This window comes from Streptomyces sp. NPDC048185, assembly GCF_043202495.1.
Taxonomy (GTDB): Bacteria; Actinomycetota; Actinomycetes; order Streptomycetales; family Streptomycetaceae; genus Streptomyces.
In genome coordinates this window covers 282,566-394,677 of the sequence record NZ_JBIDAN010000007.1, presented here as the reverse complement: position 1 = coordinate 394,677, position 112,112 = coordinate 282,566, and the positions used below count along the sequence as shown (strand labels likewise).

General features: G+C 72.3%; 102 protein-coding genes, 4 tRNA genes, 2 pseudogenes and 1 riboswitch (1 of these 109 cut by a window edge). Of the genes and pseudogenes, 61 read left to right on the top strand and 47 right to left on the bottom strand.

Annotation, left to right across the window (positions count from 1 at the left end):
• Positions 1–56 precede the first annotated feature (56 nt).
• A complete protein-coding gene (locus tag ACGF3H_RS22930; RefSeq protein ID WP_362492354.1) occupies positions 57–1,982 on the top strand; it encodes an AMP-binding protein in 1,926 nt (641 codons plus the stop codon).
• Positions 1,983–1,995: 13 nt separating this feature from the next.
• On the opposite strand, the gene ACGF3H_RS22925 is transcribed toward ACGF3H_RS22930, so the two are convergent.
• Together ACGF3H_RS22925 and ACGF3H_RS22920 are read right to left on the bottom strand one after the other, a co-directional pair.
• Positions 1,996–2,640: a class I SAM-dependent methyltransferase gene (locus tag ACGF3H_RS22925; RefSeq protein ID WP_362492357.1), complete on the bottom strand. Its 645-nt coding sequence runs from the start codon at positions 2,638–2,640 to the stop codon at positions 1,996–1,998.
• Positions 2,641–2,772: 132 nt separating this feature from the next.
• Positions 2,773–2,976 (bottom strand): cold-shock protein, encoded by a 204-nt coding sequence (locus ACGF3H_RS22920; RefSeq protein WP_003974443.1) that lies wholly within the window; start codon positions 2,974–2,976, stop codon positions 2,773–2,775.
• Positions 2,977–3,264: 288 nt separating this feature from the next.
• Between ACGF3H_RS22920 and ACGF3H_RS22915 the strand changes: the two genes are divergently transcribed.
• The 5 genes and pseudogenes from ACGF3H_RS22915 (at position 3,265) to ACGF3H_RS22895 (ending at position 8,881) form a co-directional block, all read left to right on the top strand.
• Positions 3,265–4,113 (top strand): menaquinone biosynthesis protein, encoded by an 849-nt coding sequence (locus ACGF3H_RS22915; RefSeq protein WP_362492359.1) that lies wholly within the window; start codon positions 3,265–3,267, stop codon positions 4,111–4,113.
• 63 nt (positions 4,114–4,176) lie between these two features.
• Positions 4,177–6,139 (top strand): annotated as a pseudogene (locus tag ACGF3H_RS22910) (protein kinase).
• 62 nt (positions 6,140–6,201) lie between these two features.
• Positions 6,202–6,996, top strand: coding sequence for a prepilin peptidase (locus ACGF3H_RS22905; RefSeq protein WP_393816528.1), 795 nt, complete (start codon positions 6,202–6,204; stop codon positions 6,994–6,996).
• Positions 6,997–7,074: 78 nt separating this feature from the next.
• Positions 7,075–8,274: a cyclic dehypoxanthinyl futalosine synthase gene (mqnC, locus tag ACGF3H_RS22900; RefSeq protein ID WP_362492365.1), complete on the top strand. Its 1,200-nt coding sequence runs from the start codon at positions 7,075–7,077 to the stop codon at positions 8,272–8,274.
• Between the two features lie 7 nt (positions 8,275–8,281).
• Positions 8,282–8,881, top strand: a complete 600-nt coding sequence (locus tag ACGF3H_RS22895) for a hypothetical protein (RefSeq protein ID WP_362492368.1) — start codon at positions 8,282–8,284, stop codon at positions 8,879–8,881.
• Between the two features lie 7 nt (positions 8,882–8,888).
• Here the strand turns inward: ACGF3H_RS22895 and ACGF3H_RS22890 are convergent, their stop codons facing one another.
• Complete coding sequence (locus ACGF3H_RS22890; protein ID WP_362492371.1) at positions 8,889–9,905, bottom strand: chitinase; 1,017 nt, start codon at positions 9,903–9,905, stop codon at positions 8,889–8,891.
• 183 nt (positions 9,906–10,088) lie between these two features.
• Between ACGF3H_RS22890 and ACGF3H_RS22885 the strand changes: the two genes are divergently transcribed.
• Genes ACGF3H_RS22885 through ACGF3H_RS22870 form a run of 4 tightly spaced genes read left to right on the top strand, consistent with a single transcriptional unit; the run spans position 10,089 to position 14,614 of the window.
• Positions 10,089–10,496, top strand: a complete 408-nt coding sequence (locus tag ACGF3H_RS22885; RefSeq protein WP_362492374.1) for a hypothetical protein — start codon at positions 10,089–10,091, stop codon at positions 10,494–10,496.
• Between the two features lie 19 nt (positions 10,497–10,515).
• A complete protein-coding gene (locus ACGF3H_RS22880; RefSeq protein WP_362492376.1) occupies positions 10,516–12,813 on the top strand; it encodes a bifunctional polysaccharide deacetylase/glycosyltransferase family 2 protein in 2,298 nt (765 codons plus the stop codon).
• Positions 12,813–13,895 carry an acyltransferase gene (locus tag ACGF3H_RS22875; protein WP_362492379.1) on the top strand — a complete coding sequence of 361 codons (1,083 nt, stop codon included), beginning with the start codon at positions 12,813–12,815 and terminating at the stop codon, positions 13,893–13,895. Before ACGF3H_RS22880 ends, ACGF3H_RS22875 begins: the two co-directional genes overlap by 1 nt.
• Positions 13,896–13,918: 23 nt before the next feature.
• Entirely contained in the window at positions 13,919–14,614 is a 696-nt protein-coding gene (locus ACGF3H_RS22870) for a demethylmenaquinone methyltransferase (RefSeq protein ID WP_362492382.1), read from the top strand.
• A 12-nt stretch (positions 14,615–14,626) separates the two neighbouring features.
• On the opposite strand, the gene ACGF3H_RS22865 is transcribed toward ACGF3H_RS22870, so the two are convergent.
• Positions 14,627–14,917: a PASTA domain protein gene (locus tag ACGF3H_RS22865; protein WP_393816527.1), complete on the bottom strand. Its 291-nt coding sequence runs from the start codon at positions 14,915–14,917 to the stop codon at positions 14,627–14,629.
• Positions 14,918–15,063: 146 nt separating this feature from the next.
• Complete coding sequence (locus tag ACGF3H_RS22860; RefSeq protein WP_362492387.1) at positions 15,064–15,570, bottom strand: GNAT family N-acetyltransferase; 507 nt, start codon at positions 15,568–15,570, stop codon at positions 15,064–15,066.
• Between the two features lie 100 nt (positions 15,571–15,670).
• Between ACGF3H_RS22860 and ACGF3H_RS22855 the strand changes: the two genes are divergently transcribed.
• The gene (locus tag ACGF3H_RS22855) at positions 15,671–16,954 is read left to right on the top strand and encodes a geranylgeranyl reductase family protein (protein ID WP_362492389.1); all 1,284 of its coding nucleotides are present in this window, start codon (positions 15,671–15,673) and stop codon (positions 16,952–16,954) included.
• Here the strand turns inward: ACGF3H_RS22855 and def are convergent, their stop codons facing one another.
• Both def and ACGF3H_RS22845 read right to left on the bottom strand, forming a co-directional pair.
• Positions 16,955–17,584 (bottom strand): peptide deformylase, encoded by a 630-nt coding sequence (gene def / locus ACGF3H_RS22850; protein ID WP_362492392.1) that lies wholly within the window; start codon positions 17,582–17,584, stop codon positions 16,955–16,957.
• A 160-nt stretch (positions 17,585–17,744) separates the two neighbouring features.
• Entirely contained in the window at positions 17,745–18,590 is an 846-nt protein-coding gene (locus tag ACGF3H_RS22845; protein WP_362492394.1) for a C40 family peptidase, read from the bottom strand.
• Between the two features lie 753 nt (positions 18,591–19,343).
• Between ACGF3H_RS22845 and ACGF3H_RS22840 the strand changes: the two genes are divergently transcribed.
• Genes ACGF3H_RS22840 through nuoN form a run of 14 tightly spaced genes read left to right on the top strand, consistent with a single transcriptional unit; the run spans position 19,344 to position 35,427 of the window.
• Positions 19,344–19,703, top strand: coding sequence for an NADH-quinone oxidoreductase subunit A (locus tag ACGF3H_RS22840; protein WP_003992243.1), 360 nt, complete (start codon positions 19,344–19,346; stop codon positions 19,701–19,703).
• 13 nt (positions 19,704–19,716) lie between these two features.
• A complete protein-coding gene (locus ACGF3H_RS22835) occupies positions 19,717–20,271 on the top strand; it encodes an NADH-quinone oxidoreductase subunit B family protein (RefSeq protein WP_029381065.1) in 555 nt (184 codons plus the stop codon).
• A complete protein-coding gene (locus tag ACGF3H_RS22830; protein WP_362492396.1) occupies positions 20,268–21,023 on the top strand; it encodes an NADH-quinone oxidoreductase subunit C in 756 nt (251 codons plus the stop codon). Before ACGF3H_RS22835 ends, ACGF3H_RS22830 begins: the two co-directional genes overlap by 4 nt.
• Positions 21,020–22,342, top strand: a complete 1,323-nt coding sequence (locus ACGF3H_RS22825; protein ID WP_362492398.1) for an NADH-quinone oxidoreductase subunit D — start codon at positions 21,020–21,022, stop codon at positions 22,340–22,342. The genes ACGF3H_RS22830 and ACGF3H_RS22825 overlap by 4 nt, the downstream gene beginning before the upstream one ends.
• Positions 22,339–23,211: an NADH-quinone oxidoreductase subunit NuoE gene (gene nuoE / locus ACGF3H_RS22820; protein WP_362492400.1), complete on the top strand. Its 873-nt coding sequence runs from the start codon at positions 22,339–22,341 to the stop codon at positions 23,209–23,211. Before ACGF3H_RS22825 ends, nuoE begins: the two co-directional genes overlap by 4 nt.
• The gene (gene nuoF / locus ACGF3H_RS22815) at positions 23,208–24,557 is read left to right on the top strand and encodes an NADH-quinone oxidoreductase subunit NuoF (protein WP_362492402.1); all 1,350 of its coding nucleotides are present in this window, start codon (positions 23,208–23,210) and stop codon (positions 24,555–24,557) included. The genes nuoE and nuoF overlap by 4 nt, the downstream gene beginning before the upstream one ends.
• Positions 24,554–27,058 (top strand): NADH-quinone oxidoreductase subunit G, encoded by a 2,505-nt coding sequence (locus ACGF3H_RS22810; protein WP_362492405.1) that lies wholly within the window; start codon positions 24,554–24,556, stop codon positions 27,056–27,058. Before nuoF ends, ACGF3H_RS22810 begins: the two co-directional genes overlap by 4 nt.
• Positions 27,055–28,431 (top strand): NADH-quinone oxidoreductase subunit NuoH, encoded by a 1,377-nt coding sequence (gene nuoH / locus ACGF3H_RS22805; RefSeq protein ID WP_362492407.1) that lies wholly within the window; start codon positions 27,055–27,057, stop codon positions 28,429–28,431. The genes ACGF3H_RS22810 and nuoH overlap by 4 nt, the downstream gene beginning before the upstream one ends.
• Positions 28,424–29,065: an NADH-quinone oxidoreductase subunit NuoI gene (gene nuoI / locus ACGF3H_RS22800; protein WP_362492410.1), complete on the top strand. Its 642-nt coding sequence runs from the start codon at positions 28,424–28,426 to the stop codon at positions 29,063–29,065. The genes nuoH and nuoI overlap by 8 nt, the downstream gene beginning before the upstream one ends.
• On the top strand, positions 29,062–29,919 hold the full coding sequence (locus ACGF3H_RS22795; RefSeq protein ID WP_362492414.1) for an NADH-quinone oxidoreductase subunit J: 858 nt from the start codon (positions 29,062–29,064) through the stop codon (positions 29,917–29,919). Before nuoI ends, ACGF3H_RS22795 begins: the two co-directional genes overlap by 4 nt.
• Positions 29,916–30,215: an NADH-quinone oxidoreductase subunit NuoK gene (gene nuoK / locus ACGF3H_RS22790; protein WP_062928520.1), complete on the top strand. Its 300-nt coding sequence runs from the start codon at positions 29,916–29,918 to the stop codon at positions 30,213–30,215. Before ACGF3H_RS22795 ends, nuoK (ACGF3H_RS22790) begins: the two co-directional genes overlap by 4 nt.
• Positions 30,216–30,230: 15 nt before the next feature.
• Positions 30,231–32,195 (top strand): NADH-quinone oxidoreductase subunit L, encoded by a 1,965-nt coding sequence (gene nuoL / locus ACGF3H_RS22785; protein ID WP_362492416.1) that lies wholly within the window; start codon positions 30,231–30,233, stop codon positions 32,193–32,195.
• Positions 32,196–32,200: 5 nt separating this feature from the next.
• Positions 32,201–33,772: an NADH-quinone oxidoreductase subunit M gene (locus ACGF3H_RS22780; RefSeq protein WP_362492418.1), complete on the top strand. Its 1,572-nt coding sequence runs from the start codon at positions 32,201–32,203 to the stop codon at positions 33,770–33,772.
• Positions 33,769–35,427 carry an NADH-quinone oxidoreductase subunit NuoN gene (gene nuoN / locus ACGF3H_RS22775; protein WP_362492420.1) on the top strand — a complete coding sequence of 553 codons (1,659 nt, stop codon included), beginning with the start codon at positions 33,769–33,771 and terminating at the stop codon, positions 35,425–35,427. The genes ACGF3H_RS22780 and nuoN overlap by 4 nt, the downstream gene beginning before the upstream one ends.
• An 80-nt stretch (positions 35,428–35,507) precedes the next feature.
• Here the strand turns inward: nuoN and ACGF3H_RS22770 are convergent, their stop codons facing one another.
• Positions 35,508–35,891 (bottom strand): Uma2 family endonuclease, encoded by a 384-nt coding sequence (locus ACGF3H_RS22770; RefSeq protein WP_393585261.1) that lies wholly within the window; start codon positions 35,889–35,891, stop codon positions 35,508–35,510.
• A 38-nt stretch (positions 35,892–35,929) separates the two neighbouring features.
• Between ACGF3H_RS22770 and recQ the strand changes: the two genes are divergently transcribed.
• Positions 35,930–37,897, top strand: coding sequence for a DNA helicase RecQ (recQ, locus tag ACGF3H_RS22765; protein ID WP_362492422.1), 1,968 nt, complete (start codon positions 35,930–35,932; stop codon positions 37,895–37,897).
• A gap of 13 nt (positions 37,898–37,910) precedes the next feature.
• Here recQ and ACGF3H_RS22760 read toward each other — a convergent pair whose 3' ends face one another.
• The 8 genes from ACGF3H_RS22760 to fahA all read right to left on the bottom strand — a co-directional run bounded on the left by ACGF3H_RS22760 (position 37,911) and on the right by fahA (position 47,355).
• Positions 37,911–40,640 (bottom strand): fumarate reductase/succinate dehydrogenase flavoprotein subunit, encoded by a 2,730-nt coding sequence (locus ACGF3H_RS22760; protein WP_393585140.1) that lies wholly within the window; start codon positions 40,638–40,640, stop codon positions 37,911–37,913.
• 11 nt (positions 40,641–40,651) lie between these two features.
• The gene (locus ACGF3H_RS22755) at positions 40,652–41,440 is read right to left on the bottom strand and encodes an ABC transporter ATP-binding protein (RefSeq protein ID WP_362492424.1); all 789 of its coding nucleotides are present in this window, start codon (positions 41,438–41,440) and stop codon (positions 40,652–40,654) included.
• The gene (locus ACGF3H_RS22750; RefSeq protein WP_362492426.1) at positions 41,418–42,320 is read right to left on the bottom strand and encodes an ABC transporter permease; all 903 of its coding nucleotides are present in this window, start codon (positions 42,318–42,320) and stop codon (positions 41,418–41,420) included. The genes ACGF3H_RS22755 and ACGF3H_RS22750 overlap by 23 nt, the downstream gene beginning before the upstream one ends.
• Positions 42,317–43,678, bottom strand: coding sequence for an ABC transporter substrate-binding protein (locus tag ACGF3H_RS22745; protein WP_362492428.1), 1,362 nt, complete (start codon positions 43,676–43,678; stop codon positions 42,317–42,319). The genes ACGF3H_RS22750 and ACGF3H_RS22745 overlap by 4 nt, the downstream gene beginning before the upstream one ends.
• A 13-nt stretch (positions 43,679–43,691) precedes the next feature.
• On the bottom strand, positions 43,692–43,919 hold the full coding sequence (locus tag ACGF3H_RS22740; protein ID WP_010986276.1) for a ferredoxin family protein: 228 nt from the start codon (positions 43,917–43,919) through the stop codon (positions 43,692–43,694).
• A 35-nt stretch (positions 43,920–43,954) separates the two neighbouring features.
• Positions 43,955–44,743 (bottom strand): GntR family transcriptional regulator, encoded by a 789-nt coding sequence (locus ACGF3H_RS22735; RefSeq protein WP_362492430.1) that lies wholly within the window; start codon positions 44,741–44,743, stop codon positions 43,955–43,957.
• 274 nt (positions 44,744–45,017) lie between these two features.
• Complete coding sequence (locus ACGF3H_RS22730; RefSeq protein WP_362492433.1) at positions 45,018–45,956, bottom strand: M56 family metallopeptidase; 939 nt, start codon at positions 45,954–45,956, stop codon at positions 45,018–45,020.
• Positions 45,957–46,143: 187 nt separating this feature from the next.
• Positions 46,144–47,355, bottom strand: a complete 1,212-nt coding sequence (gene fahA, locus ACGF3H_RS22725) for a fumarylacetoacetase (RefSeq protein ID WP_362492435.1) — start codon at positions 47,353–47,355, stop codon at positions 46,144–46,146.
• Between the two features lie 352 nt (positions 47,356–47,707).
• Here fahA and ACGF3H_RS22720 point away from each other — a divergent pair, with 352 nt between their 5' ends.
• The 5 genes from ACGF3H_RS22720 to ACGF3H_RS22700 all read left to right on the top strand — a co-directional run bounded on the left by ACGF3H_RS22720 (position 47,708) and on the right by ACGF3H_RS22700 (position 54,964).
• Positions 47,708–48,967: a DegT/DnrJ/EryC1/StrS family aminotransferase gene (locus ACGF3H_RS22720; protein WP_362492438.1), complete on the top strand. Its 1,260-nt coding sequence runs from the start codon at positions 47,708–47,710 to the stop codon at positions 48,965–48,967.
• Positions 48,960–51,296: a lipopolysaccharide biosynthesis protein gene (locus ACGF3H_RS22715; RefSeq protein WP_362492440.1), complete on the top strand. Its 2,337-nt coding sequence runs from the start codon at positions 48,960–48,962 to the stop codon at positions 51,294–51,296. Before ACGF3H_RS22720 ends, ACGF3H_RS22715 begins: the two co-directional genes overlap by 8 nt.
• A gap of 81 nt (positions 51,297–51,377) precedes the next feature.
• A complete protein-coding gene (locus tag ACGF3H_RS22710; RefSeq protein ID WP_362492442.1) occupies positions 51,378–53,369 on the top strand; it encodes a glycosyltransferase in 1,992 nt (663 codons plus the stop codon).
• A gap of 27 nt (positions 53,370–53,396) precedes the next feature.
• Positions 53,397–53,849, top strand: a complete 453-nt coding sequence (locus ACGF3H_RS22705) for a hypothetical protein (RefSeq protein WP_362492444.1) — start codon at positions 53,397–53,399, stop codon at positions 53,847–53,849.
• 101 nt (positions 53,850–53,950) lie between these two features.
• The gene (locus tag ACGF3H_RS22700; protein WP_362492446.1) at positions 53,951–54,964 is read left to right on the top strand and encodes a glycosyl hydrolase; all 1,014 of its coding nucleotides are present in this window, start codon (positions 53,951–53,953) and stop codon (positions 54,962–54,964) included.
• Between the two features lie 16 nt (positions 54,965–54,980).
• On the opposite strand, the gene ACGF3H_RS22695 is transcribed toward ACGF3H_RS22700, so the two are convergent.
• The 3 genes from ACGF3H_RS22695 to ACGF3H_RS22685 form a co-directional block, all read right to left on the bottom strand.
• Complete coding sequence (locus ACGF3H_RS22695; RefSeq protein WP_362492531.1) at positions 54,981–55,736, bottom strand: polysaccharide deacetylase family protein; 756 nt, start codon at positions 55,734–55,736, stop codon at positions 54,981–54,983.
• A gap of 89 nt (positions 55,737–55,825) precedes the next feature.
• Positions 55,826–57,154 carry a glycosyltransferase gene (locus ACGF3H_RS22690; protein WP_362492449.1) on the bottom strand — a complete coding sequence of 443 codons (1,329 nt, stop codon included), beginning with the start codon at positions 57,152–57,154 and terminating at the stop codon, positions 55,826–55,828.
• 31 nt (positions 57,155–57,185) lie between these two features.
• Complete coding sequence (locus ACGF3H_RS22685; protein ID WP_362492451.1) at positions 57,186–58,250, bottom strand: GNAT family N-acetyltransferase; 1,065 nt, start codon at positions 58,248–58,250, stop codon at positions 57,186–57,188.
• Between the two features lie 234 nt (positions 58,251–58,484).
• Here ACGF3H_RS22685 and ACGF3H_RS22680 point away from each other — a divergent pair, with 234 nt between their 5' ends.
• Positions 58,485–59,294 (top strand): HAD family hydrolase, encoded by an 810-nt coding sequence (locus ACGF3H_RS22680; protein WP_362492454.1) that lies wholly within the window; start codon positions 58,485–58,487, stop codon positions 59,292–59,294.
• Positions 59,295–59,341: 47 nt separating this feature from the next.
• Here the strand turns inward: ACGF3H_RS22680 and ACGF3H_RS22675 are convergent, their stop codons facing one another.
• Positions 59,342–59,836: a transglycosylase SLT domain-containing protein gene (locus ACGF3H_RS22675; protein ID WP_362492457.1), complete on the bottom strand. Its 495-nt coding sequence runs from the start codon at positions 59,834–59,836 to the stop codon at positions 59,342–59,344.
• Positions 59,837–59,839: 3 nt separating this feature from the next.
• A riboswitch (cyclic di-AMP (ydaO/yuaA leader) is annotated at positions 59,840–60,044 on the bottom strand.
• A gap of 697 nt (positions 60,045–60,741) precedes the next feature.
• On the opposite strand from ACGF3H_RS22675, the gene ACGF3H_RS22670 reads away from it, so the two are divergent.
• The 4 genes from ACGF3H_RS22670 (at position 60,742) to ACGF3H_RS22655 (ending at position 65,181) form a co-directional block, all read left to right on the top strand.
• Positions 60,742–61,752 (top strand): polyprenyl synthetase family protein, encoded by a 1,011-nt coding sequence (locus tag ACGF3H_RS22670; protein ID WP_362492459.1) that lies wholly within the window; start codon positions 60,742–60,744, stop codon positions 61,750–61,752.
• A 254-nt stretch (positions 61,753–62,006) separates the two neighbouring features.
• The gene (locus ACGF3H_RS22665) at positions 62,007–63,227 is read left to right on the top strand and encodes a DUF2092 domain-containing protein (protein WP_362492462.1); all 1,221 of its coding nucleotides are present in this window, start codon (positions 62,007–62,009) and stop codon (positions 63,225–63,227) included.
• 45 nt (positions 63,228–63,272) lie between these two features.
• A complete protein-coding gene (locus tag ACGF3H_RS22660; protein WP_362492465.1) occupies positions 63,273–64,256 on the top strand; it encodes an ABC transporter ATP-binding protein in 984 nt (327 codons plus the stop codon).
• Positions 64,243–65,181, top strand: a complete 939-nt coding sequence (locus ACGF3H_RS22655; RefSeq protein WP_362492467.1) for an ABC transporter permease — start codon at positions 64,243–64,245, stop codon at positions 65,179–65,181. Before ACGF3H_RS22660 ends, ACGF3H_RS22655 begins: the two co-directional genes overlap by 14 nt.
• On the opposite strand, the gene ACGF3H_RS22650 is transcribed toward ACGF3H_RS22655, so the two are convergent.
• A complete protein-coding gene (locus tag ACGF3H_RS22650; protein ID WP_362492470.1) occupies positions 65,171–65,773 on the bottom strand; it encodes an NAD(P)H-dependent oxidoreductase in 603 nt (200 codons plus the stop codon). The genes ACGF3H_RS22655 and ACGF3H_RS22650 overlap by 11 nt on opposite strands.
• Before the next feature lie 293 nt (positions 65,774–66,066).
• Between ACGF3H_RS22650 and ACGF3H_RS22645 the strand changes: the two genes are divergently transcribed.
• The gene (locus tag ACGF3H_RS22645; protein ID WP_362492473.1) at positions 66,067–67,731 is read left to right on the top strand and encodes a tetratricopeptide repeat protein; all 1,665 of its coding nucleotides are present in this window, start codon (positions 66,067–66,069) and stop codon (positions 67,729–67,731) included.
• A gap of 22 nt (positions 67,732–67,753) precedes the next feature.
• On the opposite strand, the gene ACGF3H_RS22640 is transcribed toward ACGF3H_RS22645, so the two are convergent.
• From ACGF3H_RS22640 to ACGF3H_RS22630, 3 genes are all read right to left on the bottom strand, one after another.
• Positions 67,754–68,707: a M28 family metallopeptidase gene (locus ACGF3H_RS22640; protein ID WP_362492476.1), complete on the bottom strand. Its 954-nt coding sequence runs from the start codon at positions 68,705–68,707 to the stop codon at positions 67,754–67,756.
• Between the two features lie 127 nt (positions 68,708–68,834).
• A complete protein-coding gene (rarD, locus tag ACGF3H_RS22635; RefSeq protein ID WP_362492479.1) occupies positions 68,835–69,920 on the bottom strand; it encodes an EamA family transporter RarD in 1,086 nt (361 codons plus the stop codon).
• 134 nt (positions 69,921–70,054) lie between these two features.
• Positions 70,055–70,909, bottom strand: coding sequence for an NAD(P)H-binding protein (locus ACGF3H_RS22630; RefSeq protein ID WP_362492482.1), 855 nt, complete (start codon positions 70,907–70,909; stop codon positions 70,055–70,057).
• 97 nt (positions 70,910–71,006) lie between these two features.
• Between ACGF3H_RS22630 and ACGF3H_RS22625 the strand changes: the two genes are divergently transcribed.
• Complete coding sequence (locus ACGF3H_RS22625) at positions 71,007–71,426, top strand: helix-turn-helix domain-containing protein (RefSeq protein WP_362492485.1); 420 nt, start codon at positions 71,007–71,009, stop codon at positions 71,424–71,426.
• 13 nt (positions 71,427–71,439) lie between these two features.
• Here ACGF3H_RS22625 and ACGF3H_RS22620 read toward each other — a convergent pair whose 3' ends face one another.
• From ACGF3H_RS22620 to ACGF3H_RS22600, 5 genes are all read right to left on the bottom strand, one after another.
• Entirely contained in the window at positions 71,440–72,534 is a 1,095-nt protein-coding gene (locus ACGF3H_RS22620; RefSeq protein ID WP_362492487.1) for a 2-oxoacid:ferredoxin oxidoreductase subunit beta, read from the bottom strand.
• Positions 72,527–74,464, bottom strand: a complete 1,938-nt coding sequence (locus ACGF3H_RS22615) for a 2-oxoacid:acceptor oxidoreductase subunit alpha (protein ID WP_362492490.1) — start codon at positions 74,462–74,464, stop codon at positions 72,527–72,529. The genes ACGF3H_RS22620 and ACGF3H_RS22615 overlap by 8 nt, the downstream gene beginning before the upstream one ends.
• A gap of 271 nt (positions 74,465–74,735) precedes the next feature.
• The gene (locus ACGF3H_RS22610) at positions 74,736–75,407 is read right to left on the bottom strand and encodes a response regulator transcription factor (protein WP_362492493.1); all 672 of its coding nucleotides are present in this window, start codon (positions 75,405–75,407) and stop codon (positions 74,736–74,738) included.
• A 267-nt stretch (positions 75,408–75,674) separates the two neighbouring features.
• Positions 75,675–77,042 carry a sensor domain-containing protein gene (locus tag ACGF3H_RS22605; RefSeq protein ID WP_362492496.1) on the bottom strand — a complete coding sequence of 456 codons (1,368 nt, stop codon included), beginning with the start codon at positions 77,040–77,042 and terminating at the stop codon, positions 75,675–75,677.
• Between the two features lie 227 nt (positions 77,043–77,269).
• Positions 77,270–78,511 carry a sensor domain-containing protein gene (locus ACGF3H_RS22600; protein WP_362492499.1) on the bottom strand — a complete coding sequence of 414 codons (1,242 nt, stop codon included), beginning with the start codon at positions 78,509–78,511 and terminating at the stop codon, positions 77,270–77,272.
• A gap of 211 nt (positions 78,512–78,722) precedes the next feature.
• Here ACGF3H_RS22600 and ACGF3H_RS22595 point away from each other — a divergent pair, with 211 nt between their 5' ends.
• From ACGF3H_RS22595 to ACGF3H_RS22540, 12 genes are all read left to right on the top strand, one after another.
• Positions 78,723–79,118 carry an NADH-quinone oxidoreductase subunit A gene (locus ACGF3H_RS22595; RefSeq protein ID WP_362492502.1) on the top strand — a complete coding sequence of 132 codons (396 nt, stop codon included), beginning with the start codon at positions 78,723–78,725 and terminating at the stop codon, positions 79,116–79,118.
• The gene (locus ACGF3H_RS22590) at positions 79,109–79,738 is read left to right on the top strand and encodes an NADH-quinone oxidoreductase subunit B family protein (RefSeq protein WP_362492504.1); all 630 of its coding nucleotides are present in this window, start codon (positions 79,109–79,111) and stop codon (positions 79,736–79,738) included. Before ACGF3H_RS22595 ends, ACGF3H_RS22590 begins: the two co-directional genes overlap by 10 nt.
• Entirely contained in the window at positions 79,735–81,360 is a 1,626-nt protein-coding gene (locus ACGF3H_RS22585; RefSeq protein WP_362492506.1) for an NADH-quinone oxidoreductase subunit C, read from the top strand. The genes ACGF3H_RS22590 and ACGF3H_RS22585 overlap by 4 nt, the downstream gene beginning before the upstream one ends.
• A complete protein-coding gene (locus tag ACGF3H_RS22580) occupies positions 81,357–82,325 on the top strand; it encodes a complex I subunit 1 family protein (protein ID WP_362492509.1) in 969 nt (322 codons plus the stop codon). The genes ACGF3H_RS22585 and ACGF3H_RS22580 overlap by 4 nt, the downstream gene beginning before the upstream one ends.
• A gap of 2 nt (positions 82,326–82,327) precedes the next feature.
• Complete coding sequence (locus tag ACGF3H_RS22575; protein ID WP_393585102.1) at positions 82,328–83,227, top strand: 4Fe-4S binding protein; 900 nt, start codon at positions 82,328–82,330, stop codon at positions 83,225–83,227.
• On the top strand, positions 83,224–83,874 hold the full coding sequence (locus ACGF3H_RS22570) for an NADH-quinone oxidoreductase subunit J (RefSeq protein WP_362489317.1): 651 nt from the start codon (positions 83,224–83,226) through the stop codon (positions 83,872–83,874). The genes ACGF3H_RS22575 and ACGF3H_RS22570 overlap by 4 nt, the downstream gene beginning before the upstream one ends.
• Positions 83,874–84,263: an NADH-quinone oxidoreductase subunit NuoK gene (nuoK, locus tag ACGF3H_RS22565; RefSeq protein ID WP_362489319.1), complete on the top strand. Its 390-nt coding sequence runs from the start codon at positions 83,874–83,876 to the stop codon at positions 84,261–84,263. The genes ACGF3H_RS22570 and nuoK (ACGF3H_RS22565) overlap by 1 nt, the downstream gene beginning before the upstream one ends.
• Positions 84,260–86,254, top strand: coding sequence for an NADH-quinone oxidoreductase subunit L (locus tag ACGF3H_RS22560; RefSeq protein WP_362489321.1), 1,995 nt, complete (start codon positions 84,260–84,262; stop codon positions 86,252–86,254). The genes nuoK (ACGF3H_RS22565) and ACGF3H_RS22560 overlap by 4 nt, the downstream gene beginning before the upstream one ends.
• Positions 86,255–86,260: 6 nt before the next feature.
• The gene (locus ACGF3H_RS22555) at positions 86,261–87,835 is read left to right on the top strand and encodes an NADH-quinone oxidoreductase subunit M (RefSeq protein WP_362489323.1); all 1,575 of its coding nucleotides are present in this window, start codon (positions 86,261–86,263) and stop codon (positions 87,833–87,835) included.
• The gene (locus ACGF3H_RS22550; protein ID WP_362489325.1) at positions 87,832–89,367 is read left to right on the top strand and encodes an NADH-quinone oxidoreductase subunit N; all 1,536 of its coding nucleotides are present in this window, start codon (positions 87,832–87,834) and stop codon (positions 89,365–89,367) included. Before ACGF3H_RS22555 ends, ACGF3H_RS22550 begins: the two co-directional genes overlap by 4 nt.
• Positions 89,368–89,630: 263 nt before the next feature.
• Positions 89,631–90,494 carry a zinc metalloprotease HtpX gene (htpX, locus tag ACGF3H_RS22545; RefSeq protein ID WP_362489327.1) on the top strand — a complete coding sequence of 288 codons (864 nt, stop codon included), beginning with the start codon at positions 89,631–89,633 and terminating at the stop codon, positions 90,492–90,494.
• Positions 90,491–90,907 carry a YccF domain-containing protein gene (locus tag ACGF3H_RS22540; RefSeq protein ID WP_362489329.1) on the top strand — a complete coding sequence of 139 codons (417 nt, stop codon included), beginning with the start codon at positions 90,491–90,493 and terminating at the stop codon, positions 90,905–90,907. Before htpX ends, ACGF3H_RS22540 begins: the two co-directional genes overlap by 4 nt.
• A gap of 331 nt (positions 90,908–91,238) precedes the next feature.
• On the opposite strand, the gene ACGF3H_RS22535 is transcribed toward ACGF3H_RS22540, so the two are convergent.
• Positions 91,239–92,483, bottom strand: coding sequence for an APC family permease (locus ACGF3H_RS22535; RefSeq protein ID WP_362489331.1), 1,245 nt, complete (start codon positions 92,481–92,483; stop codon positions 91,239–91,241).
• A 140-nt stretch (positions 92,484–92,623) separates the two neighbouring features.
• On the opposite strand from ACGF3H_RS22535, the gene ACGF3H_RS22530 reads away from it, so the two are divergent.
• Positions 92,624–92,890, top strand: coding sequence for a GlsB/YeaQ/YmgE family stress response membrane protein (locus ACGF3H_RS22530; RefSeq protein WP_362489333.1), 267 nt, complete (start codon positions 92,624–92,626; stop codon positions 92,888–92,890).
• 64 nt (positions 92,891–92,954) lie between these two features.
• Here ACGF3H_RS22530 and ACGF3H_RS22525 read toward each other — a convergent pair whose 3' ends face one another.
• Positions 92,955–93,443 (bottom strand): YajQ family cyclic di-GMP-binding protein, encoded by a 489-nt coding sequence (locus tag ACGF3H_RS22525; protein WP_362489335.1) that lies wholly within the window; start codon positions 93,441–93,443, stop codon positions 92,955–92,957.
• Positions 93,444–93,680: 237 nt separating this feature from the next.
• On the opposite strand from ACGF3H_RS22525, the gene ACGF3H_RS22520 reads away from it, so the two are divergent.
• A tRNA-Tyr gene (locus ACGF3H_RS22520) sits at positions 93,681–93,762 on the top strand.
• A gap of 164 nt (positions 93,763–93,926) precedes the next feature.
• Here the strand turns inward: ACGF3H_RS22520 and ACGF3H_RS22515 are convergent.
• The 13 genes and pseudogenes from ACGF3H_RS22515 to ACGF3H_RS22455 form a co-directional block, all read right to left on the bottom strand.
• The gene (locus ACGF3H_RS22515; protein ID WP_362489337.1) at positions 93,927–95,294 is read right to left on the bottom strand and encodes a tyrosine-type recombinase/integrase; all 1,368 of its coding nucleotides are present in this window, start codon (positions 95,292–95,294) and stop codon (positions 93,927–93,929) included.
• 57 nt (positions 95,295–95,351) lie between these two features.
• On the bottom strand, positions 95,352–95,537 hold the full coding sequence (locus tag ACGF3H_RS22510; protein ID WP_308884014.1) for a helix-turn-helix domain-containing protein: 186 nt from the start codon (positions 95,535–95,537) through the stop codon (positions 95,352–95,354).
• A 438-nt stretch (positions 95,538–95,975) separates the two neighbouring features.
• Entirely contained in the window at positions 95,976–97,451 is a 1,476-nt protein-coding gene (locus tag ACGF3H_RS22505; protein WP_362489340.1) for an ATP-binding protein, read from the bottom strand.
• Between the two features lie 3 nt (positions 97,452–97,454).
• The gene (locus tag ACGF3H_RS22500; protein WP_362489342.1) at positions 97,455–98,306 is read right to left on the bottom strand and encodes a bifunctional DNA primase/polymerase; all 852 of its coding nucleotides are present in this window, start codon (positions 98,304–98,306) and stop codon (positions 97,455–97,457) included.
• An 87-nt stretch (positions 98,307–98,393) separates the two neighbouring features.
• A complete protein-coding gene (locus ACGF3H_RS22495) occupies positions 98,394–98,858 on the bottom strand; it encodes a hypothetical protein (protein WP_362489344.1) in 465 nt (154 codons plus the stop codon).
• A gap of 207 nt (positions 98,859–99,065) precedes the next feature.
• Complete coding sequence (locus ACGF3H_RS22490; RefSeq protein ID WP_362489346.1) at positions 99,066–101,186, bottom strand: FtsK/SpoIIIE domain-containing protein; 2,121 nt, start codon at positions 101,184–101,186, stop codon at positions 99,066–99,068.
• Positions 101,187–101,291: 105 nt separating this feature from the next.
• Positions 101,292–101,609: a hypothetical protein gene (locus tag ACGF3H_RS22485; protein WP_362489348.1), complete on the bottom strand. Its 318-nt coding sequence runs from the start codon at positions 101,607–101,609 to the stop codon at positions 101,292–101,294.
• Positions 101,610–101,640: 31 nt separating this feature from the next.
• Positions 101,641–101,826: a hypothetical protein gene (locus tag ACGF3H_RS22480; RefSeq protein ID WP_362489672.1), complete on the bottom strand. Its 186-nt coding sequence runs from the start codon at positions 101,824–101,826 to the stop codon at positions 101,641–101,643.
• Positions 101,814–102,170 carry a hypothetical protein gene (locus tag ACGF3H_RS22475; RefSeq protein ID WP_362489673.1) on the bottom strand — a complete coding sequence of 119 codons (357 nt, stop codon included), beginning with the start codon at positions 102,168–102,170 and terminating at the stop codon, positions 101,814–101,816. The genes ACGF3H_RS22480 and ACGF3H_RS22475 overlap by 13 nt, the downstream gene beginning before the upstream one ends.
• Positions 102,171–102,354: 184 nt before the next feature.
• Positions 102,355–102,732: pseudogene (locus tag ACGF3H_RS22470) on the bottom strand (DNA cytosine methyltransferase); the annotation flags it as partial.
• Positions 102,733–102,779: 47 nt separating this feature from the next.
• Positions 102,780–103,667, bottom strand: a complete 888-nt coding sequence (locus ACGF3H_RS22465) for a DUF2637 domain-containing protein (RefSeq protein WP_362489350.1) — start codon at positions 103,665–103,667, stop codon at positions 102,780–102,782.
• Positions 103,664–104,089 (bottom strand): hypothetical protein, encoded by a 426-nt coding sequence (locus tag ACGF3H_RS22460; RefSeq protein WP_362489352.1) that lies wholly within the window; start codon positions 104,087–104,089, stop codon positions 103,664–103,666. The genes ACGF3H_RS22465 and ACGF3H_RS22460 overlap by 4 nt, the downstream gene beginning before the upstream one ends.
• Positions 104,089–104,358 carry a DUF6284 family protein gene (locus ACGF3H_RS22455; protein ID WP_362489354.1) on the bottom strand — a complete coding sequence of 90 codons (270 nt, stop codon included), beginning with the start codon at positions 104,356–104,358 and terminating at the stop codon, positions 104,089–104,091. Before ACGF3H_RS22455 ends, ACGF3H_RS22460 begins: the two co-directional genes overlap by 1 nt.
• A 764-nt stretch (positions 104,359–105,122) precedes the next feature.
• Between ACGF3H_RS22455 and ACGF3H_RS22450 the strand changes: the two genes are divergently transcribed.
• Positions 105,123–106,130, top strand: a complete 1,008-nt coding sequence (locus tag ACGF3H_RS22450; RefSeq protein WP_362489356.1) for an XRE family transcriptional regulator — start codon at positions 105,123–105,125, stop codon at positions 106,128–106,130.
• On the opposite strand, the gene ACGF3H_RS22445 is transcribed toward ACGF3H_RS22450, so the two are convergent.
• Positions 106,114–106,902 (bottom strand): NUDIX domain-containing protein, encoded by a 789-nt coding sequence (locus ACGF3H_RS22445; protein ID WP_362489358.1) that lies wholly within the window; start codon positions 106,900–106,902, stop codon positions 106,114–106,116. The genes ACGF3H_RS22450 and ACGF3H_RS22445 overlap by 17 nt on opposite strands.
• 97 nt (positions 106,903–106,999) lie before the next feature.
• Between ACGF3H_RS22445 and ACGF3H_RS22440 the strand changes: the two genes are divergently transcribed.
• A tRNA-OTHER gene (locus tag ACGF3H_RS22440) sits at positions 107,000–107,106 on the top strand.
• A gap of 283 nt (positions 107,107–107,389) precedes the next feature.
• The gene (locus ACGF3H_RS22435) at positions 107,390–107,602 is read left to right on the top strand and encodes a hypothetical protein (protein ID WP_362489360.1); all 213 of its coding nucleotides are present in this window, start codon (positions 107,390–107,392) and stop codon (positions 107,600–107,602) included.
• A gap of 7 nt (positions 107,603–107,609) precedes the next feature.
• On the opposite strand, the gene ACGF3H_RS22430 is transcribed toward ACGF3H_RS22435, so the two are convergent.
• Both ACGF3H_RS22430 and ACGF3H_RS22425 read right to left on the bottom strand, forming a co-directional pair.
• Positions 107,610–108,266, bottom strand: coding sequence for an NAD(P)H-binding protein (locus ACGF3H_RS22430; protein ID WP_362489362.1), 657 nt, complete (start codon positions 108,264–108,266; stop codon positions 107,610–107,612).
• Between the two features lie 531 nt (positions 108,267–108,797).
• The gene (locus tag ACGF3H_RS22425) at positions 108,798–110,108 is read right to left on the bottom strand and encodes an amidohydrolase family protein (protein WP_362489364.1); all 1,311 of its coding nucleotides are present in this window, start codon (positions 110,106–110,108) and stop codon (positions 108,798–108,800) included.
• A gap of 282 nt (positions 110,109–110,390) precedes the next feature.
• Here ACGF3H_RS22425 and ACGF3H_RS22420 point away from each other — a divergent pair.
• From ACGF3H_RS22420 to ACGF3H_RS22395, 6 genes are all read left to right on the top strand, one after another.
• Positions 110,391–110,463, top strand: a tRNA-Thr gene (locus ACGF3H_RS22420).
• A gap of 46 nt (positions 110,464–110,509) precedes the next feature.
• Positions 110,510–110,582, top strand: a tRNA-Met gene (locus ACGF3H_RS22415).
• Between the two features lie 89 nt (positions 110,583–110,671).
• On the top strand, positions 110,672–110,836 hold the full coding sequence (gene rpmG / locus ACGF3H_RS22410) for a 50S ribosomal protein L33 (protein ID WP_003948671.1): 165 nt from the start codon (positions 110,672–110,674) through the stop codon (positions 110,834–110,836).
• A gap of 119 nt (positions 110,837–110,955) precedes the next feature.
• Entirely contained in the window at positions 110,956–111,408 is a 453-nt protein-coding gene (locus tag ACGF3H_RS22405; RefSeq protein WP_362489366.1) for a MaoC family dehydratase N-terminal domain-containing protein, read from the top strand.
• 8 nt (positions 111,409–111,416) lie between these two features.
• On the top strand, positions 111,417–111,869 hold the full coding sequence (locus tag ACGF3H_RS22400; protein WP_362489655.1) for a MaoC family dehydratase: 453 nt from the start codon (positions 111,417–111,419) through the stop codon (positions 111,867–111,869).
• A 128-nt stretch (positions 111,870–111,997) separates the two neighbouring features.
• Positions 111,998–112,112 carry the beginning of a TetR/AcrR family transcriptional regulator gene (locus tag ACGF3H_RS22395; RefSeq protein ID WP_362489368.1) on the top strand. 476 nt of this gene lie beyond the right edge of the window, so the window shows 115 of its 591 coding nt (coding positions 1–115); it begins with the start codon at positions 111,998–112,000; its stop codon lies off the right edge, out of view.

Sequence of the window (112,112 nt, the reverse complement as noted above, 5' to 3'; positions counted from 1 at the left end):
GGCACGTACGTCATGCAGCTGAGCAGTGCCGCCGCTGCACGTCCCAGGAGCCGCCCGTGTCCACCCCGCTTCCCTCCTTCGCCCCCTCCGCCGCGTTCGCCGACTCGCCCGGTCCCACCCTGGTGGCACCCGACACGCGACGCCTGGACGGGGCCGTGCGGGAAGCGTACGTACCGCCGTTCGCCCCGCCGGTGCGGCACGGCTCCCTCGCCGACCTGCCCTTCGACAACGCCGCCGCCGTCCCCGGCGCGGTGGTCCTCAGCCGCAGGTCCGGGGACGGGCGCTGGAGCGACGTGACGGCGGACGAGTTCGCCGCGCAGGTGCTTGCGGTGGCGAAGGGCCTGATCTCCGAGGGCCTGATGCCGGGCGACCGGATAGCGATCATGGCCCGGACGACGTACGAGTGGACGCTGCTGGACTTCGCCGCCTGGGCCGCGGGCCTCGTCACCGTCCCGGTCTACCCGACCTCCTCGCTCTTCCAGGTCCGCTGGATCCTCCAGGACTCGGGGGCGGTCACCCTGATCACCGAGACGGCCGCGCAGGCGGCGGCCCTCGGACCCGAGCTGGACCGCCTCCCGGACCTGCGGCACCTGTGGGTCATGGAGAAGGGGCACGTGGAGCAGCTCGCCGAACTGGGCACGAGGGTCCCGGACGCGGAGGTGGACGTACGCCGGGGCATGCTGAGCCCGAGCACACTCGCCACCCTGATCTACACCTCCGGCACCACCGGCCGCCCCAAGGGCTGCGTGCTCACGCACGGCAACTTCTTCGCCGAGGTGGACAACGCCATCGAGCTGCTCTACCCCGTCTTCAAGGCGCAGACGGAGGAACCGTCGATCCTGCTGTTCCTCCCCATGTCCCACGTCTTCGGCCGCATGGTCGCCGTGGCCTGCGTCCGCGCCCGGGTCCGGCTCGGGCACGCGCCGAGCCTGGCCGCCGAGGACCTGCTGCCGGACCTGGCGGCCTTCCGGCCGACCTGCCTGCTGACCATCCCGTACATGCTGGAGAAGGTCTTCAACGGGGCGCGCGCCAAGGCCGAGTCGGGCGGCCGGGCCACGGTCTTCGACCGCGCGGTCTCGGTGGCGGTGCGCTACGGCGAGGCCATGGAGGCCCGCCAGACCGGCTCGGGCGGCGGCCCGGGCCGCGCCCTGAAGACCGCCCGCTCCTTCTACGACCCCCTCGTCTACCGCAAGATCCGCAACGCCATGGGCGGCCGGGTCCGGCACGTCATCTGCGGCGGCTCCCCCCTCGGCCGCCGCCTGGCCGCCTTCTACGCCGGCGCCGGCATCGAGATCTACGAGGGCTACGGGCTCACCGAGACGACGGCCGCGGCGACCGTGACGCCTCCGCTGAAGCCGCGCCTGGGCACGGTGGGCTGGCCGCTGCCCGGCACCCGGATCCGGATAGCCGCCGACGGCGAGATCCTCGTCGCCGGCGACCAGGTCCTGCACGGCTACTGGGACCCCCAGGCGGGCGGCGTCGTCCCGGCCGCCCCCGACGGCTGGTTCGCCACCGGGGACCTCGGCAGCCTGGACGACGAGGGCTACCTGACGATCACCGGCCGCAAGAAGGAGCTGCTGATCACGGCGGGCGGCAAGAGCGTGGCCCCGGCCCCGCTGGAGGACTGGCTGCGCTCCCACCCCCTGGTCTCCCAGTGCATCGTCCTCGGCGACCGCCGCCCCTACGTCTCGGCCCTGTTCACCCTCGACCCCGACGGCATCACCCACTGGCGCCGCATGAACGGCAAGCACCCCGTGCCGCCGGAGCTGCTGACCGACGACGAGGACGTCCGCGCGGTCCTCCAGCGCGCGGTCGACGAGGCGAACAAGCTGGTCTCCCGCCCGGAGTCCATCCGCCGCTTCGCCGTCCTGCCGAGGGACTTCACCGAGTGGGAGGGCCATCTGACCCCCTCGCTGAAGCTGCGGCGCGACGCGATCATGCGGGACTTCGCGGGGGCCGTGGAGGCGCTGTACCAGGGGTAGCGGGCCGCCGGACTCAGCGGCGGGCGATCAGACAGGCCTGCGGGACCTTCGTGGAGGTGTCCTCCTCCTGCACGCGCACCGTCCGCGACAGCACGGTGAAGCCGGCCGCCTCGAGCAGCTCCGCCATCGGTTCGGGGTGCCGCCGCTCGAAGTCCAGGGCGACCGGGTGGCCGAAGGGGCGGTCGGGGCGGAAGGGCTCGTCGCCGACCTGGAAGGCGAGGAGGAAGTGCCCGCCCGGCGCCAGCACGCGCCGCACCTCCGCGAAGAGGTCCGGCAGCCGGTCCCACGGCGTGTGGATCGACGAGTACCAGGAGACCGCGCCCGCGAGGGCGCCGTCGGGCAGGTCCAGCTCCAGCATGGAGCCCTGCTCGAACCGCAGGCCCGGGTGCTCGCGGCGCGCGATCGCCAGCATGGCGGCGGACAGGTCGAGGCCGAAGACCCGCAGGCCGAGCGAGGCGAGGTGGGCGGTGACCCGGCCGGGCCCGCAGCCGAGGTCGGCCACCTCCCCCTCCGGTCCCACCAGCTCGGCGAAGGCCCCCATCAGGGCCCGGTCCAGCGGTGTGCCGGCGGCGAGGGAGCGGTAGAAGTCGGCGTAGTCCTCGGCGATGGTGTCGTAGAAGGTCCGGGTGGTGTCCAGGAAGCCGGTGTCGTGGGTCATGGCGGGACCCTAGGGCCTGCCACCGACAGCCACCGGCGGACGTGGGAATTCACCGGGAATTCATGCAGGTGCCGGAAAGGGCAGGAGCCCCGTCGCCGGGAAGGCGCGGGGCTCCTTGGGTACTGCTGTCGATCAGACAGGAGTGACGTTCTCCGCCTGCGGACCCTTCGGGCCCTGCGTGACGTCGAAGGACACCTGCTGGTTCTCCTCGAGGGAACGGAATCCCTGAGCGTTGATCGCGGAGTAGTGGACGAAGACGTCCGGGCCGCCGCCTTCCTGGGCGATGAAACCAAAGCCCTTTTCGGCGTTGAACCACTTCACGGTTCCGGTAGCCATAAGCCCTCCTTGGGCCCAAAGGGTTGCCCTGCTCCAGAACCAGCAAGTGTGAAGACCGATCCGCACAACTGCATATGTCTGAGAATGACGAGAGCCCGCGGTCACATGCTCCGCAGGCTCTGTACTGCAAGGGAAACCAAACTGCAACTTGCTGTGAGCCTAGCACGCGGGCCCCCGAGCGCAACAGAGGCCAAGATCACTTCACCCGAATGTTTGAACGCACGTGCCATTCGGCTGACAGCGGGGGGTGCCGCCGGGCGGCCGCCGGGGGAGGGCTAGCCTCGCGATGTGGACAATTCTCGCACCCGGCCGCGCGTCGGCCACATTCAGTTCCTGAACTGCATGCCTCTGTACTGGGGGCTCGCGAGAACGGGAACGCTCCTCGATTTCGAGCTGACGAAGGACACCCCGGAGAAGCTCAGCGAGCAGCTGGTGCAGGGCGATCTCGACATCGGTCCGGTCACCCTGGTCGAGTTCCTCAAGCACGCGGACCAACTGGTCGCCTTCCCCGACATCGCCGTCGGCTGCGACGGCCCGGTGATGTCCTGTGTGATCGTCTCGCAGGTCCCGCTGGACAAGCTGGACGGCGCCCGCGTCGCCCTCGGGTCGACCTCGCGCACCTCGGTCCGGCTCGCCCAGCTCCTGCTGGCCGAGCGCTTCGGTGTGCGGCCCGACTACTACACCTGCCCGCCGGACCTGAGCGTGATGATGCAGGAGGCCGACGCGGCCGTCCTCATCGGTGACGCCGCACTGCGCGCCAACATGATCGACGGCCCGCGCTACGGCCTCGACGTGCACGACCTCGGCGCGCTCTGGAAGGAGTGGACGGGCCTGCCGTTCGTCTTCGCCGTCTGGGCGGCCCGGCGCGACTACGTGGAACGCGAGCCGGTCATCGCCCGCAAGGTGCACGAGGCCTTCCTCGCCTCCCGCAACCTCTCCCTGGAGGAGGTCGGCAAGGTCGCCGAGCAGGCGGCGCGGTGGGAGGCCTTCGACGAGGAGACCCTCGCGCGGTACTTCACCACGCTGGACTTCCGCTTCGGCGCCCCGCAGCTCGAGGCGGTCGCGGAGTTCGCCCGCCGGGTCGGCCCGACGACGGGTTTCCCGGCGGACGTGAAGGTGGACCTGCTCGAGCCCTGAGCGCCGCGCCGTCGGCCCACTACCCTGCTGGAAGGTTCCGGCGTACGGGGGAGGGGTGGACCGATGCGGCCGCTCGATGTCGACGAACCCACCGTCATGGGGCCCTACCGGCTGCTCGGCCGGCTGGGCTCCGGTGGTATGGGCCGGGTCTACCTCGGCCGCAGCGCCGGAGGCCGGACGGTCGCCGTGAAGATCGTGCACCCGCACTTCGCGCTCGACGAGGAGTTCCGGGCCCGGTTCCGCCGCGAGGTGGAGGCCGCCCGCCGGGTGGGCGGTGCCTGGACGGCACCCGTGCTCGACGCCGACCCGGAGGCGCGCGTGCCCTGGGTCGCCACCGCCTACGCGGCCGGACCGTCCCTGACGGCGGCGGTCGCGGACGGCGGTCCGCTGCCGGCCCACTCCGTACGGGCCCTCGGCGCGGGCCTCGGCGAGGCGCTGGCCGCGGTGCACGAGCTGGGCCTGGTGCACCGGGACGTGAAGCCGTCCAACGTGCTGCTCACCCTCGACGGCCCCCTTCTGATCGACTTCGGCATCGCCCGCGCGACGGACGGGACGGCCTCGCTGACCTCGACGGGCGTCTCGATCGGCTCGCCCGGCTACATGTCGCCCGAGCAGATCCTCGGCAAGGGCGTCACCGGCGCCGCCGACGTCTTCTCCCTCGGCGCGGTCCTCGCCTTCGCGGCGACCGGCCGGCCGCCCTTCCCCGGGGACTCCTCGGCCGCGCTGCTCTACAAGGTCGTCCACGAGGAGCCGGAACTCGGCACCCTGGACGGCGAGGTGCGGGAACTGGTCCGCCAGTGCCTGGCCAAGGACGCCGGCCCCCGGCCCGCGCCCGGCGAGGTGGCCCGGCGGCTCGCCCCGGACGGCGCCGCCCGGCTGGTCGCGGGCGGCTGGCTGCCGGGGACGCTGGTGGAGCAGGTCAGCCGGGGCGCCGTACAGCTGCTCAACCTGGAGGCGGCGGGGGAGGGCGGGCCGGTGTCCGCGCGGGGGTCGGGGCCGGTGGACTTCAGCCGGTCGTCGGTGCAGGCGGGGACGGGGCCGACAGGAGCGGAGGCGCCGGTCGCACCCACCACCGGTGCCTTCGGGCCTCCGCCGGTGATGCCCGGACCTCCCGGGCCCGCCGATTCGCCCGCACCTGCCGGGTCTCATGGGTCCGCGGGGGCTCCCGCGTACCCCGGGAATCCCCCGCCCGCCGACTCGCCCGCGCCTGCCGGGTCTTACGGGTCCGCGGGGGCTCCCGTGCATCCCGGGACTTCCGCCCCGGCCGACTTTCCCGTGCCTGCGGGGTCTTATGGGTCCGCGGGGGCTCCCGCGTACCCCGGGACTCCCCCGCCCACCGACTCGCCCGCGCCCGCCGGGATTTACGGGTCCGCCGGGGCTCCCTCGTACCCCGGGGCTCCCCCCCGCCGCCGTGCCCGGGGCGCGTGACGCGGGCCGGGGGGCCGGGAAGTTGTCCGTGCAGGTGGCGGCGGCCTCGACGCGGGGCGGTGACGGACGCGGGCGCAGGCTCAGCTGCACGGTGGCCATCGCCGTGGCGGGGGCGCTGGCCGCGGTGACGGTCGGCTCGGTGTTCCTGTTCGACCTGCTGCCGGGCGAACGCCGGGACACCGCCGGCGGCGACGCCGACCAGGGCACCCACGCGCCGTCCGCCTCGGCCCCCGCGGACGGGCAGGGCACCGTCCCGGCCGCCTACCTCGGCACCTGGGAGGGCGAGGGCACCGCCCTCGGCGGCACCCTGCCGGCGGGCACCTTCCGCGTCACCCTGAAAGAGGTGAGTGTCGGGCAGGAGCTGGGACGGCTGCGCCAGACCGACCAGCTCGGTGGCGTCTGCGTCGACGTCCTGACGCTGAAGCAGGTGACGGAGAAGCAGCTCGTCGCCGCGTCGGCCGGTGCCGAGGGCAATCACAGCGGGTGCAACCAGTCGCCGACGACCGTCCGCTTCACGCCGGTCGGTGACGACCTCGCCTACGCCTCCGAGAGCGCCGCGTCGGGGAAGCCGGAGGCCCGGCTGTCGAAGGTCGGGTAGGAAGGCCGAGCAGCCGCGAAGGGCCCCGGCCGTGCGGCCCGCCCCCATAGGGTGTCCGCGTGCTGAGCGTCGATGTGCTGGTCCTCCTCGTCGCCGTGCTCTGGGGCGCCGCGGCCGGGGCGCTGCTGCCGCGGGCGACCTACCGTTTCTCCGCCCCCGCGGGGGAGCCGTGGCGCGACGCCTGCCCCGCCGCACACCCGGTCCGCGGATGGCTCGGGCCGGCGCGGTGCGGGCGGTGCGCGGACGGCGCGGTACCGGCCGGAGCGGTGCGGCGCCGGGACCGTACGGCGGCGGAAGGGCCCGCCTCCGCGTCGTACGGTCCCGGCGCCGCCGTGCCCGCCGTCGTCACCGCCCTGGTCTGCGCCGCCCTCGCCGCCGCCACCGGGACCCGGCCCGAGCTGGCCGTCTGGCTGCTGCTGGCGCCGGCCGGCGTGCTGCTGGCCCTCGTCGACCTGCGGGTACGGCGGCTGCCCGACCCCCTGACCCTCCCGCTCGCGGGCGCCGCGCTCGCCCTGCTCGGGGTCACCGCGCTCGTGCTCGAGCACGCCGGGGAGTGGACCACCGCCCTGCTGGGCACCCTCGCGCTCGGCGCCGGCTACTTCGTGCTGCACCTCATCAACCCCGCGGGCATGGCCTTCGGTGACGTCAAGCTCGCGCTGGGCGCCGGCGCCGCCCTCGGCTGGTACGGCTGGCCGACGCTGATGCTGGGCACCTTCGCCGGGTTCCTGCTCGGTGCGGTGTACGGGGGCGTCCTCGTCCTCGCGGGGCGGGCGGGGCGCCGGACGGCCATCGCCTTCGGTCCGTTCCTGCTCACGGGCGCCTTCCTCGGCGTCCTCGCGGGCGCGTACGCGGCCTGAACGCGGCCCGGCAAAAGGGCTGGCGTAGGCTGGCGGGGTCCGTCCACAACCCATACGAACCTTGCGAAAGGGACGCCGGTGACCGAGAAGGCCGACCTTCAGACCGTCCTCGACCGTGCCGCCGCCGGTGGGCGGATCACCCCCGAAGAGGCCCTCGTCCTCTACCGCGACGCTCCCCTGCACGCGCTGGGCGCCGCCGCCGACGCCGTCCGCCGCCGCCGGTACGCGGGCACCGAGCACATCGCGACGTACATCATCGAGCGCAACATCAACTACACGAACGTGTGCGTCACGGCGTGCAAGTTCTGCGCGTTCTACGCGGCCCCCAAGGACACGAAGAAGGGCTGGACCCGCGACCTCGACGACATCCTGCGCCGCTGCGCGGAGACCGTGGAGCTGGGCGGCACGCAGATCATGTTCCAGGGCGGCCACCACCCGGACTACGGCGTCGAGTACTACGAGAAGCACTTCGCCGCCATCAAGAAGGAGTTCCCCGAACTCGTCATCCACAGCCTGGGGGCGAGCGAGGTCGAGCACATGGCCCGGATCTCCGGGGTGTCGGTCGAGGAGGCCATCACCCGGATCCACGCGGCCGGGCTCGATTCCTTCGCGGGCGCCGGTGCCGAGCTGCTGCCCGAACGCCCCCGCAAGGCGATCGCGCCGCTGAAGGAGTCCGGCGAGCGCTGGCTGGAGATCATGGAGATCGCGCACGGACTGGGCGTCGAGTCGACGTCCACCATGCTGATGGGCACCGGCGAGACCAACGCCGAGCGCATCGAGCACCTGCGCATGATCCGGGACGTGCAGGACCGCACCGGCGGCTTCCGCGCCTTCATCCCGTACACCTACCAGCCCGAGAACAACCACCTGAAGGGCCGCACGCAGGCCACGCTCTTCGAGTACCTGCGGATGATCGCCATCGCCCGCGTCTTCCTCGACAACGTCGCCCACATCCAGGGCTCGTGGCTGACCACCGGCAAGGAGGTCGGCCAGCTCTCCCTGCACTACGGCGCCGACGACCTCGGGTCGATCATGCTGGAGGAGAACGTGGTGTCGTCGGCCGGCGCCAAGCACCGCTCCAACCGGCTCGAGATCATCGACCTGATCCGCAAGGCGGGCCGCGTCCCGGCGCAGCGTTCCACGACGTACGAGCACCTCGTCGTGCACGACGACCCGGCGAACGACCCCGTCGACGAGCGGGTCGTCTCCCACATCTCGTCCACGGCCATCGAGGGCGGCACGGCCCACCCCGAGCTGAAGCTGCTCGCTTCCAACTGACGCCGCCGTGCTGACACTCCACGTCGCCGAAGCCTCGCCCGAGGCGGCCGTCGTGGTCGACGGCACGCTTCTCGCCGCCGTCGGCCCGTACGAGGCCCTGGCCGCCGGACACCCGCGGGCACGGGTGCGCCGGTGGCCCGGAATCCTGACGCCCGGACTGCTCAACCCGTACGGTCCGGAACTGCTGGAGCAGGCCTACCACCCCGACCCGCGCGAAGCGGACCGCCTCGGCACCGAGCCGGTCTTCGGCCGGCGTGCGCTCGCCCTCCTCGCCGCCGACCCGTCCGCGCGGGGCGCCAGCGCGCGCCGCGGAGTGCAGCGCATGCTGGCGCACGGGACGGTCGCCGTCGCCGGTGAACTGCGGGGCCGCGCGGCCCTGGACGCGGTGCGCGGAGCGGGGCTCGCCCTGGCGGGGCGTCCGGCCGGCCTGCCCGGGCCGGCGTCGTTCTCACCGGTGCCGCTCGTGCTGCTTCCTGCGCTCGCCGCCGGGAAACCCGCGCGGTTCGCGGTGTTCGACGTGCCCGACCGGGCCGCGCTCGTGCGGGACGGCGCGTCCACCTGCGTGGCGACCGTCGTCGCGGGCCGGATCGTGTACCGGCGCCGCTGACCGCGCGCTACCCCGCGAACGCCTCCGCGAAGTCGCCGCTCTCCTGCTCCACGCCGCTGCAGCTGGTCAGCGCGTCGTCCGCGGAGGCGTCGTCCGCGCACTGCCGGTCCCGGAACGTCGCCCACATCGACACCCAGGCGATGCCCCTCTCCTCGGCGAAGGAGCGGACCTCCGCGGCGTCGTCCAGGGTGAACGTCTCCCCGGCGACGTCGTTGACGCCCAGCATCGAGGTGAGCGCCATGCCCCGCCAGGCGTCCGCGTCCGACGTCCCGAAGACCTCCTTCAGCTGCGAGTGGGCGGCCTTTGCCGCGGTGAGCGCGTACGCGCCCATGTCGCCGCCGTACGACTCGCCGTAGTTCATGGTCATGAGGTTGACCGTGGAGACCCGCACGCCGTGGTCGTTGGCGGATGCCAGCAGCGCGAGGGAGTCGGAGTCCAGGCCCGAGGGCATCACCGGCAGGGTGAAGGAGACCTCCAGGTCGCTCCGCTCCTCCTGGAGCAGCGCGATCGCCTCCGAGCGCAGGGCGACCGAGCCGGCATCGGTCAGTTCGTCGCCCTCGACGTCGAAGTCGGCCCGTGCGGCACCCGCCGCGTCCAGGGCCTCGCCGTACGCCGCCGCCAGCGCGGAGGCGCTGTCGCAGGTGGCGGCCAGTTCCTTGCCGGAGGCGCCGCCGAAGGAGACGCGGACGGCGGCGCCGGACTCCGTCAGCTTCGCGACGCGGGAGGCGACCGCGGTGTCACCGATCTCCTGGACGCCGTTCCAGCGGGGGTCGCAGTCGTCGCCCGCGGAGATCACGAACGCCAGGTTGTACGTCCCGGGGGCGCCCGCAGCGTCGGTCGCGGAGGCCGTGGTGGCGCTGACGTAGGGGGCGTAGGAGGTGCCCTCCGCGGCGGCGGACGGTGCGGCGGAGCCGGACGGTGCCGCACCGGCCGCGTCGGCCGTGCCGTCCTGCCCGGAACAGCCGGCGGTGGCCAGGGCCAGCAACAGGGCGCACCCGGCGGCCGCCTTCCGGTAAGCCCTCATGTGCGCACGCTCCCGTTCTCGTCGTCGGACGAGTGAATGTCCCACGGGTGGCTGAGCCTTTGCTGAGAGAAGTGCGGGGTGCGCCGGAATCTCCCAGGGAACGGACAGGCTGCGTCGCGTTTCACCGTGAACTCACAACGAAGGCCCAGTTCGCGACAGACAAGGCTCCCTAACGTCCGGGGAATGCATTCCGAGCCTGCCTTCGAAAGCCGCGTCGCCCTGGGCGAGGGGCCCGCGCGCGGTCGCCGCCGCAAACGCGGCAACGGGTCCGCCGAAGGGCCCGTGTTCGTCGACAACTCCGGACGCCGGGCCAGGCTGCTGCGCCGGCTGGGGCTCCTCGTCGGAGCCGTCTGCGTCGGCTACGCGGCCGTCCTGGGCCTGGCCTTCCTGGGCATCGGCACCTCGGTCAACCCCTCCTCGCTGCTGCCCTTCGGAGGCGGCCAGGACGGTGGCGGCCCGGCAGGCGGTGCGCGTCCGCAGGACGGCCTCGCCCCCACGGGTGTCCCACCCGTCGGCGCCCGCACCGGTGCCCCCGGCGGCCAGGCGCCCACCGCCACGCCCACGGCCGGCGCCTCTGCCGCCACCGACTGACCGGGACGCCGCCACAGCCATGACCACGACCACACCTTCCTCCCCGTCCTCGCCCCCGTCCTCCCGGGGCCGCCGACGGGCCCCCGGCCGGATCGAGCGGGCCGCCGGCCGCGCCGCCGCCCTGCAACGGCCGCGGGTGCTCCTCGCCCTGCTGCTCCTGCTCGCGCTGACCTGTGTGATGCTCCTCGACGGCTATCTGCGCGCGGAGGTCGGCGGTGACCAGCGTGTGCGCACCGGGGCGAGCGCGAGCGACGTGCCGGACGACATCCTCGACGGCGGGCCGATCCTCACCTTCCGCGGCGGACAGGCCACCACGGTCTCCGTCCCGGACAAGACGATCGCGCTGACCTTCGACGACGGCCCGGACCCGACCTGGACCCCGCAGGTGCTGGAGATCCTCGAGAAGTACGACGTGCCCGGCACGTTCTTCCTGGTCGGCTCCATGGTCTCGCGCTACCCGGACATCGTGGAGGACATGGTCGAGCAGGGCAACGAGGTGGGCGTCCACACCTTCACCCACATCGACCTCTCCTACCAGAGCGACGCCCGGGTCACGCGCGAGATCGAACAGACCCAGCTCGCCCTCGCGGGCGCGGCCGGCATCACCACCACCCTGTTCCGCGCGCCGTACTCCTCCCGGACCGACGCCATCGACGACTACAGCTGGCCCGTCTACGAGAAGCTCGGCGAGGACGGCTACACCAGCGTCTTCGTCGACACCGACAGCGACGACTGGAAACGGCCCGGCGTCTCGAAGATCGTCGACTGGGCCACGCCGGAGGACGACGAGGGCGCCTCCGTGCTCTTCCACGACGCCGGCGGCGAGCGGTCGCAGACGATCGAGGCGCTGCCGAAGTACATCGAGAAGATGAAGGCGAAGGGCTACACCTTCACCACCATCAGCGGCGTCATGGCCGATCAGCAGACCGGTCGGCAGGCGGGTCAGCAGACCGGTCGGCAGGCCGGGGAGCAGCTCTCCGGCGGGCCCGCCGCCCAGGCGACCGGCAGCGAGGGCGGCGGTCTCCAGGCCGCCCACCACCGGGCCACCGGCACGACCCTGTACGAGGGCAAGGCGCTCGTCGCGGCCGTCGCGGTCGCCGAGTGGACCGTGCCGGCGCTGTCGGTGGGGCTCATGGTCGTGGGCGTCGCCGTGATGGGCCGCTTCGGGATGATGCTGATCCTCGCCCGCCGCCACTACCGCCGACGCAACAGACGCCGCTTCAGCTGGGGGCCGCCCGTCACCGGGCCGGTGAGCGTGATCGTCCCGGCGTACAACGAGAAGGAGTGCATCGAGAACACCCTGCGGTCGCTGGCGGCGAGCACCCACCCCATCGAGATCGTCGTCGTGGACGACGGGTCGACCGACGGCACGGCCGAGATCGCCGAGTCCCTCGGCCTGCCCAACGTCCGGGTCGTGAGGCAGGCCAACGCCGGCAAGCCCGCCGCCCTCAACAACGGCGTCCGCAACGCCCGCCACGACATCGTCGTGATGATGGACGGCGACACCGTCTTCGAACCGGACACCGTGCGGCACCTGGTGCAGCCCTTCGCCGACCCCGGCGTCGGCGCGGTCGCGGGCAACGCCAAGGTCGGCAACCGGCGCACCCTCATCGGGGCCTGGCAGCACATCGAGTACGTGATGGGCTTCAACCTCGACCGGCGCATGTACGACCTGCTGCGCTGCATGCCGACCATCCCCGGCGCGATCGGGGCCTTCCGGCGGGACGCGGTGCTGGAGGCCGGCGGCATGAGCGAGGACACCCTCGCCGAGGACACCGACATCACGATCGCCCTGCACCGTGCCGGATGGCGGGTCGTCTACCAGGAGCACGCGCGGGCCTGGACCGAGGCGCCGGGCTCCCTGAAGCAGCTCTGGTCGCAGCGCTACCGCTGGTCCTACGGCACCATGCAGGCCCTGTGGAAGCATCGCGGGTCGCTGACGGACCGGGGGCCCTCGGGGCGCTTCGGGCGGGTCGGCATGCCGCTGGTCGTGCTCTTCCAGATCGTCACGCCCGTCTTCGCCCCGCTCATCGACGTCTTCACCGTCTACTCGATGATCTTCGTCGACTTCCGGGCGGCGCTCCTCGCGTGGCTGGCGGTGCTGGGCGTGCAGCTCCTGTGCGCGGCCTACGCCTTCCGGCTCGACCGGGAGAAATACCGGTACCTGCTGATGATGCCGCTCCAGCAGCTGGCGTACCGGCAGATGATGTACCTGGTCCTCATCCACTCCTGCGTCACCGCGCTCACCGGCGGCCGGCTGCGCTGGCAGAAGCTCAAGCGGACGGGCGAGGTGGGTACACCGGCGGGGAACGGGTGATGGGGGCGCACAGCAGAGGCGCCGTGCGCGCCGCGCGTGTCGAGGGGGCCTCGGGCCGGGACCGCTACTTCGACACCCTGCGCGCCGTCGCCCTCGTCCGGGTCGTCGCGTACCACGCCTTCGGCTGGCCCTGGGCCGGGCTGGCCCTCCCCTCCATGGGCATCATGTTCGGCCTGGCCGGCACCCTGATGGCCCGGTCGCTGCGGCGCCCGGCCCCGGCGGTGATCCGCGGCCGGCTGCGGCGCCTGCTGCCGCCGTTCTGGTGCTGGGGCCTGTTCGTGACCGGCGCGATGCTGGTGCACGGCTGGATGCCGGGGTGGCAGGCCGTCTACTGGATCGTGCCGCTCGGCGACCCGCCGGGCGACGCCTGGGGCGAGCAGGCCTGGGAGATCCTCTGGTACCTGCGGACCTACCTGTGGTTCGTCCTCCTCTCGCCGCCGCTGCTGCGGGTGTTCCGGGCGGCACCCGTGCCCGTCCTGGTGCTGTCGCTGCTCCCCGCCGTCGCGCTCCGGTACGTCTGGCAGCCGCCGGACGACCGGTTCGGCAGCGCCCTCACCGACCTCGCCACGTTCCTGTTCTGCTGGCTGCTCGGCTTCGCGCACCACGAAGGGGTGCTGGGGCGGCTGAGACCGGCCGCCGTCGCCCTGCCCGCGCTCGCCGCGCTGGCGTACGGCGGGTGGTACGCGTTCGCGCACCAGGGCGAGTACGGCACCTACGACCTCGACGACATCCCCCTCGCACAGGCCTTCTGGTCGGCCGGGTTCGTGACGCTGCTGATGTACGCGAAGGCACGGCTCGGGACCGGCTTCGCCCCACTGGCCCGCTTCCGGCGCCTGGACCGGCTGGTGACCGTCTTCAACGCCCGCGCGGTGACGATCTACCTCTGGCACGAACTCGCCCTCGTCCTCGCGGTGCCGCTGATCGACCGCTTCTGGGACGTACCGGCGTTCGAGGCGCATCTGCCGCTGGACAGCCAGTGGTTCCTGCTGGGGGTCGGCTGGGTGCTGATCGCGGTGTTCGTCGTCCTCTTCGGCTGGGTGGAGGACGTCGCCGCGCGGAAGAGGCCGAGGCTCGTGCCGTGACCCGGCCCTGCAACAATGGGCCCGTGACCCGCGCTTCCCTGAACAAGCAGCCGCACGAAGTCGCCTCGATGTTCGACCACGTCGCGGAACGGTACGACCTGACGAACACCGTGCTCTCGCTCGGCCAGGACCGGGCGTGGCGCAAGGAGGTCGCCAGAGCCGTCGACGCCCGGCCCGCGCAGAAGGTCCTCGACCTCGCCGCCGGCACGGCGACGTCGTCCCAGCCCTTCGCCCGCGCCGGTGCCTACGTCGTCCCCTGCGACTTCTCCCTCGGCATGCTTCAGGTGGGCAACCAGCGGCACCCCTGGATGCCGTTCACCGCGGGCGACGCGACACGGCTGCCGTTCCGGGACGACGTGTTCGACGCGGTCACCATCTCCTTCGGGCTGCGCAACGTGCAGGACACGGACGCGGCGCTGCGCGAGATGTACCGGGTGACACGCCCCGGCGGCCGGGTCGTGATCTGCGAGTTCTCGCACCCGACCTGGGCCCCGTTCCGCACCGTGTACACCGAGTACCTGATGCGCGCCCTGCCGCCGGTGGCCCGCGCGGTGTCGTCCAACCCGGACGCCTACGTCTACCTCGCCGAGTCCATCCGCGCCTGGCCCGACCAGGCGGCCCTCGCGGAGCGGCTGCGCAAGGCCGGCTGGTCGAAGGTGGCGCACCGGAACCTGACCGGCGGCGTCGTGGCGCTGCACCGGGGCTTCAAGGAGAGCTGAGCGGCACGTGCCTCAGGGGCGGCCGAGCAGTACGGAGGGGGGTGTCCCGCCCGGCTCGGTCAGCTCCCGCCGCAGCCCGCCGCGGGGCGGGTCCGGCTCGCGCGGCTCGCGGATGCCCCCGCCGCCCTCGCCCTCCCCGAAGTCGAACCACACGTACACCCTCGACTCCCGCGGCACCCGGGCTCCGGGCGGCGGATACTGGCGTACGACGTGGTCGACGACGGCGAGGCGCAGGTCGGGCCGGTTCGGCGAGGTGAGGGACAGGCCCTCCCCCCGCACGATCTCGTCCGCGTCCACGGCCATCAGGCCGACCAGGCGCGGCACGCACACGTCGGGTGTCTTCGATATCAGGCGCACGGGCGTCACCCCCAGCGGTACGGGCACAGTAACTCCGCCGCGCACTCCCCGGAAGCGTCCCGTCGTCGACTGCGACGGTCCGGTCCCCGGTGTCAGAGCCGGAGCCGGTAGCAGTGCCCCTGCTGCTCGGTCTCCGGGGAGGTGAAGACCTCGGCGAGCCGCATGCCCAGCCGCTCCGTGACCGCGATGGAACGCGCGTTGCGGGCGTTGACCATCGCCACCACCCCGGCCACGCCCGCCGAGCGCACCCGTTCCAGGGTCTGCCGGGCCGCCGCCGTGACGTACCCCTTGCCCCAGTGCTCCCGGCCCAGGCGCCAGCCGATCTCGATCTCGCCCGCGGGGCCCCAGTCGCCCGGCCACGGCTGGGCACCGGTGAAGCCGATGACCCGCCCGGACTCGTCCACCATGGTCCACAGGCAGAAGCCGTGCTCGGCGTCGTGCCGGCGCTGGCGGGCGGTGAGCTCCTCGTAGACGGAGAGTTCCGCGGACCGTCCGCCGTGGAACTCCATGACGTCCGGGTCGTCGAAGACCCGGTGCCAGGCGACGGCGTCCTCGTCGGTGGGGACGCGCAGCCGTACGACAGGCAGAGCTCGGTTCACGGGGCAGCCCTTCAGCCGGGTGATCGGTGACGCTGAATAGACTGCCCATGTCCAGTGCCCGTCGGCACGCAGATTCTCGAAACTCTGGGGAGATCCCGCCGTGACCGAGCCCCTCTCCGACAACACCGCCGATGTGATCGTCGTGGGCGCGGGGCCAGCCGGCTCCACGACCGCGTACTACCTGGCCAAGGCCGGACTCGACGTCCTCCTGCTGGAGAAGACCGCGTTCCCGCGGGAGAAGGTCTGCGGCGACGGCCTCACCCCGCGCGCGACCAAGCAGCTCGTGGCGATGGGCATCGACATCTCCGAGGAGGCCGGCTGGCTGCGCAACAAGGGCCTGCGCATCATCGGCGGCGGCTCGCGGCTCCAGCTGGACTGGCCGGATCTGGCCTCCTTCCCCGACTACGGACTCGTCCGCAAGCGCGACGACTTCGACGAGCAGCTCGCCCGCCAGGCGCAGAAGGCGGGCGCCCGCCTCTACGAGCGCTGCAACGTCGGCGCCCCCGTCGTCGACGACCGCACGGGCCGCATCACCGGCGTGCACGCGAAGCTGGGGGAGGACAAGCGCGAGGTCACCTTCCACGCGCCGCTGGTCGTGGCCGCCGACGGCAACTCCACCCGGCTGTCCCTGGCGATGGGCCTGCACCGCCGCGAGGACCGCCCGATGGGCGTCGCGGTCCGCACGTACTTCACCTCGCCGCGCCACGACGACGACTACCTGGAGTCCTGGCTGGAGCTGTGGGACCGCCGCGGCGCGCAGGACCGCCTCCTGCCGGGCTACGGCTGGATCTTCGGCATGGGCGACGGCACGTCGAACGTCGGCCTCGGGGTGCTGAACACCTCCGCCTCCTTCAAGGAGCTGGACTGGCGGGAGGTCCTGAAGGCCTGGTGCGCGTCCATGCCGGAGGACTGGGGCTACACCCCGGAGAACATGACCGGCCCGATCCGCGGCGCCGCCCTGCCCATGGCCTTCAACCGCCAGCCCCACTACACCAAGGGCCTGCTGCTGGTCGGCGACGCCGGCGGCCTGGTGAACCCCTTCAACGGCGAGGGCATCGCCTACGCCATGGAGTCCGGCCAGATCGCCGCCGACGTCATCGTCCAGGCCCACGCGCGGGCCACGCCGGCCCAGCGGGAGATCGCCCTCCAGCGCTACCCGCGCGTCCTGAAGGACACCTACGGCGGCTACTACTCGCTGGGCCGCGCCTTCGTGAAGCTCATCGGCAACCCGAAGGTCATGCAGATCGCGACCCAGCGCGGCCTCACCCACCCGATCCTGATGAAGTTCACCCTCAAGATGCTCGCCAACCTGACGGACCCGACGGGCGGCGACGCGATGGACCGCATCATCAACGGACTGAGCAAGGTGGCCCCGAAGGCGTGATCACGCCCCGGTGAAGGCCGCGGCGTTGGCGGCCCGGCGCGCGAACACCTCGTCGCGCCGGTCCGCCGACTGCCGCAGCGCCCGCTTCCGGTCGCGCGCGGAGAGCCGGTCCAGGTAGACGTGCCCGTTCACGTGGTCGGTCTCGTGGGCGAGGCAGCGGGCGAAGTAGCCGGTGCCCTCGACGAGGAGCGGCTCGCCGTTCCGGTCCAGGCCCCGCACGACGGCCCGGTCGGGACGCGGCACGGCCATGACGGCGCCCGGCACCGACAGGCAGCCCTCGCCCTCGTCGAGCAGCCGCCGCGCGCCCGGGGCGAGCGGTTCCAGCACCGGGTTGACGATGTGTCCGACATGTCGGACACCGTCGTCGTCGGGGCAGTCGTACACGAACAGGCGCAGGCCGACGCCGACCTGATTGGCCGCCAGTCCGGCCCCTTCCGCGACGTACATCGTGCGGAACATGTCGTCGATGAGGGCGGCCAGGTCGGGCCCGAACTCGGTGACGTCCCGGCACGGCCTGTGCAGCACCTCCTCGCCGACCTCGGTGACGCGCCGGACCGACCCGCGCCGGGACTCCGGTGCGAGCGGCGGGTAGGAGGCGGTGTGCCGCCCCTGCACGAACACGCTGGGCATGCTGTTCTCTCCTTCGGTCTCGTGAACGGCCGGTGGGAACCGGCCCGTCCCGAGCCTGCCAGGAGAGCCCCGCCTCCGTCGGGGAAGCGCGAAAGGCCGCAGCCCCCGAGCGGCTGCGGCCTTTCGTGCGGATGTGTCCGGGGTGACCGGTACGCGAGCGTCAGAGCACGCGCACCGCACCGCTCGGCGGGTCGTACGACAGGGGCTTCATCACGACGCCCGTCGACGAGTTCTGCGCGCCGACGAACATGCCGTCGCCGACGTAGACGCCCACGTGGTACGCGCTGCCCGCGCCGCCCCAGTACAGGATGTCGCCCGGCTGGAGGTTGTCCAGCGAGACCTGGGTGCCGGCGACCGACTGGTCCTGGGAGACGCGCGGCAGGTCGACGCCGACCTGCTTGAAGGCGGCCTGCACGAGACCGGAGCAGTCCCAGGAGTTGGGGCCGGTGCCGCCGGAGACGTAGGCGTCGCCGACCTGGGCCTGGACGAACGAGACGACGGCGGCGGCCGAACCGGTGGCCGACGAGCTGACGCTGACCGAGGCGCCCGCCGAGGACGAGGACGAGGACGAGGACGAGCCGGTGTCCACGGAGGCGCTCAGGGTGGCGCGCTCGGCGGCGCGGGACGCGCGCTCGGCGGCCTCCTTGCGGGCGGCCTCCTCGGCCTTCTTCTTGGCCTCCGCGGCCTTCTTCTTGGCCTCGGCGAGGTCCGCCTTGGCCTCCTTGGCCGCGGCGGCCGCGGCCGCGTCACGCTCGGCGCGCAGCTCGTAGCTCGCGGCGGCCTGCTGCGTGGCGTCCGCGGACTGGGCGACCTGGGCGGCCAGGTCGGCCGTCAGGGTGGGCAGTTCGAGGGTCTGCGTCACCGGCTCGGCCGCGTTCGCCGAACCCGACGCCCCGGCCACTGCCAGGGTGCTGAGGACGCCACCGGCAACTCCGGCCCGCATCGCGAGTGTCGACGCGCTGCGGCGGGGCTTCCGGTGGCTGCGTATGTGAGCGGTGTGGGACATAGGGACAACCGGTATCAGGAGCTCCTCCATACCTTCAAGAAACGTGGGCTGCGCCACAGTTGTTCAACGGGACGCCCGAATGCCGGGCGTGTCGCCCTTTTTTGACGTCCTGGCGAACATTGCGGCCCTCCGTGACCCACCTGTGATCACGGACTTTGATCGTTTCGCCCGAATTGCCCCTCGCTTACCACTGGTTGAGGCAGTTGGCCAAGCCCGGTTCTCAGCCGCCTCTCATGAATGTGGCGGAGGTCACGGAACGGTTCCCCCGGCGGTCGCGTCCCCCGCGCGGATCGCCGCCCGCGGCGCTCGTGAACGCGTGCACGCGTCCACATCGCGCCCCGCCGTCCCTCCGAGGTGTGAACGGAGGCCACTATCAAGAGATCCGGTCCAGCACCAATTTGCATGCACGCGAAGCATCTTGATATGGAGACGTCCGCCGTATGCCGCCTCTGGCCAGCGGCGACGAGCGAAATTGTCACCTCTGGTGATCAGCTGAACGCTTCTTGTGTGAAGATCACCGCTCATCCGACTTCATGATCCTTCGTCAGGTGGTGGAGATCACAAAGCTTGTGCAATACCCCGTGTCGCAGATCACAGAGCGGCGGGCATAAGATGCGAGGCAGTTGGGCTTGTGACCTGCTTCACATGTTCGCGATCTTCGCCGGGACGAGCGGGGTTCGTGGGGCTGCTGGGGCGGCTGTGAGCCCAGTGCAACCGCCAGCAGTCAGTGCCGACTGAGAGGAGCGAGGAGCGGTGAACGCGTATGCGCCCATCCTCGTACTGGGAGCCCTCGGGGCAGGCTTTGCGATCTTCTCCGTGGTCATGGCCACGCTGATCGGTCCGAAGCGGTACAACCGGGCCAAGCTCGAGGCCTACGAGTGCGGCATCGAGCCGACCCCCACGCCGGCCGGCGGCGGGCGCTTCCCCATCAAGTACTACCTGACGGCGATGCTCTTCATCGTCTTCGACATCGAGATCGTCTTCCTCTACCCCTGGGCCGTCACCTTCGACGCCCTGGGGATCTTCGGGCTCGTGGAGATGCTGCTCTTCGTGCTCACCGTCTTCGTCGCGTACGCGTACGTATGGCGGCGCGGCGGCCTGGAATGGGACTGAGGGGCCTTTAGTCATGGGACTCGAAGAAAAGCTGCCGAGCGGCTTCCTGCTGACCACCGTCGAGCAGGCCGCGGGCTGGGTGCGCAAGTCGTCCGTCTTCCCCGCCACGTTCGGCCTCGCGTGCTGCGCCATCGAGATGATGACCACCGGCGCCGGCCGCTACGACCTGGCGCGCTTCGGCATGGAGGTCTTCCGCGGTTCGCCGCGGCAGGCGGACCTGATGATCGTCGCGGGCCGGGTCAGCCAGAAGATGGCGCCGGTGCTGCGGCAGGTCTACGACCAGATGCCGAACCCCAAGTGGGTGATCTCCATGGGGGTCTGCGCCTCCTCGGGCGGCATGTTCAACAACTACGCGATCGTCCAGGGCGTCGACCACATCGTCCCGGTCGACATCTACCTCCCCGGCTGCCCGCCGCGGCCCGAGATGCTGATGGACGCCATCCTCAAGCTCCACCACAAGATCCAGAACTCCAAGCTCGGGGTGAACGCCGAGGAGGCGGCCCGCGAGGCGGAGGAGGCGGCGCTCAAGGCCCTGCCCACCATCGAGATGAAGGGGCTGCTGCGGTGAGCGACGCGAACAACACCCCGGGTGACGCGAACGGTCCCAACCCCGAGAAGGACCTGTCCGCGCAGAACCTCCCCGGCCAGCGCGGCCAGGGCGGCGAGGAGATCCGCGTCCAGCGCGGCATGTTCGGCGCCGCCAACGGCGGCGACACCTCCGGCTACGGCGGACTGGTCCGCTCGGTCCGCCTCCCGGGACCGGCGAGCAGGCCCTACGGCGGCTGGTTCGACGAGGTGGCCGACGAGCTCGAGGGCGCGCTGGAGGAGCAGGGACTGCTGCCCGAGAACGCCATTGAGAAGACGGTCGTCGACCGCGACGAACTGACCTTCCACATCGAGCGCGAGCACCTGGTCCGGGTGGCGAGGACCCTGCGCGACGACCCGGCCCTGCGCTTCGAGCTGTGCACCGGCGTCAGCGGCGTCCACTACCCGAACGACGAGGGCCGCGAGCTGCACGCCGTCTACCACCTGCGCTCGATCACCCACAACCGGCTGATCCGGCTCGAGGTCAGCGCTCCCGACAGCGACCCGCACATCCCGTCGCTGTTCGCCGTCTACCCGACGAACGACTGGCACGAGCGCGAGGCGTACGACTTCTTCGGCATCGTCTTCGACGGTCACCCGGCCCTGACGCGGATCATGATGCCGGACGACTGGCAGGGCCATCCGCAGCGCAAGGACTACCCCCTCGGCGGCATCCCCGTCGAGTACAAGGGCGCCCAGATCCCGGCTCCGGACCAGCGGAGGTCGTACTCGTGAGCACTTCCCACGCCTCCTCCAGGGAGACGACCGAAGGCACCGTCTACACGGTCACCGGCGGCGACTGGGACGAGGTCGTCCAGACCGCGGCCCGCGCCGACGACGAGCGCATCGTCGTCAACATGGGGCCCCAGCACCCGTCCACCCACGGAGTGCTCCGCCTGATCCTGGAGATCGACGGCGAGACGGTCACCGAGGCCCGCTGCGGCATCGGCTACCTGCACACCGGCATCGAGAAGAACCTCGAGTACCGGACCTGGACGCAGGGCACGACGTTCGTGACGCGCATGGACTACCTGACGCCGTTCTTCAACGAGACGGCGTACTGCCTGGGCGTCGAGAAGCTCCTCGGCATCGAGGACCAGATCCCGGACCGGGCCTCCGTCATCCGGGTCCTGCTGATGGAGCTGAACCGGCTCTCCTCGCACCTGGTGTGCATCGCCACCGGCGGCATGGAGCTCGGCGCCACCACGATCATGATCTACGGATTCCGCGATCGTGAACTGATTCTCGACCTCTACGAGCTGATCACCGGCCTGCGGATGAACCACGCGTACATCCGCCCCGGCGGACTCGCCCAGGACCTGCCGCCGGGCGCGGTGGACCAGATGCGCGAGTTCGTGAAGAAGATGAAGAAGAACCTCCCGGAGTACGACAAGCTCGCCACCGGGAACCCCATCTTCAAGGCCCGCATGCAGGACGTCGGCTACCTCGACCTGGCCGGCTGCATGGCCCTCGGCGCCACCGGCCCGATCCTGCGCTCCACCGGCCTGCCGCACGACCTGCGCAAGACCCAGCCGTACTGCGGCTACGAGACGTACGACTTCGACATCCCGACCGCCGACACCTGCGACTCCTACGGCCGCTTCCTGATCCGGCTGGAGGAGATGCGCCAGTCGCTGCGGATCATCGAGCAGTGCCTCGACCGGCTCCAGCCCGGCCCGGTCATGGTCGCCGACAAGAAGATCGCCTGGCCCGCCCAGCTCGCGCTCGGCCCGGACGGGCTCGGCAACTCGCTGGACCACATCAAGAAGATCATGGGCACCTCCATGGAGGCCCTGATCCACCACTTCAAGCTGGTCACCGAGGGCTTCCGCGTGCCGCCGGGCCAGACCTACGCGGCGGTCGAGTCGCCCAAGGGCGAGCTCGGGGTGCACGTCGTGTCCGACGGCGGCACCCGCCCCTACCGGGTCCACTTCCGCGACCCGTCCTTCACCAACCTGCAGGCCATGGCGGCGATGTGCGAAGGCGGCCAGGTCGCCGACGTCATCGTCGCGGTGGCGTCCATCGACCCCGTGATGGGAGGCGTCGACCGGTGACCACCTCTTCTTCGGAGCGGGGCGTCAGCCTGGGCATGCCGGAACTGCCCGCGCCCGCCTACCCGGACGACGTCCGGGCCCGGCTGGAGGCCGACGCGCGCGAGGTCATCGCCCGCTACCCCGACTCCCGGTCCGCCCTCCTGCCGCTGCTGCACCTCGTGCAGTCGGAGGAAGGGCACGTCACCCGCACCGGCATGCAGTTCTGCGCGGACATGCTGGGCCTGACCACGGCCGAGGTCACGGCGGTCGCGACCTTCTACACCATGTACCGGCGCGGGCCGAGCGGCGACTACCAGGTCGGCGTCTGCACCAACACGCTGTGCGCGGTCATGGGCGGCGACGCGATCTTCGAGTCGCTCCAGGAGCACCTGGGCGTCGGCAACGGCGGGACCACCGACGACGGCAAGGTCACGCTGGAGCACATCGAGTGCAACGCGGCCTGCGACTTCGCCCCGGTCGTGATGGTCAACTGGGAGTTCTTCGACAACCAGACCCCGGCGAGCGTCCGCGCCCTCGTCGACGACCTGCGCGCGGGACGGCCGGTGACGCCCACCCGGGGTGCTCCGCTGTGCACCTTCAAGGAGACCGCCCGCATCCTGGCCGGCTTCCCCGACGAGCGGGAGGGCGCCGTCGCGGCCGGCGGCAGCGCGGGGCCCGCCTCCCTGGCCGGGCTGAAGCTGGCCAAGGGCGAGGTGTCCGCCGCGCGCGTGGTGCACCCGCGGGACGGCGGACCGCACGACACGTCGCAGGACCGTGCCGTGCACGACCCGTCGCCGCAGGAGTACCTCAGCTCGCACGACGCGCCGCAGGACACATCGGCCTCCGACCCGGCCCACCCCGCCGGGCCCGCAGCCGAGGAGGGGGAGTGATGACCTTGGCAGCCGAGATCAAGGACCACAGCCCGGAGAAGCTGCTCGCACCCGTGCTGTCGGCCTTCTGGGACGAGAACGAGTCCTGGACGCTGGACGTCTACCGCAGGCACGAGGGGTACGAAGGGCTCCGCAAGGCGCTGGCGATGCCGCCGGACGACCTGATCGCGTACGTCAAGGAATCCGGTCTGCGCGGCCGCGGCGGCGCCGGCTTCCCGACGGGCATGAAGTGGCAGTTCATCCCCCAGGGGGACGGCAAGCCGCACTACCTCGTCGTCAACGCCGACGAGTCGGAGCCGGGCACCTGCAAGGACATCCCGCTCCTCTTCGCCAACCCGCACAGCCTCATCGAGGGCATCGTCATCGCGTGCTACGCCATCAGGTCGTCGCACGCCTTCATCTACCTGCGCGGCGAGGTCGTCCCCGTGCTGCGGCGGCTGCACGAGGCCGTGCGCGAGGCCTATGCGGCCGGCTTCCTCGGCGAGAACATCCTGGGCAGCGGGCTCGACCTGGAACTCACCGTGCACGCGGGCGCTGGCGCGTACATCTGCGGTGAGGAGACCGCACTGCTCGACTCGCTCGAAGGCCGCCGTGGTCAGCCGAGGCTCCGTCCCCCCTTCCCCGCCGTCGCGGGTCTCTACGCGTGCCCCACTGTGGTGAACAACGTGGAGTCGATCGCGTCGGTTCCCGCGATCCTGAACAAGGGCAAGGACTGGTTCAGGTCGATGGGCAGCGAGAAGTCCCCGGGCTTCACGCTGTACTCGCTCAGCGGCCACGTCGCGAGCCCCGGCCAGTACGAGGCCCCGCTCGGCATCACCCTGCGCCAGCTCCTCGACATGAGCGGCGGGATGCGCCCCGGTCACCGGCTGAAGTTCTGGACGCCCGGCGGTTCCTCGACGCCGATGTTCACCGACGAGCACCTCGACGTGCCCCTCGACTACGAGGGGGTGGGCGCCGCCGGTTCCATGCTCGGCACCAAGGCGCTCCAGTGCTTCGACGAGACGACCTGCGTGGTGCGGGCCGTCACCCGCTGGACCGAGTTCTACGCCCACGAGTCCTGCGGCAAGTGCACACCCTGCCGCGAAGGCACGTACTGGCTCGTGCAGCTGCTGCGCGACATCGAGGCCGGCAAGGGCTCGATGAGCGACCTCGACAAGCTCAACGACATCGCCGACAACATCAACGGCAAGTCCTTCTGTGCCCTCGGCGACGGTGCCGCCTCGCCGATCTTCTCCTCGCTCAAGTACTTCCGCGAGGAGTACGAGCAGCACATCACGGGCCGCGGCTGCCCCTTCGACCCGGCCAAGTCGACGGCCTGGGCCGACCGCACGGAGGTGAACGCATGACCGTGACCACCAGCTCTCCCGCCGGCGGGGGAGAGGCGGCGGTCCCGCCGGAGGACCTCGTCTCGCTGACGATCGACGGCATCGAGATCAGCGTGCCCAAGGGCACGCTGGTCATCCGGGCCGCCGAGCAGCTCGGCATCGAGATCCCCCGGTTCTGCGACCATCCGCTCCTCGACCCGGCCGGCGCCTGCCGCCAGTGCATCGTCGAGGTCGAGGGCCAGCGCAAGCCCATGGCGTCCTGCACCATCACCTGCACCGACGGCATGGTGGTGAAGACCCAGCTCACCTCGCCCGTCGCGGAGAAGGCCCAGCACGGCGTGATGGAGCTGCTGCTCATCAACCACCCGCTGGACTGCCCGGTCTGCGACAAGGGCGGCGAGTGCCCCCTGCAGAACCAGGCCATGTCGCACGGTCAGGCCGAGTCCCGCTTCGAGGGGAGGAAGCGGACCTACGAGAAGCCGGTGCCGATCTCCACGCAGGTGCTGCTCGACCGCGAGCGGTGCGTGCTGTGCGCCCGCTGCACCCGGTTCTCCAACCAGGTCGCGGGCGACCCGATGATCGAGCTGATCGAGCGCGGCGCGCTCCAGCAGGTCGGCACCGGGGAGGGCGACCCGTTCGAGTCGTACTTCTCCGGCAACACCATCCAGATCTGCCCGGTCGGCGCGCTCACCTCGGCGGCGTACCGGTTCCGCTCCCGCCCGTTCGACCTGATCTCCTCGCCGTCCGTGTGCGAGCACTGCTCCGGCGGCTGCGCGACCCGCACCGACCACCGGCGCGGCAAGGTCATGCGGCGCCTCGCGGCGAACGACCCCGAGGTCAACGAGGAGTGGATCTGCGACAAGGGGCGGTTCGCCTTCCGGTACGCGCAGCAGCGCGACCGGCTGGAGACACCCCTGGTGCGCAACGCGGAGGGCGAGCTGGAACCGGCCTCCTGGCCGGAGGCCCTGCAGATCGCCGCGCAGGGGCTGCTCGCCTCACGGGGCCGGACCGGTGTCCTGACCGGCGGCCGGCTCACCGTCGAGGACGCCTACGCGTACAGCAAGTTCGCGCGCGTGGCGCTCGACACCAACGACATCGACTTCCGCGCGCGCGTGCACAGCGCCGAGGAGGCCGACTTCCTGGCCGCCCGGGTCGCCGGACGCGGCCGCGACCTCGACGGCACCGGCGTCACCTACACGGCGCTGGAGAAGGCGCCGGCCGTGCTACTGGTCGGGTTCGAGGCGGAGGAGGAGGCGCCCGGCGTCTTCCTGCGGCTGCGCAAGGCCTGGCGCAAGCACGGGCAGAAGGTCTTCTCGCTGGCCACCCACGCCACCCGGGGGCTGGAGAAGGCCGGCGGCACGCTGCTGCCCGCCGCACCCGGCACCGAGACCGAGTGGCTGGACGCGCTCGGGAGCGGCGTCGGCCTGGAGGACGGCGGTGCCCAGGCCGCCGAGGCCCTGCGCGCCGAGGGTGCCGTGATCGTCGTCGGCGAACGCCTGGCGTCCGTGGCCGGGGGCCTCACCTCCGCGGTACGGACCGCCACCGCGACCGGCGCCCGGCTGGTGTGGATCCCGCGCCGGGCCGGGGAGCGCGGCGCGATCGAGGCCGGTGCGCTGCCGTCGCTGCTGCCGGGCGGGCGCCCCGCGACCGACCCGCGCGCGCGTGAGGAGGTCGCCGCGGTCTGGGGCCTGGCCGACCTTCCGCACCGCTACGGCCGCGACACCGGCGAGATCGTCGAGGCCGCCGCGCGCGGCGAGCTCCAGGCGCTGCTCGTGGCGGGCGTGGAGGTCGCCGACCTGCCCGACCCGACGCGTGCGCGCGCGGCGCTCGCCGAGGCCGGCTTCGTGGTGTCGCTGGAGCTGCGGCCCAGCGAGGTCACCCGGCACGCCGACGTGGTCCTGCCCGTCGCCGCGGTCGCCGAGAAGGCCGGGACCTTCCTCGACTGGGAGGGCAGGGTGCGCTTCTTCGAGGCCGCCCTCAAGCCCGACCAGATGACCCGCCGTCTCGCGCCCACCGACGCGCGCGTGCTCCAGATGCTCGCCGACGCCATGGACGTCCACCTGGGCCTGCCGGACCTGCGCACCACGCGCGCGGAGATCGACCGGCTCGGCGCCTGGGACGGGCCGCGGGCCGGTGAACCGCTGCACACCGCGAGCGCGCTGCCCCGGCCCGCCGCCGGGGAGGCCGTGCTCGCCGGGCACCGGCTGCTGCTCGACCAGGGCGTCCTCCAGCAGGGCGACGAGGCGCTCGCCGGCACCCGGCACGCCGCACGCGCGCGCCTGTCGGCCGCCACGGCAGCCGAGGCGGGCGTCAAGGACGGCGACGTCCTCGCCGTGACCGGACCGGCCGGAGCCGTCGAACTCCCGCTGGAGGTCACCGAGATGCCCGACCGGGTGGTCTGGCTCCCGCTGAACTCGGCCGGCGCCGGCGTCGCCTCCGACGCCGGAGCACTGCCCGGAACCCTCGTCCGCATCGGCCCGGCCACGCTCGCGGGCGAGGCCCCCAAGGAGGTGGAGGCATGAGCCCGTACCTCGCCGCTGAAGACCTCTCGATGTTCGGCACCGACCCCTGGTGGCTGGTGGTCGTCAAGGCGGTGTTCTGCTTCGCCTTCCTGATGGTGACCGTGCTGTTCTCCATCGTGTGGGAGCGCAAGGTCGTCGCCTGGATGCAGCTGCGCATCGGCCCCAACCGGCACGGCCCCTGGGGCATGCTCCAGTCGCTCGCCGACGGCATCAAGCTGATGCTCAAGGAAGACGTCGTCGTCAAGCGCGCCGACAAGGCGGTGTACGTCCTGGCGCCGATCGTCGCGGCCGTCCCGGCCTTCATGGCGATCGCGGTGATCCCCTTCGGGCCGGCCGGCAACGAGATCTCGATCTTCGGTCACCGCACCGCCATGCAGCTCACCGACCTGCCGATCGCCATGCTGTTCATCCTGGCGGTCGCCTCGGTCGGCATCTACGGCATCGTGCTCGCCGGCTGGAGCTCCGGATCGACGTACCCGCTCCTCGGCGGCCTGCGGTCCTGCGCGCAGATGATCTCCTACGAGATCGCGATGGGCGCCGCGTTCGCCTCGGTGTTCCTCTACTCCGGCTCGATGTCCACCTCGGAGATCGTCGCCCAGCAGAACGACCGCTGGTACATCGTGCTGCTGCCGGTCTCCTTCATCCTCTACATCGTCACGATGGTCGGCGAGACCAACCGCGCCCCCTTCGACATGCCGGAGTCCGAGGGCGACCTGGTGGGCGGCTTCAACACCGAGTACTCGTCGATCAAGTTCGCGATGTTCATGCTCGCCGAGTACGTGAACATGGTGACGGTCTCGGCGGTCGCCACCACGCTGTTCCTCGGCGGCTGGCGGGCCCCGTGGCCGATCAGCACCTTCTGGGAGGGCGCCAACCACGGCTGGTGGCCGCTGCTCTGGTTCGTCGTCAAGGTCCAGCTGCTGCTGTTCTTCTTCATCTGGCTGCGCGGCACCCTCCCGCGCGTGCGCTACGACCAGCTGATGAAGCTCGGCTGGAAGGTCCTCATCCCGGTCTCCCTGGTCTGGCTGATGCTCGTCGCCACCGTGCGGGCCATGCGGAACGAGAACTACGGCTTCACCGACATCGCCCTCTACATCGGCGGCGCCGTCCTGGCCCTGCTGCTGTTGTCCTTCGTCGCCGACATCTACCGCGACAAGGGCAAGGGCGCCGAGGAGCCCGCCGGGGAACCGGCCGCCTTCGACCCGATGGCCGGCGGGTTCCCCGTGCCGCCGATGCCCGGACAGGAGCTGCCCCCGGTGCCGCGGCGCCGCCCGCGCCGGGACCGGGAGCTGATTGTCAGTGGCGGACCCGATACTCAGAGTGACGGACCTCTGGGCGGATCTACGGATGGAAAGGAGGCGTCCGATGGCTGAGGAACCCAAGGGGACCGACCCCGGTTTCCTGAACCCCGTGGCCGGCTTCGGCGTGACCTTCAAGGCCATGTTCAAGAAGCGGCTCACCGAGCAGTACCCGGAGCAGCAGAAGACCACCGCTCCGCGCTTCCACGGACGGCACCAGCTCAACCGCCATCCGGACGGCCTGGAGAAGTGCGTCGGCTGCGAACTGTGCGCCTGGGCGTGTCCCGCCGACGCGATCTACGTGGAGGGCGCGGACAACACGGACGAGGAGCGCTACTCGCCGGGCGAGCGGTACGGCCGCGTCTACCAGATCAACTACGCCCGCTGCATCCTGTGCGGCCTGTGCATCGAGGCGTGCCCCACGCGCGCGCTGACGATGACCAACGAGTTCGAGCTGGCCGACTCCACCCGCGCCGACCTCATCTTCACCAAGGAGCAGCTCCTGGCCGGCCTGGAGGAGGGCATGGTCGACTCGCCCCACGCCATCTACCCGGGCACGGACGAGCAGGACTACTACCGGGGCCTGGTCACCGAGGCCGCGCCCGGCACGGTCCAGCAGGTCGCCCACTCCAAGGGAGAGGTCGTCCAGGAGGGCGACTCGACCTTCGGCGGCACCGAGCCCGCGTCCGAGGAGGTGATCCGCCGATGAGCGCGCAGCTCGCCGCCACGGCGACTCTCGCCGCCGGCACCTCCACCGGTGAGGCCGTCCAGTTCTGGATCCTCGGCACCGTCGCGGTGATCGGCGCCCTGTGCACCGTCTTCATGAAGAAGGCCGTGCACAGCGCGCTCTGCCTCGCCGGGACCATGATCGTGCTGGCGGTGTTCTACCTCGCCAACGGCGCCTACTTCCTCGGCATCGTGCAGATCGTCGTCTACACGGGCGCGGTCATGATGCTGTTCCTGTTCGTGGTGATGCTCGTCGGCGTCACCGCGGCGGACTCCCTGAAGGAGACCATCAAGGGCCAGCGCTGGCTGGCCCTGGCCAGCGGGCTCGGCTTCGGCATCCTGCTGATCGCCGGCATCGGCAACGCCTCCCTCAAGGAGTTCGACGGCCTGGCCCAGGCCAACGCGAACGGCAACGTGGAGGGCATCGCGTCCCTCATCTTCACCAAGTACGTCTTCGCCTTCGAGATCACCGGCGCCCTGCTCATCACGGCCGCCGTCGGCGCCATGGTGCTCACCCACCGCGAGCGCACCGAGCGGGCCAGGACGCAGCGCGAGCTGTCCGAGCAGCGCGTCCGCGACGGCAAGTACCTGCCGCCGCTGCCGGCGCCCGGCGTCTACGCCCGGCACAACGCGGTCGACATCGCGGGCCTGCTGCCCGACGGCACCCCGTCCGAGCTCACCGTCAGCAAGACGCTCCGGGACCGGGGCCAGGTGCGCGACGTCTCGATGGAGGCGCTGAACGACCTCAAGGCCCTGGAGCAGCGGGCCGAGGAGCGCCTGGAGCGCAGGGCGGTCGGCCCGGCCACCTTCAAGAGGTCCGAGGAGGCGTCGAAGTGAACCCCGTCAACTATCTCTACCTCGCGGCCCTGTTGTTCACGATCGGTGCCACCGGGGTGCTGATCCGGCGCAACGCGATCGTGGTCTTCATGTGCGTCGAGCTGATGCTCAACGCCTGCAACCTCGCGTTCGTCGCCTTCTCCCGGATGCACGGCAACCTCGACGGCCAGATCATCGCCTTCTTCACGATGGTCGTCGCCGCCGCCGAGGTCGTGGTCGGGCTCGCGATCATCGTGTCGCTGTTCCGTGCCCGCCACTCGGCCTCGGTCGACGACGCCAGCCTGATGAAGCTGTAAGGGGTCGGGAGAAAAGTGGAGAACCTGATTGCGCTGCTCGTGGCGGCGCCCCTGCTCGGAGCGGTGGTCCTGCTGTGCGGCGGACGCCGGCTGGACGCCGTCGGCCACTGGATCGGCACCCTGCTCGCCGCCGTGTCCTTCGTGATCGGCGTCGTCCTCTTCGCCGACCTGCTCGGCAGCGGCGCCGAGGACCGCACCCTGACGCAGCACCTGTTCAGCTGGATCCCGGTGGAGGGTTTCCAGGCCGACGTCGCCTTCCGGCTCGACCAGCTGTCGATGACGTTCGTCCTGCTGATCACCGGCGTCGGCTCGCTGATCCACCTGTACTCGGTCGCGTACATGGAGCACGACGAGCGCCGCCGCCGCTTCTTCGGCTATCTGAACCTGTTCCTCGCGGCGATGCTGATCCTGGTCCTCGCCGACAACTACCTGCTGCTGTACGTCGGCTGGGAGGGCGTCGGTCTCGCCTCCTACCTGCTGATCGGCTTCTGGCAGCACAAGCCCAGCGCGGCCACGGCCGCGAAGAAGGCCTTCCTGGTCAACCGCGTCGGCGACATGGGCCTGTCGATCGCGATCATGCTGATGTTCCTCTGGTTCGGCACCTTCGCCTTCGGGCCGGTGCTCGGCTCGCTGGAGGAGCCCGGCCTCGCGGGGCAGGCCGGCGAGGGCAAGCTCACCGCGATCGCGCTGATGCTGCTGCTCGCCGCGTGCGGCAAGTCCGCCCAGGTGCCGCTGCAGTCCTGGCTCGGTGACGCGATGGAGGGCCCGACCCCGGTCTCCGCCCTCATCCACGCCGCGACCATGGTGACCGCGGGCGTCTACCTGATCGTCCGCTCGGCAGCCGTCTTCAACGGCGCTCCGGACGCCCAGTTGGTGGTCACGGTCGTCGGCGCGGTCACGCTGCTGTTCGGTGCGATCGTCGGTTGCGCGAAGGACGACATCAAGAAGGCGCTGGCCGGCTCGACCATGTCGCAGATCGGCTACATGGTGCTGGCCGCGGGCCTCGGCCCCATCGGCTACGTCTTCGCGATCATGCACCTGGTGACGCACGGCTTCTTCAAGGCCGGGCTGTTCCTCGGCGCGGGTTCCGTCATGCACGGCATGAACGACGAGGTCGACATGCGCCGCTACGGCGGACTGCGGAAATACATGCCCGTCACCTTCGTCACCTTCGGCCTCGGCTACCTCGCCATCATCGGCTTCCCGGGCCTGTCCGGCTTCTTCTCCAAGGACAAGATCATCGAGGCGGCGTTCGCCAAGGGCGGCACCGAGGGCTGGATCCTCGGCGCCTGCGCCCTGCTGGGCGCGGCCATCACCGCGTACTACATGACGCGCGTGATGCTGATGACGTTCTTCGGCGAGGAGCGCTGGCGCAAGGCGCCGACACCGTCCCCGGCCGAGCCCGACGTGGAGCCGGCCGCCGAGACGCGCGGCGAGTACACGCCGCCGCACCCGCACGAGTCCCCGAAGATCATGACGATCCCGATGATCGTGCTGGCCGTCGGGTCGGTGGCGGGCGGTGCCTTCTTCAGCATCGGCGACCGCTTCCTGCACTGGCTGGAGCCCGTCACCGGGCACAGCCACGGCGACGCGCCCCTCAGTGCCGGGGTGATCACCGGGGCCACCGTGGCCTGCATGGTCGTCGGCGTGGCGATCGCCTGGGCGCAGTACGGACGCCGTCCGGTCCCGGCCGTCGCCCCGCGCGGCTCGCTGCTCACCCGGGCCGCCCGGCGCGACCTGCTCCAGGACGACTTCAACCACGTCGTGCTGGTCCGCGGCGGCGAGCACCTCACGCGCTCGCTGGTCTACGTCGACCACACCCTGGTCGACGGGGTCGTCAACGGCTCGGCGGCCTCGGTCGGCGGCCTGTCCGGGCGGATGCGCAAGCTGCAGAACGGCTTCGCGCGCTCGTACGCGGTCTCGATGTTCGGCGGTGCGGCACTCCTCGTCGCCGCGACCCTGCTGATGAGGGCGGTCTGATACCGATGTCCTTTCCCCTGCTGACAGTCACGGCGGCCCTCCCGGCCGTCGGGGCGATCGCCACGGCCGCCGTACCGGCCGCGAAACGTACCGCGGCCAAGTGGCTGGCGCTGCTGTTCTCGCTGGCCACCCTCGCCCTGGCGATCGCGGTGCTGGTCCGCTTCGACCCCGGCGGCGACCGCTACCAGCTGACCGAGTCGCACTCCTGGATCGCGGACTTCGGCGTCCGGTACGAACTGGGTGTGGACGGCATCGCGGTGGCGCTGATCGCGCTGACCGCGCTCCTGATCCCCTTCATCGTCCTCGCGGGCTGGCACGACGCCGACCCGCTGGAGACCGGCAGCAAGCGGTGGCGGCCGACGCAGGGCTTCTTCGCCCTGATCCTGGCCGTCGAGGCGATGGTGATCATCTCGTTCGAGGCCACCGACGTCTTCCTCTTCTACATCTTCTTCGAAGCCATGCTGATCCCGCTGTACTTCCTGATCGGCGGCTTCGGGGACCGGGCCCACGAGCACGGCGAGAAGACGGCCGCCACGCAGCGGTCGTACGCGGCGGTGAAGTTCCTCCTCTACAACCTGGCCGGCGGTCTGATCATGCTGGCCGCGGTGATCGGGCTGTACGTGGTCGCCGGGAACTTCTCGCTCACCGAGATCGCCGAGGCGCGGGCCAACGGGTCGCTGGACATGGCGACCGACACCGAACGCTGGCTGTTCCTCGGCTTCTTCTTCGCCTTCGCGGTGAAGGCGCCGCTGTTCCCGCTGCACACCTGGCTGCCCAACGCCATGGGGGAGTCGACCGCCCCGGTCGCCGTGCTGATCACGGCGGTCGTCGACAAGGTCGGCACCTTCGCGATGCTCCGCTTCTGCCTCCAGCTCTTCCCGGAGGCCAGCAAGTGGGCGACGCCCGTGATCCTCGTCCTCGCGGTGATCAGCATCATCTACGGGGCGCTGCTCGCGGTCGGCCAGCGCGACATCAAGCGCCTGATCGCCTACGCGTCGATCTCGCACTTCGGCTTCATCATCATGGGCATCTTCGCGATGACCAGCCAGGGCCAGTCCGGCGCGACCCTGTACATGGTCAACCACGGCATCTCGACCGCCGTGCTGATGCTGATCGCCGGCTTCCTGATCTCCCGGCGCGGCTCGCGGCTCATCGCCGACTACGGCGGTGTGCAGAAGGTCGCCCCGGTGCTCGCCGGCACGTTCCTGATCGGCGGCCTGGCCACCCTGTCGCTGCCGGGGCTCGCGCCCTTCGTCAGCGAGTTCCTGGTGCTGGTGGGGACGTTCACGCGCTATCCGGTGATCGGCATCGTCGCCACCCTCGGCATCGTCCTCGCCGCGCTCTACACCCTCGTCCTCTACCAGCGGACGATGACCGGCCCGGTGAAGCCCGAGGTGACGGCCCTGCCGGACCTGCGGGTGCGGGAGCTGGTGGTGGTGGCGCCGCTGGTGGCGCTGCTGATCTTCCTGGGCGTCTACCCGAAGCCCGTCACGGACATCGTCAACCCGGCGGTGCAGCAGACCATGTCAGACGTACACAAGAAGGACCCCCAGCCCGAGGTGGAGGCGGCCAAGTGAGCGCATCAGCCGTCCACAGCCTGTGGACAACGGCGGCAACGGCGGCCGACCCGATCGCCAAGATCGACGCGCCGAAGATCGAGTACGGGCAGCTCGCGCCCACGCTCATCGTCATCGGCGCGGCGATCGTCGGAATCCTGGTCGAGGCCTTCGTGCCGCGCAGGTCCCGCTACTACGTACAGACGTTCGTGTCCGTCGTCGCGCTCGTCGCCGCGTTCGCCGCGGTCGTCGCGCTGGCGGCGCGCGGATACGGCACGACCAAGGCGGGCATCGCGGCGATGGGCGCCATCGCCGTGGACGGACCGGCCCTCTTCCTGCAGGGCACGATCCTGCTGGCGGCCCTGGTCGGCGTGTTCACCTTCGCCGAGCGGCGGCTCGACCCCGAGACGCACGGCAACCGCGTCGACTCCTTCGCCGCACAGGCCGCGGCCGTGCCGGGCAGCGAGAGCGAGCAGAAGGCGGTCAAGGCGGGCTTCACCACCACCGAGGTCTTCCCGCTCCTGCTCTTCGCGGTCGCCGGCATGCTGATCTTCCCGGCGGCCAACGACCTGCTGACGCTCTTCGTCGCCCTGGAGGTCTTCTCCCTCCCGCTGTACCTGCTGTGCGCGCTGGCCCGGCGCAAGCGGCTGATGTCGCAGGAGGCGGCGGTCAAGTACTTCCTGCTCGGCGCGTTCGCCTCCGCGTTCACCCTGTTCGGCATCGCCCTGCTCTACGGCTACTCGGGCTCGATGTCGTACGGCACGATCGCGCAGGTCGTCGACGGCACCGTGCAGAACGTGACCCCGGCGCTCGCCGGGACCATGGGCAACGACGCGCTGCTGCTCGTCGGGTCGGCGCTGATCGTCATGGGCCTGCTGTTCAAGGTGGGCGCGGTGCCGTTCCACATGTGGACCCCGGACGTGTACCAGGGCGCGCCGACGCCGGTGACCGGCTTCATGGCGGCGGCGACCAAGGTCGCGGCCTTCGGCGCGCTGCTGCGCATCCTCTACGTCGTCCTGCCCGGCCTGCGCTGGGACTGGCGGCCGGTGATGTGGGCCGTGGCGATCGTCACCATGCTGGGCGGCGCGATCGTCGCGATCACCCAGACGGACATCAAGCGGCTGCTGGCGTACTCGTCGATCGCGCACGCGGGCTTCATCCTCGCGGGTGTCATCGCCACCACGCCGGACGGCGTCTCGTCGGTCCTCTTCTACCTGGCCGCGTACTCCTTCGTGACGATCGGCGCCTTCGCGGTGGTCACGCTGGTGCGCGACGCGGGCGGCGAGGCGACGCACCTGTCGAAGTGGGCAGGGCTCGGGCGCAGGTCGCCGCTGGTGGCGGCCGTGTTCGCGGTGTTCCTGCTGGCCTTCGCGGGCATCCCGCTGACCTCCGGCTTCGCGGGCAAGTTCGCCGTGTTCAAGGCGGCGGCGGAGGGCGGCGCGGCCCCACTGGTCGTGATCGGTGTGATCTCGTCGGCGATCGCGGCGTTCTTCTACATCCGCGTGATCGTGCTCATGTTCTTCAGCGAGCCCCGTGCCGAGGGGCCGACGGTCGCGGTTCCGTCCCCGCTGACCATGACGGCGATCGGCGTCGGGGTGGCGGTCACGGTGGTGCTCGGCGTGGCGCCGCAGTACTTCCTGGACCTGGCGGGACAGGCGGGCGTCTTCGTGCGCTGACCCGACGCCCGCCCACCCGGCCACAGCGGCGGCCCGGCCCCCTCGGGGGGCGCCGGGCCGCCGCCGTGCGCCCGGGAGGGCTACTCGCCGCTGCGACGTGCCTTGATCGCGCTCAGGTCCAGATCCATCGGGAAAGGCGCGCTCACCTTCATGCGCTCGCGGAAGATGCCGACGCCGGTGTAGGCGCCGGTGGTGGGCTCGAGCTCGAAGGCGTGGACGACGGCGAGACCCTTCTCGTTCTCCACCCGCCAGTAATGGGTGATGCCGGCCCGGGCGTACTTCAGGGGCTTGGTCTCGCGGTCGCGGGAGACGGAGTCCGGCGAGACGACCTCCACGGTCAGCACGACGGCTGCGGCCGGAACCCGGGTCTGATCAGTGACGAATCGAGCCTGTGGACAACTGCGGAGCTGTCGGCGGGGGCCCCTATCGTTGAGGGAGTGGTCGGGACAGGACGGGCGCGGCAGGACGTACGGGGGACGGGACGATGGGCGTGATCGGCGAGATGACAGGGACGGCAGAGACGGGGCGGCTGGACAGCGAGACGCTGGCCACCCTGCACCGGGTCTTCGGGTACGAGGCCTTCCGCGGTGAGCAGGAGGCGATCGTCGACCACGTGGTGGCCGGCGGCGACGCCGTCGTGCTGATGCCCACCGGCGGCGGAAAGTCCCTGTGCTACCAGATCCCGGCCCTGGTCAGGCCCGGCACGGGTGTCGTGGTCTCGCCGCTGATCGCGCTCATGCAGGACCAGGTCGACGCGCTGCGCGCCCTCGGTGTGCGGGCCGGGTTCATGAACTCCACGCAGGACTTCGACGAGCGTCGCCTGGTGGAGGCCGAGTTCCTCGCCGGCGAGCTGGACCTGCTGTACCTGGCGCCCGAGCGGCTGCGGCTGCAGAGCACCCTCGACCTGCTCTCCCGGGGCAAGATCTCCCTCTTCGCGATCGACGAGGCGCACTGCGTCTCCCAGTGGGGCCACGACTTCCGGCCCGACTACCTCGCCCTGTCCCTGCTCGGCGAGCGCTGGCCCGACGTGCCCCGGCTCGCGCTGACGGCGACGGCCACGCACGCCACCCACCGCGAGATCACCGAGCGGCTGAACATGCCGGCGGCGCGGCACTTCGTGGCCAGCTTCGACCGGCCGAACATCCAGTACCGGATCGTGCCGAAGACCGACCCCAGGAAGCAGCTCCTGGGCTTCCTGCGCGAGGAGCACGCCGGGGACGCGGGCATCGTCTACTGCCTCTCGCGCAATTCCGTCGAGAAGACCGCCGAGTTCCTGGCCCGCAACGGCATCGAGGCCGTGCCGTACCACGCGGGCCTGGACGCCGGCACCCGTGCGGCGCACCAGTCGAGGTTCCTGCGCGAGGAGGGCCTGGTGGTCGTGGCGACCATCGCTTTCGGCATGGGCATCGACAAGCCGGACGTCCGCTTCGTCGCCCACCTGGACCTGCCCAAGTCGGTCGAGGGGTACTACCAGGAGACCGGCCGCGCGGGTCGGGACGGCCTGCCGTCGACGGCCTGGATGGCGTACGGACTCAACGACGTCATCCAGCAGCGCAAGCTCATCCAGTCCGGCGAGGGCGACGAGGCGTTCCGCCGCCGGGCCCAGTCGCACCTGGACGCGATGCTCGCCCTGTGCGAGACCGTCCGGTGCCGCCGCGGCCAGCTCCTCGCCTACTTCGGACAGGACCCGGACCCGGCCGGCTGCGGCAACTGCGACACCTGCCTCACCCCGCCCGAGACCTGGGACGGCACGGTGGCGGCGCAGAAGGTGCTGTCGACGGTGGTGCGGCTGAAGCGGGAGCGCGGGCAGAAGTTCGGCGCCGGGCAGATCATCGACATCCTGCTGGGCAAGCGCACGGCCAAGGTGATCCAGTTCGACCACGACCAGCTCTCCGTGTTCGGCATCGGCGAGGAGCTGTCCGAGGGCGAGTGGCGGGGCGTCACCCGGCAGCTGCTGGCCCAGGGGCTGCTCGCGGTCGAGGGCGAGTACGGCACGCTGGTGCTGACCGACGCCAGTGGGGCGGTGCTGCGGCGGGAGCGGGAGGTGCCGCTGCGCAAGGAGCCCAAGAAGCAGACGGTGGCGCGGGGCGCGGGCGGCTCGCGGGGGGACCGGAAGTCCGGGGCCGCCGCGGCCGAGCTGCCCGCGGAGCTGCTGCCCGCGTTCGAGGCACTGCGCGCCTGGCGCGCGGAGCAGGCCCGAGAGCAGGGCGTCCCGGCGTACGTGATCTTCCACGACGCCACGCTCCGGGAGATCGCCGCGGCCTGGCCCACCTCGGTCGGGCAGCTCGGCGGGATCAGCGGCGTCGGGGAGAAGAAGCTGGCGACGTACGGGGAGGGGGTGCTGGCGGTGCTCGCCGGGCTGGCCGGCGACGCGGCACCGGCCCCTTCCCCCGCGACGACGGACGCCGGACCCGGCCCGCACGACTGGCCCGAGGACGAGCCCGAGCCGGAGCCCGACGACTGGAGATGAGGGTGCGCCCCCGTCACAGGGCCCGGGCCGCGTAGGCCCTGACGTCGGCGTCGCTGTCGCCGGTGGCCGTCGCGAGCGCCGCCCGGGCGTCCGGCGTGGCCCCGGTGTGCCGGGTGAGGGCCAGGACGGCAGCCTTGCGGACATCGGCGTTCGCGTCGGCGAGGACCTTGGCGAGGACGGGGACCGCCGTGTCGGACGCGGCGGCGGACAGCGCGGTGGCCGCGCCCGCCCGGACCTGCCAGGCGGGGTCGGACAGCGCGGCGACCGCCCGGGCCGCCAGCGGGGCCGGGCAGCCCGTGTCCGCCAGCGCCGCGTAGGCCGCGCCCCGCACGAGGGCGTCCGGGTCCTCGGTGAGCCGGTCGAGGGCGCCGCCCGGGTCGGGAGCGGCCCGCAGGGTGCCCAGCGCCTTGGCGACGGCGACCCGGACCTCGCGGGACGGGTCCCCGGCGGCCGGTGAGAGCGACCGGGCGGCGTCCAGGGAGACCAGCCCGCGCACGGCCTCGATGCGCACCGAGGTGTCCGGGTCCGCGAGGGCCTCGGTGAACGTGCCGGGGGTGCCCAGCCGCAGGACGCGCAGCAGGTCGAGCGCGGTGGCGCGGACCACGGGGTCGGACCGGTCCAGCGCCCGGACGAGGTGCTCGCCCAGCGCCGCCTCGGGGGCCAGCGTGTCGGCCAGTTCGCGCAGGGAGGCCGCGGCGGCGGCGCGCACCTCGCCGTCCGGGTCGGACAGGGCGGCGGCGAGCGCCGGACCGGTGCCGGCGGGCACGGTCTCGGTCAGCACGGTGACCGCCGTGCGCCGGACGGCGGGCTCGGGATCGGACAGGTACGGGCGGAGGACGGAGAGTTCGGGCTCGCTGTCGGCCAGGGCCAGCAGCTCCAGCAGCCGGGGCGACGCCGTCGCGGCCGGCCTGTCGGCCGCGTGGCCGCCGTCGCCCGGGGCCACCGTGGGCAGCGCCCCCGTGGCGCGGGGCGCGGCGTGGCGCGCGCCGGCCGTCGCCACCTGCTCCGGGTGCACCTCGCCGAGGTGCCGGGAAGGGCCGCCGGCCGGCGTGAACTCGTCGACCGGCACCAAGTAGGGAGCCACGGGACGGGCCGTGAACTCCATCGCACCGGAGGGGGACTTGTGCAGGTCGAGGTGGTGGAACCAGGAGGCGTCGTCGCGCTCGGGGATGTCGACGCGCTCGTGGTAGAGGCCCCAGCGGGACTCCGTGCGGGCCAGGGAGGCCCGGGCGGCCATCTCCGCGCAGTCGCGGATGAAGGTGACCTCGGCGCACCGCATCAGCTCGTGCGGGGTGCGGGCACCCATCGCCGCGATGTCCGCGCGCATCCGCTCGAACGACTCCAGGGCGAGCGACAGCCGCGCACCGGACTTCGGCGGGGCCACGTAGTCGTTCACGAAGCGGCGCAGTTTGTACTCGACCTGGGGCTGCGGCGGGCCGTCGGGGTTGCGCAGCGGGCGGTAGACCAGTTCGTGCGCGTCGCGCAGCTGGTCGGGAGGCAGCTCGCCGGCGTAGGCGCTGTACTGGGCGGCGTCCGCGCCCGCGAGGTCGCCGAAGACGAACGCGCCGATCATGTAGTTGTGCGGCACGCAGGCCAGGTCGCCGGCGGCGTAGAGGCGGGGGACGGTGGTGCGCGCCTGGTCGTCGACGCGGACGCCGGAGGCGGAGTGGCCGCCGCACAGGCCGATCTCGGAGATGTGCATCTCGACGTCGTGGGTGCGGTAGTCGTGGCCGCGGCCCGCGTGGAAGGTGCCGCGGGTGGGGCGCTCGGTGGAGTGCAGGATCGACTCCAGCGCCGAGACCGACTCCTCCGGGAGGTGGCTGAGCTTCAGGTACACCGGCCCGCGGTCGCTGGCGACCTCGGCGGCGAACTCGGCCATCATCTGGCCCGACCAGTAGTCGGAGTCGACGAAGCGCTCGCCGTGCCGGTTGACCTGGTAGCCGCCGAAGGGGTTGGCGACGTAGGCGCAGGCGGGGCCGTTGTAGTCCTTGATCAGCGGGTTGATCTGGAAGCACTCGATGCCGGTCAGTTCGGCGCCCGCGTGGTAGGCCATGGCGTAGCCGTCGCCCGCGTTGGTGGGGTTCTCGTAGGTGCCGTAGAGGTAGCCGGAGGCGGGCAGGCCGAGCCGGCCGGCGGCGCCGGTCGCGAGGATCACGGCGCCCGCGCGGACGGTCACGAACCGCCCGGTGCGGGTGTGGAAGCCGGCCGCGCCCACCGCCCGCCCTTGCGCCGTCAGCACCCGGACCGGCATCACGCGGTTCTCGATGCGGATCCGCTCGCGCATCTCGCGCCGCCGCAACTGCCGGTACAGGACCTTCTTGACGTCCTTGCCCTCGGGCATCGGCAGCACGTAGGAGCCGGACCGGTGCACCTGGCGGACCGCGTAGTCGCCGTGCTCGTCCTTCTCGAACTTGACCCCGTACGACTCCAGCCGCCGGACCATGTCGAAGCCGCGGGTGGCGGTCTGACGGACGGTGGACTGGTCGACGATGCCGTCGTTGGCGCGGGTGATCTCGGCGACGTAGTCGTCGGGTTCGGCACGGCCGGGGACGACGGCGTTGTTGACGCCGTCCATGCCCATGGCGAGGGCGCCGGAGTGGCGGACGTGGGCCTTCTCCAGCAGCAGCACGTCCGCGCCGTGCTCGGCGGCGGTCAGTGCGGCCATGGTGCCGGCGGTGCCGCCGCCGATGACGAGGACGTCGCAGGAGAGTTCTTCGGCGTCGGTGAGGGCGGGGATCTCCACCAGGGGACCTTTCAGGTGCCGAGGGATGTCAGGACGTCGCGCCGCAGCGCCACGCGGGCCGGATCGTCGTGCGCGGTGCGGTCCCGGGGACGGGGCACGTCGCGCACGGCGGTGAGCCGGCCGGAGCCGAGCAGGGCGACGCGGTCGCCGAGGAACAGGGCCTCGTCCACGTCGTGGGTGACGAACACGACGGTCGCGCCCGTGCCGTGCAGCACCTCGACCAGCAGGTCCTGCATGCCGGCCCGGGTCTGGGCGTCCAGGGCGCCGAAGGGCTCGTCCATCAGGACGGCACGGGGTCGCGCGGCGAGGGCCCTGGCCAGCTGGGCGCGCTGGCGCTGGCCCCCGGAGACGCGGCGCGGCAACTGCCGGGCGTGCGCGGCGAGTCCGACCCGCTCCAGCCAGCCGGCCGCCTGTCGCCGGCGCTCGGCGCGGGGCACGCCCTGTACGGCGAGGGGGAGTTCGACGTTGGCGCGCAGCGAGCGCCAGGGCAGGAGGGCGTCCTCCTGGAAGACCAGCGCGCGGTCCGCCCCCGGCCCGCCGATGCGCCGGCCGTCCTGCTCGGCGGTCCCGGCCAGCGGGGGCAGCAGCCCGGCCAGGGTGCGCAGCAGCGTCGACTTGCCGCAGCCCGACGGGCCGACCACGGTGAGGATCTCGCCCGGGGCGACGTCGACGTCCACACCGGTCAGCGCGGGGGCGCCCGGGTGGCCGAGCACGGCGTCGCGGAGGGCGAGGCGGGTGCCTCGGGAGGAGGTCCGCGGGCCGGCCGCCGGACGGGTCTCAGTCTCGGACGAGGTGCTCATCGCGTGCCTCCTCGGGCTGGGTGCCCTCGCGTGCGGAAGGTGCGGAGGGTGCGGACGGGCGGGCGGAGGGTGCGGCCGTGCCGGCCCGCGCGGACCTGGGGCGGGCGGTGAGCGGGGCGTACGAGGCGCGCGGCAGCCAGTGGGTCAGGCGGCGGCCCAGCAGCTCCACGGCCATGGAGGTCAGCCAGCCCAGCACCCCGATGGTGACCATGCCGACGAACACGCCCGGGTAGTCGACGACGGTGTAGTCCTGCCAGGTGCGGTACCCGACGCCGTACTGACCGGAGATCATCTCGGCGGAGATCACGCAGATCCACGACACGCCGATCCCGACCGACAGGCCGCCGAAGACGCCGGGCAGCGCGCCCGGCAGGACGACCGAGCCGAGCACCCGCCACCGGCCGCCGCCCATCGTGCGCACCGCCTCCTCCCACACGGGCGTCAGCGCGCGGACCGCGTGCCGGGTGGAGACGAGGACCGGGAAGAACGCGGCGGTGCAGGTGATGAAGACGATGCCCTGCTCGTTGGAGGGGAAGAGGATGATCGCGACGGGGACCAGGGCGATCGCCGGGATCGGGCGGATCACTTCCAGCACCGGGCCGAGGAGGTCCTCGGCGAGCCGCGAGCGGGCCACGAGCACGCCCGTGGCCACGCCCAGGACGGCGGCGAGCAGGAAGCCGGTGAGGATGCGGGTGAGACTGTCGGTGAGGTCCGTCCAGTAGTCGGGACCGGCCAGCCGGCCGGCGAAGGCGTGGGCCACGTCGGTGACCGTGGGGAACTGCGAGAAGCGCAGCCAGAGGTCGATGTCCCGGCTGGTCAGGAGCTGCCACAGGCCGAGGGCGGCGGCGAGCGAGGCGACGCGCAGCGCGTACCGGGTCATGACGCGCGCTCCAGGGCCTCGGCGTACGTGACGACGCGTGCCCCGCCGTGCCCGGCGAGGTACGCCTCGGCGGTCTCCGGTGCGACGAAGGGCAGCAGCTCGTCGCCGTCGGCCACCCACACCGACCGGTCGGCGAACCACAGGGTGCCGGTGGTGGTGTCGGGGACGTAGGCGGCCCGCACGTCGTCGCGGTGCGCGGCGACGTGCCGCAGCAGGGCGGTGGGAGAGGTGAAGGGGAGCGTTCTGCGCGCCCCCTTCGGCCAGACCTCGCCGGCCGGCGCCGGAGGCGCGGAGGCGAGCCGTTCGGCGTAGGCGGCGGGGCCGAGTGCCTTCTTCACGTACCGGTCGTCGACGAAGGCGTCCACGTCCACGTCACCGGTCAGCTTCGCGTCCTTGAGGACCGACACGTCCTCCTTCAGGGCCGCGACGAGCTGGGGCTTGATCGCCGGGTCGAAGGTGGCGATGCCCTGGGCGCCGTTGTAGAGGTAGACGGCCTCGGCGGGCAGGCCGGTGGCCTTCGCGACCGACTCGGCGGCGTCCACGGGGTGGGCGTCGAGGTAGTCGGTGGCTTCCGTCTGGGCTTTGAGGAAGGCCTCCAGCACGGCCGGGCGCTTCTTCGCGAAGTCCTCGCGGGCGGTGACCCCGTGGAAGGTGGGCAGGTTCAGCTGCGCACCGTCGTACAGGGCCTTCGCCTTGCCCTGCTGGGCGAGCAGGCCGGGCCAGGCGACGAACTGCGACAGGGCGTCCGCGCTGCCCGAGGACAGGGCCGAAGCGCCCACGGCGGGCTGCTGGTTGAGCTTCTCGATGTCCTCGTCCGGGTCGAGCCCGGCCCGCTGGAGCGCCCGTACGAGGGTGCCGTCGGCGGCCGAGCCGACGCTGGTCGAGACCTTCTTGCCCTCGAGGTCCTTCAGGGACGTGAGGGAGGAGTCCGGTGCGGTGACGATGGTGTTGAGGCCGCCGCGCAGGTTGTAGCCGGTGACCGAGACCAGGTGGGTCGGCTTGCCGAGCTGCTTGCCGCGGGCCGCGTTGATGAGCAGCGGGAAGTCGCCCATCGAGCCGATGTCGATCTTCCCGGCGGTCATCTGCGCGGTGATGGGGGCGCCGGTCGCGTAGTCCTGCCAGTTCACCTTGTAGGTGACGCCGTCGCCGAGGGCGTCGAGCTGCTTCTCGAAGTAGCCGAGGGAGCGCAGGAGGGTGCCGGCCGTGACCGTGTTGATCGTCCGGGACTGGTAGCCGACGGTCACGGTGACCGTCGAGCCGTCGCCGTCGGCCGACGCGCTGCCGCCGCAGGCGGTGAGGGGGAGGAGCAGGGCGGCGGCGGCCGCGGTGGCCAGGACGGCGGAACGTTCGCGTTTCATGGGAGTCGGCCTCTCACCGGAGCAGGTAGGGCATGTTGACCGTGACGGCCCCGGTGGGGCAGCGGGCGGCGCACGGGCCGCAGTACCAGCACTCGTCGACGTGCATGTACGCCTTGCCGTTGCTCTCGTCGATGGCGAGGGAGTCCAGCGGGCACATGTCCACGCAGAGCGTGCAGCCGTCGATGCACTTCGACTCGTCGATGGTCACGGGCACGTCGGCCCGCTGGGGCGCCAAGGGCATGGCTGTCTCCAGGGATGTGCGCGAAGGAGGGTGGGTTACCGGGACCGGTGCAGGAGGCCGCTCATCGCGATGCGGTCACCGCGGAAGCGGATGAACTCCAGGTCGACGGGGCGGCCGTCCGCGAGGTGGGTGAGGCGTTCCAGCATGAGGACCGCCGTGCCGCGCGGGGCCTCGAGGACGGCGGAACAGTGCGCGTCCGCGGTGACCGCTTCCAGGGTGATCTCGGCGTGCCCGAGGGGCCGGCCGGTGACGGACTCCAGGAGGCGGAAGACGTCGGTGTTCTCGAGGTCGGCGCCGAGCAGGGCGCTGCCGATGTCGAGGGGCAGGTAGGTGAGGTCGAGGGAGAGCGGGACGCCGTTCAGGCGGCGCAGGCGCTCGATGTAGAGGACGTCGGTGCCGGGCGGGACGTGGAGGCGTTCGGCGACCGGGGCGGGCGCGCGGACCGGCACCGTGGTGCGGACCTCGTTGGTGACCCGGCCGTGCTCGTGGAGGGTCTCGGCGAGGCCCATCAGGCGGTCCAGGCCGTGGGCGTACTTGCGGGCCACGACCACGGTCCCGACGCCGGGCTGGCGCGCGACGAGGCCTTCGGCGCGGAGCAGGTCCAGTGCCTCGCGGACGGTGTTGCGGGAGGCGCCGTACTCGGTGGCGAGGGCGTCCTCGTGGGGGAGCGTGGCGTCGGGGAAGGCCTCCGTGAGGATCTGACGGCGGAGCAGGTCGGCGAGTTGGCGGGCCCGGTCGGCGCGCAGCCGGCGCCGCGCGCGGTGGGCGGCGACGGTGGTCGCGCCCTGGCCGGCGTGGTCTCGGATGCGGTCGGCGGGGGGCATGGCTGGAACCATACCTATGTGGTGGGGTTCGTGGTGTTGCTGGATTGTTGCGCCACCGGGGGCTTCGCCGGTGCGCGGGGTGAGCTGGGGTTTCCTGGAGTGGGGGGTGAGATGTGCCACCGGGTGGGGGTCGGCTGCGGTGATCCGGCACCTGCCTGCTCGAGGTCCCCTTCGGTGCCGTCGCGTGGGGGTGTGGCCCGGCGTCGCGGGGTGCCGCAGCGCCCACCCCGTGCCGCCCTGGGGGCCGTTCGGGCCGCGACCACCGCCGTGGCGGTCACGTCAGTGCCGTCAGCCCCGGGGCGAAGGTGATCAGGAGGGGGACGAGGGGGACCAGGGCCGCCGTTGCCGTGGTCAGGGCGCGGTCGCGGGGGGTCAGGCGGGGCGGGGGCTCCAGGAGGCGGTCGACCCGTTCGCCGAGGAGGCGGTGGCTGGAGGCGCAGGACAGGACGCCCCGGTGCTGGTTCAGCTCGATCAGCGCCAGCGCCGTCGTCAGGTGGCCGCAGCGGCGGGAGGCGGTGTCGTCGGCGGCGAGTTCGACCAGGCGGTGCGTCTGGTCGCAGAAGTGGGCAAAGAGCGGGACCCGCGGGAAGCCGGTGGCCAGGGCGGTGGACAGGTGCAGCAGCCAGTCGTGCCGGGCCCGGGCGTGACCGCGCTCGTGGGTGAGCACGGCGTCGAGCTGATGGTCGGTGAGGCGGTGCAGGGCGCCCGTGGTGACGATCAGCTGGGGCGGGCTGCCGGGCATCCACCAGGCGTCCGGGTACTCGTCCTCCAGGACCAGCAGGGGACCGCGGGCCCGGGGGAGGCCGGCCGGCAGGTCGGGGGCGCGCTCGCGCAGGTGCGCCCGGGACCGGGCGCGGCGCCGGCGGGCCTCCACCAGCTCGCGGGCGAGCATCGCGGTCGTCCACGCGGCACCCCCGGCCAGCAGCAGGGTGAGGACGGCCGCCCAGGGCGGACCGGCGGAGAGGTTGTAGGCGGCGGTCACCGCCGGCGGCGCCGGCGCGAACAACTGGGCGCGCACGGTGCCGAAGACGGCGGTGGCACCGAGGGCGAGGGACGTCAGGCAGCACAGCAGGACGGTGGCGACCAGGCACTGCCACACCCACAGCGCGACGACGGGATCCCGCTCGGGCCACGCGGACCGGGTGAGCGCGCGCGGCACCGGCACGGCGGCGGTCACGGCGACGGCGAACAGCAGGAGCAGGCAGACGGTCATGCCACGGGCTCCGGATCCTGGTCGGAAAGGCGGCTCTGGCTGTGGTGCTGTGGTGCTGCGCGGCGGCGGACACCGCCCGACGCCAGTATGACGGGGACGGGCGGTGCGAGTCAGGTGCCGGCGGACATCGGATCCCCGCACGGGGGACGGAACGCGGCGGCCGGAGCGGCCCGCCCCCGGGAGCCTCTCACCGTCCGGTCACCCGCCCGGTCACCTCCCCGAGCCCGACCCGCAGGCCGCCCGGACCCGGCGCCCACGCCGACAGGGTCACCTCGTCGCCGTCCTCCAGGAACGTCCGCTTGCCGTCGGGGAGTTCCAGCGGGTCCCGGCCGTTCCAGGTCAGTTCGAGCAGCGATCCGCGCTCCCGCTCGGTGGGCCCGCTCACCGTGCCCGAGCCGTAGAGGTCGCCGGTGCGCAGGGAGGCGCCGTTGACGGTCATGTGGGCCAGCTGCTGGGCGGCGGTCCAGTACATGGTGGAGAAGGGCGGCTCGGAGACCACGTGCCCGTTGACCGTCACCGAGATGCGCAGGTCGTAGCCGCCGGGTTCCTCCTCGGCGTCGTCCAGGTAGGGCAGCAGCCCGTGGGTGCGCTCCGGCGGGGCCACCCGGGCCTCGTCCAGGGCGTCCAGCGGCGTGATCCAGGCCGACACCGAGGTGGCGAAGGACTTGCCGAGGAACGGGCCGAGGGGGACGTACTCCCAGGCCTGGACGTCACGTGCGGACCAGTCGTTGAGCAGGCAGAGCCCGAAGACGTGCTCGCGGAAGTCGCCGAGCGGCACCGGACGGCCCGGCTCGGACGGCGTGCCGACCACGAAGCCGACCTCTGCCTCGATGTCGAGGCGGACGGACGGGCCGAAGACGGGAGCCGCGTCGGTGGGGGCCTTGCGCTGGCCGGAGGGCCGTACGACGTCCGTGCCCGAGACGACGACCGTGCCGGAGCGGCCGTGGTAGCCGATCGGCAGGTGCTTCCAGTTCGGGGTGAGGGAGTCCTCGGCGTCGGGGCGGAAGATCCGGCCGACGTTCCGGGCGTGGTTCTCGGAGGCGTAGAAGTCGACGTAGTCCGCCACCTCGAAGGGCAGGTGCAGGGTCACCGACGACAGCGGGTGGAACAGCGGCTCCAGGGCCTCCCGGTGGGACGGGACCGTCACCCAGGCCGTCAGCGCGCGCCGCACGTCCGACCAGGCGGTGCGGCCGGCCGCCAGCAGCGGGTTCAGCGTGGGCCGCGCGAGCAGGGACGCGTACGGCGATCCGAGCGCGTGGGCCGCGGCGCCCGCGTCCAGGACGTGGTCGCCGAGCCGGACGCCCACCGTCCGCTCCTGCGAGCCGCGGATCGAGAACACGCCGTACGGAAGGTTGTGCGGGCCGAAGGGATCGCCCTCGGGGACATCGAAGGGGGGCATCGGGTGCTGCCTCGCTCTCGTGCTCGCCGTGCGCCACGTGATCCGTGGCCGCGCCACACGTTACGGGTGGCACCCGGGTCTTGGGCAGTGCCCGATGAGGTGGCGGCGGCCGGCGCGGCACGGCGGGCACAGGCGGGCTGACGTGCGGCGGGGGGCGCGGCACGGGTGCGGACGGCGAGAGGAGTGACCCGTGGGAGCGGTCCGGACGGTGGCGCTCCGCCACCGTCCGTGTACGGGAGGTCGTCCACAGGCCGGTACGCAATCTTGACGGAGCGGTGCGAACGGGGCGACTCTGGGCGGGTGCCGGAAGGCCTCGGGGAGGGGGCGTTCCGATGGCACTTCAGGGGGACGGATGGCCACAGGGGAGGCCGGTCCGGGTCCGGCGCGGTCCGGTTCGCAGCCGAGAGAGCGGCTCGAAGAGACCATGCGCAGCCGACTCGGCCGGGAATGCGTGTATGTACCGTCGTGCCGTTTCGGGCTGTACGCGGCGCTGCGTCACTGGTGCCCGCCGGGCGGCCGGGTGCTGATGTCGCCGGTCGACGACGACGTCATCTTCTTCGTCGTCCTCGCCGCCGGGCTGCGGCCGGTGCAGGCGCCGCTGAGTCCGCTGGACGCGTCCATCGACGTCGACGCCGTGCCCGAGGAGGTGTGGGGTTCCCTGTCCGCCGTCCTGACGACGAATCTGTACGGCAACCCGGACCCGGCACCCCGGCTGCGGGAGCGCTGCGACGCGCTCGGCATCCCGCTGTTCGAGGACGCGGCGCACGCCATCGGCAGCGAGGTGGGCGGGCGGCCCGTCGGCACGTGGGGCGACGCGTCCGTGTTCAGCCTGTCCAAGCACGTCGGCGCCAAGGCCGGCGGCATCCTCTCCGTCGCCGACCCGGGGCTGCGGGAGGCGCTGGCGAAGTCCTGCGAGGACCTGCTGCTGCCGCGCCGGGCCACGGCGGAGGCCGCCTACGCCGTACGGCCGTACGCGGAGGCGGCCGTGCGCGGTCTGCGGCTGAGACGGGCGGCCTGGGCCACGCTGCGGCTCCTGGGGAAGACGGAGCGCGAGGAGATCCGGATGCCGCTCAGGCCCGGCGAGCTGGCCCGCGCGGTCGCCTCGGCCCCGGACCTCGCGGCGCACGACCCGTGGGTCCGCGTCGACATGCACGACTACCGCCTGCGGTCCGGCCGGTTCCGGCTCGGGCGCGTCGGGCGTCGGCTGGACCGGCTGGACGACGTCCTCGCGGGCTGCCGGGCGGGCACGGAACTGCTGCTGTCGACGCGCTGGGCGCGCCCGGCGACCGGGGCGACCGGAACACAGCCCGGCGGAGCGCGCCGCGTACAACCCCTGTTCCGGGTGCCGCTGTTCGTGGCCGACCGGGATGCGGCGATCGCCGCGCTGGCCCGGCGGGGCATCGTCGTCGGGTACCTCTACGATCCGCCGCTGGACGACTACGCGGGCGCGGAGTTCACCGACCTCTCGCCCAGCCCGGAGGGCGCCCGCTGGTTCGCGCGGCACGCGCTGCCCGTGGACCCGTTGCGCGCCCGCGCGGTCGTCGAGGTGCTGGAGGCGTCCGGGGCGCGGCCTGCCGAGGCGCCGGAGGGGGCGGGAACGTCCCGTGGCTGAGACGCGGGTGCACGAGGCCGCCGCGGCACCCGCGGGCGGTGCCCCGGAGCCGCCCGGCGGCGGGCACGGCTCCGACTCGCTGTTCAAGAACGCCTACTTCCTCATGCTCAGCACCGGCGTCTCCGCCGTGCTCGGCCTGGGATTCTGGCTCGTGGCCGCCCGCTACTACTCCGAGGAGGCCGTCGGCCAGGGCTCGGCCGCCATCGCCGCGATGCGGCTGCTCGCCAGCATCACGGCGACCACGATGATCGGTGCCGTCGTACGCTTCGTGCCGCGCGCCGGGCGGGCGACCGGACCGCTGGTGTGGCGCGCGTACGTGGCCAGTTCGGTGGTCGTGGTCGTGGCGGCCGTGGTCTTCCTGCTCACCCTCGACCTGTGGGGAGCCTCGTACGCGCCGCTCGGCACCCCCGCGGCCGGCGCCCTGTTCGTCGCCGCCTGCGTGGCCTGGGCGCTGCTCACCCTGCAGGACGGGGTGCTGACCGGACTGCGCAAGGCCGAGTGGGTGCCGGCCGGGAACGCGGTGTTCTCGGTCGGGAAGCTGATCCTCCTGGCCGTCTTCGCCTCCGCGCTGCCGGTGCTCGGCATCTTCGTGTCCTGGGCCGTGGCCATCGCCTTCTCCACCCTGCCGCTCGGCTGGCTGATCTTCCGCCGGCTCATCCCGCGCCAGGCCGCCGCCGACCACGACGTGGAGCCGCCGAAGGTCCGCGAGATGGGCCGCTTCCTGGCCGGGGACTCGCTGGGCGCGCTGTTCAGCCTGGCGATGATCAACCTGCTGCCGGTGATGGTCGCGGTCCGCTTCAGCGCCGCGGAGAACGGCTACTTCTACGTGGCGTACACGGTCGGCGGCACGATGGAGTTCATGGCCATCAACATGGCCTCCTCGCTCACCGCGCACGCCTCGCACGATCCCCGCCGCCTCGCCGACGGCGTCCGCGGGGCGCTGCGCCGGATGACGCTGCTGCTGGTGCCGGTCGTGCTGGTCCTGGTCGTCTTCGCCCCGCAGATCCTCGCCCCCTTCGACGCGGACTACGCCGAGCACGGCTCCACGGTGCTGCGGCTGCTCGCGATCGGCGCGCTGCCGAGGATCGTCGTCGAGCTGTACATCGGCGTGCTGCGCGTCCAGGGACGCACCGGTGTGCTCGCCGCCGTGCAGGGCGCCATGTGCACCCTCGTCCTGGGCAGCGCGGCCGTGCTGTTCACCCCCGCCGGGATCTCGGGCGCCGGCTGGGCGGTGCTGCTGAGCATGACGCTGGTCGCCGCGGGCTGCGCGCCCGGCCTGCGTTCGGTCCTGCGCCGCGGCGGGACGGGGCGGCGCGGCGGCGGGCGGGACGGCGGCCGGGACTCCGAGGGCCCCGACTACGGCACCAGCTGGGCGCGGCTGAACGCGACCGCCGGTTACGGCACGAACTGGGCCCGCCGGGCCGCCTACGGCGAGAAGGACGGCGACGGGGACGGCGCCACCTTGTTCGTCGGCCGTCCCGGTGACGAACGGGAGGCGTTGCAGGCGGACACGCCGGCCCTGATCGTGCGGCCGCCCCGGCAGCCCGATGCCGCACCCGCCCCCGGACCGGCCGGCGAACCGGACTCCGACGCGGCCCCCGCCGACGCCGTCCCCGCCGACGCCGTCCCCGCCGACGCCGTCCCCGCCGGGGCGTACGAGGACGCGGGCACGCAGCGGCGCCTCGGGACCGCGCTGTGGCTGCTGCTCGGCACCGCCACGGCGGTCTACTGGCTGGCGTTGCGCGGACTGCCGTGGCCGGGGGACGACTCCGGCGCGGTGACGGAGCTCACCGGACGGGCACTGCTGCGGGGGCTGCCGCCGGCGGCGCTGGTCGCGGGGGCGGCCCTGCTCGTGGGGTTCGCGGCGTCCGTGACGCTGTACGCCCGGCCCGACCCCCGGCTGCCCGGCGCCGCGCTGGGTTCCGCCGTGCTCGCCCTGTACGCCGCACCCGTCGCCCTCGGCCGGGAACCACGGCCGGTCGAGGGCGCGTGGTACCGGAAGGCAGCCGGGTTTCTGGCGGAAGCGGTGGGACTGTCCGGTCCTGGGCCCCTTCTGCGCTGGCTGCCGCTCGTCCTGCAGTTGCTGTGTCTGGTGGCGCTGTGGCCGCTGCTCGCGAAGGCCGGCGGGCGGCTGTCGTGGCAAGGACGCTGGGGGGTGCTGTATCTCGCCGCCGTGGGGGGCTGGGTCTGGCGGCAGGAGATCGCCCCGGCCGCCGCGCCCCTGCTTCTGCTGCTCGTCCTCGCCGTCCTGCTCCTGCCACCGCGCCGCCCGGCCGTGGTGTTCCGACGCGCGCACCGCAGCAGACCGAACGACCTGTCCAGGGACTGATCGAGCACAGAGCCGAACCGCCAGGGGGGAACCGTCGTGCGTCCGCCAGCAACTCCACGGGAGAGATCAGCACCAGAGCCCGTGCCCGGGCAGCAGGCCCCGGACGTGCCGAGCCCGGACACGCCGGTGACCGGGGCGGTTCCCGAGCCCGTGGCGGCCTCCCGCGGTACGCGGGAGCCGGCCGCCACGTCCCCGGACGACGCGTCCGCGCGTCCGGAGCGCGGCGCCGGTCCCGTGCCGCCGGAACCTCCCGCGCGGGACCTCGCCGAACCGGGGGCCGCCGCCCGGCGGGTGCACGCCGCGCTGCCCGCCGTCGCCCTGCTCGCGGCCCTCGCCCTGTGGGTCTTCGCCGTGCGGCGCACCGACGTGTCCCGCCTCGACGACTACGGACTGGTCACCGCCCTGCACCCGGCCTTCTGGGCCGGCCTCGTGGTCCTCACCACCGGCTTCTGGCTCACGGTCCGCGACCCGCGCCGCCGGAACGCCTGGTCGTTCGCGTACGTCCTCGGGCTGCTGCTGATGGAGCGGGCCACGCAGGCCGTGCTCTATCCGACCCCGCTGTACGCCTGGGCGTGGAAGCACGACGCGGTGATCGGCCACCTGCTCACCTCCGGCGGGCTCCAGGGCGCCGACCGGCTCGGTGACATGGCCGTCTACGACCAGTGGCCGGGCTTCTTCGCCGCGCAGGCCGCGCTCGTGCGGCTGCTCGGCGTGGAGAACGCCGCGATGTACATGGCGTGGTGGCCGCTGGTCTCCAGCGTGCTGCTGCTGCTCCCGCTGCTGCTGATCTACCGCACCTTCACCCAGGACCGCAGGCTGATCTGGACGGCGGTGTGGCTGTTCTTCGTCGCCGACTGGGTGGGCCAGGACTACTTCTCCCCGCAGTCCGTGGCCTTCGCCCTGCACCTGGGTGTCCTGGCCGTCGTCCTGCGCCGCTACGCCAGGTCGGGCGGGCGGCCGGGGCGGCAGGGACAGGCGGTGTGGACGGTGCTGATCACCGTGCTGGTCACGGCGGTCGTCGTCTCGCACCAGCTCACGCCCGGCATGCTCGTCGTCTCCCTCGTCGCCCTGGCCTGCACGCGCCGTTACCGCGACTGGATCCCGATGGCCACCGCGGTCGTGATCTTCCTGGCGTGGTGCCTGACGGCCGCGCTGCCGTTCCTGTCCGCCGCGATGCCGGACATGATCCGTTCCGTCGGCGACATCGGCGCCAACGTCGAGACCGGGTACGGGACCACGCCCACCGGCACCGGCGCGGTGGCGACCTCCTGGGCGGCCCGGCTGCTGTCGGGTTCCGTCCTGCTGCTGGCGCTGACCGGGGTGCTGCGCCAGCGGGTGCTGCGGCGCCGGGCGCTGCCGCTGCTGCTGCTCGCCGCGGCCCCCCTGCCGATGTTCGCGGCGAGCAGCTACGGCAGCGAAATGATCTTCCGGGTGCTGATGTTCATGCTGCCGGGAGCCGCCTTCTTCGCAGCCGCCGCGCTCCTGCCCACGGTGCGCACCCTGGCCGCCGAGACCGCCGACGCCGCCTCCGGGAAGCCCGGCGCAGGCCGGGTGGCCGCCCCCCGGCGCCGGACCGCCGCGTCCGCCCTGCGCCCGGCCGTGTGGGCGCCGCTCCTCGCCCTGCTCGCGGGGACGCTCGCGTTCGTACCGAGCTACTCCGGCAAGGACCGCGTCAACTACTTCCCGCCCCGGGAGGTGGCCCTCGTCCAGCAGCTCTTCGACCAGGCACCCGACGGCTCCCTGGTCGTCGCCGCCAACCGGAACTATCCGCTCGCCTACGAGGACTACTGGCGCGTCGACCACTACTGGTTCCTCGACGACGCCCGGGGCCACGTCGACGAGATCGTGCGGGACCCGGCCGCCACGCTCGCCCGCGACATGGCCGGCCTGGAGCGCCCGGCCCGGGCCTACTTCCTGCTCACCCAGGGACAGATGGCGAACTCGGAGATGAACGGGCAGCTCGACAGCGCCCAGTTGGCCCGTATCCGCGAGTCCGTCTCGGCCTCGCCGCTGTTCGCCCGTGTGGCGGAGAACAGCGCCGGTGTGCTCTACGTCCTGAAGCCGGCGGGCTGAGCCGGTGTGCCGAGAAGGGAGCGAGTCATGACACCGCAGGATCTGGTGGTCCGCATGCTGCCCGCGTTCGGTGGCTGGTCGGCGCTCGCCGCGCTCGCGCTGGCGGACGGTTCGCCCCTGCGCGGGGCGGTGGTCGGGCTCTTCCTGGCCCTCGGCCCGGGCGCCGCCCTGGTCGGGATCTGCGGCCCCGCGCTGCGGGCCCGCCGGGCCGAGGGGCCCGTGGGGCGGCGCGACGCCGACTTCGAACGCCACTCCGACCTGCTGGAACGGCTGATGCTGGCCGTCCTGCTCAGCGTGAGCGCCGCCATCCTCGTCGCGACGGTGCTGATCGCGGCGCGTGCCTTCAGCGGCGACCGCACGCTGCTCGCACTGACCGTGCTGACCACGCTCGCCGCGCTGTGCCCGCGCCTGCGCGCCTCCCCGGCACCGGACACGGTGCCGGGGACGGTGCCGGGGACACGAAAGGGTTCCGCTCTGTGAGGTTCGCCCGACCCGTTCGCCGTACGTCCGGACCGTCGACGACCGGTCAGCACCGCAGACCGGGAGGCCCTCGCCGGCGACGGCTGCTGCTCACCTCCGCCATGGCCACCTGCGCGGTGCTCGTCGCGGTGCTCGCCCTGCGCGAGGCCTCGGGACCGGCGGCCCTCACCGACGACCCGAAGTGCCGCCCCACCGCGCTGCTCGTGCCCCCCTGCGGCGCCTGGTTCGGCGCCTTCGTGCCGCACGACAAGTCCGACCTGGCCGACAAGGTCGAGGACTACGAGCGGCACGTGGGCCGCAAGCTCGACATCGTGTACACGTACCACGACATGTCCGCGGTCACCGGCACCCGCCTGGAAGGCCAGTTGCTCACCGACCAGGAGCAACGCGTCGGCAGGGACAGGATGTTGCTGCTGTCCTGGGAGAGCAAGTGGTGGGGCGGCACCGTACGGCAGCAGCCCACGTGGAAGCAGATAGCCGACGGCGAGCTGGACGGCTCGGTGATCGATGTCCAGGCGCGCCGCATCAAGGAGTACGGCGAGCGCACGGGCAAGAAGGTCTTCCTCTCCTTCGACCTGGAGATGGACACCCGCACACCGGAGAACGGCAGCCCGGCCGAGTACGTCAGGGCCTACCGGCACATCCACGACCGGTTCCGCGCCCTGGGCGTCGACAACGTGCTGTGGACCTGGATCATCACCGGCTACCTGGACCACGCCGACCTGTTCCGGCGCCTGTATCCCGGGGACGCGTACGTCGACTGGATCGGCTACAACCAGTACAACTACTACCTGTGCCACAAGGCGAAGTGGCTGACCTTCGCCCAGACGCAGCAGGACAGCCACGACTGGATCCGTCGCCACATCTCCGGCGACAAGCCGCTGATGCTGTCGGAGTTCGGCACCGCCTCCGATCCGGACCGGCCGGACCGCCAGGCCGGCTGGTACGCGCAGGTGCCCCGGGTGCTCAAGGATCTGGGGGGCGTGAAGGCCGCCCTCCAGTGGAACTACCGCGACCCGGGACCGCACTGCGACCTGTCGGTGGCGGGCGATCAGGCGTGGGACGCCCTGCGCGGGGCGGCCGGCGACCCGTACCTCAACCAGCCGCACGGGTGACCGGGACCGCCCCTCGTCACCCCGCGAACTCCGGCCCGCGGAACAGGGCGCGACCCCGGCGGTACCAGCGCCAGCCGATCGTCCTCGGCCCGTCCCGGTACGGCGCGATCCGGGCGCCGTCGCCGGCCAGCCAGGCCCGGACGTCGGCGACGGTGTGGCCGCGGCGCACGATGAGGCGGGCGATGCGGTATCGCTCGTCGCGGTCGGAGCTGAGCGCGTGCCGTACCGCGGTGGCCGTCTCGTAGCCGGCACGGGCCGACATGGCCCTCACCCGCGGGCTGTTGTAGCCGTGCGGGTAGGCGAGGTGACGGACCGGGTGGCCGAGGGCGTCCTCCAGCACGTCCTTCGACGTGCGCAGTTCGTACGCCAGGTCCTTGCCGGACAAGGTGTCCAGCTGGGCGTGGGTGACGGTGTGGCTGCCGATCTCCATGCCGGCGCGTTCCAGCCCGGCGGCCTCGCGCAGGGTCATCATCGGGGCGGGCGGCAGCAGGCTGCGGCCGCCCGGGGTGACGGCCCCGGTGGTGAGGTAGGCGGTGGCCGGCAGCGAACGGTCGGCCAGCGCCTCGGCGGTCGGGCCCGGCAGGTCGGCGAAGCCGTCGTCGAAGGTCAGCACCACCGGCCGGGGCGGCAGGGACGCCCGCCCGGCGAAGTGGTCGGCGACCGCGCCGATCGTGACGGGAGTCCGCCCGCTGTCGACGATCGCGTCGAGGTGGGCGGCGAACTCCTTCGGAGCAACGGTGAATTCGGCGATCCAGTCGGGCGGATCGTCCATCACGGCGTGGTAGAGGAAGACGGGGATGCAGTCACCGCCCGCCCGTGCTTTGCCGCCCGGTGCGTGCTCGCCGCGGTTGCCCGTCGTCCTCATCCCGTCCCCCTGAGAGCGGACCGCAGGGCGTACCGGGCACGCAGGTAGCCCACCGGTCCGTAGACCATCCCCCGCCGCTGCAGCCGCGACAGCCGCCGTGGCCACGGGTGGGTCCGTTCGTCGTGGTCGCCCGGCGCGCCGCCGCCGTCGGTGTCGCGCACGGCGGTCAGCAGGCGCGCGTGGGCCAGGCCGCGCGGCAGCCGGGCCAGGAACGCCGGCAGCAGCGCCGGCCGGTTCACCAGGATCGCCGTGAGGTACGCGGTGAGCCCCGCGCCGTAGCCGTACGCCTGCGTCTCCAGGTCCCGCCAGGTCTCCCGGTGGTGGTGCCACACCAGGGCCGTCGGGGTGTAGTGCAGCCGCCCGCCCTCCGCGAGCACGCGCACGAAGCCGTAGAGGTCGTCACCGCCCCGTGCGCGGGTGCCCGCGCCGGTCGCCGGGTCGAAGCCGCCGACCGCGCGCAGGACCGCCGTGCGGAAGGCCATGTTGGCACCGGAGCCGAAGCGCCCCGCGGTGAACGGGAACAGCGGTTCGCCGGCGGGCGGGTGCTCCGGGTCGTACGTGCGCGGTGTGAAGCCCTTCGCGAAGCCGCCGTGGCTCTCCAGCAGGACCTGGGCCGGGGTGCGCAGCCGCGCGGGCAGGATCAGCCCCGTGGCGCAGCCCAGGCGCGGGTCGGCGGCGAAGGGTGCCGTCAGCTCGGTGAGCCAGCGGGGGTCGGCGACCACGTCGTCGTCGGTGAAGGCGACCACCTCGCCCCGCACGTCGGCCAGGCCCCGGTTGTGGGCGACGGCGAGCCCGGGCACCGGCTCGCACACGTACCGCACGCGCTCGGCGTACTTCCGCTCGACCAGCTCGCGCGTCTCGTGCGTCACCGGGGCGTTGTCGACGACGACGATCTCGGCGTCCGGATGGTCCTGCGCGAGCAGGGAGTCCAGCGCGCGGGCGAGCTGCCCGGCACGTTCCCGGGTGGCGACGACGACACTGACGGACGGCGGGGCGGACGGCGCACCGGCCGGCGCGGCGGGCCCGGGCCCGGACACCGGCCCGGGCGGCGCCGCCGGAAGCGCCCGCCGGGCGAGCGCGGCCAGCGTCCGCGCCGGGTCGGCGCCTTCGGGCACCCGCCCGAGCAGCGTGCCCACGGGCCGGCCCTTCCTGCGGACCAGCACGAACACCGCGCCGGACGTCACCGGCGGACCGCCCGGGCCCGGCCCGAGGCCGGCCTCCTCCCCGTCCCCGAGATCCAGCTCGGCGACCTGCACCGGCTCGGTGCTCAGGAACCTCTCGATCTCGTGCCGTGTCTCCTGCCGCGCACGCCGTGCTCCGGCCATGCGCCCCACCCCCTCGTGGTTGCCCCTGGCGTCACGACCGGCGCAGCCGGGCCGCCCCCTTCAGCGTGCGTGCCGCCAGCGACGCCAGCCGCGGCCGGCCGCGCACGAAACCGTGCGCCCGTCGGGCCGGCTCGCGGCCGAGCCACTGCAGCGCGGCGCCCGCTCCCGGACGCGTCACCGTTCCCTCGTACACGGGCAGTTCGCCGGTCTTCAGCGAGTCCTTGTACTCCGCCGCGCCCCGCCCCATGTCGAGCAGGCCGATCCCCTCGGCGGCGGCGGCCTCGGCCATCCGCAGGTGCAGCACCAGTCCCGGCGAGTACTTCGCGAAGTCCGGGTCGTACGCCGGGAACCAGCAGGCCAGCACCGAGGCCGAGCGCAGTCCGAAGTGCGCGGCGACGGGCCGGCCGCCGGCGTAGAGCACGGACAGCGTGCCCGTGCACTGGGGCGCCCGGGTCTCGGCGAGCCGTCCGACGAGCCGGGTGATCCACTCCTGCGCGAACCGGTCCCGGCGGCCCGTCCTGCGGTACTGCGCCGACTTCCACTCCATCAGCGTGCGCAGCGCGGCCGGTTCGCGCTCGTCGAACACGAAGCGCACCTCCCCGGCCTGGCGGCCCAGCCTGCGCTCCTTGGCGAGCGTGGTCTTCAGGAACTTCGGGGACTGGGCGCGCAGCACGCTCTCGTACGCCTCGTACCCCTTCTCCACGTCGATGACGTAGGAGGTGTGTTCCTCGGCGGCGTACGGCACGAACAGGGCCTGCTCGGCCTCCAGGTTGTCGAAGGCCAGGCTCGACAGGGAGCAGGCCCGCAGCAGTTGGCGGGTGTCCGGGGCGAGGCCCGGCCGCAGCACCGCGCCCTGGCAGTCCGAGACCCCGAGTCCGATCGCCCGGCCCTGGCCCAGCGGCCCGCGCTCGTGCGGCAGGAAACCGGCGGCCTCACCGCCCTCGTACAGCACCGCCACCCGCGCCCCGGGCCGTACCCGGCCGACGGCCTCGGTGAACTCCGGCTCCATGAACGGACTGCGCGGCGACCTCGACGCGGCGCGCAGCGCACGCCAGCGTTCCCTCTCCCCCTCGCCCAGCTCCTGCGGCCTGAACACACGTACACGTCCGCCGTTCAACCCGACCCCCCGATCAAGTCCCCCCTGGACAGAAGGAAGGTACCCCCGGGGCCGTCCGGAGGGTAGAAGGCAGAGCATGTTGTTGCCAACTGGTGCACAGGCCTTTAACCGCCTTTAGACGATGTTGTGTCAGGTTTCGGACACCTGCGAACGTCCTCGTGCGCATCCGGTCGTGGGTGAGTCGGACAGGTGCGGTGTCCGTATTCTCTGATCATGGACCGCACCGCATATGCCCTCGTCGCCACCGACCTCGACGGAACGCTGCTGCGCGGCGACGACACCGTCTCCGACCGGTCGCTGGCCGCGCTGGCACGGGTGGCCCGGGCCGGAGCCCGGCACCTGGTGGTGACGGGCCGCCCGGCACCGAGGGTGCGCTCCCTGCTCGACGGCCTCGGCTGCACGGGGCTCGCGGTGTGCGGACAGGGCGCGCAGGTGTACGACGCGGGCGCGCACCGGATGCTGTGGTCGGTCACCCTGGACCGGGAGCTGGCGGAGACCGCACTCGGCAAGATCGAGGCCGAGGTGGGGGAGGTGTACGCCGCGGTCGACCAGGACGGGGTCGACGGGCTGACCCTCATCGAGCCGGGCTATCTGATGCCCCACCCGACGCTGCCCGCGGTGCGCGTCGAGCGGCGCGACGAGCTGTGGAGCGCGCCGATCAGCAAGGTGCTGCTGCGCCATCCCGACCTGTCCGACGACGAGCTGGCGGCGACGGCGCGCGCGGTGGTCGGCTCGCTCGCGACGGTCACCATGTCGGGGCCGGGGACGGTGGAGCTCCAGCCGTGCGGGGTCACCAAGGCGACCGGTCTGGCGCTCGCCGCCGAGCACCTGGGGCTGAGCCGGCGGCGGACGATCGCCTTCGGGGACATGCCCAACGACATCCCCATGTTCCACTGGGCGGCCCGCGGGGTCGCCATGGCGGGCGCCCACCCCGAGCTCAAGGCGGTCGCGGACGAGGTCACCACGACGAACGAGGACGACGGCGTGGCCGTCGTCCTCGAGCGGATCTTCGGAGCCGACTAGATCCCGTCCGCCGAGGGGACCTGGTCACGGCTCATGGCGGGTACGGCTCAGTACGCGCTGAAGACGTTGTCGATCGAGCCGTACCGGTCGGCCGCGTAGTTGCAGGCGGCGGTGATGTTGGCGACCGGGTCGTACGAGTCCCAGGAGGTGCCGGCGACGTGGTACGCCTGGAAGGTCGGGTCGATCACCTGGAGCAGGCCCTTGGACGGGGTGCCGTTGATGGCGTTGATGTCCCAGTTGTTGATGGCGAGCGGGTTGCCGGACGACTCGCGCATGATGTTGCGGTGGATGCCGTCGTACGTCCCGGGGATCCCGTGCTGGGCCATGATGTCCAGCGACTCGCGGATCCAGCCGTCGAGGTTGTCCGGGTACGCCGTGGTCGCCGTGGTGGCGGCGGTGGTCGTGGCGGCCGGGGTGGCGGCGGACGCGGTGGCGGCGCCGATGAGCGGCAGGGCGAGCACGGCGGCGCCGGTGCCGGCGACGGCGAGCTTGCGGGCGAGGCGGCTGGTCCGGGCGTGACGGTTCTGACCGTTGGCAGGCATGTGTGTGTCCCTCTCCAACGCCTGCGAGGTGAGCTGTCGGGTTCGGGCGGGGAGGTGCCCGGCCGCGCCCTGACGGGCACGGCTTCACCCCGAGCCGCTCCGGTGGTGTCCGGCGCGGCGACTTACCTGGGTCCCCCGCTCCTGCCTGCGAGTGTCTCGAGTGGATGACTGTGTGCCGGGCGGTGGCAGGATTCGGCGTCCGCCTGACAGGCCGGGAACGTATGCGAGAGCACATGTCCGGAACAAGTGCAGGAATCACCCGACGTGCCTGTTGACCTTGGTCTGGGGGATTTGGGGTGCTTGATCCTTTGCGACTGCCAAGGCCCAACTCGCCTACGGGGCAAAGGGGTGGCGGGGGTCGTGACGGGGGTGCGGCGCGCGGGCCGGCGGGTGCGGCGGCGTGAGCCAACTCACGGGCCTCAACAAGGGCGGCAAATCGGGCATTAGGGCCAACTGGTGGCCAACCGGCCGCCGATGGCGGGCCGTTTGGGCGGGCGGCCGGGGCGGGGCTGTCCGCCGGGTGTGCGCGCCCTGTGCCGCGCTCCGCCGCCGACCGCGCGGCCCGGTGTCCCGTCGCCCTGCGCGGGCACCCGTTCGGGGCGGGGGAGCGGATGTCGAATGGGTGACGTTCTCGGGGTGCGGTCCGTTGGGAGGGGTGGTGGGATCTTCGGTGGCGGCTTTCGGCGTGCCGTGTCCTGTTTCGCACGTCTCTGGCGATGTCGATCGATATCCGCTCATATCACCTGATCAAAAACATACCGTGCATGATCCGATACCGACCGGCCTGTAACGGTGGGCGCTAGCGGTGATCGAAACGTGACCGGATACGCTGACTCGAGTGGTGGCAGCGACCTATCGACAAACCAGGTAATCGCCAGTAGACACCAGCAGACAGGAGATCCCTCGTGACCGTCGTCGGGCCGTTCGGGCTGAGCGTGCGGGACCAGGCTCTGGAAGCCGATGTCCAGACCGGATTGGCGGCCGTCGAGGAAGGGTTGCTTGAGGCAACCAAAAGCGAGGTGCCCTTCATCACGGAGGCCGCCCAGCACCTGGTGCGGGCCGGCGGCAAGCGGTTCCGGCCGCTGCTGGTGATGCTCGCCTCCCGGTTCGGCGACCCCTACGCGCCCGGCATCGTGCCCTCGGCCGTGGTCGTGGAGCTGACCCACCTCGCCACGCTCTACCACGACGACGTGATGGACGAGGCCGCCGTGCGCCGCGGGGTGCCCAGCGCGAACACCCGCTGGGGCAACTCGGTCGCCGTCCTCACCGGTGACTTCCTGTTCGCCCGTGCCTCCCAGATCCTCGCCGACCTCGGGCCCGAGGCCGTCCGGGTGCAGGCCCTCGCGTTCGAGCGGCTCGTCACCGGCCAGATCCTGGAGACGGCCGGACCGCAGGACGGACGGGACCCCGTCGACCACTACCTCGACGTGCTCGGCGGCAAGACGGGATCGCTGGTCGCGGTCTCCTGCCGGTTCGGCGCGATGATGTCCGGCGCCGACGAGACGGTCGTCGACGTGCTGACCCAGTACGGCGAGCGGCTCGGCGTCGCCTTCCAGCTCGCGGACGACGTCCTGGACATCGCCTCCGACTCCCACGAGTCGGGCAAGACGCCCGGCACGGACCTGCGCGAGGGCATCCCGACCCTCCCGGTGCTGCGGCTGCGCGAAAGGGCGGCCCGGCTGGGCCTCGCCGAGGACCTCGCCCTGTGCGAGCTGCTGGACTCCGACCTGAGCGACGACGCCCGGCACGCCGAGGCGCTGCGCCTGCTGCGCGCCCACCCCGCGCTCGAACAGGCGCGGCGGGACACCGTCCGGTACGCGAAGGACGCCCGTGCGGCGCTGGCCCCGCTGCGGGAGTGCGACGCCAAGGCCGCGCTGATCGAGCTGTGCGACGCGGTGGTCCACCGGGCCGGCTGACCTCCCGGCCGCACCGCGCCCGGCCGGCGCGGTGCTCTCCCCCTACCGGGCGGGGGAGGTTCACCTCCTCCGTCTCATCCCGCAGGAGTACGCGGAGTTGAGCCCGCGGTCTGACGCTTCTCCCTGGCCGGTTTGGTCAGATGGACACCACGGAAAAACACCACTCCTCACCGATTCGGGTGAGAATGGCGGCTCACGGGTGAACAGTGCGAGGTCGCGAGACAGCCGCCGCCGACGACGGAGGTAGGGCACACATGGCACCGATCGATTCCGACGACAGCACGACCGCCGGGCAGGGCGCGGAGCCGCGCGCCGGACGGCGCAGGGCCGCGCGGTACGTCGTCCCGGTCGCGGTGATGGGCGTGGCGGCCGCCACGATCGGGCTCGTCCCCGCGCTCGCCGACTCCGGTGACCCGGACCTGCCGGAGGTGACGGCCCAGCAGCTCATCGAGAAGATCGCCCGGTCGGACGTCCAGCAGCTGTCCGGCACCGTCAGGATCAGCACCGACCTGGGCCTGCCGGACCTCGGCGGCCTGGAGAGCGGCCTGATGGCCGGGATGTCCGGCGGCCCCGGTGCGGGCGGCGGTGACGACGAGGGCTCCTCCGCGGACCCGTCCGCCAAGCTCACCGAGCTGGTCACCGGCACCCACACCCTGCGCGTAGCGGCCGACGGCCCCGACCGGCAGAAGCTGTCGCTGCTGGAGGACGCCGCCGAGTACAGCCTGATCCACGACGGCAAGGACGTCTGGGGCTACGACAGCAAGTCCAACGAGGTCTACCACTCCACCACGCAGGACGGTGCCGAGCGGCCCGCCGAGAAGGCGCCGGCCACCCCGAAGGACTTCACCGAGCAGGCGCTGAAGGCGGTCGACGACACCACGTCCGTGACCGTCGACGGCACCGCGCAGGTGGCCGGCCGGGACGCGTACCGGCTGGTGATCAAGCCCAGGCAGTCCGGTTCCACGGTCGGTGCGATCAGCGTGGCCGTCGACGCGAAGACCGGCATGCCGTTGAAGTTCACGCTGACCCCGTCGGGCGGCGGCGCCGCCGTCGTGGACGCGGGCTTCACCCGGGTCAGCTTCTCGAAGCCGGACGCGTCGACGTTCGACTTCACCCCGCCCAAGGGCGCGAAGGTCACCGAGGGCGACGAGATGCCCGAGACGCCGGAGCGGAAGCAGAAGCCGAAGTCCGACGGCGGTCTCGCCGAGGAGCTGGGCGGCCTGAAGGTCGTCGGCGAGGGCTGGAACGCGATCGCCGCCTTCGACACCGGCGGCCAGGGACTGCCCACCGCCTCCGCGGGCGGTGACCTGGGCGGCTTCCTCGGCTCCTTCGGCGACCAGGTCAAGGGCGACTTCGGCTCGGGCACGGTCTTCAAGACCCGCCTGGTCAACGCCCTGATCACGGACGACGGCAAGGTCTACGCCGGTGCGGTCACCAAGGACGCGCTGGTGAAGGCGGCCGAAGCCGCGAAGTAGGGCCGGACGCGCGGCCCGTACGCGCACGACGAGGAGAGGGAGCCGATGGGTGAACCGTCCGCCGCGGAGCCGGAGGGCCCGGCACCGGGGAGCACGGGTGACGCCGTCATCGCCACCCGCGCGCTGACCAAGCGCTACCGCGGCGGACAACTCGCCGTCGACGGCCTGGACCTGACCGTTCCGGCGGGCAGCGTCTTCGGCTTCCTCGGCCCCAACGGCTCCGGCAAGACCACCACCATCCGCATGCTGATGGGCCTGATCGAGCCGACCTCGGGCACGGCACGGGTGCTGGGCCGGCCCGTGCCGCGCGCCGCCCGCGCCGTACTGCCCCAGGTCGGCGCCCTCATCGAGGGCCCCGCCCTGTACGGCTTCCTCTCCGGCCGCGACAACCTCCTGCGCTACGACGCCGCCGACCCGACCGCCGACCCGCGCACCCGGCGCGCGCGCGTCGGGGCGGCGCTCGAGCGGGTGGGTCTCGCGGCGGCCGCGGGCAAGAAGGCGAAGGCGTACTCGCTCGGCATGAAGCAGCGCCTCGGCCTGGCGGCGGCGCTGCTGCAGCCGCGACGCCTGCTGGTGCTGGACGAGCCCACCAACGGGCTCGACCCCCAGGGCATGCGCGAGATCCGCACCCTCGTGCGCGAACTGGCCTCCGACGGCACGACCGTCTTCCTCTCCTCGCACCTGCTGGACGAGATCGAGCAGGTGTGCACGCACGCGGCCGTGATGGCACGGGGCCGGCTGATCACCCAGGGCGCGGTCACCGACCTCGCGGCCGGGGCGCGCGGCCGGCTGGTGGTGACCACGCCGGACACGGGAGAGGCGGCACGGGTGCTGAAGGAACGGGGCGCCGGGGACGTGGTCGTCGCCGAGGACCGGGTGACGGCGGAGCCGCCGGGCGGCGACCTCGCCGACCTGAACGCCGCGCTGGTCACGGCCGGGGTGCGGGTCCGCGGCTTCGGAGTCGAACGGGCCTCGCTGGAGGACGCGTTCGTGGCGCTGACGGGGGAGGGCTTCGATGTCGCGGGCTGAGGCGTCACCGGCCGGGACGGCACGGGCCGGCGAAGCGGTCGAAGGGGCCGGGAACGCGGGCGTCGTGCGCCCGCCGAGCCGCCTGTGGTCCTTCGGGCTGCTCCGCAGCGAGCTGCTGATCACCTTCCGGCGCTGGCGCACCCTCGCCCTGCTGGGTGTGCTGGCCGCGGTGCCGGTCCTGGTGGGGATCGCCGTGCGGATCGAGACGGGCGACGGCTCGTCGTTCGGCGAGGGCCGGGGCGGCGGGGGCGAGGGTCCGGCGTTCATCTCGCAGATCAGCAACAACGGGCTGTTCCTGGTCTTCACCGCGCTCGCCGCCACGCTCCCGTTCTTCCTGCCCATGGCCGTCGGCGTCGTCGCCGGTGACGCCGTCGCGGGCGAGGCGAGCGCGGGCACGCTGCGCTACCTCCTGGTCGCCCCGGCCGGGCGCACCCGCCTGCTGCTCACGAAGTTCGCGACGGTGATCGCCTTCTGCCTCGCGGCCACCCTCGTGGTCGCCGTCTCGGCGCTCGCGGTCGGGGCGCTGCTGTTCCCGCTCGGTGACCTGACCACCATCTCCGGCACCCACATCACGTACGCCGAGGGCCTGGGGCGGGCCCTGCTGATCGCCCTGGTCGTCGCCGCCTCGCTCGTCGGCGTGGCGGCGCTCGGCCTGTTCGTCTCGACGCTGACCGGGAGCGGCATCGCGGCGATGGCGACCACGGTCGGGCTGCTGATCACGGTCCAGATCCTCGACCAGATCCCCCAGCTGCACGCCCTCCAGCCGTACTTCTTCTCGCACCACTGGCTGTCCTTCGCCGACCTGATGCGCGAGCCGGTCTACTGGGACGACCTGGCGAAGAACCTCGGTCTCCAGGCCCTCTACGCGGCGGTGTTCGGCTCGGCCGCCTGGGCGCGGTTCACCGCGAAGGACGTCACCTCGTAGACGGCGCCTGCGCCCGCTCGTACGGGAAACGGGCGAGGGGCGCTTCCTGGGCGAAGAAGGTCTTGGCGCGGGCCAGGGCGTCGGTGTCGCGCAGGACGTCGCCGGGCTTGCTGCCGTTGCCGAGCAGGACCCCGCCGAACCGCATGCCCATGTACGCCGCCGAGTTGTTCAGGCTGCCGATCAGCGGGTCGGCGACCTCCTGCTCCTCGTGCGCGAGCACGGTGACGCACCACAGGGTGCGGCCGGCCAGGGTCGCCTTGAAGTCGAGGCCGGGGGTACGCAGCCAGCCGGACCAGTGGTCGAGGTAGCGCTTGACCGGGGCGGACAGCGAGTACCAGTACAGCGGCGAGGCGATCACGAGGTCCGTGGCGGCGAGCGTGGCGTCCAGCAGCAGGGCCTCGTCGCCCTCGGTGGGGCGGGTGTGGTCGCTGTCGTGCCGCAGGTCCTCGAACTCGGGCAACGGGTGCTCGGCCAGGCTGATCCACCGCTGCTCGACGCCCGCGGGCAGCTGTTCGGCGGCGCGGCGGGCCAGCAGCTCGGTGTTGCCGTCGGGGCGGCTGCTGCCCAGCAGGAAGAGGAAGCGGCGGCTCATGGGACCCCCAGGGGTGTACGGCGTGCGCGAATTACCAGCACGTGCAGTATATGCACATGCATGCGCCTGTCCAGGGTGGAGCGCGGGGCGCCGCTCGCGCGATGGGGCCGGCGGCGCCCGGAGCGCCACACCGCACGTCCGTGACCTCCTGGAACGAGCCTGTGACACCCCGGTGACGTGAGAATCGCGAGCGAGCGGAGAGACTCGACGGTAGGTGAACGACTGGCATGACAGGCTCTGGACGGCAGGGAAGTGGAACCGCCGACGGAAGCCGCCTCAAGAGTGGGGGGACGATGTCTCGACTCGGCCGCGACAAGCAGCGGGACCAGCAACGCGCCGAGCGTCCGCCCGCCCCCGTCCCCGTGGAGACGCCGATCGACGTCCGCGTGCCGGAGGCCGGCACCGACGCGCGCGGCGCCTCGGTCGACGGCGTCCTGGTCGTCCCCGCCCCCGGCGAGGAGGTGCGGCACGCCGTCCTGAACCGCCTCCACCGCTTCGCCCTCACCGCGGGCCGGCCCGTCCTCGCCACGATCCACGACGACCGCATCGGCTGCGTCGTCCAGCTCCGCGTCGACCCGGACGGCTCCAGCCACCTCGCCGCAAAGCCGGTACCGACGCCCCGCGCAGCGGACGCCACCCCGCCGACCCCGGAGGCCGCGCCCGCCTCGGCTGCCTTGCCGACGGCCCGGGCAGCGGCCCCGGCGGTTTCGGTGCCTCCCGCGTCGCCGGCCCCGGAGGCCGCGCCCGCCTCGGCTGCCTCGCCGACGGCCCGGGCAGCGGTCCCGGCGGTTTCGGTGCCTCCCGCGTCGCCGGCCCCGGAGGCCGCGCCCGCCTCGGCTGCCTTGCCGACGGCGCCGGCAGCGGCCTCATCGGCCCCGCTTGCCCCGGCGTTCCCGCCGTCCTTCGCGGCACCCACAGCACCGCCGGCCCTGGCAGTCCGGGCCTCGGCGTCCCCGGCGACCCCGAAGGCCGTGGCCCCGGCCGCCCGCGTGCCGGTGGTGCCTGAGCCGCCCCGGATGCCGTCCGGCGGGTCCGTGCCCACGTTCGTCCTGCGCGCCCTCCCGGAGGCCACCGGGGGAGTGGCGCCGGGCACGGTGGTGCCGCCGACGGGGGTGTTCGGCCCACCGCCGCGGATGGACGCGGCGCCCGCGGGCGGCGGCGTCGACGCGCGCGAAGCGGCACTCCCCGCAGCCGCGCCCCGCGCATCCGCGCCCCGCGCATCCGCGCCTTCCACGTCCGCGCCCCCCGCGTCCGCGCCCCGCGCCACCGCGGCCGGTGCCCCCGCACCGCCCGTCGTCATACCCGGCGCCTGTGAGGCCCCGGTGTCCGAGCCGGCCTCCGTTCCCGGCGGTCGCCCCGAGCCGGTTCCCGGTCTCCTCATGGATCCCGACCCCGCGCCCCGGCCCACGCCCACCCCGCCCCGCGGCTTCGACGCCGTGGCCGAGGCCGTGCTGGGGGACGCGCCGATCACCGCGCCCGGTGACGCCACCGCTCCCGCCCTCCTCGCCGAGCCCACGGCGCGGATCAACGACGCGGTCAAGGAGGGACGGACGCAGGACGCGGCGCGCCTCGCGGAGCGCTCCGTGGCCGAGGCCTCGGAGACGCTGGGACCGGAGCACCCGGAGGTGCTCCGGCTCCGTGAACTCACCGCGTACATCGCCTACCTGTCCGGTGACCCGGGGCGCGCCTTCGAGCTGTCGGTGGACCTGGCCAGGATCCACCGCACGGCAGGCGACGCGGAGGCCGCCTACGGCAACGTCCAGAGCGCGGCCACGGCCTGGCGGGCGGTGCGCGACCCCGAACGCGGGCTGGAGCTGGGGCGCGATCTGGTCGGCCTGTGGAGCGAACTCGCCGCCGAGGCGGGACCGGCCGCCGACGACGCCGAGCAGCTCGAGGCGGCCCGCACCCGCATGGGCCGCCTCGCCGGACGCGCCCGTGCCCACGCCCGGGCCGACTGACCGGGCGGCCGGGCCGGGCCGGCTACTGCGACAGCTGCCAGACCGCGTACGCGATGGCGTCGCTGTTGCGGTTCAGGGCCGTGTCGTCGATGTTGGCGGTGGTGTCGCACGACGAGTGGTAGCAGCGGTCGAACGCCAGGCCCGCGGTGCCGCCCCACTTGGCCGCCTGCGCGGACGTCTTGCGGTAGTCGGCGCCGCTGAAGAGGCCGCCGACGGGGACGCCCGCGTTCTTGAAGGGCGCGTGGTCGGAACGGCCGTCGCCCTCGGTCTCGATCTCGGTGGAGACGCCGAGGCCGGCGAAGTAGTCCTTGAAGGTCTTCTCGATCACGGGGTCGTCGTCGTAGACGAAGTAGCCGGGGTTGGGCGAGCCGATCATGTCGAAGTTCAGGTAGCCGCTGATCTTCGCGCGGCCGGCCGACCCGAGGCTGTTCACGTAGTAGCGGGAGCCGACCAGCCCCAGCTCCTCCGCGCCCCACCAGGCGAAGCGCAGGTGCTTGGTGGGCCGGTAGCCGGAGCGGGCCACGGCGAGCGCGGTCTCCAGGACGGCGGCCGATCCGGAGCCGTTGTCGTTGATGCCGGGTCCGGAGGTCACGCTGTCCAGGTGTGACCCTGACATGACAACCTGGTTCAGGTCGCCGCCGGGCCAGTCCGCGACGAGGTTGTAGCCGGTGCGGCCGGAGGACGTGAACTGCTGCACCGTGGTGGTGAAACCGGCGGCGTCCAGCTTGGCCTTCACGTAGTTGATCGACGCCTGGTAGCCGGGGCGGCCGTGGGCACGGTTGCCGCCGTTGGCCGTGGCGATGGACTGGAGCTGCGACAGGTGGGCCTTGACGTTGGCCACCGGTATGTCGGGCGCGGCGGCCGCGGTGGCGGCCTCGGGAGCGGGTGCCGCACCGGCCACGGAACTGCCGGTGATCGCGGTGGCGACGACGACGGCAGCGGCCGCCAGCGCACGCCCGGAAACGGAAACCATCATGTGGGGGGCTCCGGATTCCTGGGGAGTCCCTGGGGAGGACTCCTGGTGAATGGGGTGCCTGGATGGTGTGGTCGTGGCTGACACCGCGTCAAGACCGCTATTCGGCCACCGCGTCGCGCATATCGGGCTACGGCTTCCCGGTCGGGGCGTCGAGCCGCGCGGGCGCGGGTTCCACGGGTGCGGGTGCGGGCGCGGGTTCCGCGGAGACGGAGTCGGGGGACGGCCCTCCGCAGGCCACGATGTCCGAGTCGCGCGCCGCGTCCTCCTTCCGCGCCGGTACGCCGCCCCCGGTCCTGTCCAGCTGCGCCCGCAGCGCCCGGGAGGTCCGGTGGGCGGTGCGCAGCGCGTCCCAGGTGAGCAGCGTGAGCGCCAGCCAGACGAGCGCGAAGCCGGCCCAGCGCTCGGGCGGCATGGCCTCGCCGAAGTAGAAGATGCCGAGCAGGAACTGGAAGACCGGGGCCAGGTACTGGAGCAGACCCAGCGTGGACAGCGGCACGCGGATCGCCGCCGCGCCGAAGCAGACGAGGGGGATCGCCGTGACCACGCCGGTCGCGGCGAGCAGGGCGCCGTGCCCCGCGCCCTCGGTGGTGAAGGTCGAGTCGCCGTGCGCCCCCAGCCACAGCAGGTAGCCCAGCGCGGGCAGGAACTGGATCGCCGTCTCGGCGGCCAGTGACTCGACGCCCCCGAGGTTGACCTTCTTCTTCACCAGTCCGTACGTGGCGAAGGAGAAGGCGAGGCAGAGGGAGATCCACGGCGGCCGCCCGTAGCCGACGGTGAGGACGAGCACGGCCGCGAAGCCGGTCCCGACCGCCGCCCACTGCACGGGCCGCAGCCGCTCCTTCAGCAGGAGCACGCCCATCGCGATGGTGACCAGCGGGTTGATGAAGTAGCCGAGCGAGGCCTCGACGACGTGCCCGCTGTTCACGGCCCAGATGTAGACGCCCCAGTTGACGGTGATGACCGCCGCGGCCACGGTGATCAGTCCCAGCTTGCGCGGTTGCCGCAGCAGCTCGCCGGCCCAGGCCCAGCGCCGTACGACGAGCAGGGCGACGGCGACGAAGGCGAGGGACCACACCATCCGGTGGGCGAGGATCTCACCGGCCCCGGCCGGCTTGAGCAGCGGCCAGAAGAGCGGGACGAGCCCCCACATCCCGTACGCCGCGAAGCCGTTCAGCAGGCCTATGCGCTGTTCGTTCCCGGACGACCCGGCCACGGGCACCTCCTTGTCGCTACGGCATGCCGGGGACGGAGGCATGCCAGGACGAAGGTAACGCCGGACCCGGCCGCCTGTCATGCCCGTATCGTCATACGGTCATGACAGGCGGGGGCTGCCGCAGGCGCCGGCGTTCACGCGCGCAGCGCGGCCTCGATCGCGTCGGCGACCGGGGTGGTCGGGCGGCCGATGAGCCGGGACAGGTCGCCGGTGGTCACGACCAGCTCGCCCCGCTCGGTGGACGCCTCCACGCCGCCGAGGATCCCGGCCATGGGCTCGGGCACCCCGGCGCCGACGAGGGCGCGGACGTACTCCTCGACGGACACGGCCCGGTAGGCGATCTCGCGGCCCGCGCGCCGGCTCACCTCGGCGGCGTACTCGGCGAAGCTCCACGCCTCGTCGCCGCCCAGCTCGTACCGCTTGTTCTCGTGCCCCTCGCCGGTCAGGACGGCGACGGCGGCCGCCGCGTAGTCGGCGCGCGAGGCGGAGGAGACCCGGCCGTCACGGGCGGCCTGGACGACGGCACCGTGCTCCAGCACCTGGGCGAGGTGCTCCGTGTGGTTCTCGTGGTACCAGCCGTTGCCCAGGATCACCCACGGCAGGCCGGAGGCGAGGAGGACCTTCTCGGTCGCGCGGTGGTCGTCGGCGAGGGCGGCGGTCAGGCTGCTGGGCGCGCTGGTGTACGCCAGCAGCGCCACGCCCGCCGCGGCGGCAGCGTCGATGACCGTCCGGTGCTGCCCGGGGCGGTCCTTGGTGACCTCGTTGCCGGAGATCAGCAGCACCCTGTCGCCCGCCGCGAACAGTCCGTCGAAGGTCTCGGGCGCGTTGTAGTCGGCCACGGCGAGCCGCACGCCGCGCTCCGCGAGATCGGCGGCCCTGGCCCTGTCGCGCACGACGGCGGTGATCTGGCCGGCCGGGACCTTCTCCAGCAACTGCTCCACGACGTGGCGGCCGAGGTGTCCGGTGGCTCCGGTGACGACGATGCTCATGGCGTCGGAACTCCTTGTGGGGTCGGGGGGTGATGTCACCGACGCTAAGGGAAGCGCTAACCAAAAGAAAGTACCCACTTTGAAGTAAGGTACTGGCATGACCGTAAGTGACTCTCGGGCCGCGGAGGCGATGTGCCCCTACCGGCTCGTCCTGGAGCACGTGACCAGCCGCTGGGGCGTCCTCGTCCTGATCGAGCTCCTGGAGGGGCCGCACCGGTTCAGCGAGCTGCGCCGGGCGGTCGGCCGCGTCGGCCGGAGCGTCAGCGAGAAGATGCTCACCCAGACCCTCCAGACCCTGGAGCGCGACGGCCTGGTCCACCGCGACGCCAAGCCCGTCATCCCGCCCCGCGTCGACTACTCCCTGACCCCCCTCGGCCATGAGGCGGCGGAGCGGATCCGCGGCCTGGCCGAGTGGACGCGCGAGCGGATGACGGACGTCGAGCGGGCCCGCCAGGCGTACGACGAGAACCGGACCGCACGGCAAGAGGCCCGGGCGCTCCCGTCCCGGGCCTCGTGAAGCGGTACGGCTCTCAGCCGACGACCGTCCAGGTGTCGCCGCCCGCCAGCAGCGCCGCCAGGTCGCCCTTGCCGTTCTGCTCGACCGCGGTGTCGAGCTGGTCCGACATCAGCGTGTCGTAGACCGGCCGGTCGACGGAGCGCAGCACACCGATCGGGGTGTGGTGCAGCGTGTCGGGATCGGCGAGACGGGACAGCGCGAAGGCGGTGGTCGGCGACGCGGCGTGGGCGTCGTGGACCAGGATGTCCGCCTCGTTGTCCGCGGTGACCGCGACGACCTTCAGGTCACCGGTGGCCCGGTCGCGGACGACGCCCTTGGCACCTCCCCCGCTCTCGGCTTCGCTCGAGCGCGAGGTGCCCCCACCGCCGAAGCGGATCGGCTGCCCGTGCTCCAGCCGGATCACCGCCTCCTCCGCCCGCTCCCGGTCCTTGAGGACGTCGAAGGCGCCGTCGTTGAAGATGTTGCAGTTCTGGTAGATCTCGACCAGCGCCGTGCCCGGGTGGTCGGCGGCCTGGCGCAGCACGTCGGTGAGGTGCTTGCGGTCGGAGTCGACGGTCCGGGCGACGAAGGACGCCTCCGCGCCGAGCGCCAGCGACACCGGGTTGAACGGCGCGTCCAGCGAGCCCATCGGCGTCGACTTGGTGACCTTGCCGACCTCGGAGGTCGGCGAGTACTGGCCCTTGGTCAGACCGTAGATCCGGTTGTTGAACAGCAGGATCTTGAGGTTCACGTTGCGGCGCAGCGCGTGGATGAGGTGGTTGCCGCCGATGGACAGCGCGTCGCCGTCACCGGTGACGACCCACACCGACAGGTCGTGGCGGGAGGCGGCCAGGCCCGTGGCGATGGCGGGGGCGCGGCCGTGGATGGAGTGCATCCCGTAGGTGTTCATGTAGTACGGGAAGCGGGAGGAGCAGCCGATGCCGGAGACGAAGACGATGTTCTCCTTCGCCAGGCCCAGCTGCGGCATGAAGCCCTGCACGGCGGCGAGGATGGCGTAGTCGCCGCAGCCCGGGCACCAGCGCACCTCCTGGTCGGACTTGAAGTCCTTCATGGACTGCTTGCCCTCGGCCTTCGGCACGAGCTGGAGCAGCGCGTTGGCGTCAGTCATCGATGGCCTCCTTCAGCGCCGTGGCGAGCTGCTCCGCCTTGAACGGCATGCCGTTGACCTGGTTGTACGAGCGTGCGTCGACCAGGTACTTCGCCCGGATCAGCGTGGCGAGCTGCCCGAGGTTCATCTCGGGGACCACCACCTTGTCGTACCCCTTCAGGACCGGGCCCAGATTGTGCGGGAAGGGGTTGAGGTGGCGCAGGTGGGCCTGCGCGATCGACTCGCCGGCCGCCCGCAGCCGCCGCACGGCCGCGGTGATCGGCCCGTACGTCGACCCCCAGCCCAGGACGAGGGTGCGCGCGCCGTCCGGGTCGTCGACCTCCACGTCGGGCACGTCGACGCCGTCGATCTTGGCCTGGCGGGTGCGGACCATGAAGTCGTGGTTGGCCGGGTCGTAGGAGATGTTGCCCGTGCCGTCCTGCTTCTCGATGCCGCCGATCCGGTGCTCCAGGCCGGGCGTGCCCGGCACCGCCCAGGGACGGGCGAGGGTCTGCGGGTCGCGCTTGTACGGCCAGAACACCTCGGTGCCGTCGTCCAGCGTGTGATTCGGCCCCTGCGCGAACCGCACGGCCAGGTCCGGGAGCTCGTCGAGCTCCGGGATCCGCCACGGCTCGGAGCCGTTGGCCAGGTAGCCGTCGGAGAGCAGGAAGACCGGGGTGCGGTAGGTCAGCGCGATCCGCGCCGCCTCCAGGGCCGCGTCGAAGCAGTCCGCCGGGGTGCGCGGGGCGACGACGGGCACCGGGGCCTCGCCGTTGCGGCCGTACATCGCCTGGAGGAGGTCCGCCTGTTCGGTCTTGGTCGGCAGACCGGTGGAGGGCCCGCCGCGCTGGATGTCCACGATCAGCAGCGGCAGCTCCAGGGAGACCGCGAGGCCGATCGTCTCGCTCTTCAGCGCGACGCCCGGACCAGATGTGGTGGTGACCGCCAGCGACCCGCCGAACGCCGCGCCCAGCGCCGCGCCGATGCCGGCGATCTCGTCCTCGGCCTGGAAGGTGCGCACACCGAAGTTCTTGTGCCTGCTGAGCTCGTGCAGGATGTCCGAGGCCGGGGTGATCGGGTACGAGCCCAGGAACAGCGGCAGGTCCGCCTGGCGGGACGCGGCGATCAGGCCGTAGGCCAGGGCCAGGTTCCCGGAGATGTTGCGGTAGACGCCCGGCGGGAACGCCTTCGCCGCGGGCGCGACCTCGTAGGAGACCGCGAAGTCCTCCGTCGTCTCGCCGAAGTTCCAGCCCGCCCGGTAGGCCGCGATGTTGGCCTCCGCGATGTCGGGCTTCTTCGCGAACTTCGACCGCAGGAACTTCTCCGTGCCCTCGGTCGGGCGGTGGTACATCCAGCTCAGCAGGCCCAGTGCGAACATGTTCTTGCTGCGCTCGGCCTCCTTGCGGCTGAGGTCGAACTCCTTGAGCGCCTCCACCGTCAGGGTGGTCAGCGGCACCGGGTGCACGTGGTACCCGTCGAGGGAGCCGTCCTCCAGCGGAGAGGTCTCGTAGCCGACCTTCTGCATCGCACGCCGGGTGAACTCGTCCGTGTTGACGATGATCTCCGCACCGCGCGGCAGGTCGGCGACGTTCGCCTTGAGCGCGGCCGGGTTCATCGCGACCAGCACGTTCGGCGCGTCGCCGGGGGTGAGGATGTCGTGGTCGGCGAAGTGGAGCTGGAAGGACGAGACGCCCGGCAGGGTGCCGGCGGGCGCCCGGATCTCGGCCGGGAAGTTCGGCAGCGTCGACAGGTCGTTGCCGAAGGACGCCGTCTCGGAGGTGAAGCGGTCCCCGGTGAGCTGCATGCCGTCACCGGAGTCCCCGGCGAACCTGATGATCACCCGGTCCAGCCGGCGGACGTCCTTCGCCCCGACCGGTTTGCGCTGCGCTCCCACGACGGTCTCGTCGGTTCCGTCGGCCTGCTCCGCTGGGCTGCTGACCTGGCTGGTCACTGAACTGGACCTCCCTCGAGGCGGCTGTCCGGGGACCGGCCTCCCATCGGCCGTCCCAGGAACCAACCCTACGTCCGCGGGTGTTGACTTCCGGTGGACATTCGCATGATGGACACGACCTCCGGGCGGCCCGGGAGCCCGTCGGTCCACGGGCTCCTCACCCCCGCACCGCTGAGGACGCCCCCTGTCCGTGCCGCGGTTTCTCCCCCGTTCGGACGAGCCCCGGCGGGCTCGGTGACGGGGCAGGCGATCCCGGGAACGGAGACGGGTCTCAGGACTTGAGATAGGTGAGCACGGCGAGGACGCGCCGGTGATCGCCGTCGCTCGGGGACAGGCCCAGCTTCATGAAGATGTTGCTGACGTGCTTCTCGACGGCCCCGTCGCTGACCACGAGCTGCCTGGCGATCGCGGAGTTCGTCCGGCCCTCGGCCATGAGCCCCAGGACCTCCCGCTCCCGCGGGGTGAGCCCGGCGAGCACGTCCTGCTTGCGGCTGCGTCCGAGCAGCTGCGCGACCACCTCGGGGTCGAGCGCCGTACCGCCCTGCGCCACGCGCACCACCGCGTCCACGAACTCCCGCACCTCGGCCACGCGGTCCTTGAGCAGATAGCCGACGCCCCGGCTGGAACCGGCCAGCAGCTCGGTGGCGTACCGCTCCTCCACGTACTGGGACAGCACCAGCACGCCGAGCCCGGGATGCGCCTTGCGCAACTGCACCGACGCCCGCACGCCCTCGTCGGTGTGCGTCGGCGGCATCCGTACATCCGCCACGACGACGTCCGGCAGCTCCCCCTGCGCGTCCAGCTCCGTGATGGTCTTGATCAGCGCCTGCGCGTCACCGACACCGGCCACCACCTCGTGCCCGCGGTCGGTCAGCAACCGGGTCAGCCCCTCCCTGAGAAGCACCGAATCCTCGGCGATGACCACCCGCACCCTGTCCTCCACGTTCCTCGGCCCCCCACAGCCACACTCCGCCCACCCCACGGCCCGCGCGGCCCGCGCCGCGTCCACGGACCGCCCGTGCGACAGGTCCAGCATTCCAGCATCGGCGTGCGAATGCGTTCGTGCGCCGGGAAGAAACGGGAAGAAACGGGAAGAGGGGGAGGCCGAGCCGGGATCCGGACACGCGATGGCCGAATTCCGATCATGCCGGCCGGGGCCCGGGGGGTACGGGGCTCCGGCCGGCGGTGTGTTCCAGGCGGCGTCGGCCGCTCAGCGGCCTACCGGCTCCGTCCGCCACGGCAGCTCCGCCGTCACCCGGGTGGGGCCCCCGGCCGGCGAGTCCACCACGAGGATCCCGTCCACCGCGTCGAGCCGCTCGGCCAGCCCCGCCAGACCGGAACCGGCGGACGGGTGCGCGCCGCCCACCCCGTTGTCCACGACCTGGAGCATCAGCCGGTCCTCCACGCGCCACACCTCCACGCCGGCCGCCGTAGCCCGCGCGTGCTTGCTGATGTTCTGCAGCAGCTCCGAGACGGTGAAGTACGCGATGCCCTCGATCGCCGACGCCGGCCGTTCCGTCAGGTCCACCTCCACCCGCACCGGCACCGTGCAGCGCGAGGCGACCGCCGACAGCGCCGCGTCCAGGCCGCGGTCGGTCAGCACGGCCGGGTGGATGCCGCGCGCCAGGTCCCGCAGTTCCTGCAGCGCCGTCTTCACCTCGCCGTGCGCCTCACCCACCATGCGCGCCGCCTCCTGCGGGTCCTCCCGCAGCTTCTCCTTCGCCAGCCCCAGGTCCATGGCCAGGTTGACCAGCCGGGCCTGCGCCCCGTCGTGCAGATCGCGTTCGATGCGCCGCAGGTCGGCCGCGGCCGTGTCGACCACGACCCCCCGGTCCGACTCCAGCTCCACCACCCGCGTCGCCAGCCGCGACGGCCCGAGCAGCCCGTGCACCAGCAGCCGGTCCACCGTCGTCAGGGCCCGCACGACCCACGGCGTCGCCAGCGTGACCAGCAGCCCGACCAGCGCGGTCACGGTGATCTCGAAGGGGTTGTCGAGGTAGATCCGGTGCGTCTCGTCGCCGTACAGCTGGAGCCCGTCCTGACCCGCGTACGCCGGGAACACCCAGAACCACAGGGGATACGTCAGCATCGTCCAACCGGTCGACCACAAGCTCACGGCGACGGCGAACGAGAACACCGACCACGGGAACTGCAGCACCGCGTACAGCAGGCTCCGCCAGGACGAGCCGCTCTTCAGGACGGCACCCATCCAGGCCATCGCACCCGGCTTGCTCATCCGCAGCGGCTCGGGCGCGGCCACGTCGAGCCCCAGCAGGGCGCGCGCCCGGGCCCGCTCCAGCGCCCCGATCCCCCGGCACCCGGCGAGCGCGGCGGCCAGCACCGGGACGCCCAGGAACGTCACCAGCAGCCCGGCACCGAGCGACATCATGGTGACGGCGTACGTGAAGAGCATGATCCCGATCGGCAGGCTCAGCAGCACGAAGCCGAACTCCCGCCAGCTGCGGCCCTCGAACGGCGCCCGCAGCCCCGCCGGCAGCCGGTGCCGTCGCGGACCGGCGTCCGCGGAACGACCGGACCCGCTCCCGAGCCCGTAACCCTGTCCGTACTCCGTGGCCATCGGTGCCGTCCTTCTCCTCGACCTGTGGCTGTGCCGTCGGACTCCACCCTCCTCGACCGCACGTCCCCGGGCCATGCGGCCCGTCGGCGTCCTGGAAGGGGGGTTTTCCCCACCCCACCCCACCGCTCACCGGGACGCCGGGCACACGAAACGCCCCGGCACACGAAACGCCCCGGCACACGAAACGCCCCGGCGCGCGAACGCCGGGGCGTGGCTCGGGCCGCCCGCTACCGTGCGCGGGCGGCACCACCGGAACCGTCGGCGTCCGTACGGTCGCGCCACGGCAGCTCGGCCGTGACCGTCGTCGGGCCGCCCTCCGGCGAATCGATCGCGAACAGGCCGTCGACGGCGCTCAACCGCTCGGCGAGACCCTTCATCCCCGTCCCGGCGTCCAGGCGCGCACCCCCGCGCCCGTCGTCGCCCACCTGCATGAGCAGCCGGTCGGCCGTCCGCCACACCTCCACGGACGCGGTCCTCGCCCCGCTGTGCTTGCTGACGTTCTGCAGCAGCTCCGAGACGGTGAAGTAGGCGATGCCCTCGATCGCCGCCGCCGGCCGCTCCGTCAGGTCGACGGTCACCTTCACCGGGACCGTGCAGCGCGAGGCCACCGAGGACAGGGCCGCGTCCAGGCCGCGGTCGGTCAGTACGGCGGGGTGGATGCCGCGCGCCAGGTCCCGCAGTTCCTGCAGCGCCAGCTTCACCTCGCCGTGCGCCTCGTCGACCATCGCCGCCGCCGCGTCGGGGTCCTCCAGCAGCTTCTCCTTGGCCAAGCCCAGCCCCATGGCCAGGTTGACCAGGCGCGCCTGCGCCCCGTCGTGCAGGTCCCGTTCGATGCGCCGCAGGTCGGCCGCGGCCGTGTCGACCACTACCCCCCGGTCCGACTCCAGCTCGGCGATCCGCCGCTCCAGCTCGTCGGACGGCGACAGCAGCCCGCGCACCATCGCCCGGTCCACGTTGGTCAGGCCCCGCGCGACGAACGGCAGCACCGGCCACAGCACGAACAGCGACGTCAGCGTCACGGCGAAGGTGACGACGCCCCAGGGCAGCCGTATGAGCGCGTACAGGACCGTGCGCCAGCCCACCGGGTCCTTCAGCGCCGTCCACATCTGGGCGAAGAAACCGCCCCGGCCCCGCCACGGCAGCCGGCTCGGCTCCTCCACCCGCACCCCGAGCAGCGCCCTGGCCCGCGACCGCTCCATCCTGCCCAGCAGCCGCGCCCCCGACAGCCCGGCCGCCAGCAACGGCAGCCCGATCACCGTGACCGTCAGCCCGACACCGGCGAACAGCACCGTCACGACGTACGTGAAGCCGAGCAGCGCCACCGGAAGGTTCGCCAGCAGGTGGGCGATCTCCTTCCAGGTGTGCCGGTCGAGGGCGAAACGGGCCGGTGGCAGGCGGTCGCTGTCCACTTCGCTGTCTACTTCGCCGACGGGGCCGGCGTACGTCGGGGACGAGAGGCGTTCGGTCATACCGGTCAGCGTGCCGTGCGGCGCGGTCCCGCGCCATGAGGCGGACCGCCGGGCATCCCCTGAGGAAAACCCCACCCCGGCGTCTCAAGAGGCGACGGGCTGCTTACCGTCTCTTTATCAGGCCCTAGACTCCCGTGCGTACAGATCGTCGGACAGCAGCGTTCAGGGTTCGCAGGGCTCGCAGGGCTCGGACAGGGAGTGAGGGACGGACGTGCCGGAACCGACTGTCGGCATCGCGGCGGACTACTTCCGGTCCTACTCGGTCGTCGGACTGCTCGCCGTCGTCGGCGTGCTCTTCGTGGCCGTCGCCTTCGGCGCGGGACGTCTGCTGCGGCCCGTGGTCCCGACGCCCGAGAAGCTCCTGACGTACGAGTGCGGGGTCGACCCCGTCGGCGAGGGCTGGGCCCACACCCAGGTCCGCTACTACGTCTACGCCTTCCTGTACGTGATCTTCGCAGTGGACTCGATCTTCCTCTTCCCCTGGGCGACGGTCTTCGCCGACCCTGGATACGGTGCGACGACGCTCGTGGAGATGTTCGTCTTCCTCGGCTTCCTCGCCGTGGGCCTGCTCTACGCATACAAGAAGGGCGTCCTGTCATGGACGTGAACCCCTCCGCCTCCCCGTCCGGCTCCTCCTCCGAGTCCGAGCCCGTCCTGCTGCCGGAACCCAAGCGCCTCGGCGCCCTGGCCCGGCTCGCCCCCGAACCCATGAAGGTCGTCCTCAACTGGGGCCGCCGCTACTCACTCTGGGTCTTCAACTTCGGCCTCGCCTGCTGCGCCATCGAGTTCATCGCCGCGTCGATGGCCCGCCACGACTTCATCCGCCTCGGCGTCATCCCGTTCGCGCCCGGGCCCCGTCAGGCCGACCTGATGGTGGTGTCGGGCACGGTCACGGACAAGATGGCCCCCGCCGTCAAGCGCCTCTACGAGCAGATGCCCGAGCCGAAGTACGTCATCTCCTTCGGCGCCTGCTCCAACTGCGGCGGCCCTTACTGGGACTCCTACTCCGTGACGAAGGGCGTCGACCAGATCATCCCCGTCGACGTCTACGTCCCCGGCTGCCCGCCCCGCCCCGAGGCGCTGCTCCAGGGGATCCTGAAGCTCCAGGAGAAGATCGCCCGGGAGTCGCTGGGGGAGCGGTACGGCACCTCGCCGCGTCCGTCGGCGGCCGCGCTGCAGAGTGACCTGGTGCAGCCGCCCGCCCCGGGCCCGGGGGAGACCCGATGAGCGCGGTCGGCTGGCTGCCCGCCGATGCCGAGGAGCTCTTCGGCACGGACGCCACCGCCGAGGAGTCGTACGACCTCCTGACGGTGGACGTGCCGCCGGCGGCCTGGATCTCCGCCCTGGAGACGGCCCGCGACCGGCTGGGCTGCACCTACTTCGACTGGCTGAGCGCGGTCGACGAGCCGGGCACCGGCTTCCGCGTCGCGGCGCACGTGGCCGCCCTCGCGCCGGTCCGCCGGCTGCTGCTGCGCACCACGGTTGCGCACGAGTCCCCGGTCCTGCCCACCGCCGTCGCCGTCTACGCGGGCGCGGCCTGGCACGAACGCGAGACGCACGAGATGTTCGGCGTCGTCTTCGAGGACCACCCGGGGCTGGACCACCTGCTGCTGCCCGAGGGCTTCGAGGGCCACCCCCTGCGCAAGGACTTCGTCCTCGCCGCCCGCGTCGCCAAGGCGTGGCCGGGCGCGAAGGAACCCGGCGAGTCCGACCACGGCGGCCCCCGGCGCCGCCAGATGCTGCCACCGGGCGTGCCCGACCCCAACGAATGGGGCCCGCAGAAGGGCCAGCTCCCTCCGGCACCGGCCCGCCCGGCCCGCGGCGCCGCCCGCGCGGCAGGCGACCGCCCGACCCGCGCGGCAGCCGACCGCCCGGCCCGGCGCATGCGCACGGCAGCGCAGGGCTCCGCCGGCCAGACGGCCCCGGCCACGGAGACACCGGGCACCCCTGCGCCGACCACGGGTACCCCGGCTGCCCCGGCTGCCGGAACGCCGGGCACGGGCGCGGGGGCTTCGGCCACGGAGTCCCCGTCGGCGCCGTCGGCGTCTGCTCCCCGGCGTGCGCGCAGCGCGAGCGAGGGCTCGGCGTCGCAGCGGCCGGGTGCGGCGGCTGCGGAGGGCCAGGAGGACGTGTCCGGCGCGGAGAGCCGGGATGTCGCGGGGCGGGGCACACCCGCCCGGCGTGCGCGCAGCGCGAGCGAGGGTTCGGCATCGCAGCGGCCGGGTGCGGCGGCTGCGGAGGGACAGGAGGACGTGTCCGGTGCGGGGGGCCGGGATGTCGCGGGGCGGGGCGCACCCGCCCGGCGTGCGCGCAGCGCGAGCGAGGGCTCGGCCTCGCAGCGGACCGACGCCACCGCGGACCGGTCCGACGCGACCGCACCGTCCGGCGCCGCCGCAAAGACGCCCCCTGCCCCGAAGCCCGCCGCCGCGCCCCGCAGCCCCGACGCACCCTGGCACCACGCCCGCCCGGCCTTCGACGAGCCCGCGGAGCGCGCCGAGGAGCCCGAGAGCCCGGAGGGCGAGGACGGGAAGAGCCGGGGGAGCGCGGAGACCCCGAAGCGCCCGGACGGCCGCGGGAACCCTGAGGGGCCCCAGGCCCCACAACCTCCGAAGACCGGGGAAGCCCCGAAGACCCCGGAGGCCGGGCAGGCCTCGGAGTCCCCGGAGGCCGGGGAGGCTCCGGAGTCCCCGGAGGCCGGGCAGGCCCCGGGGTCCCCCGAGGCCGGGGAGGCCCCGGAAACCACGGAAGCCCCGGAAACCACGGAGACCACGGAGACCCCGGAGACCGGGGAGGATGCGGAGCCCCCCGCCCGCGCCGAAACACCCGACCGCCCAGGAGGCCCGCAGTGAACGACGCTCTCGACGTCACCCTGCGCCTCCTGATCGTCTTCGTCGTCTTCCTGACCTTCCCCCTGATCGTCGGTCAGACCGAGCACAAGGTGATGGCCCACATGCAGGGCCGCCTCGGCCCCATGTACGCCGGCGGCTTCCACGGCTGGGCACAGCTCGTCGCGGACGGCGTGAAGTTCGCGCAGAAGGAGGACGTCGTCCCCGCTGACGCGGACCGCCGCGTCTTCCAGCTCGCCCCCGCCGTGGCCCTGCTGCCGTACCTGCTCGTCCTCCTCGCCATCCCCATCGGTCCCGGGGAGGGCGCGGTGGGCCAGGTCGTCGACGCGGGGATCTTCTTCGTGCTCGCCGTCATGGGCGTGGGCGTCCTCGGCTCGCTCATGGCCGGCTGGGCCTCCGCCAACAAGTTCTCCCTCCTCGGCGGCCTGCGCACCGCCGCCCAGCTCCTCGCGTACGAACTCCCGATGCTGCTGACCGCCGCCTCGGTGGCGATGGCGGCCGGCACCGTCTCCCTCGTCGGGATCCTCGACGCCTTCGAGTGGTGGTGGCTGCCCTGGCAGATCGTCGGAGCGATCGTCTTCTTCGTCGCCGGCCTGGCCGAACTGCAGCGCCCCCCGTTCGACATGCCGGTCGCCGACTCGGAGATCATCTTCGGCGCCTACACCGAGTACACCGGCCTCCGCTTCGCGCTGTTCCTCCTCGCCGAGTACGCCGGGATCGTCGTGCTGTGCGGCCTGACCACCGTCCTGTTCCTGGGCGGCTGGCACGGGCCCTGGGGCGGTGACGGCCTCGGCTGGGTGTGGACCCTGCTGAAGACCGCCGTCCTCGCCTTCGTCGTCATCTGGCTGCGCGTGACCTACCCCCGCCTGCGCGAGGACCAGCTCCAGAAACTCTCCTGGACCCTCCTCGTCCCCCTCTCCCTCGCCCAGATCGCCCTCACCGGCATCGTCAAGGTGGTGATCCAGTAACCATGTCCCCCGTCCCCGGCTCCGGCCTGGCCAAGGGCCTGGCCGTCACCCTCCGCACGATGACGAGGAAGACCGTCACCGAGCAGTACCCGGACACCCAGCCCGACCTCCCGCCCCGCACCCGCGGCGTGATCGGCCTGTTCGAGGAGAACTGCACGGTCTGCATGCTGTGCGCCCGCGAGTGCCCCGACTGGTGCATCTACATCGACTCCCACAAGGAGACGGTGCCGGCGGCCACGCCCGGCGGCCGCGAGCGCAGCCGCAACGTCCTCGACCGCTTCGCCATCGACTTCTCCCTGTGCATGTACTGCGGTATCTGCATCGAGGTCTGTCCTTTCGACGCGCTGTTCTGGTCCCCGGAGTTCGAGTACTCCGAGACGGACATCCGCGACCTCACCCACGAGCGGGACAAGCTGCGCGAGTGGATGTGGACGGTTCCGGCCCCGCCCGCCCTCGACCCGGGCGCGGAGGAACCGAAGGAACTCGCCGCCGCGCGCAAGACCGCCGACAAACTGGCCGCCCAGCAGGAAGCCGCCCGGCAGGAAGCGGCTCAGCAGCCGGCCGCCGAGCAGGAGGCCGCCCAGCAGGGCGCGGCCGGGGCGCCCCGGCCGACCGAAGCGCACGCCGACGAGCAGGCCCGCGCCGCCGAGCAGCCCACCCGCCCGATGGGCGACTCCAAGCAGCAGACGGACCAGCCGAGTCCGGACCAGCCGGCACCCGGGCAGCCGAGGCCGGACCAGCCGAGTCCGGACCAGCCGGCACCCGGGCAGCCGAGGCCGGACCAGCCGAGTCCGGACCAGCCGGCACCCGGACGGGGGCCGGACCGGCAGGAGCCGGACCAGCCAGGTGCCGGGCAGCCGGGTCCCGGGCAGCCGGGGCCGGGACAGGAGGGCCGGGCATGACCCTCGCAGCGACCGCCGTCCGCCTCGCGGCGACGGACCACACGACCACGGCCGCCGGATCCCACGGCTTCCTGTCCCCGACCGGCGTGGAGATCGCCTTCCTCCTCGTCGGCCTCGTCACCTTCGGCGCCGCCGTCGTCACCGTCACGACCCGGCAGCTCGTCCACGCCGCACTGTGGCTGGTGGTGGCCCTCGGCGGCCTCGCCGTCGAGTACCTCCTGCTCACCGCCGAGTTCATCGCCTGGGTGCAGGTCCTCATCTACGTCGGCTCCGTCGTCGTCCTCCTCCTGTTCGGGCTGATGCTCACCCGGGCCCCCATCGGCCGTTCCCCGGACGCCGACTCGGGCAACCGCTGGGCCGCCCTCACCGTGGCCGTCGCCGCCGCGGCGGCCCTGGTGTGGGTCGTCGTCGACGCCTTCCGGACCACGTGGATCGACCTGGACGGCCCGGCCGCCGGCTCCACCGCCGTGACGGGAGCGAGCCTCTTCCAGAACTGGGTCCTGCCCTTCGAGGCCCTCTCCGTCCTCCTCCTCGCCGCCCTGGTCGGCGCCATCGTCCTGTCCCGCAGGGCCAAGGCGGAGCGAGCGGCCGACGCCGCCGCCCCGGCAACCACCCCGAACGGTGCCGGCAAGGACGGTGTCCGCTGATGCACCTCGCCTATCCCGCCGTTCTGTCCGCCCTCCTGTTCTGCACGGGTCTGTACGGAGTCCTCGCCCGCCGCAACGCGATCCTGGTCCTGATGTCGGTCGAGCTGATGCTCAACGCCGTCAACCTCAACCTGGTCGCCTTCGACGTCTGGCTCAGCAGAACCGCCGAGGAGACCCTGCACTCCGGACAGGCCCTCACCCTGTTCACCATCGCCATCGCCGCCGCCGAGATCGGCATCGGCCTGGCGATCGTGCTCGCCGTCCACCGCAACCGCGGCACCGCGGACATCGACCGGCTCCGCGACACCGCCGAGGGCCACGAGCCGGACGGCCCCGACACCGACGCCCCCGCGACCGGGACGGCCGAGAAGGCTGAGGCCACCGCGTGACCACGACCACCCTCGCCGTACTCGTCCCCCTCCTGCCCTTCCTGGGGGCGGCCGCCGGCCTCCTCCTCGGCCGCACCGCACCCGGTTTCGTCCGCCCGCTCGCCGTCCTGCCCACCCTGGCGGCCGTCGTCCTCGCCGTAGTGGTCGCCACTCGCCAGGGCGGTGGCCAGGCCGTCGAAGCCGCCACGGAACTGACACCCACCGGCTCGGTCCCCATCGAGCTCGCCCTGGACATCGACGGCTTCGCCGCCCTCGTGGCCGTCCTGGTCGGCTGCGTCGCCACCTGCGTACAGCTCTACTCGACGGGCTACCTGCGCGACGACCCGCGCTACCCCTCGTACGCCGCGCTCGTCTCCCTGTTCACCTCCGCCATGTTCCTCGTCGTCTACTCCGGCGACCTGATGGTGCTGCTGGTCGGCTGGGAGATCATGGGCATCTGCTCGTACTTCCTGGTCGGCCACTACTGGGAGACCCCCGAGGCGCGTGCCGCCTCCCTCAAGGCCTTCCTGGTGACCAAGCTCGGTGACGTCCCCTTCCTCATCGGCCTGCTCGCGCTGGCCACCGAGACCGGCTCCTTCCGCATCACCGAGATCCTCGGCGCGGTGGCGAGCGGCTCCATCGACCATCCGACCCTGATCGCCCTGCTGCTCCTGGCCGGCGTGGCGGGCAAGTCGGCGCAGTTCCCGCTGCACACCTGGCTCCCCGACGCGATGGCGGGCCCGACACCCGTCTCCGCCCTCATCCACGCCGCGACGATGGTCGCCGCCGGTGTCTACTTCATCGCCCGGCTCCTTCCGCTCTTCGAGGCCTCACAGGCCGCGATGGCCGTCCTCGCCGTCATGGCCGCCGTCACGATGGTCGGCTCGGCGCTCGCCGCGCTCGCCCAGGACGACATCAAGCGCGTCCTCGCCTACTCGACCATCGGGCAGCTCGGCTACATGACCGGCGCACTCGCCGCCGGCGACCGCGGTGCCGCCGTCTTCCACCTCCTCACGCACGGCGCCTTCAAGGCGCTGCTGTTCCTCGCCGCCGGCGTGATCATCCACGCCGCCGGCACCAACTCGCTGGCCGCCATGTCCCGCATGCGCGACCTGCGCAACCGCGTCCCGGACGCCTACTGGACGATGACCGTGGCGCTGCTCGCGCTCGCCGCGATCCCCCCGTTCAGCGGCTTCTTCTCCAAGGAGTCCGTCCTCGGCGCCGCCGAGCACGTCGCCACCGGCCACACCGAGCACGCGCCCGGCGCCGCGGGCTGGACCGTCCTGGTCGCCGGCCTGCTCACGGCCCTGCTCACCGCCGCCTACGCGACCCGCCTGTGGCTGCTGGCCTTCCGCGGCCGGGGCACCGAGGCCCCCGACCACGGCAGGCAGCCGTGGGTCATGAACGCCGTGCTCTGGGTGCTCGCCATCCCCTCCCTCGCCCTAGGCGGACTCGCCTTCCGCCTGCTGCCCGACTGGTTCGACGGCACCGACCTGACCCCGGCCCTCACCACCTCCGTGCTAGGCACGGGTGTGGCCCTGGTCGGCGGCATCGTCACCTACGCGGCCTGGCGGCACACCACCGCGCTCGCCGCCCGGACCCCGCTGGGCGCCGTCGCGGCCCACCCCGAGGCCGACGCCGGCCAGGTCGAGGCCGAGGCCATCGCCAGCCACACGCCCGCCTACGGAAGCGTGGCCTCCGCACCCGACCCGGCCGACCCCGGACGGCTGCTGCTCGGTCCCCTCCACCGTCACGCGGCCGCCGGCTTCCACCTGGACGCCGTGTACGCGGCCCTCTTCGTCCGTCCCGTCCAGGCCGGCGCGAGCCTCGTCCGGTTCCTCGACCGCGAGGTCGTGGACACCTACGTACGCGGGGCGGGCACCCTGCCCCGCTGGCTCGGGGCGGCCGTACGCCGGGCCCAGACCGGCAATGTGCAGACCTATGTGAGCGCGCTGCTCGCCGGCACCGTCGTCCTCGCGGTCGCCGCCGTCCTCGTCGCCACGGGAGCGTGAGCAGGCGTGATCGATATCAACGAGTCCGTGATGCAGTTCCTTCTGGCGTTCGTCGTCGTCGGCCCGCTCCTCGGCGCCGCCGCCGCTCTCCTGCCGGCCCCGCCCGGACTGAAGGGGAAGTCACCCGACCAGGCGGTGCTGCGGCACGGTGTCACCGTGACCGGCGTCGTCCTGCTCGCCGCGATCGTCCTCGTGCTCGGCTTCGACCACGACCGCCCGTCGACGATGCAGGCCGGCACGGACATCAGCTGGATCCCCGCACTCGACGTGCGCATCCACCTCGGCATCGACGGCATCTCCCTCCCCCTGCTGGTCCTGACCGCGCTGCTGACCTTCCTGTGCGCGCTCTACTCGTACTTCAAGCTGCCCGCGGGCCCGAGCCCGAAGGCCTTCGTCGCACTGCTGCTCGTCCTCGAGTCCGGCACCCTCGCCACCTTCGCCGTCCTCGACCTGATCCTGTTCTTCCTCGCCTTCGAGACGGTCCTCGTCCCGATGTACTTCCTCATCGCCCGCTGGGGCGGCGAGGGACGGGCCCAGGCCGCCTGGAAGTTCATCCTCTACACGCTGCTCGGCTCCGTCGTCATGCTGCTCGGCCTGCTCCTGATCGGAATCAGGGCGGGCACCTTCGACATGGTGGCACTCGCCACTGACAACGGCCGGTCGCTGACCACATCCGTGCAGGTCATCGCCGTTCTGGCGATCGGCGTCGGGCTCGCGGTGAAGACACCGATGTGGCCACTGCACAGCTGGCTGCCCGACGCCCACACCGCCGCGCCGACCGTCGGCTCGGTCCTGCTGGCCGGCGTCCTGCTGAAGATGGGCACGTACGGATTCGTCCGCATCCTCCTCCCGGTGGCCCCGGACGGTTTCCGCACCTTCGCGCCCTACCTCGCCGCCTTCGCCGTCGTCGGGATCATCTACGGCTCCCTGGCCTGCCTGGCCCTCGCCAAACGGGGCGCGAAGGGCGATCTCAAGCGCCTCATCGCGTACTCCTCCGTCGGCCACATGGGCTTCGTGCTGCTCGGCATCGCGACCATGACCCCGACCGGCGTCAACGGCGCACTGTTCGCCAACATCGCCCACGGCCTCATCACCGGCCTGCTCTTCTTCCTGGTCGGCGCCCTGAAGGACCGCACCGGCACCACCGACCTCGACACCCTGGCCGAGGAGACCGGCGCCGCCCTGTACGGCAAGGCGCCGCGCCTCGGCGGCCTGCTCGCCTTCGCCGCGGTCGCCTCGCTCGGCCTGCCGGGCCTGGCCGGGTTCTGGGGCGAGATGCTCGCCCTGTTCGGGGCCTTCGACCCCCGGGCCGACCTCAGCCGTCCGGCCTTCCTCACCTTCATGGCGATCGCCGCGTTCGGCACCCTGCTGACCGCCGCGTACATGCTGATCGTGGTCCGCCGCGTCTGCATGGGCGCCGTCCCGCGGGAAGCCCCGAAGCTCACCGACGTACGCACGTACGAGTTCGCCGCCTGGACCCCGCTCGTCGCCCTCACCGTCGTCGCCGGGCTGTGGCCCAAGACGCTGCTCGGGCTGACCGACCCGGCCGTGCAGCAGCTCCTCTCAGGAGGCACCCGATGAGCTCCCTGGCCCAGCCGCTGGCCGAGCCCCTGGCCCAGAACCTCGTCCAGTCCGTCGACTGGCTCGCCATCGCGCCGCCCACCCTCGCCGCGGTCGTGGGGCTCGTCGTCCTCGTCGCCGACCTGTTCGTCGCGGACGCCCGCAAGGCGCTGCTCGGCTGGATCGCGGTCGCCGGACTCGCCGCCTCCGCGCTCCTGCTGCTGCCCCTCGTGGGCGACGACCGCTCCACCTTCTGCCTCACCGGCGACGCCGACGTGTGCAGCTACACAGCGGACACCTTCACCCTCGCCATCCAGTTCCTGGTCCTCGGCGGCGCGCTCCTCGCCGCCCTGCTCTCGGTCACCGCCGTGAAGGACGCCGACCGGGGGCTGCCCGAGGGCGAGTTCTGGTTCCTGCTGCTCTCCTCGGCGGCCGGCGCCGCCCTCCTGCCGGCCTCCCGCGACCTCGCGACCCTCGTCGTCGCACTCGAGGTCGCCTCCCTGCCCGCCTTCGCCCTGGTCGGCCTCCGGCACGGCGACCGGCGCTCCTCCGAAGCCGCGCTGAAGTTCTTCCTGTCCTCGGTCACCGCGACCGCGGTCAGCCTCATGGGCATCAGCTTCGTGTACGCCTCCACCGGCACCCTCTACCTCACCCAGGTGGCCGACCGCGTCCAGCACGTCGACGGGCAGCTCACCACGCTCACCCAGACCGGCGTCGTCCTCACCCTCGTCGGCTTCGCCTTCAAGACGGCCGCCGTGCCCTTCCACTTCTGGGTGCCCGACACCTACGTGGGCGCGCCGCTCCCGATCGCCGCCTACCTGTCCGTCGTCGGCAAGGCGGTCGGCTTCTCCGGCCTGATCCTCGTCACGGTCGTCGCCCTCCCGTCCTACGCCGATGCCTGGGGACCGGCCCTCGCCGTACTGGCCGCGCTCACCATGACCGTCGGCAACGTCGGAGCCCTGCGCCAGCAGGCCACGCGCGCGTACAGCGCGGTACGGCTGCTCGCCTGGTCGTCCGTCGGCCAGGCCGGCTACCTCCTGGTGCCGATCGCCGCCGCCGGGTACTCGGACGACCCCGAGCGGTCGATCGGCTCCACGGTCGCCTACGCCCTGATGTACGCCGCCGTGAACCTCGGCGCCTTCGCGGTGGCCGCACTGGTGGGCCGTACCAGGGCCCTCAACCGCGTCGCCGACTACCGCGGCCTGTACGCGACCAACCCGCTGACCGCCCTGCTCCTCGCGTTCTTCCTGCTCTGCCTCGCCGGGCTGCCGCCCGGCATCATCGGCCTCTTCGCCAAGGTCACCGTCTTCTCCGCGGCCGTCGACGCGGGCCTCGGATGGCTGGCCGTCGTCATGGCCGCCAACGTCGTCATCGCGCTGTTCTACTACCTCCAGTGGACGGCCCTGCTGTTCCGCGCACCCGAGGGCGAGGCCGTGCGGCACCGCCTGCCCACCCCGCTCACCGCCGCGATCACCGCGACCGCCGTCCTCGCCGTCGCCCTGTCCGGAGCCCCCCAGCTGATCCTGCGCTTCGCCGGCACCGGACTCTTCTGAGCGGCGGCCGCGCATCGGCACGCGCGCGTGGGGCACTCGGCCCCCACGCGCGCGTGTCGCATGCCGGGCCGCCACCCGGACGGACCACGCGCGCGGCCGTGCCCGCCGGGGAACTGGTGGCCGTCGCCTGGCGTTGACCAGTACGGAAGGGTCCACTGGACGTGACAGCACGACCCCAGGGGCATCGGAGACCGGGAAGCAACCACAGCGAGCGAGACCAGCAAGCGAAGGGTTCCCCTGCTGCACGATCTGGAGGGCGCACGGTGCACCGCCGGCACAACGGGCTCAGGACCGCAGTACTCCTCGGGGGACTGTCCGCGCTCATCATCGTCATCGGCAGTTTCTTCGGCCGAGCGGGCCTCGTCGTCGCCGTCCTCGTCGCCCTGGGCACGAACGCGTACGCCTACTGGAACAGCGACAAGCTGGCCCTGCGCGCCATGCGCGCCCGCCCGGTGAGCGAGTTCGAGGCCCCGGCTCTGTACCGCATGGTCCGGGACCTCTCCACCCAGGCCCGCCAGCCCATGCCCCGCCTGTACATCTCCCCGACGGACGCCCCGAACGCCTTCGCGACCGGCCGCAACCCGCGCAACGCCGCCGTGTGCTGCACGGACGGCATCCTGCGCCTGCTCGACGAGCGCGAGCTGCGCGGGGTCATCGGACACGAGCTCAGTCACGTGTACAACCGCGACATCCTGATCTCGTCGGTCGCCGGCGCCCTCGCCTCCGTGATCATGTTCCTGGTCAACTTCGCCTGGCTGATCCCGATCGGGCGGTCGGACGACGACGACGGCCCCGGCCTCCTGGGCATGCTCCTCATCATGCTCCTCGGCCCGCTCGCTGCCGGCCTCATCCAACTGGCGATCAGCCGTTCCAGGGAGTACGAGGCCGACGCGTCCGGGGCCCAGCTCACCGGCGATCCGCTGGCCCTCGCAGGCGCGCTGCGCAAGCTCGACGCGGGCACCAAGCAGCTGCCCCTGCCCCCGGAGCCCCGGCTCGAGACGGCCGGCCACATGATGATCGCCAACCCGTTCCGCCCCGGTCAGGGGCTGTCGAAGATGTTCTCCACCCACCCGCCGATGGCCGAGCGAATCGCCCGGCTCGAGAAGATGGCAGGTCGTCAGCAATGAAGACCATCCTCAACGTCATATGGCTCGTCCTCAGCGGCTTCTGGCTGTTCCTCGGCTACCTGGCCGCGGGCGTGCTGCTCTGCATCACCATCATCGGCATCCCGTTCGGCATCGCGGCGTTCCGCATCGGCGTCTACGCCCTGTGGCCCTTCGGGTACACGGCGGTCGAGCGCCGCGACGCGGGAGCAGCCTCCTGCGTCGGCAACGTGCTGTGGCTGGTCCTCGCCGGCTGGTGGCTGGCGATCGGCCACATCGTGACCGGCATCGCCCTGTGCGTCACGATCATCGGGATCCCGCTCGGCATCGCCAACTTCAAGCTGATCCCGGTCTCGCTGCTCCCGCTGGGGCGCGAGATCGTGCGCACGGACCAGCCGTTCACGGCCACCGCCGGCACCCAGAGGAACGGCTGGTAGCCCCGGGAAGGACCCGGCAGAAGCCGCCGGTTCTCCACAACCGCGAGGTTGTCCACAGGCCCGGGCGAAGACCGGCCGCGGCTCGCATCATGAACGCATGACCGAGTACGAGCAGTTGCCGACCCGAACGGGCACCGGGGCCCGCAACACCGACGCACCGGGCCGGACTTCCCCCGCGCCCGCCGTCAGGGCGAGGCCGAGGCGGCCGCGGGGCGGGACACGGCCCCGCGGGCCCACCGCCCACACGTACGGCGGCATGGTCCACGGCGACGGACGTGACCCCACAGAGACGCACCGAAGCAGCCGCCGGTCCCGACCGGGCCTCGGCGGTTCACCGCGGAGCCGGCCGCCCCCGCACCGCGTACGCCACCACGCCCACCGCCAGCACCCCCACGCCCACGCCCACCGAAACCACCGGAAGGGAGAACGCCAGCACCGCGCACCCGACCAGCCCGAGAGCAGGTACCACCCGCGCCGTCGGCACCGAGTCCAGCGTCCAGGCCGACGCGTTGGCCACCGCGTAGTACACCAGGACGCCGAAGGACGAGAACCCGATCGCTCCCCGCACGTCCACCGTGGCGGCCAGGACGGCGACCGCCGCACCCACGGCCAGTTCGGCCCGGTGCGGCACCCGGTACCTGGGATGCACCGCGGCCAGCGCTCCGGGCAGGTGACGGTCCCGGGCCATGGCCAGGGTCGTCCGCGAAACACCCAGGACGAGGGCGAGCAGCGAGCCCAGCGCGGCGACGGCGGCACCCGCCCGCACGACCGGAGCCAGCTCCGGCACGCCGGCCGCCCGGACCGCGTCGGCGAGCGGCGCGGACGCCCGGCCGAGACCCACCGGCCCCAGCACGGAGAGGACAGCAGACGCGACACACCCGTACACGGCCAGCGTGATGCCCAGAGCCAGCGGAACAGCGCGCGGAATGGTGCGCGCCGCATCCCGCACCTCCTCGCCGAGAGTGGCGATCCGGGCATACCCCGCGAAGGCGAAGAACAGCAGCCCGGCCGCCTGCAGCACGCCGTCGGCACCACCCGACAGTCCGACGTCCAGCCGTCCGGCACCGGCCCGCCCCGACCCGAGGCACACCACCACCACGGAAGCGAGGACAGCCAGGACCACCGCCACGATCACCCGCGTCAGCCGTGCGGACTTCCGCATGCCGCCGTAGTTCACCGCGGTCAGCGCCACCACGGCCGCGACCGCCACCGCGTGCGCCTGCCCGGGCCAGACGTACGCGCCCACGGTGAGCGCCATGGCGGCACAGGACGCCGTCTTGCCGACGACGAACGACCAGCCGGCCAGGTACCCCCAGAACTCCCCGAGCCGCTCGCGTCCGTAGACGTACGTGCCGCCGGAGGCCGGATACCGGGCCGCCAGCCGCGCCGACGACATGGCGTTGCAGTAGGCCACCACCGCGGCCACGGCGAGGGCGGGCAGCAGCCCCGACCCGGCGGCGCGCGCCGCGGGCGCCAGGGCGGCGAAGATCCCGGCGCCGATCATGGAACCGAGCCCCACGACCACCGCGTCGCCCACGCCCAGGGTGCGCCGAAGTTCCGGACCCGCTGGTGTCATGCGCCGCACCCTACTGACCGATGCAACCGCCGGGAGCACCCGGAACGTCCTCCTGACCAGGAAGACATGAACACACGCGGAGGTACGAGCCCACAGCGCTCGGACAGCGCGGGCACAGTGAGAAAGGGCAGGGTCACGGCATGACCGTCATCGGCTGGATCATCCTGGGACTGTTGGCCGGAGCCATCGCCAAGCTCCTGCTGCCGGGCCGCGACCCCGGCGGCTTCGTCGGCACGACCCTCATCGGCATCGCGGGCGCGTTCATCGGCGGCTGGATATCGGCCCGCTGGCTGGACCACCCGATCAGCAAGGACTTCTACGACGGCGCCACCTGGGCGGCGGCGATCGGCGGCTCGCTGGTCCTCCTGATCGCCTACCGCATCCTGTTCGGCAACTCGCGCGACTGAGCGCCGCCCGGACCGGGCGGGCAGCGAAAAGGGTGGGCACCCCGGGGGCGCCCACCCCGGTGGGTCACCGGTAGTTGACGAACTGCAGCGCGAAGTCGAAGTCCTTGCCCTTGAGCAGCGAGATCACGGTCTGGAGGTCGTCGCGGCTCTTGGAGCTGACCCGCAGCTCGTCGCCCTGCACCTGGGCCTTCACGCCCTTGGGGCCCTCGTCGCGGATGATCTTCGCCACCTTCTTGGCGTTGTCCTGGGAGATGCCCTCCTCGATGGACGCGAAGATCTTGTACTCCTTGCCGGAGAGCTGGGGCTCACCCGCGTCCAGAGCCTTCAGCGAGATGCCGCGCTTGATCAGCTTGGACTGGAAGACGTCGAGGACAGCGTTCACCCGGTCCTCGGAGTTGGCCTCCATGAGGATCTTGTCCCCGGACCACGAGATCGAGGCGCCCACGCCCTTGAAGTCGTAGCGCTGGGAGATCTCCTTGGCGGCCTGGTTGAGGGCGTTGTCGACCTCCTGCCGCTCGACCTTCGAGACGATGTCGAAACTGGAGTCGGCCATGTCCTGTGGCTCCTTGTATCTGGGGTGCGTGTCGGGCCGCGTAGCGGGTCCGTACCGGCATACGTGGGCGGCCGCCGAGCCCGGCAGGGGTTCTCGGCCGCATCCGGACAAGCCTAGCCACCCGCCGCGCCAGGGGTGGAGATCAATCGGGTGGCGAAGCACCCCTCCGTATCGGGTATTGTTTACGTCGTTGCCACGGAGCACCGCCGCAAGACGGTACGAAGGGCAGCAAACCTTGGCGGTGTGCCCGAGCGGCCAAAGGGAGCAGACTGTAAATCTGCCGGCTCAGCCTTCCCAGGTTCGAATCCTGGCGCCGCCACAAGACCGAAAGGGTCTGTGACCAGCAGCAATGCTGATCGCAGGCCCTTTCGGCGTTGACGGGCACGACCTGATCGTTATGGGTGCTTTTTCCCAGTGTGTCTCATCCTGATTCGGGTGCTGACCAGTCCGTGTGGGGCAGGCGTGGGGCAGCTTCCGGGCGTCCTAGCTGCCGTTCTTCAGCGCCCGCTCGATCCGGGCGTTCGCTGTGGCGGCGCCGCCGTCCAGGCACTTGGCGTAGACCCGGAACAGCACGGCCACGCTGTGGCCGGCGCGGGCGGCCACCTCCTGTGGCTCCACGCCGGAACTGAGCCACGTGGACACGGCGGCGTGGCGCAGATCATATGGACGCTTGGCCAGCAGTGAGGAGCACTGAGCGGGCGTGAGGGCACGCGCACGGGCCTCCGCCCATACTTCGCCGTATCCGGTGTCCTGGATGAGTCCGCCACGCTGCGTCCGGAACAGCCGCCCGTCGGGGGCGACGCCGTATGCGGTGACGTGCCACCGGAGCAGGTTCACGAGATCGGGCGGGATCGGCACGGTGCGGACTGCCTTCCGGGGCCGGTGCTTGAGCCCTCGCCGGTCGTGCGCCTCCCCGCTGTCCGTCCAGGCCGACCCCGAGCGCGGGCGGGTTTCCCGGAGTCGCAGAGTGCCCCACCCCCGGCGGGGCAGTTCGCAGTCCTGGAGACGGAGGCCGATGACTTCCGCCGGCCGTGCCGCCGCGTAGTACATACAGCCGAAGAACGCGACCAAGCGCCGCCCGCGAGGGCTCTGCGCACGCACGGCATCGAGCAGGGCGAGTGCCTGCCGCGGGTCCGGTACTGAGGCAGGGTCCAGTTCCTCCGCTACCTGCTCCGGGGATTTCCACTGCACCTGTGGCAGGGGGTTGTCCGTTAGGCGTCCGGCGTCAACGGCGTAGCCGAGGGCGTTGTGAAAGATTGCCCGCTTTCGGCGGATGGTCGACGCCGCCGCCGTGGTGCCGTCCAGTTTCTTGGTCAAGGCGTCGAGGGCGGCGCGTACCTGCATGCGGTCGGCCAGCGCGGACGTGGGCAGGGACTTCCGCTCGAACCATGACAGCACGGCGGCCACGTCGTCCGGGGGCTCCTGGCCACGGCGGCCCACGTTGAATGCCCAGCTATAGAGGGCCGTCCGTACCGTCTGGGCATCAGCCATGCCCTTGGTGTCCCTGACGAGGGCGGGCGTAACGGTGGCCATGGCTTCAGCGAGTGTCCGGCGTGTGGAGCCGGGGGAGTGCTGCCACTTCATCTCGATGTACTCGCGGGCGTGCTGGTACCAACTGACATCGTTGCGCTGGCGCAACTCGGAGAGCGGCGCCCCGGTGGACTCGTCAAACGGCTCGCCAGCGTGAGCCGCCCGCAGCAGCTCGGCGCGGCGGCCCTCTGCCAGGGTCTTGGTGCGGAACGTCTGCGAGTGAGGCGTCTCGCCCGTTTTCCAGCGCAGCTCTGCGGAGGTCTGTCCACGATCCTTCCGCTGGCGGACGGACCAGATCCGAACGTCGTACGTCTTCCCCATCGAGGGCCTTCCTACGAAAGGGGCCCCGTGGTGGGGCCCCTCCGGTGCGGTCATGGATCAGGCAGCGATTTCATGCGTGGCCCACCACGCGTCCAGGTCGCTACGGCGACACCGGATATGCCCGTTCGGGAGCTTGATGAGCTTGGGGGCCTTGCCGCGAGCGCGCATGCGGTAGAAGGCGGCGCGGCTCATTTCGATCTCTTCGAGGACTTCGGGGAGCTTGAGCATCTTGGGGCGGGCCATGGTTGCTACTCCTCGGTTTGGTGGTCTCGGGGTGGTGGTGTGTCCGAGGTGCGGATTTCTGCGTCACTGCGTCAAACGCGTCATGCGGGTCTGTGACCTGTGGGTTTGCGTGACTCGGCGGTGTCGGGTGTCTGTCACCGTCGGGTGCGTGTGTCACGGGGCTGTGACGCGGGTGACGCGGTGTGACGCGGGTTTCGAGTGCCTGTGTCACGCTCATTCGCGCAGGTCAGGGGCCGTCATGGGGGTGACGGATGACGCGGTGACGCAGGGGCTCTCTCTTAGGACAAAAGAGAGGGGGGGTTTCTGTTTGTGGTGCGGCGGCGGTGTTGAAGAAGGAGCCGCTTCGCGGCGCGTTCTTGGGGCGGCTGTCGCCGAACAGCAAGAGGAGCACCAGGGCGCCGGGTGCTCCTCTTGCTTGTCGTGCGGCCGAGAGCGCGGTCAGTGCAGGGAGCCCTGTTGGTGCAGGGGCTCGGGCAGGGGCCGGGTCATGGAGATGTAGCGGGCGGCGCTGGTGCGTCCCCAGTCGATGACCACGCCACGGGCGGCGAACGTGGGCTGAAGCCGCTTGAGCCGGTCGGAGAGGACTTTGCCGGTGGTGGGCCACCCCTTGGGCAGAGGGCGGCAGTCCTCGCCGCTGTGAAGGCGGCTGAGGCAGTCCAGCCATTCGGAAGAGGTCATACGCTGCTCTGCGCCCGGTTCGAGTCCGGCGGCGTGGTGCAGGACGGTCTGTGCCAGCAGGTCGCCCTCGATCACGTCGTCGTTGAGGTCGTCGAGGCTGGCCCGGTAGGCGGGCAGGGAGGCGAGGCCGGTGGCCGTGTCGAACTGCGCGCACAGGTGGGCGAAGTCAGCCATGCGCAGGTCGGTGGGCGTGGGGGCGGTGGCGGCGCGGACCTTGACGGTGAGGTCGAGGAGCGAGCCGAGGATGACGGGCAGGGCGGTGGTGAAGTCGGCCCACAGTTCCGCTTCGGTGCGCCGCACCGTCGGCCGTTCCAGGCGCAGGGGCAGGAGGCGTTCGGCGAGGTCGGGCCGGATCACGCCCACGTCGATGCCGGTCAGCAGGAGGGGGCGGCGGTAGCGGGAGCGGTACACGTCGCCGTCGCTGAACAGGGCGCGCTTGATGGACTCGGCTCCGGTGACGATGCAGCACATGAGGTCGGACAGGTCGGGGGCCAGGTGGGAGAGGTTGTCCAGGGCGGTGATCCAGCCTGCCGCCACGGCGGTGATCAGGCTTTCCTCGTCCTTGGGGGCGCGGCGCAGGTCGCCGCTCATGCCCTCGATGATGCGCACGAGCATGCGGCCGGCGGTGGACTTGCCGGCGCCCTGGGGGCCGGTGAGGAACGGTGCGGGGACGGGGACGCCGGGTTCCAGGCAGCCGACGAGCCAGGCCAGCGCCAGGCATTCGGTGTCCGGGGTGGCGAAATTGGTCAGCCTCAGCAGGGCGTCGATGCCCTGCCCGCCCGTGTCCTTGGCGGGCAGGGGCAGTTCGCCGGTGAGCTGGGTGCGGCGCCAGCAGACCTCTGCGGGGTCGGGAATGGCGATGGTCCAGCCGGTGGGGTGGATGCGCACGGACTGGCCGTCGTCGCGGCCGAGGTCGAGCCAGGTGGCCCCGTCCGAGCCGGGTGCCACGCGGATGTGGGTGGCTTGCACGTCCTGGGAGAGAGCGAGTGCTTCGATCAAGTCCAGTGCCTCCTTCAAGGCGGTGCCGTTGAATACGCCGATGCCGTCGCGGAAGAGTCCGACCATGAGTTCCTGGCGGTGGCTTCCGGTGGTGCCCTGGGAGCGGATGGGCCGGGCTACGGGGTGGCCGTTGCGCTGGGCGTAGACGGTGCCGTCGACGGTGCGGAAGTAGCGGAAATGGGCCTGCGCGTAGTCGGTGATGACCTCGCGACCCGGCGTCTTCTCGTCCTCGGACACGGTTCACATCCCCAAAGCGGTCAGGGCGTTGGTCCACGCGTCCGTGCAGTGCCGGGCTGTCTCGCCCTTGGCCTGCGCGGCGGTGAACAGGCGGGCGACGTGGGTGTCGGTGAGGCAGCCGCACCGGCCGTGCCGGGACAGCACCGCGAGGAACGTGCGGTACACGGTCGCGTGGACCGCGCTGGACGCCTCCGTGATGCGCTGCTCCGCCATGGCGACGCCCCGTTCCAGGAAGACGGGCGTGCGGTGCGGACACTCCCCCTGCCCGCCCCTCAGGAGCCCTGAGAGCGCCTGTGGCGACTTGGGGGCGGGAGACGGCTCCTTTACTGCCAGGGCACGCACCACGTCCGGCAGAGCGGCGATGGTTCCGGTGCCCGGCCCGAGCCAACGGGCGTAGGCCATGGTGGACTTGATGTCGACCCCGGGCCGCACGGCGTTGCGGGAGGTCATGGCGCCCCGGTAGATCCAGTGTTCGCCGCGTGTCGTGGGCACGGTCCGGGTGGCGGGCAGGGCGGTGCGGGCCCAGGCGATGGCGTCGGCGTCGTCGAGGTCGAGGACGGTCAGTCCGGCGCCGCCGGGGTGGTAGGCGACGCACACGGCCTGCCGCCAGGCTGCCGCCCATTCGGGGGAGACGATGACGGCGGGGTCGGTGGTGGCGGCGGCCCACCCGTGGCAGGGGGCCGCGCACCGGCAGGGGCCCGGGGTTTTCATGTTCGGTCGGCCGCCGCACGCGTTGTCGGCGCACGTCGTGCAGTTGCCGAATGGGACCTTGCCCCGGCGCAGGGGCAGCACGGGGACGCCGGACGCTGCGAGGCTCAGCGCCGTGTGCTGCGGGTAGGGCGTGGGTTGCGTCATGCTGGGGTATCTCCAGTTCCTTGACGGGTTCTGGCGAGCAAGGGCGGCCCCGCGTTCTTGGCGGAAGGGGGGCCGCCCTTGGCGTAGCTAGCCGTGGAAGTGGTTGCGCTTGATCACGGCCTTGCGGATGTTCACGGTGGTGCCGCCCTGGTGGCCGCGCGTGCTGAAGAGCTGCACGGCGATCCATCCGCCGAAGATCACGGCGGCCAGGATGATGAGCTGGGTGATGAACGCGGTCAGGGCGGCGATGAACGAGGTGAGCAGGACCAGCCCGCCGCACACCGCGAGGAACCCGGCGCCGCCGAGGGCGATGTTCACGGCCGTGCGGGAGACGGCCGGTGCGGTGGCGGCCGGTTCGGGGTGGGCGGGGTTGATGGCGTAGCCGGTGACGACGCGGCCGTCCGGCAGGACCACGCTCGCCACCGCCGGAACGGCGTTCGGCTGCACCGGCACGACCGGCGCCGGGGCGGGCACGGCGGGCGGGTACGGGGTGGGCTGGTGGACTTCCACGGCCCGCTGTGCGGGCACGTGCGGGGTGTGCTCGGGGTACATGCGGAATCCCTTCCGGCCGGGGGCCAGGGAGGCAGAGACACCCCCTTCGGGGTGCTCTGCAGGGGGGTGTTCGGGGGGTGTGACCTGCGTGCCTCCCTGACTCCCTGAGCGATCATTCACGCAGGTCAGGGCCAGGGATGCGGGTCAGGGAGGCGGATAGGGAGTTCTCCCTGCCTCCCTGTCCCGCCGGTCGTTCGCTCCCTGCCGTCAGTCGGCGGAAGCGGAACCCGCGTCGTCGCGGTTGGCGAGCGCGCGGGCCACCCGGTCGCGGGAGACGACCATGACGCCGTCGGACTTGTACGGCTCCGCGCCGGCGTCGTCGAGGACGCGCTTGAGGTCGAGGAACGACCAACCGCCGTAGGCGTCCGCGTTGCGCGCGGCGAGCCGCGCGAGCACGTCCTTGGTCCGCACCCGCGGGGCGTCGCCGATGACGGCGGCGATGTCGGCGAGTGGGTCGTGCTCCGCGCTGCGGTCGATGGCGTGCAGGGTGGTGACGCCGTCGCGCAGGGCCTTGGCCCGGTCGGTGATGGCCTTGGCGGCGTCGTCGTCGATGTAGTGCGTGCGCACCGTGATGGACGACTGACCCGCCGGGATGCTGATCCCGTCGGAGGCCACGACCAGGGTTCCCCGGTCCAGCCCGGGCCGGAGCAGGTTCGGGGCGGCGCCCCCGTCGACGGCCTTGTCCCCGAGGGCCATGCGGGCCTGGGATTCGGTGCCGAGGGCGAGGGATGCGCGGGTGTGGGCGCCCTCGCGCACGAGCTTGGGGAGGTTCTCGTTGGTCGGGTCCTGCGTGCCCTGCCACATCAGCACGTTCACGGCACGGCCCTGGTTGTGAATCTTGCGCACGGCCATGAAGTACCGGGAATCGGCCTTCGCTCCGCCGTAGGGCCGCTTGTCCTTGCCCGTGCCCTTGGCGGGGCACATGAACGCGACCTGCGCTTCGTCGACCAGCACGATCAGTGGTGGGAACACCGTCCCGGGCGGCGCCTGGATCCGGCGGTTCATCTCGTCGACCGCGCCCTCGACCATCTCGGTCACCTGGATGACGTGCTCATCCGTCGGCCCCTGGATCAGCGTCGTGGCCAGGCCGTCGAACATGGCCCAGTCGCCCACGCCCTTGAGGTCGCCCATGAGGAACTGCACGGACTTGTCCAGGGACAGCCACAGGGCCAGGGAGCGCAGGGCCACGGTCTTGCCCTGGTTCGACAGGCCAGTGATAAGGAGGTGGCGCTGGTAGAGGGACAGGGCGGCGGCATCCCCGCGCAGGTCCTGACCCCACGGCGCCTTCCCCTTGGTGTAGTCGGCGGTCATCGTCTCGTCGGTGACCAGCGGAGACGGGCCGATCGGCTCGTCCAGCGCCCCCGAGTCGGCGATCCACAGCCGCACCGTCCGCGCCGCCTGCGGGATGGTGATGAACACCTCGTGCTCGTGCCGGGTCAGGTTTTCGGCAAGCTTGCGCCGCTTGTTCTGCACCTCGTTGGTCGACACCCCGGAGGGAAGGGTCACGTCGACCTCGACACCGCATCCGGCGATCCGGATCGGGCCGAGCATCGAGGCGCCGGCGTCGCCCATCTCCTTGATGGCCCGGGCCAGGGCGGGCACGCCGAGGTCGCGCAGGGCCTTGACCACGATGGACGGGGTGATCGGCTCACCCTCGCCGTTGCGGACGTTCGCCGGGAGGGCCCAGTTCGGCGCGGCCTGCTGCTTGCGGCCGACCGACCACAGTGCGAGCAGGGCCAGGAAGGGGCCGATCGTGAGCGCCGGACCCCATACGACCTGCACGATCCGGATCAGCAGGGCGATGAAGTCGATGGTTGCCGCGAGCGGGGTGATGACGTCCCCGGCCTGGCCGGTGTTGATGGCCATGACGATCCCGAGGGCGACCAGGACGCCGATGCTCATGCCGGCGCCGACGGCGACGCCCTTGGCGGCCTCGACCGGGGAGTGCAGGAGGTCCATGCGGCGGTGGTGGCGGGCGGCGCGGAAGCGCTGCAGCCGCTCTTCCCACTCCTCGGCCGCTTCGAGGTTCCCGGCGGCTTCCGCCGCGCGGATCATCCGCTCGTAGCGCGAGCCGGTGCGGCCGTCCCACGCGCGGCGGGCCACGATCCGCCCGCCGTTGAGGGTGTAGAGGCCGTGCCGGGCTGCCGCGCGGACCGTGGCCCGGGTCGTCTCGTGGGTGGCGGCCGTCTTCACAGCGCGGCCGGAGCGGACCCACAGTGGCACGGGCCGCGCGGGCGGCGCGTCGGGCACGACCGTGAGCACGGTCGGTGCCATATCCGGGGTCGGGGGGTCGGTGGCCTTGTGGAGGTGAACGACGTTCTCAGACATGCTGGAACTGCTCCTGACTGCCCCTTCGAGGGGCGGGAGTGAGGGAGTGAGCCGGGGTGGCCGGGTCCGTGGAAAGAGCGGTCACCCCGGTACGGAAAGAGCTGTTCAGAACCAGCCGGACGACTTCTTGGCGGCCTTCTCGCGGGCGGCCTCGGTGAGGAGGCGCTGGCGCTCGCCGTGCAGGGCGGTCAGCTCCGCGTTCAGCCGCATCTCGGCACTGTTGCCGGTGGCGTCCATGCGCTGTTCCTCGCGGCCCGCACTGCGGCCCCGGGCGACCTTGTAGCCGCCGACGGCGAGCGAGCGGGCCATGGCCCGGCGTTCACTGCCGTTCAGCGGCCACCACTCGCCCCGGCGGACCGCTTCGAGCTTCTTCTGTGTCGCTTGGATCGCGCGGTCCAGGCGGCGGATGTCGGCGTTGCGCATCGGTTGGCTACTCCTCGAAGGCTGGGGATGGTCAGGCGGCACGGGCGGGGAGGGCGGCGGGGGCGAGGAAGCGCAGCGCGGCCGTGGCCTGTTGCGGGACCACGCCGTTGCCCAGAGCTTTGAGCTGTGCGGAGCGGGACAGGCCGGGGACGTCGGTGACGTGTCCGGCGGGCAGGCCCATGAGCCATTCGACGAAAGCGGGGCTCAGCCGTCCCACAGCGTCAACTGGCCCGGGGGCGGGGCGCTGGAGGACCGCCTCCCACCGCGCGACCGCTTCGGCGTACTCGCCCCACCCGGCGCCTGTGTCGGGAACGCACTCACCGCCGTCTCGGGCAGATTCGCCCTGCCCGACCGCACCCGCCGGTCCGTCGCCTCCGTGCGCGAGACCGCACCCTTGGCGCCGTCCAACGCCCGCGGGGTCGGCAGGAGTGAGCCCATCTCGGCTGCCAGGCTCTTGCCGTGCGTGCCCGCTTCCTGCGAGGGGCTGCGCTTGGTCTGCCGGTTCTCGTTCTCCGACGCGCGCGGGGTGGGCAGCAGCGAGACGACGTGACGCAGGTTCATCCCGCCCTGGGCCGCGTGTCCGGCTCCGGTGTTCTCCGAGGTCGACGGGGTCGGCAGGAGCGAGCCGACGGCGGTCGGAAGCTGCCCGCGCTGCCCGCCGCCCCTCCAGTCCCGTGCTGCCGGAGTCGGCAGGCCAGGCGAGGACGAAGAGGCGTTTGCGCTGGTGAGCCGCTCCCACGTCAGATGCGCGAAGAGTGCACCACCGCGCATCGAACCCGAGGGCGGCAAGGTCTCCAAGGACGGAGTCGAATCCGAGAGAAAGGTGCCCTGCGACGTTCTCAAACACCGCGAGTCGGGGTCGTAGAACCCCAAGGGCACGGGCGATGTCGGGCCAGATGTGCCGCTCATCAGCGGTTCCCTTCCTCTTGCCGGCGGAGCTGAACGGCTGGCAGGGGTAGCCGCCCGTCACCATGTCGACCGGTTCCACCTCGTCCCAGGTAGTGGCGGTGATGTCGCCGAGGTTCGGCACGTGCGGGTGGTGGTGGGCGAGGATGCGGCAGGCTCCGGCGTCGTTGTCCGCGACCCAGGCCAGCGAGCCGCCGAACACGGCCTGGACGGCCATGTCCAGACCGCCGTAACCCGAGCAGAGCGAACCGATGCGCAGGCCGCTCATGCCGCCGCCCCGGCGCGCTCCGCCCGTAGGGTGTCCCGCAGCGCCCGCGCGTTGGCCGGGGACGTGCGCACCACCCGCCGGATGCCCTCGGCGGTCACCTTCGCGTCCGGCCAGTCGGCCGTCGCCTGCCGTGCTTCGGCGAGCAACTGTTCCGGCGTGCGCTTGGGCCGGGTCGACTTCGCCACCGCCGGGACACGGCCCGTGGCACGGCGCGGCCGGGTCGACTCGGCCGCCACCGCACGCCGCTCGATCGGCGCGGGGACCGGGGTGATCGAGGGGGGCGGCTTGGCCGGGAGGGTCGACTTCAGGAAGCCGACGGCCACCGGCCGGGGCAGCACCGTCATGTTCGGGGTGATCGGTGCCGGGGTCGATACCGGGAGGTCAGCCGTAGACCGTTTCGTGTCGGTCTCGGTCGATTCCTCCGCATTCGCGACCCGCGCCGCAATCGGGTTGGGGCGGTGGTGCAGCACCTTGGCGACCAGATCGGAGCCGAAGTAGATCGACCCGACCGGCAGCGACGTGGCCAGCAGCACGAGCGCCCAGTTCGCCGGGTCCCACTCCGCCAGCCGCGACCAGTCGACCGATCGGCCGTGCAGCTCCGGGACCAACCCGTGCACGTAGTTCAGGACGAGCGAAGCGATCGTGTAGGCCCCGAGCACCCGCAGGGCGAAGCGGCGGGCGTTATCGGCGAGCACGAGGGTGGCGACCAGGGCGAGCGCCATCAGGCCGTCGACCACGAACGGGTAGAGCGTCGCCGCGGTGGCGTCCGCGCCGACCGCGCCGGCGATGTCCCGCAGCGCGTTCCACGACACACGGAAAGCCATGCCTACCACGGCGACTAGGGCGAGCACGAGGGCGGTGCGGCCCTTGCGGTGAAGGTTCATGACCGCCCCTCCAGCCACGGGAAGGGGTGCATGTGGTGGGCGGCGCGGAAGATCCGCAGGGCCACCCCGGCGGGGGCGTCGGGCTTGGCGACCGGGCGAGCGTCGGCGATCGAGGCCATCATGCGGGTGGCGTGGTGCTCGCATCCGTCGGCGCCGGCGTTGTCCTTGTCGATGATGGTCACGACGACCGGGCCACCGCACGGCGTCGGGTCCTCCGGGTGCGCGGCCGGGCACCGGACGACGTTCCCGGAGGGCGTCTCGTCGACCATCTCGATCAGCCGCTCCACGGCGACTTCGAGACGGCCGATCATGCGGGCCATGGCGCTGCCGTCCAGCAGGTCCACGCTCCCCGCAGCCGCCAGGGCTTGGCGGGCGGCGACGATGGTCCAGCGGTCGAACTCGGTGAGGTCGAAGCGGGACATCAGGCGGCACCCCCCGGCGCGGACGCGCCAGCCGCGCGGTTGACCAGCGCGACCCGGGCGGCCAGCGCGCGGCGGCGGGCCCGGCGGATGCGCCGCTCGTCCACCTCGGTCGGCGTGCGGTCGAGGGTGACGATGTGCGCGTCCAGCAGGTCGACGTCCGCGAGGATCACGGGCATCTCCTGCTCGATCGCGTCCAGCTCGGCGGCCGTGGGTTCCATCCACGGCTCGAACGCGGTAACAGCGTCCTGAACAGTGACGATGTGGTTCATGGGTCGTGGTTCCTTCCAGCGAGGAACGGCCCGAACGCGGCTCCCGGGTGGCACCCCGGGAGCCGCTTGCCGTTGGAGTCGGTTCCGGCTCCCCTCAGCGCTGCTCGTACGAGACGAACAGCGGAGGCAACCGGCCGCCGCGAGCAGCGCGGCGGAGGGCTGAGGTTCGAAGCGGCAGATGCCGCGAAAGTTCTGCGGATGTCAGATCACGCAATGCCAGTCACCGCCCCGAGGGGGCGGATCAGGGCAGGTCACCCGGCCCGACATGGACGGTCGGGATGGTGACCCGCACCCATCGACCGCACGTGTTCATGCGGCTGGGTCGGCACTCTGTTGAGTTCTCCACAGCGCGTCCTCCGGGCCGTGCGTCCGGGCGCTGCCTCGCACACCGTGATTCCGGGACCCGCCCGTCATCTGGTGCGCACCAATAGACTGCATCTGGTGCGCACCAGTGTCAAGGTGGTTCGCTGGTTCGGGTGGCGGTCGAACCGCCGCGGTGCATTTCCAGAAGACCTCTAGAGGCAGGGTCGCCGGTAGCCAACAGGGCTTAACTTTCGGCCTGTTAACCCCTGTTGACCTGCGGCAACGTGCGTCAGGCTGACAAGGTGTTGTGAGGCAAGCCAACGCCGGGAGGTGGGCCCGTGAGTGCGGGACTTCGGAGTGCGCGGACAGCGCGCGGATGGTCGCAGGAACGACTGGTTCGCGAGATCGAGCAGTTCGCCCGACGGAACCTCACGGACGTTGCGTCAACCGCGAGTCTGCGGGTGTACGTGTCCGAGTGGGAGAACGGCAAGCGCACCATTTCGGACCGGTACGCACGCATCCTGCGGCAGCTCCTCGGTGTCACGGACGGGGAGCTACGGGACTTCGACCCGGCTCCCGTGGCACCGACCGCCGACGGCTACGACGACCTCTTGAGCCGGATCGATTCGGCCAGCAGTGTCAGCGAGTCCATGGTGAAGATGTTCAACGACCAGACCGAACTACTGCGGACGATGGACCGCCAGAGGGGCGCCGCGGCCTTGGTCGATCAGATGTCCGGCCATCTGTCCGCCCTGGAAGACGCGCTCAACTTTGCCGTGCTGCCTTCCGCCCGTCGGCCCGTGGCGCTCGCACTCGCCGGCGCCTCAACTCTGGCAGCGTGGCAGGCAATCGACTCGGGGGCCGTTGAGCGGGCGTGGCGGCACTACGAACTTGCTAAGCGCGCGGCGCGTGATGCCGAAGAGCCCATGTACCTGGCCCATGCCATGGGCGAGCAGGCTTACGTGCTCTGCGAAGCGGGACGGCCGGCGCTCGCCGTCGACCTCGTCCGAGATGCTCAGCGCACCGTCGGGCAAGCCGGTTCCGCCCGACTCCGGGCATGGCTGTATGCCGCAGAAGCTGAGATGTGCGCGCACGCCGACATGCCGGACGACTGTCGGCGCGCACTGGATGCGGCCATGGCCGTCATCCCGCCGGGCCCCGAAGACCGGGACCCGGACATGCTGAGCATCTTCCTGAACGGCGCCCATCTCGCCCGGTGGCAGGGCAACGTGCTCGCCCTGCTCGGGGAGGAGTCGGCGGTGACCAGCCTTTACGCCGCGCTTGAGGTGATGGACCCGACGTTCGTTCGCGCACGCGCTGGCCTCCACGCCGACCTTGCCCAAGCGCACCTCACACGAGCCGAGTACGACGACGCCAGCACACACCTGCGTCAGGCTCGGCTGTTGGCGAGCCGGACCGGTTCGGTCCGGCAGCGCCGTCGCGTCGACCTGCTCACTGCGCGGTTGTGAGTCCCTGGGTGCGTCGGGCCGCCAGGATGTGTAGGAGAGCGACCAGGGTGCCCGAGCCCAGCAGCTCACCGCGGGCCATGAGCCCAGGGATGTCCGCCAGCGGTACCCACTCGATGTGGCCGGCCTCCTCCAGGTCGGTCGGCTCGCCGACCTTCTCGGCGCCGTGCGCTACGAAGATCTCGTGTGGCGAGTCGACCATGCCGACCATGGGCTGATAGCTCACGACGTGTTCCAGCGCCTTGGGCCGCCATCCCGTCTCCTCGACGGTCTCCCGCAGCGCCGTGTCCGCCGGGTCTTCCCCCTCGTCGACGATGCCGCCGGGGAGTTCCCAGCCGAATTGCTGCGGAACGAAGCGGTACCGCCACATCATCAGGACGCGGTCCTGATCATCGATGACGGCCGTGACCGCCACGTGGTGGAGCCTCACGACGTGGTGTTCGAACCGCTTCACTCCCGGGGGCTCCACGTCCCAGAGCTGGAGTCTGACCCATCGGTTGTCATACACGTCGCGCTCGCCGTGGATGCGCCAGGGTTCCAGCCCTTCCGGACGCTGAACGCTCACCGCGCCCGGTACCCGGTACGAACTCCGTCCCCGCACCTCCAACTGTCCTTCGGAGACGAGACGGGCGAGGACCTGCCGTAGTGCCGTCCGGCCGATGTCGAGTTCTTCCACGAGTGTGCGTTCTGAGGGGAGCTTGTCACCGGGCGCGTACTCGCCTGCCGCGAGTCGCGCGCGAAGCGTCTCGTAGACCTTGGTCGTCTTCGGTCCCATCCGCGGAGCACTCTCCGTTCTGACGTGGTGCGTACCAGCGTAGCGGGGATGGGTCACGCTTCCTCCGGTCGTCCGATGGCCCATGGGGCACGTGTGGGGCAGTGGAGTCTCCAAGGGGGGATAGGCGCAGGTCAGGGCGTGATCGTCGCGCAGACTGTAAATCTGCCGGCTCAGCCTTCCCAGGTTCGAATCCTGGCGCCGCCACAAGACCGAAAGGGTCTGTGACCAGCAGCAATGCTGATCGCAGACCCTTTCGGCGTTCCCGGGGTGGTGAATCGGCGGCAGAGCGGGCGTCATGCGGCGCCTGACGGCGGGAGGCGCCGGCCCGGCGAGGCGTCGGTGGCGCCCGGACGGCGGGCGTCCGGTCTGCAGACGCGAGGCGGCAGACGCGCGAGGCGGCAACCGTGCGGCCGGTCGCCGGAGTTGCCGGTTGCCCGCCCGGACGACTCGAGGGTCACCTGGCGGTCGCGCGTCCTACGCTGGGACCATGTCGTCGCGTCGCAGGACCTGCCCCGAGTGCCGTCGGGAGATCGCCGTCGTCGCCGGGCGTTTCGCACGGCACGATCCGCCCGGGGCGCGGGCCGTCGGGGGGCTCATGTCCTGCCCCGGCTCCCGGCGGTTCGCCGAGTCGGACGCCGCCCAGCCGACGCTGGACGGTTACGTCGTCCCGGACTTCCCCGGGCAGTTGCCTCTGTTCTGAGGGGGGCTCAGTTCCCGGCCACCGACTTCACGGCGACCGACACCGGCGCCGAGCCACTGATCAGCTCGAGGGTCAGACCGGCCGTCGCAGGCGTGTCGACGAGTTCCGCCAGTACGGCGGCCACGTCGTCCCGCGGGACGGGACCGCGGCCGGTGTGGGCCTCCAGACGCACCAGGCCGGTGCCGGCGTCGTCCGTCAGCCGGCCGGGGCGCAGGATCGTCCAGTCCAGGGCGTCCTGCGCGCGCACGTACGCGTCGGCCTCGCCCTTGGCGCGCAGGTACGCGTCGAAGATCTCGTCCCCCGTGTGCGCCGGGTCGGCGCCCATGGACGACACGATCACGTGGCGCCGTACGCCCGCCCGGACGGCCGCGTCCGCGAAGAGGATCGCCGCCGCCTTGTCCACCGTGTCCTTGCGGGCCGCCCCGCTGCCCGGGCCCGCGCCCGCCGCGAAGACCGCCGCGTCCGCGCCCCGCAACCGCTCCGCGACCTCCTCGACCGAGGCCGACTCGAGGTCGAGCACGACCGGTTCGGCACCGGCCGCGCGCAGATCGTCGGCCTGCTCGGCCTTGCGGATGATGCCCGCCACCTCGTCACCGCGCGCGGCGAGCAGGCGCTCCAGCCGCAGCGCGATCTGACCATGACCACCAGCGATGACAATGCGCATGTCTTCGACCGTACGCCCCGACGGCCGCCCGCGCCGCACGACTTCAGCCGCTTCCGACGCGCCCCCGGGCCCCACACCGGTGCACCCCCACCTCCCCGTCGGACCGCCCGCAGGAATCTCTCCGACGCCCATCCGACTCCCGACCGTGCGGCTCCCCGCGGGTCCTCTCCGACACCCATCCGGCCCGACCGTGCGGCCCCTCGCGACGCCCCCCGTCGGCTCCTCTCCGACGCCCATCCGGCTCCGACCGGCCGGTCCCTCGCGACGCTCCCCGTGGGTCCCTCCGGCGCGCACCCGGCTCCCGACCGTGCGGCTCCCCGCGGGTCCTCTCCGACGCCCATCCGGCTCCGACCGGCCGGTCCCTCGCGACGCTCCCCGTGGGTCCCTCCGGCGCGCACCCGGCTCCCGACCGTGCGGCTCCCCGCGGGTCCTCTCCGACGCCCATCCGGCTCCCGGCCGGACGCTCCCCCGCAGGCCCCTCCGGCGCGCGCCCGGCTCCCCTTCGGCCGGCTCCTCGCGACGGCCCGCCCCTCACTCCGGCCCCCACCCCTCGGGCCGTTCCCCGCGCCCGCGACCCTGCCGCGGCAGCCCCAGCTCCGTCGAGGTCGAGGTCGAGGTCGTCGCGTCGCCGTACTCCCGTACCGCGCTCGTCCGGGCCACCACCCGCCCCCGGTGCACCACGATCCGGCCGTAGGCCAGCGACAGCGCGCCCGCGAGCCCGTCCCCGCGCACCGCGAGCAGCTCGGCCGGGAAGCCCGCCTCCACCCGCACCTCGGGCAGGCCCAGCGTCGCCCGTGCCGTGCCGCTCACGGCGTCGTAGGCGTCCTCGGGGCGCAGCCCGTGGCGTGAGGCCAGCAGGTACGCCGCCTCCAGCGGGTCGCCGCGCCCGACCGGGTTGGACACGTCGCGCAGCGCCCCGCTCCCGGCGGCCACCCGCACCCCCGCGGCCCGCAGCAGCCGCACCGGGGCGATGCCCTCGCGGCGATCGGCGCCCCCCTCCCCGCCCTGGGCGCAGGGCCCCTGCGGCAGGCACAGCACGGCGACCCCGGCCGCCGCCAGCCGGTCCGCGGCCCGGGAGGCCACGTCGGCGGGCAGCCGGCCCAGGGCGTCGCAGGGCCCGACGGTCACCCCGGGACGCAGTCCGCCCGCCATCGCCGCCAGCCGGGCCAGCCGCGCCGGGTCGGCGGCGTCCGTGTGCAGGTCGACGGGGCAGCCGTGTTCGGCGGCGACCTCCAGGACGGACTCCACGTACCCCGCCGGATCGGGGTCCAGGTCCGGGCACCCGCCCACCACGTCCGCGCCCATCTTGACCGCGTCCCGCAGCATCACCAGCCCGTCGGCCCCGGCCACCCCGGTCAGCACCCTCGGCACGGCCACCGCCGTCAGCTCGGCCAGCCCGCGCAGCGTGCGCCGCGCCCGCAGGACGGCGATCAGGGCGCCCAGCCCCGGCACGTCGCCCACCCGCACATGGGTCCGCAGCGCGGTCGCCCCGTGCCCCAGCTGGAGCAGGGCGGCCTCGGTGACCCGGCGCTGGACGTCCTCGGGCTCGTGCGAGACCGGGCCGGGGACGTCGGCCGTGAGCGCCGTGTCGCCGTGGGCGTGGGGTTCGGCGGGGGCGGGCAGGAGGAGGTACCCGGTGAGGTCGACGCGTGCGCAGGGCCCGGAGGGGTGGGCCGCCGTCAGACTGCCGGCCGTGCCGACCGCCTCGATGCGCCCGCGGCGCAGCCGTACGTCCACGGTCCGGCCGTCGGTGAGCCGTGCCCCGGACAGCAGGAGTGCGCCGTGGCCGGCCGGGCCCGGGGGGACGGGCGAGTGGGGCGGCTGTGGCTGGCTGTCGGGCATCGCACTCCTCTGGGCTCGGGACTGCGCAGTGGCGAACGCAAGATCACGCAGAGTGCGGTCGAGCCTAGGACGGTGATCTGCCCGTGGCGCGGAGGAGCGCAATAGTCGTACCGGTGCGGGCCGCGCCGCCCGAGGTGGTGCGCGCGGCGGCCGGATCCGTGCCGACGGCCCCGCCGGGACGGTGCGCGTGGGGCTTCGCGGGGCCCCGGGGACGGGACGGGGCAGGGTCGGCGAAACGGATTTGGGCGAACGGCGGGCGACCGTGTAATGTCTTCATCGCTCGCCCCAATAGCTCAGTCGGCAGAGCGTCTCCATGGTAAGGAGAAGGTCAACGGTTCGATTCCGTTTTGGGGCTCTGGTGTGAGAGGTTCCCGCCGCGAGGCGGGGCCCGATCGCATCACAGCGGTGTAGCTCAGTCGGTAGAGCAAGCGGCTCATAATCGCTGTGTCACCGGTTCAAGTCCGGTCACCGCTACTTCTGGTAGCCGATTGCGGGGTCGGTCCTTCAATCGGCTACTCTTTCCTGCGTTAATACCATCAATCCGTTCGTCAAGGAGCACTCACGTGGCTGCCACCGACGTCCGCCCGAAGATCACGCTGGCCTGCGTGGAGTGCAAGGAGCGGAACTACATCACCAAGAAGAACCGGCGTAACAACCCGGACCGTCTTGAGATGAAGAAGCACTGCCCGCGTTGCAACGCGCACACCGCGCACCGCGAAACGCGATAAATCAGGCTCGTACGCGAGGCCGTCCCCGTAATTTGGGGACGGCCTCGCGTCGTTGTGTCCGGCGGTAGCCGCAGAGACAGCAGCAGTAGTCGCAGACAGCAGCAGGAGGTTGCGAGCCGATGGCGCTCGACCAGTCGTTCGTGGGGCGGACCTACCCGCCCACCGAGCCCTACGAGGTGGGCCGGGAGAAGATCCGCGAGTTCGCGGAGGCGGTGGGGGACGCCAATCCGGCGTACACCGACGCGGAGGCGGCGAAGGCGCTCGGCCATCCGGATGTGATCGCTCCGCCGACCTTCGTGTTCTCGATCACGTTCAAGGCGGCGGGCCAGGTCATAGAGGACCCGCAGCTCGGCCTGGACTACAGCCGCGTGGTGCACGGGGACCAGAAGTTCGCCTACGTCCGCCCGGTGCGGGCCGGTGACCGGCTCACGGTCACCTCCACCATCGAGGCGATCAAGTCGATGGCGGGCAACGACATACTGGACATCCGCGGCGAGGTCCACGACGAGGCCGGCGAGCACGTCGTGACCGCCTGGACCAAGCTCGTGGCCCGCGCGGCCGAGGAGGCGTGAGCATCACCATGACGCAGCCCCACACGCATCCCGCGGCGGCGAAGGTCGCGTACAGCGAGGTCGAGGTCGGCACCGAGCTGCCCGCGCAGAGCTTCCCCGTGACCCGCGCCACGCTCGTGCGCTACGCGGGTGCCTCCGGTGACTTCAACCCGATCCACTGGAACGAGAAGTTCGCCAAGGAGGTCGGTCTGCCCGACGTCATCGCGCACGGCATGTTCACCATGGCCGAGGCGATCCGCGTGGTGACCGACTGGACCGGCGACCCGGGCTCGGTCGTCGAGTACGGCGTCCGCTTCACCCGGCCCGTCGTCGTCCCGAACGACGACCAGGGTGCCGTGATCGAGGTCAGCGGGAAGGTCGCGGCCAAGCTCGACGACAACACCGTCCGCGTCGACCTCACGGCCACCAGCGCCGGCCAGAAGGTCCTCGGCATGTCCCGCGCGGTCGTACGGCTGGCCTGACGGCTCCCGGCGCGGCGGCCCGCCGCGTGCCCGGCCAGGGGCGTCCTCCACGGAGGGCGCCCCTCGCCGTTGCCGGGCGCCGTGCGGGGGCTTGACGGAGTTAGTGATTGAGTACTAACTTACGTCCCATGGTCAGGATGAGCGCAGAGGAGCGGCGCGAGAGCGTCATCCGCGCGGCGATGAGCGAGTTCGCCCGGGGCGGCTATTACGGCACGTCCACCGAGGCCATCGCCAAGCGGGTGG

Excerpts from the sequence above, each read along its gene's own strand:
- ACGF3H_RS22925 (WP_362492357.1), bottom strand. The coding sequence starts at position 2,640 with ATGACCCACGACACCGGCTTCCTGGACACCACCCGGACCTTCTACGAC.
- ACGF3H_RS22920 (WP_003974443.1), bottom strand. The coding sequence starts at position 2,976 with ATGGCTACCGGAACCGTGAAGTGGTTCAACGCCGAAAAGGGCTTTGGT.
- ACGF3H_RS22890 (WP_362492371.1), bottom strand. The coding sequence starts at position 9,905 with ATGAGGGCTTACCGGAAGGCGGCCGCCGGGTGCGCCCTGTTGCTGGCC.
- ACGF3H_RS22885 (WP_362492374.1), top strand. The coding sequence starts at position 10,089 with ATGCATTCCGAGCCTGCCTTCGAAAGCCGCGTCGCCCTGGGCGAGGGG.
- ACGF3H_RS22880 (WP_362492376.1), top strand. The coding sequence starts at position 10,516 with ATGACCACGACCACACCTTCCTCCCCGTCCTCGCCCCCGTCCTCCCGG.
- ACGF3H_RS22875 (WP_362492379.1), top strand. The coding sequence starts at position 12,813 with ATGGGGGCGCACAGCAGAGGCGCCGTGCGCGCCGCGCGTGTCGAGGGG.
- ACGF3H_RS22865 (WP_393816527.1), bottom strand. The coding sequence starts at position 14,917 with ATGGCCGTGGACGCGGACGAGATCGTGCGGGGGGAGGGCCTGTCCCTC.
- def (WP_362492392.1), bottom strand. The coding sequence starts at position 17,584 with ATGCCCAGCGTGTTCGTGCAGGGGCGGCACACCGCCTCCTACCCGCCG.
- ACGF3H_RS22845 (WP_362492394.1), bottom strand. The coding sequence starts at position 18,590 with ATGTCCCACACCGCTCACATACGCAGCCACCGGAAGCCCCGCCGCAGC.
- ACGF3H_RS22835 (WP_029381065.1), top strand. The coding sequence starts at position 19,717 with ATGGGACTCGAAGAAAAGCTGCCGAGCGGCTTCCTGCTGACCACCGTC.
- ACGF3H_RS22810 (WP_362492405.1), top strand. The coding sequence starts at position 24,554 with ATGACCGTGACCACCAGCTCTCCCGCCGGCGGGGGAGAGGCGGCGGTC.
- nuoH (WP_362492407.1), top strand. The coding sequence starts at position 27,055 with ATGAGCCCGTACCTCGCCGCTGAAGACCTCTCGATGTTCGGCACCGAC.
- nuoI (WP_362492410.1), top strand. The coding sequence starts at position 28,424 with ATGGCTGAGGAACCCAAGGGGACCGACCCCGGTTTCCTGAACCCCGTG.
- ACGF3H_RS22795 (WP_362492414.1), top strand. The coding sequence starts at position 29,062 with ATGAGCGCGCAGCTCGCCGCCACGGCGACTCTCGCCGCCGGCACCTCC.
- ACGF3H_RS22780 (WP_362492418.1), top strand. The coding sequence starts at position 32,201 with ATGTCCTTTCCCCTGCTGACAGTCACGGCGGCCCTCCCGGCCGTCGGG.
- recQ (WP_362492422.1), top strand. The coding sequence starts at position 35,930 with ATGACAGGGACGGCAGAGACGGGGCGGCTGGACAGCGAGACGCTGGCC.
- ACGF3H_RS22755 (WP_362492424.1), bottom strand. The coding sequence starts at position 41,440 with ATGAGCACCTCGTCCGAGACTGAGACCCGTCCGGCGGCCGGCCCGCGG.
- ACGF3H_RS22750 (WP_362492426.1), bottom strand. The coding sequence starts at position 42,320 with ATGACCCGGTACGCGCTGCGCGTCGCCTCGCTCGCCGCCGCCCTCGGC.
- ACGF3H_RS22745 (WP_362492428.1), bottom strand. The coding sequence starts at position 43,678 with ATGAAACGCGAACGTTCCGCCGTCCTGGCCACCGCGGCCGCCGCCGCC.
- ACGF3H_RS22740 (WP_010986276.1), bottom strand. The coding sequence starts at position 43,919 with ATGCCCTTGGCGCCCCAGCGGGCCGACGTGCCCGTGACCATCGACGAG.
- ACGF3H_RS22735 (WP_362492430.1), bottom strand. The coding sequence starts at position 44,743 with ATGCCCCCCGCCGACCGCATCCGAGACCACGCCGGCCAGGGCGCGACC.
- ACGF3H_RS22730 (WP_362492433.1), bottom strand. The coding sequence starts at position 45,956 with ATGACCGTCTGCCTGCTCCTGCTGTTCGCCGTCGCCGTGACCGCCGCC.
- fahA (WP_362492435.1), bottom strand. The coding sequence starts at position 47,355 with ATGCCCCCCTTCGATGTCCCCGAGGGCGATCCCTTCGGCCCGCACAAC.
- ACGF3H_RS22720 (WP_362492438.1), top strand. The coding sequence starts at position 47,708 with ATGGCCACAGGGGAGGCCGGTCCGGGTCCGGCGCGGTCCGGTTCGCAG.
- ACGF3H_RS22705 (WP_362492444.1), top strand. The coding sequence starts at position 53,397 with ATGACACCGCAGGATCTGGTGGTCCGCATGCTGCCCGCGTTCGGTGGC.
- ACGF3H_RS22700 (WP_362492446.1), top strand. The coding sequence starts at position 53,951 with ATGGCCACCTGCGCGGTGCTCGTCGCGGTGCTCGCCCTGCGCGAGGCC.
- ACGF3H_RS22695 (WP_362492531.1), bottom strand. The coding sequence starts at position 55,736 with ATGGACGATCCGCCCGACTGGATCGCCGAATTCACCGTTGCTCCGAAG.
- ACGF3H_RS22690 (WP_362492449.1), bottom strand. The coding sequence starts at position 57,154 with ATGGCCGGAGCACGGCGTGCGCGGCAGGAGACACGGCACGAGATCGAG.
- ACGF3H_RS22680 (WP_362492454.1), top strand. The coding sequence starts at position 58,485 with ATGGACCGCACCGCATATGCCCTCGTCGCCACCGACCTCGACGGAACG.
- ACGF3H_RS22675 (WP_362492457.1), bottom strand. The coding sequence starts at position 59,836 with ATGCCTGCCAACGGTCAGAACCGTCACGCCCGGACCAGCCGCCTCGCC.
- ACGF3H_RS22665 (WP_362492462.1), top strand. The coding sequence starts at position 62,007 with ATGGCACCGATCGATTCCGACGACAGCACGACCGCCGGGCAGGGCGCG.
- ACGF3H_RS22660 (WP_362492465.1), top strand. The coding sequence starts at position 63,273 with ATGGGTGAACCGTCCGCCGCGGAGCCGGAGGGCCCGGCACCGGGGAGC.
- ACGF3H_RS22655 (WP_362492467.1), top strand. The coding sequence starts at position 64,243 with ATGTCGCGGGCTGAGGCGTCACCGGCCGGGACGGCACGGGCCGGCGAA.
- ACGF3H_RS22650 (WP_362492470.1), bottom strand. The coding sequence starts at position 65,773 with ATGAGCCGCCGCTTCCTCTTCCTGCTGGGCAGCAGCCGCCCCGACGGC.
- ACGF3H_RS22645 (WP_362492473.1), top strand. The coding sequence starts at position 66,067 with ATGTCTCGACTCGGCCGCGACAAGCAGCGGGACCAGCAACGCGCCGAG.
- ACGF3H_RS22640 (WP_362492476.1), bottom strand. The coding sequence starts at position 68,707 with ATGATGGTTTCCGTTTCCGGGCGTGCGCTGGCGGCCGCTGCCGTCGTC.
- ACGF3H_RS22630 (WP_362492482.1), bottom strand. The coding sequence starts at position 70,909 with ATGAGCATCGTCGTCACCGGAGCCACCGGACACCTCGGCCGCCACGTC.
- ACGF3H_RS22625 (WP_362492485.1), top strand. The coding sequence starts at position 71,007 with ATGACCGTAAGTGACTCTCGGGCCGCGGAGGCGATGTGCCCCTACCGG.
- ACGF3H_RS22620 (WP_362492487.1), bottom strand. The coding sequence starts at position 72,534 with ATGACTGACGCCAACGCGCTGCTCCAGCTCGTGCCGAAGGCCGAGGGC.
- ACGF3H_RS22605 (WP_362492496.1), bottom strand. The coding sequence starts at position 77,042 with ATGGCCACGGAGTACGGACAGGGTTACGGGCTCGGGAGCGGGTCCGGT.
- ACGF3H_RS22600 (WP_362492499.1), bottom strand. The coding sequence starts at position 78,511 with ATGACCGAACGCCTCTCGTCCCCGACGTACGCCGGCCCCGTCGGCGAA.
- ACGF3H_RS22590 (WP_362492504.1), top strand. The coding sequence starts at position 79,109 with ATGGACGTGAACCCCTCCGCCTCCCCGTCCGGCTCCTCCTCCGAGTCC.
- ACGF3H_RS22585 (WP_362492506.1), top strand. The coding sequence starts at position 79,735 with ATGAGCGCGGTCGGCTGGCTGCCCGCCGATGCCGAGGAGCTCTTCGGC.
- ACGF3H_RS22575 (WP_393585102.1), top strand. The coding sequence starts at position 82,328 with ATGTCCCCCGTCCCCGGCTCCGGCCTGGCCAAGGGCCTGGCCGTCACC.
- ACGF3H_RS22570 (WP_362489317.1), top strand. The coding sequence starts at position 83,224 with ATGACCCTCGCAGCGACCGCCGTCCGCCTCGCGGCGACGGACCACACG.
- nuoK (WP_362489319.1), top strand. The coding sequence starts at position 83,874 with ATGCACCTCGCCTATCCCGCCGTTCTGTCCGCCCTCCTGTTCTGCACG.
- ACGF3H_RS22550 (WP_362489325.1), top strand. The coding sequence starts at position 87,832 with ATGAGCTCCCTGGCCCAGCCGCTGGCCGAGCCCCTGGCCCAGAACCTC.
- ACGF3H_RS22540 (WP_362489329.1), top strand. The coding sequence starts at position 90,491 with ATGAAGACCATCCTCAACGTCATATGGCTCGTCCTCAGCGGCTTCTGG.
- ACGF3H_RS22535 (WP_362489331.1), bottom strand. The coding sequence starts at position 92,483 with ATGACACCAGCGGGTCCGGAACTTCGGCGCACCCTGGGCGTGGGCGAC.
- ACGF3H_RS22530 (WP_362489333.1), top strand. The coding sequence starts at position 92,624 with ATGACCGTCATCGGCTGGATCATCCTGGGACTGTTGGCCGGAGCCATC.
- ACGF3H_RS22525 (WP_362489335.1), bottom strand. The coding sequence starts at position 93,443 with ATGGCCGACTCCAGTTTCGACATCGTCTCGAAGGTCGAGCGGCAGGAG.
- ACGF3H_RS22515 (WP_362489337.1), bottom strand. The coding sequence starts at position 95,294 with ATGGGGAAGACGTACGACGTTCGGATCTGGTCCGTCCGCCAGCGGAAG.
- ACGF3H_RS22510 (WP_308884014.1), bottom strand. The coding sequence starts at position 95,537 with ATGGCCCGCCCCAAGATGCTCAAGCTCCCCGAAGTCCTCGAAGAGATC.
- ACGF3H_RS22500 (WP_362489342.1), bottom strand. The coding sequence starts at position 98,306 with ATGACGCAACCCACGCCCTACCCGCAGCACACGGCGCTGAGCCTCGCA.
- ACGF3H_RS22495 (WP_362489344.1), bottom strand. The coding sequence starts at position 98,858 with ATGTACCCCGAGCACACCCCGCACGTGCCCGCACAGCGGGCCGTGGAA.
- ACGF3H_RS22490 (WP_362489346.1), bottom strand. The coding sequence starts at position 101,186 with ATGTCTGAGAACGTCGTTCACCTCCACAAGGCCACCGACCCCCCGACC.
- ACGF3H_RS22485 (WP_362489348.1), bottom strand. The coding sequence starts at position 101,609 with ATGCGCAACGCCGACATCCGCCGCCTGGACCGCGCGATCCAAGCGACA.
- ACGF3H_RS22475 (WP_362489673.1), bottom strand. The coding sequence starts at position 102,170 with ATGAACCTGCGTCACGTCGTCTCGCTGCTGCCCACCCCGCGCGCGTCG.
- ACGF3H_RS22465 (WP_362489350.1), bottom strand. The coding sequence starts at position 103,667 with ATGAACCTTCACCGCAAGGGCCGCACCGCCCTCGTGCTCGCCCTAGTC.
- ACGF3H_RS22460 (WP_362489352.1), bottom strand. The coding sequence starts at position 104,089 with ATGTCCCGCTTCGACCTCACCGAGTTCGACCGCTGGACCATCGTCGCC.
- ACGF3H_RS22455 (WP_362489354.1), bottom strand. The coding sequence starts at position 104,358 with ATGAACCACATCGTCACTGTTCAGGACGCTGTTACCGCGTTCGAGCCG.
- ACGF3H_RS22445 (WP_362489358.1), bottom strand. The coding sequence starts at position 106,902 with ATGGGACCGAAGACGACCAAGGTCTACGAGACGCTTCGCGCGCGACTC.
- ACGF3H_RS22435 (WP_362489360.1), top strand. The coding sequence starts at position 107,390 with ATGTCGTCGCGTCGCAGGACCTGCCCCGAGTGCCGTCGGGAGATCGCC.
- ACGF3H_RS22430 (WP_362489362.1), bottom strand. The coding sequence starts at position 108,266 with ATGCGCATTGTCATCGCTGGTGGTCATGGTCAGATCGCGCTGCGGCTG.
- ACGF3H_RS22425 (WP_362489364.1), bottom strand. The coding sequence starts at position 110,108 with ATGCCCGACAGCCAGCCACAGCCGCCCCACTCGCCCGTCCCCCCGGGC.
- ACGF3H_RS22405 (WP_362489366.1), top strand. The coding sequence starts at position 110,956 with ATGGCGCTCGACCAGTCGTTCGTGGGGCGGACCTACCCGCCCACCGAG.
- ACGF3H_RS22400 (WP_362489655.1), top strand. The coding sequence starts at position 111,417 with ATGACGCAGCCCCACACGCATCCCGCGGCGGCGAAGGTCGCGTACAGC.